At 60.8% G+C, this 114,626-nt stretch carries 105 protein-coding genes and 1 tRNA gene (1 of these 106 running past the window's edge); 47 read left to right on the top strand and 59 right to left on the bottom strand.

Going from position 1 to position 114,626, the window contains the following annotated elements; genetic code table 11:
- Positions 1–1,172, bottom strand: partial view of a RecQ family ATP-dependent DNA helicase gene (locus F6S08_RS01960; RefSeq protein WP_315871210.1) — the 5' portion only. The gene continues 766 nt to the left of window position 1, outside the view; only the first 1,172 of its 1,938 coding nucleotides appear in the window; the start codon lies at positions 1,170–1,172; its stop codon lies beyond the left edge, outside the window.
- 226 nt (positions 1,173–1,398) lie between these two features.
- Positions 1,399–2,574 carry a tetratricopeptide repeat protein gene (locus F6S08_RS01955; protein WP_065925808.1) on the bottom strand — a complete coding sequence of 392 codons (1,176 nt, stop codon included), beginning with the start codon at positions 2,572–2,574 and terminating at the stop codon, positions 1,399–1,401.
- Between the two features lie 176 nt (positions 2,575–2,750).
- Between F6S08_RS01955 and F6S08_RS01950 the strand changes: the two genes are divergently transcribed.
- The 4 genes from F6S08_RS01950 (at position 2,751) to F6S08_RS01935 (ending at position 5,515) form a co-directional block, all read left to right on the top strand.
- Positions 2,751–2,921, top strand: coding sequence for a YhfG family protein (locus tag F6S08_RS01950; RefSeq protein ID WP_003236014.1), 171 nt, complete (start codon positions 2,751–2,753; stop codon positions 2,919–2,921).
- On the top strand, positions 2,921–3,520 hold the full coding sequence (locus F6S08_RS01945) for a putative adenosine monophosphate-protein transferase Fic (protein ID WP_065948514.1): 600 nt from the start codon (positions 2,921–2,923) through the stop codon (positions 3,518–3,520). Before F6S08_RS01950 ends, F6S08_RS01945 begins: the two co-directional genes overlap by 1 nt.
- A gap of 301 nt (positions 3,521–3,821) precedes the next feature.
- Entirely contained in the window at positions 3,822–4,118 is a 297-nt protein-coding gene (locus F6S08_RS01940) for a hypothetical protein (RefSeq protein WP_065948515.1), read from the top strand.
- 1,040 nt (positions 4,119–5,158) lie between these two features.
- Positions 5,159–5,515 (top strand): DUF1493 family protein, encoded by a 357-nt coding sequence (locus F6S08_RS01935; protein WP_027605145.1) that lies wholly within the window; start codon positions 5,159–5,161, stop codon positions 5,513–5,515.
- Positions 5,516–5,642: 127 nt separating this feature from the next.
- Here F6S08_RS01935 and F6S08_RS01930 read toward each other — a convergent pair whose 3' ends face one another.
- Positions 5,643–7,184 carry a phosphoenolpyruvate carboxykinase gene (locus tag F6S08_RS01930; RefSeq protein WP_065925812.1) on the bottom strand — a complete coding sequence of 514 codons (1,542 nt, stop codon included), beginning with the start codon at positions 7,182–7,184 and terminating at the stop codon, positions 5,643–5,645.
- A 179-nt stretch (positions 7,185–7,363) separates the two neighbouring features.
- Positions 7,364–8,266, bottom strand: a complete 903-nt coding sequence (hslO, locus tag F6S08_RS01925; RefSeq protein ID WP_027605147.1) for an Hsp33 family molecular chaperone HslO — start codon at positions 8,264–8,266, stop codon at positions 7,364–7,366.
- A gap of 126 nt (positions 8,267–8,392) precedes the next feature.
- Between hslO and F6S08_RS01920 the strand changes: the two genes are divergently transcribed.
- Entirely contained in the window at positions 8,393–9,196 is an 804-nt protein-coding gene (locus F6S08_RS01920) for a phosphatase PAP2 family protein (protein WP_315871209.1), read from the top strand.
- Positions 9,197–9,238: 42 nt separating this feature from the next.
- Here the strand turns inward: F6S08_RS01920 and F6S08_RS01915 are convergent, their stop codons facing one another.
- Positions 9,239–9,646 (bottom strand): RNA-binding S4 domain-containing protein, encoded by a 408-nt coding sequence (locus tag F6S08_RS01915; protein WP_027605149.1) that lies wholly within the window; start codon positions 9,644–9,646, stop codon positions 9,239–9,241.
- 116 nt (positions 9,647–9,762) lie between these two features.
- Here F6S08_RS01915 and F6S08_RS01910 point away from each other — a divergent pair, with 116 nt between their 5' ends.
- The 3 genes from F6S08_RS01910 to rimK are packed head-to-tail and all read left to right on the top strand — an operon-like array spanning position 9,763 to position 11,940.
- The gene (locus tag F6S08_RS01910; protein WP_315871208.1) at positions 9,763–10,542 is read left to right on the top strand and encodes an EAL domain-containing protein; all 780 of its coding nucleotides are present in this window, start codon (positions 9,763–9,765) and stop codon (positions 10,540–10,542) included.
- Between the two features lie 46 nt (positions 10,543–10,588).
- Positions 10,589–11,038: an ATP-dependent zinc protease gene (locus F6S08_RS01905; protein ID WP_409999751.1), complete on the top strand. Its 450-nt coding sequence runs from the start codon at positions 10,589–10,591 to the stop codon at positions 11,036–11,038.
- Complete coding sequence (rimK, locus tag F6S08_RS01900; protein ID WP_003171022.1) at positions 11,035–11,940, top strand: 30S ribosomal protein S6--L-glutamate ligase; 906 nt, start codon at positions 11,035–11,037, stop codon at positions 11,938–11,940. Before F6S08_RS01905 ends, rimK begins: the two co-directional genes overlap by 4 nt.
- Positions 11,941–12,036: 96 nt before the next feature.
- Here rimK and F6S08_RS01895 read toward each other — a convergent pair whose 3' ends face one another.
- Both F6S08_RS01895 and ompR read right to left on the bottom strand, forming a co-directional pair.
- Positions 12,037–13,350, bottom strand: coding sequence for an ATP-binding protein (locus F6S08_RS01895; protein ID WP_065925816.1), 1,314 nt, complete (start codon positions 13,348–13,350; stop codon positions 12,037–12,039).
- Between the two features lie 116 nt (positions 13,351–13,466).
- Complete coding sequence (ompR, locus tag F6S08_RS01890) at positions 13,467–14,207, bottom strand: two-component system response regulator OmpR (RefSeq protein ID WP_015373500.1); 741 nt, start codon at positions 14,205–14,207, stop codon at positions 13,467–13,469.
- 356 nt (positions 14,208–14,563) lie between these two features.
- Here ompR and F6S08_RS01885 point away from each other — a divergent pair, with 356 nt between their 5' ends.
- The 7 genes from F6S08_RS01885 to tauD all read left to right on the top strand — a co-directional run bounded on the left by F6S08_RS01885 (position 14,564) and on the right by tauD (position 22,719).
- A complete protein-coding gene (locus tag F6S08_RS01885; RefSeq protein ID WP_065948518.1) occupies positions 14,564–16,900 on the top strand; it encodes a Tex family protein in 2,337 nt (778 codons plus the stop codon).
- Positions 16,900–17,283: a PaaI family thioesterase gene (locus tag F6S08_RS01880; protein ID WP_065925818.1), complete on the top strand. Its 384-nt coding sequence runs from the start codon at positions 16,900–16,902 to the stop codon at positions 17,281–17,283. The genes F6S08_RS01885 and F6S08_RS01880 overlap by 1 nt, the downstream gene beginning before the upstream one ends.
- Before the next feature lie 214 nt (positions 17,284–17,497).
- Positions 17,498–19,081: a glutamate--cysteine ligase gene (gene gshA, locus F6S08_RS01875; protein ID WP_027605153.1), complete on the top strand. Its 1,584-nt coding sequence runs from the start codon at positions 17,498–17,500 to the stop codon at positions 19,079–19,081.
- A gap of 182 nt (positions 19,082–19,263) precedes the next feature.
- Positions 19,264–20,241 (top strand): taurine ABC transporter substrate-binding protein, encoded by a 978-nt coding sequence (gene tauA / locus F6S08_RS01870; protein ID WP_315871206.1) that lies wholly within the window; start codon positions 19,264–19,266, stop codon positions 20,239–20,241.
- 17 nt (positions 20,242–20,258) lie between these two features.
- Positions 20,259–21,038, top strand: a complete 780-nt coding sequence (gene tauB / locus F6S08_RS01865; protein ID WP_315871205.1) for a taurine ABC transporter ATP-binding subunit — start codon at positions 20,259–20,261, stop codon at positions 21,036–21,038.
- A complete protein-coding gene (gene tauC / locus F6S08_RS01860; RefSeq protein WP_027605156.1) occupies positions 21,035–21,871 on the top strand; it encodes a taurine ABC transporter permease TauC in 837 nt (278 codons plus the stop codon). The genes tauB and tauC overlap by 4 nt, the downstream gene beginning before the upstream one ends.
- Before the next feature lie 11 nt (positions 21,872–21,882).
- The gene (tauD, locus tag F6S08_RS01855; protein ID WP_065948521.1) at positions 21,883–22,719 is read left to right on the top strand and encodes a taurine dioxygenase; all 837 of its coding nucleotides are present in this window, start codon (positions 21,883–21,885) and stop codon (positions 22,717–22,719) included.
- A gap of 128 nt (positions 22,720–22,847) precedes the next feature.
- Here tauD and mgrA read toward each other — a convergent pair whose 3' ends face one another.
- The 4 genes from mgrA to epsC all read right to left on the bottom strand — a co-directional run bounded on the left by mgrA (position 22,848) and on the right by epsC (position 28,793).
- The gene (gene mgrA / locus F6S08_RS01850; protein WP_053140257.1) at positions 22,848–23,885 is read right to left on the bottom strand and encodes an L-glyceraldehyde 3-phosphate reductase; all 1,038 of its coding nucleotides are present in this window, start codon (positions 23,883–23,885) and stop codon (positions 22,848–22,850) included.
- A gap of 108 nt (positions 23,886–23,993) precedes the next feature.
- Positions 23,994–25,343, bottom strand: coding sequence for an OprD family outer membrane porin (locus F6S08_RS01845; protein ID WP_065925822.1), 1,350 nt, complete (start codon positions 25,341–25,343; stop codon positions 23,994–23,996).
- A 158-nt stretch (positions 25,344–25,501) separates the two neighbouring features.
- Positions 25,502–27,463 (bottom strand): choline transporter BetT, encoded by a 1,962-nt coding sequence (betT, locus tag F6S08_RS01840; protein ID WP_315871310.1) that lies wholly within the window; start codon positions 27,461–27,463, stop codon positions 25,502–25,504.
- Positions 27,464–27,866: 403 nt separating this feature from the next.
- Entirely contained in the window at positions 27,867–28,793 is a 927-nt protein-coding gene (epsC, locus tag F6S08_RS01835; protein ID WP_027607830.1) for a serine O-acetyltransferase EpsC, read from the bottom strand.
- Positions 28,794–28,959: 166 nt separating this feature from the next.
- Here epsC and F6S08_RS01830 point away from each other — a divergent pair, with 166 nt between their 5' ends.
- From F6S08_RS01830 to F6S08_RS01775, 12 genes are all read left to right on the top strand, one after another.
- Positions 28,960–29,955, top strand: coding sequence for a D-cysteine desulfhydrase (locus tag F6S08_RS01830; RefSeq protein WP_065948523.1), 996 nt, complete (start codon positions 28,960–28,962; stop codon positions 29,953–29,955).
- Between the two features lie 384 nt (positions 29,956–30,339).
- A complete protein-coding gene (gene tcyJ / locus F6S08_RS01825; protein ID WP_065925824.1) occupies positions 30,340–31,140 on the top strand; it encodes a cystine ABC transporter substrate-binding protein in 801 nt (266 codons plus the stop codon).
- Positions 31,140–31,805, top strand: a complete 666-nt coding sequence (gene tcyL, locus F6S08_RS01820; RefSeq protein WP_065925825.1) for a cystine ABC transporter permease — start codon at positions 31,140–31,142, stop codon at positions 31,803–31,805. Before tcyJ ends, tcyL begins: the two co-directional genes overlap by 1 nt.
- 3 nt (positions 31,806–31,808) lie before the next feature.
- Positions 31,809–32,555 (top strand): L-cystine ABC transporter ATP-binding protein TcyN, encoded by a 747-nt coding sequence (gene tcyN / locus F6S08_RS01815; RefSeq protein ID WP_027607834.1) that lies wholly within the window; start codon positions 31,809–31,811, stop codon positions 32,553–32,555.
- Positions 32,556–32,860: 305 nt separating this feature from the next.
- Complete coding sequence (locus F6S08_RS01810) at positions 32,861–33,637, top strand: hypothetical protein (protein ID WP_137212723.1); 777 nt, start codon at positions 32,861–32,863, stop codon at positions 33,635–33,637.
- Positions 33,638–33,824: 187 nt separating this feature from the next.
- Positions 33,825–35,066, top strand: coding sequence for an SfnB family sulfur acquisition oxidoreductase (locus F6S08_RS01805; RefSeq protein WP_065925828.1), 1,242 nt, complete (start codon positions 33,825–33,827; stop codon positions 35,064–35,066).
- 24 nt (positions 35,067–35,090) lie between these two features.
- The gene (locus F6S08_RS01800; RefSeq protein WP_065925829.1) at positions 35,091–36,284 is read left to right on the top strand and encodes an SfnB family sulfur acquisition oxidoreductase; all 1,194 of its coding nucleotides are present in this window, start codon (positions 35,091–35,093) and stop codon (positions 36,282–36,284) included.
- The gene (locus tag F6S08_RS01795; RefSeq protein WP_315871204.1) at positions 36,284–37,636 is read left to right on the top strand and encodes an LLM class flavin-dependent oxidoreductase; all 1,353 of its coding nucleotides are present in this window, start codon (positions 36,284–36,286) and stop codon (positions 37,634–37,636) included. The genes F6S08_RS01800 and F6S08_RS01795 overlap by 1 nt, the downstream gene beginning before the upstream one ends.
- A gap of 82 nt (positions 37,637–37,718) precedes the next feature.
- On the top strand, positions 37,719–38,534 hold the full coding sequence (locus F6S08_RS01790) for a MetQ/NlpA family ABC transporter substrate-binding protein (RefSeq protein WP_315871203.1): 816 nt from the start codon (positions 37,719–37,721) through the stop codon (positions 38,532–38,534).
- Positions 38,531–39,646, top strand: a complete 1,116-nt coding sequence (locus tag F6S08_RS01785; protein ID WP_065948525.1) for a methionine ABC transporter ATP-binding protein — start codon at positions 38,531–38,533, stop codon at positions 39,644–39,646. Before F6S08_RS01790 ends, F6S08_RS01785 begins: the two co-directional genes overlap by 4 nt.
- Positions 39,636–40,280, top strand: a complete 645-nt coding sequence (locus F6S08_RS01780; protein WP_315871202.1) for a methionine ABC transporter permease — start codon at positions 39,636–39,638, stop codon at positions 40,278–40,280. The genes F6S08_RS01785 and F6S08_RS01780 overlap by 11 nt, the downstream gene beginning before the upstream one ends.
- A 39-nt stretch (positions 40,281–40,319) precedes the next feature.
- Positions 40,320–40,946, top strand: a complete 627-nt coding sequence (locus tag F6S08_RS01775; protein ID WP_065925833.1) for a class I SAM-dependent methyltransferase — start codon at positions 40,320–40,322, stop codon at positions 40,944–40,946.
- A gap of 83 nt (positions 40,947–41,029) precedes the next feature.
- Here F6S08_RS01775 and F6S08_RS01770 read toward each other — a convergent pair whose 3' ends face one another.
- From F6S08_RS01770 to F6S08_RS01755, 4 genes are all read right to left on the bottom strand, one after another.
- Positions 41,030–43,204: a glycoside hydrolase gene (locus F6S08_RS01770; RefSeq protein WP_315871201.1), complete on the bottom strand. Its 2,175-nt coding sequence runs from the start codon at positions 43,202–43,204 to the stop codon at positions 41,030–41,032.
- A gap of 161 nt (positions 43,205–43,365) precedes the next feature.
- On the bottom strand, positions 43,366–46,422 hold the full coding sequence (locus F6S08_RS01765) for an efflux RND transporter permease subunit (RefSeq protein WP_065925835.1): 3,057 nt from the start codon (positions 46,420–46,422) through the stop codon (positions 43,366–43,368).
- On the bottom strand, positions 46,419–47,489 hold the full coding sequence (locus tag F6S08_RS01760; RefSeq protein WP_315871200.1) for an efflux RND transporter periplasmic adaptor subunit: 1,071 nt from the start codon (positions 47,487–47,489) through the stop codon (positions 46,419–46,421). The genes F6S08_RS01765 and F6S08_RS01760 overlap by 4 nt, the downstream gene beginning before the upstream one ends.
- The gene (locus F6S08_RS01755) at positions 47,486–48,568 is read right to left on the bottom strand and encodes an efflux RND transporter periplasmic adaptor subunit (RefSeq protein WP_065948527.1); all 1,083 of its coding nucleotides are present in this window, start codon (positions 48,566–48,568) and stop codon (positions 47,486–47,488) included. Before F6S08_RS01755 ends, F6S08_RS01760 begins: the two co-directional genes overlap by 4 nt.
- A 239-nt stretch (positions 48,569–48,807) precedes the next feature.
- Between F6S08_RS01755 and F6S08_RS01750 the strand changes: the two genes are divergently transcribed.
- The gene (locus tag F6S08_RS01750) at positions 48,808–49,164 is read left to right on the top strand and encodes a hypothetical protein (RefSeq protein ID WP_065925838.1); all 357 of its coding nucleotides are present in this window, start codon (positions 48,808–48,810) and stop codon (positions 49,162–49,164) included.
- Positions 49,165–49,221: 57 nt separating this feature from the next.
- Here the strand turns inward: F6S08_RS01750 and F6S08_RS01745 are convergent, their stop codons facing one another.
- The 11 genes from F6S08_RS01745 to F6S08_RS01695 all read right to left on the bottom strand — a co-directional run bounded on the left by F6S08_RS01745 (position 49,222) and on the right by F6S08_RS01695 (position 58,628).
- Positions 49,222–50,073 (bottom strand): transporter substrate-binding domain-containing protein, encoded by an 852-nt coding sequence (locus tag F6S08_RS01745; protein ID WP_315871199.1) that lies wholly within the window; start codon positions 50,071–50,073, stop codon positions 49,222–49,224.
- Positions 50,070–50,846 carry an amino acid ABC transporter ATP-binding protein gene (locus tag F6S08_RS01740; protein ID WP_315871198.1) on the bottom strand — a complete coding sequence of 259 codons (777 nt, stop codon included), beginning with the start codon at positions 50,844–50,846 and terminating at the stop codon, positions 50,070–50,072. The genes F6S08_RS01745 and F6S08_RS01740 overlap by 4 nt, the downstream gene beginning before the upstream one ends.
- Positions 50,843–51,502: an amino acid ABC transporter permease gene (locus F6S08_RS01735; RefSeq protein WP_315871197.1), complete on the bottom strand. Its 660-nt coding sequence runs from the start codon at positions 51,500–51,502 to the stop codon at positions 50,843–50,845. The genes F6S08_RS01740 and F6S08_RS01735 overlap by 4 nt, the downstream gene beginning before the upstream one ends.
- Positions 51,483–52,148 (bottom strand): amino acid ABC transporter permease, encoded by a 666-nt coding sequence (locus F6S08_RS01730; RefSeq protein WP_057725386.1) that lies wholly within the window; start codon positions 52,146–52,148, stop codon positions 51,483–51,485. Before F6S08_RS01730 ends, F6S08_RS01735 begins: the two co-directional genes overlap by 20 nt.
- Positions 52,149–52,731: 583 nt before the next feature.
- The gene (locus F6S08_RS01725; RefSeq protein WP_027607851.1) at positions 52,732–53,514 is read right to left on the bottom strand and encodes a MetQ/NlpA family ABC transporter substrate-binding protein; all 783 of its coding nucleotides are present in this window, start codon (positions 53,512–53,514) and stop codon (positions 52,732–52,734) included.
- Positions 53,515–53,663: 149 nt separating this feature from the next.
- Positions 53,664–54,584, bottom strand: coding sequence for a sigma 54-interacting transcriptional regulator (locus tag F6S08_RS01720; RefSeq protein WP_315871196.1), 921 nt, complete (start codon positions 54,582–54,584; stop codon positions 53,664–53,666).
- Positions 54,585–54,633: 49 nt separating this feature from the next.
- A complete protein-coding gene (locus F6S08_RS01715) occupies positions 54,634–55,215 on the bottom strand; it encodes an alpha/beta hydrolase (protein WP_016975008.1) in 582 nt (193 codons plus the stop codon).
- Positions 55,216–55,544: 329 nt separating this feature from the next.
- Positions 55,545–55,946, bottom strand: a complete 402-nt coding sequence (locus F6S08_RS01710; RefSeq protein WP_010565408.1) for an ExbD/TolR family protein — start codon at positions 55,944–55,946, stop codon at positions 55,545–55,547.
- A gap of 1 nt (position 55,947) precedes the next feature.
- Positions 55,948–56,667 (bottom strand): MotA/TolQ/ExbB proton channel family protein, encoded by a 720-nt coding sequence (locus tag F6S08_RS01705; protein WP_027607855.1) that lies wholly within the window; start codon positions 56,665–56,667, stop codon positions 55,948–55,950.
- 54 nt (positions 56,668–56,721) lie between these two features.
- Positions 56,722–57,537, bottom strand: a complete 816-nt coding sequence (locus F6S08_RS01700; protein WP_012721645.1) for an energy transducer TonB — start codon at positions 57,535–57,537, stop codon at positions 56,722–56,724.
- 224 nt (positions 57,538–57,761) lie between these two features.
- Positions 57,762–58,628, bottom strand: a complete 867-nt coding sequence (locus F6S08_RS01695; RefSeq protein WP_315871195.1) for a LysR family transcriptional regulator — start codon at positions 58,626–58,628, stop codon at positions 57,762–57,764.
- A gap of 108 nt (positions 58,629–58,736) precedes the next feature.
- Here F6S08_RS01695 and F6S08_RS01690 point away from each other — a divergent pair, with 108 nt between their 5' ends.
- Positions 58,737–59,924, top strand: a complete 1,188-nt coding sequence (locus tag F6S08_RS01690) for a CynX/NimT family MFS transporter (RefSeq protein WP_065926338.1) — start codon at positions 58,737–58,739, stop codon at positions 59,922–59,924.
- On the opposite strand, the gene F6S08_RS01685 is transcribed toward F6S08_RS01690, so the two are convergent.
- Entirely contained in the window at positions 59,895–62,210 is a 2,316-nt protein-coding gene (locus F6S08_RS01685; protein WP_065926337.1) for a TonB-dependent receptor, read from the bottom strand. The two genes, F6S08_RS01690 and F6S08_RS01685, sit on opposite strands and share 30 nt — an antisense overlap.
- A gap of 155 nt (positions 62,211–62,365) precedes the next feature.
- On the opposite strand from F6S08_RS01685, the gene F6S08_RS01680 reads away from it, so the two are divergent.
- Complete coding sequence (locus F6S08_RS01680) at positions 62,366–63,310, top strand: LysR family transcriptional regulator (RefSeq protein WP_065926336.1); 945 nt, start codon at positions 62,366–62,368, stop codon at positions 63,308–63,310.
- A 100-nt stretch (positions 63,311–63,410) separates the two neighbouring features.
- On the top strand, positions 63,411–65,018 hold the full coding sequence (locus F6S08_RS01675; RefSeq protein WP_315871194.1) for an alkaline phosphatase family protein: 1,608 nt from the start codon (positions 63,411–63,413) through the stop codon (positions 65,016–65,018).
- Positions 65,019–65,262: 244 nt separating this feature from the next.
- Here the strand turns inward: F6S08_RS01675 and F6S08_RS01670 are convergent, their stop codons facing one another.
- Positions 65,263–66,168 (bottom strand): TauD/TfdA dioxygenase family protein, encoded by a 906-nt coding sequence (locus F6S08_RS01670; protein WP_065948532.1) that lies wholly within the window; start codon positions 66,166–66,168, stop codon positions 65,263–65,265.
- Positions 66,169–66,347: 179 nt separating this feature from the next.
- On the opposite strand from F6S08_RS01670, the gene F6S08_RS01665 reads away from it, so the two are divergent.
- Entirely contained in the window at positions 66,348–67,268 is a 921-nt protein-coding gene (locus F6S08_RS01665) for a LysR family transcriptional regulator (RefSeq protein WP_065926333.1), read from the top strand.
- 53 nt (positions 67,269–67,321) lie between these two features.
- On the opposite strand, the gene F6S08_RS01660 is transcribed toward F6S08_RS01665, so the two are convergent.
- Positions 67,322–68,323: an ABC transporter substrate-binding protein gene (locus tag F6S08_RS01660; RefSeq protein WP_065926332.1), complete on the bottom strand. Its 1,002-nt coding sequence runs from the start codon at positions 68,321–68,323 to the stop codon at positions 67,322–67,324.
- 288 nt (positions 68,324–68,611) lie between these two features.
- Here F6S08_RS01660 and F6S08_RS01655 point away from each other — a divergent pair, with 288 nt between their 5' ends.
- The 3 genes from F6S08_RS01655 to F6S08_RS01645 are packed head-to-tail and all read left to right on the top strand — an operon-like array spanning position 68,612 to position 72,656.
- Positions 68,612–70,204, top strand: a complete 1,593-nt coding sequence (locus F6S08_RS01655; protein ID WP_315871193.1) for an ABC transporter permease — start codon at positions 68,612–68,614, stop codon at positions 70,202–70,204.
- On the top strand, positions 70,201–71,016 hold the full coding sequence (locus F6S08_RS01650) for an ABC transporter ATP-binding protein (RefSeq protein WP_065926330.1): 816 nt from the start codon (positions 70,201–70,203) through the stop codon (positions 71,014–71,016). Before F6S08_RS01655 ends, F6S08_RS01650 begins: the two co-directional genes overlap by 4 nt.
- A gap of 29 nt (positions 71,017–71,045) precedes the next feature.
- Positions 71,046–72,656, top strand: coding sequence for an arylsulfatase (locus F6S08_RS01645; protein ID WP_065926329.1), 1,611 nt, complete (start codon positions 71,046–71,048; stop codon positions 72,654–72,656).
- On the opposite strand, the gene F6S08_RS01640 is transcribed toward F6S08_RS01645, so the two are convergent.
- The gene (locus tag F6S08_RS01640; RefSeq protein WP_137212715.1) at positions 72,628–73,707 is read right to left on the bottom strand and encodes a fatty acid desaturase; all 1,080 of its coding nucleotides are present in this window, start codon (positions 73,705–73,707) and stop codon (positions 72,628–72,630) included. The two genes, F6S08_RS01645 and F6S08_RS01640, sit on opposite strands and share 29 nt — an antisense overlap.
- 101 nt (positions 73,708–73,808) lie before the next feature.
- On the opposite strand from F6S08_RS01640, the gene F6S08_RS01635 reads away from it, so the two are divergent.
- Complete coding sequence (locus F6S08_RS01635) at positions 73,809–74,813, top strand: AraC family transcriptional regulator (RefSeq protein WP_065926327.1); 1,005 nt, start codon at positions 73,809–73,811, stop codon at positions 74,811–74,813.
- Between the two features lie 365 nt (positions 74,814–75,178).
- Here F6S08_RS01635 and F6S08_RS01630 read toward each other — a convergent pair whose 3' ends face one another.
- Both F6S08_RS01630 and F6S08_RS01625 read right to left on the bottom strand, forming a co-directional pair.
- A complete protein-coding gene (locus F6S08_RS01630) occupies positions 75,179–75,544 on the bottom strand; it encodes a response regulator (RefSeq protein ID WP_065926326.1) in 366 nt (121 codons plus the stop codon).
- A gap of 38 nt (positions 75,545–75,582) precedes the next feature.
- The gene (locus tag F6S08_RS01625; protein ID WP_065948537.1) at positions 75,583–76,269 is read right to left on the bottom strand and encodes a Crp/Fnr family transcriptional regulator; all 687 of its coding nucleotides are present in this window, start codon (positions 76,267–76,269) and stop codon (positions 75,583–75,585) included.
- 83 nt (positions 76,270–76,352) lie between these two features.
- Between F6S08_RS01625 and F6S08_RS01620 the strand changes: the two genes are divergently transcribed.
- Positions 76,353–76,880, top strand: a complete 528-nt coding sequence (locus F6S08_RS01620) for a DUF962 domain-containing protein (protein ID WP_315871192.1) — start codon at positions 76,353–76,355, stop codon at positions 76,878–76,880.
- Between the two features lie 126 nt (positions 76,881–77,006).
- Here the strand turns inward: F6S08_RS01620 and F6S08_RS01615 are convergent, their stop codons facing one another.
- The 6 genes from F6S08_RS01615 to dibA all read right to left on the bottom strand — a co-directional run bounded on the left by F6S08_RS01615 (position 77,007) and on the right by dibA (position 83,244).
- Positions 77,007–77,987: a sulfate/molybdate ABC transporter ATP-binding protein gene (locus tag F6S08_RS01615; protein ID WP_065926323.1), complete on the bottom strand. Its 981-nt coding sequence runs from the start codon at positions 77,985–77,987 to the stop codon at positions 77,007–77,009.
- Positions 77,988–77,990: 3 nt separating this feature from the next.
- Entirely contained in the window at positions 77,991–78,863 is an 873-nt protein-coding gene (gene cysW / locus F6S08_RS01610; protein ID WP_065926322.1) for a sulfate ABC transporter permease subunit CysW, read from the bottom strand.
- Positions 78,864–78,876: 13 nt separating this feature from the next.
- Complete coding sequence (gene cysT, locus F6S08_RS01605; RefSeq protein ID WP_027607868.1) at positions 78,877–79,695, bottom strand: sulfate ABC transporter permease subunit CysT; 819 nt, start codon at positions 79,693–79,695, stop codon at positions 78,877–78,879.
- A 140-nt stretch (positions 79,696–79,835) separates the two neighbouring features.
- Positions 79,836–80,846 carry a sulfate ABC transporter substrate-binding protein gene (locus tag F6S08_RS01600; protein ID WP_053137687.1) on the bottom strand — a complete coding sequence of 337 codons (1,011 nt, stop codon included), beginning with the start codon at positions 80,844–80,846 and terminating at the stop codon, positions 79,836–79,838.
- A gap of 66 nt (positions 80,847–80,912) precedes the next feature.
- Positions 80,913–81,095: a sulfur starvation response protein OscA gene (gene oscA / locus F6S08_RS01595; protein ID WP_003170956.1), complete on the bottom strand. Its 183-nt coding sequence runs from the start codon at positions 81,093–81,095 to the stop codon at positions 80,913–80,915.
- A gap of 238 nt (positions 81,096–81,333) precedes the next feature.
- Complete coding sequence (dibA, locus tag F6S08_RS01590; RefSeq protein WP_065926321.1) at positions 81,334–83,244, bottom strand: phosphodiesterase DibA; 1,911 nt, start codon at positions 83,242–83,244, stop codon at positions 81,334–81,336.
- A 166-nt stretch (positions 83,245–83,410) separates the two neighbouring features.
- On the opposite strand from dibA, the gene desA reads away from it, so the two are divergent.
- Positions 83,411–84,595, top strand: coding sequence for a delta-9 fatty acid desaturase DesA (gene desA, locus F6S08_RS01585; RefSeq protein WP_315871191.1), 1,185 nt, complete (start codon positions 83,411–83,413; stop codon positions 84,593–84,595).
- Positions 84,596–84,783: 188 nt separating this feature from the next.
- Positions 84,784–85,785, top strand: a complete 1,002-nt coding sequence (locus tag F6S08_RS01580; RefSeq protein ID WP_065926319.1) for a sensor domain-containing diguanylate cyclase — start codon at positions 84,784–84,786, stop codon at positions 85,783–85,785.
- A 392-nt stretch (positions 85,786–86,177) separates the two neighbouring features.
- Here F6S08_RS01580 and gabT read toward each other — a convergent pair whose 3' ends face one another.
- Together gabT and gabD are read right to left on the bottom strand one after the other, a co-directional pair.
- Positions 86,178–87,455, bottom strand: a complete 1,278-nt coding sequence (gene gabT, locus F6S08_RS01575; RefSeq protein WP_065926318.1) for a 4-aminobutyrate--2-oxoglutarate transaminase — start codon at positions 87,453–87,455, stop codon at positions 86,178–86,180.
- A 182-nt stretch (positions 87,456–87,637) separates the two neighbouring features.
- The gene (gabD, locus tag F6S08_RS01570; RefSeq protein ID WP_065948543.1) at positions 87,638–89,080 is read right to left on the bottom strand and encodes an NADP-dependent succinate-semialdehyde dehydrogenase; all 1,443 of its coding nucleotides are present in this window, start codon (positions 89,078–89,080) and stop codon (positions 87,638–87,640) included.
- Positions 89,081–89,454: 374 nt separating this feature from the next.
- Here gabD and F6S08_RS01565 point away from each other — a divergent pair.
- From F6S08_RS01565 to F6S08_RS01550, 4 genes are all read left to right on the top strand, one after another.
- Positions 89,455–89,531, top strand: a tRNA-Arg gene (locus tag F6S08_RS01565).
- Between the two features lie 248 nt (positions 89,532–89,779).
- Positions 89,780–90,556, top strand: a complete 777-nt coding sequence (locus tag F6S08_RS01560; RefSeq protein WP_137212706.1) for a helix-turn-helix domain-containing protein — start codon at positions 89,780–89,782, stop codon at positions 90,554–90,556.
- Positions 90,557–90,659: 103 nt separating this feature from the next.
- Complete coding sequence (locus F6S08_RS01555; RefSeq protein WP_315871190.1) at positions 90,660–91,565, top strand: DMT family transporter; 906 nt, start codon at positions 90,660–90,662, stop codon at positions 91,563–91,565.
- A gap of 25 nt (positions 91,566–91,590) precedes the next feature.
- Complete coding sequence (locus F6S08_RS01550; protein WP_065948556.1) at positions 91,591–93,393, top strand: B12-binding domain-containing radical SAM protein; 1,803 nt, start codon at positions 91,591–91,593, stop codon at positions 93,391–93,393.
- A gap of 108 nt (positions 93,394–93,501) precedes the next feature.
- On the opposite strand, the gene F6S08_RS01545 is transcribed toward F6S08_RS01550, so the two are convergent.
- Positions 93,502–94,566 (bottom strand): 2,3-butanediol dehydrogenase, encoded by a 1,065-nt coding sequence (locus tag F6S08_RS01545; RefSeq protein WP_227451536.1) that lies wholly within the window; start codon positions 94,564–94,566, stop codon positions 93,502–93,504.
- Positions 94,567–95,099: 533 nt separating this feature from the next.
- Between F6S08_RS01545 and F6S08_RS01540 the strand changes: the two genes are divergently transcribed.
- Positions 95,100–95,735: a LysE family translocator gene (locus F6S08_RS01540; RefSeq protein ID WP_027607878.1), complete on the top strand. Its 636-nt coding sequence runs from the start codon at positions 95,100–95,102 to the stop codon at positions 95,733–95,735.
- A gap of 80 nt (positions 95,736–95,815) precedes the next feature.
- On the opposite strand, the gene F6S08_RS01535 is transcribed toward F6S08_RS01540, so the two are convergent.
- The 7 genes from F6S08_RS01535 to F6S08_RS01505 form a co-directional block, all read right to left on the bottom strand.
- Entirely contained in the window at positions 95,816–96,421 is a 606-nt protein-coding gene (locus tag F6S08_RS01535) for a hypothetical protein (protein WP_315871189.1), read from the bottom strand.
- A complete protein-coding gene (locus F6S08_RS01530; RefSeq protein ID WP_315871188.1) occupies positions 96,418–96,990 on the bottom strand; it encodes an RNA polymerase sigma factor in 573 nt (190 codons plus the stop codon). The genes F6S08_RS01535 and F6S08_RS01530 overlap by 4 nt, the downstream gene beginning before the upstream one ends.
- Positions 96,991–97,037: 47 nt before the next feature.
- Positions 97,038–98,660: a VWA domain-containing protein gene (locus tag F6S08_RS01525; RefSeq protein ID WP_315871187.1), complete on the bottom strand. Its 1,623-nt coding sequence runs from the start codon at positions 98,658–98,660 to the stop codon at positions 97,038–97,040.
- Positions 98,661–98,781: 121 nt separating this feature from the next.
- Entirely contained in the window at positions 98,782–99,432 is a 651-nt protein-coding gene (locus F6S08_RS01520) for a DUF799 domain-containing protein (protein ID WP_065926308.1), read from the bottom strand.
- Complete coding sequence (locus tag F6S08_RS01515) at positions 99,429–99,791, bottom strand: DUF4810 domain-containing protein (protein WP_131697033.1); 363 nt, start codon at positions 99,789–99,791, stop codon at positions 99,429–99,431. The genes F6S08_RS01520 and F6S08_RS01515 overlap by 4 nt, the downstream gene beginning before the upstream one ends.
- A gap of 29 nt (positions 99,792–99,820) precedes the next feature.
- On the bottom strand, positions 99,821–100,501 hold the full coding sequence (locus F6S08_RS01510) for a CsgG/HfaB family protein (RefSeq protein WP_027608087.1): 681 nt from the start codon (positions 100,499–100,501) through the stop codon (positions 99,821–99,823).
- Positions 100,502–100,540: 39 nt separating this feature from the next.
- A complete protein-coding gene (locus F6S08_RS01505; protein ID WP_065926307.1) occupies positions 100,541–101,122 on the bottom strand; it encodes a hypothetical protein in 582 nt (193 codons plus the stop codon).
- 173 nt (positions 101,123–101,295) lie between these two features.
- Between F6S08_RS01505 and F6S08_RS01500 the strand changes: the two genes are divergently transcribed.
- Positions 101,296–101,907, top strand: a complete 612-nt coding sequence (locus F6S08_RS01500; RefSeq protein ID WP_083221256.1) for a hypothetical protein — start codon at positions 101,296–101,298, stop codon at positions 101,905–101,907.
- A 16-nt stretch (positions 101,908–101,923) separates the two neighbouring features.
- Entirely contained in the window at positions 101,924–102,511 is a 588-nt protein-coding gene (locus tag F6S08_RS01495; protein ID WP_065926305.1) for a hypothetical protein, read from the top strand.
- Positions 102,512–102,602: 91 nt separating this feature from the next.
- Here the strand turns inward: F6S08_RS01495 and F6S08_RS01490 are convergent, their stop codons facing one another.
- On the bottom strand, positions 102,603–103,223 hold the full coding sequence (locus tag F6S08_RS01490) for a hypothetical protein (RefSeq protein WP_065926304.1): 621 nt from the start codon (positions 103,221–103,223) through the stop codon (positions 102,603–102,605).
- Positions 103,224–103,804: 581 nt separating this feature from the next.
- Here F6S08_RS01490 and F6S08_RS01485 point away from each other — a divergent pair.
- On the top strand, positions 103,805–104,062 hold the full coding sequence (locus tag F6S08_RS01485) for a hypothetical protein (RefSeq protein WP_065948568.1): 258 nt from the start codon (positions 103,805–103,807) through the stop codon (positions 104,060–104,062).
- A 33-nt stretch (positions 104,063–104,095) separates the two neighbouring features.
- Here F6S08_RS01485 and F6S08_RS01480 read toward each other — a convergent pair whose 3' ends face one another.
- The 10 genes from F6S08_RS01480 to F6S08_RS01435 form a co-directional block, all read right to left on the bottom strand.
- Positions 104,096–104,530, bottom strand: a complete 435-nt coding sequence (locus tag F6S08_RS01480; RefSeq protein WP_315871186.1) for an RDD family protein — start codon at positions 104,528–104,530, stop codon at positions 104,096–104,098.
- Between the two features lie 7 nt (positions 104,531–104,537).
- A complete protein-coding gene (locus F6S08_RS01475) occupies positions 104,538–105,011 on the bottom strand; it encodes an RDD family protein (protein ID WP_315871185.1) in 474 nt (157 codons plus the stop codon).
- Between the two features lie 127 nt (positions 105,012–105,138).
- Positions 105,139–105,924 carry a signal peptidase I gene (gene lepB / locus F6S08_RS01470; RefSeq protein WP_065926300.1) on the bottom strand — a complete coding sequence of 262 codons (786 nt, stop codon included), beginning with the start codon at positions 105,922–105,924 and terminating at the stop codon, positions 105,139–105,141.
- A gap of 39 nt (positions 105,925–105,963) precedes the next feature.
- Positions 105,964–106,413, bottom strand: a complete 450-nt coding sequence (locus tag F6S08_RS01465) for a hypothetical protein (protein WP_065948564.1) — start codon at positions 106,411–106,413, stop codon at positions 105,964–105,966.
- 22 nt (positions 106,414–106,435) lie between these two features.
- Positions 106,436–106,897 carry an Imm6 family immunity protein gene (locus F6S08_RS01460; protein ID WP_065926298.1) on the bottom strand — a complete coding sequence of 154 codons (462 nt, stop codon included), beginning with the start codon at positions 106,895–106,897 and terminating at the stop codon, positions 106,436–106,438.
- Between the two features lie 52 nt (positions 106,898–106,949).
- Positions 106,950–107,429 carry a hypothetical protein gene (locus tag F6S08_RS01455; protein ID WP_315871184.1) on the bottom strand — a complete coding sequence of 160 codons (480 nt, stop codon included), beginning with the start codon at positions 107,427–107,429 and terminating at the stop codon, positions 106,950–106,952.
- Between the two features lie 251 nt (positions 107,430–107,680).
- Entirely contained in the window at positions 107,681–108,085 is a 405-nt protein-coding gene (locus F6S08_RS01450) for a hypothetical protein (protein ID WP_074848310.1), read from the bottom strand.
- Positions 108,086–108,819: 734 nt separating this feature from the next.
- Complete coding sequence (locus F6S08_RS01445) at positions 108,820–109,494, bottom strand: hypothetical protein (protein ID WP_065926296.1); 675 nt, start codon at positions 109,492–109,494, stop codon at positions 108,820–108,822.
- Between the two features lie 959 nt (positions 109,495–110,453).
- Positions 110,454–110,828 carry a hypothetical protein gene (locus tag F6S08_RS01440; RefSeq protein ID WP_065926295.1) on the bottom strand — a complete coding sequence of 125 codons (375 nt, stop codon included), beginning with the start codon at positions 110,826–110,828 and terminating at the stop codon, positions 110,454–110,456.
- Positions 110,829–110,830: 2 nt separating this feature from the next.
- A partial coding sequence (locus F6S08_RS01435) for a hemagglutinin repeat-containing protein (RefSeq protein WP_315871183.1) occupies positions 110,831–114,626 on the bottom strand: 3,796 nt, incomplete at its 5' end.

Here is a 114,626-nt window from a genome sequence, read left to right as displayed (position 1 = left end):
ACCAGCAGTGTCTTCAGTGGCAGTTCGCGGATGTTGCTGTGGTCCGACAGCGACCTCAGCAGGAACTCCCACTGCCCTTCACTGCGCGCTGCCTGCAACTCTTCCAGCACCCGCCGAATACCGTCCTGCTCGGGCGTATCGCCGTACACGAAGTTTTCCAGCACATTGAGGCTGTCGCGGTTGGCCAGCACCAGGCAGTCCGAGGGCTGCCCATCACGCCCCGCACGGCCGATTTCCTGGCTGTAGTTCTCGATGGATTTGGGCAGGTCAAAATGCACGACATTGCGGATATCGCTCTTGTCGATACCCATGCCAAACGCGATGGTAGCGACGATGCAATTGGAGCGCCCAGCCATGAAGCGCTGCTGGATGCCCTCACGCCTGTCGTGGGGCAAGCCGGCGTGATACGCCTCGGCCTGGATACCGTTGCGGTTCAGGTGCTCGGCAATCTGCTCGGCGGTTTTCTGCAAGGTGACGTAGACGATGCTGGGCTGGTTGGCCCGCTCGCTCATCCACTGCACCAGGCGACGATGCTTGTCCGCACCGGCGACCGGCTCCACCAACAGGTCGAGGTTGGGCCGGTAGAAGCCCGTGGTGACCACGTCGTCCGGCGCAATGGCGAACTTGGCCTGCATGTCGGCAATCACCTTGGGCGTGGCCGTAGCCGTCAGCAGCAGCGCTTGTGGGATCTTGAACTGGCGCTGGTAGTCCGGCAGCTTCAAATAATCCGGGCGGAAGTTGTGGCCCCACTCGGAAATACAGTGCGCCTCATCCACCACCAGCAGCGAGATCTGCACACTTTGCAGGAAGTGGCGAAAACGCTCGTTCTTCAAGCGCTCCACGGAAATCATCAGGATTTTCAGCTCGCCGGAACGCGCGCGGGCCATCACGTCATTGGCGTCCTCGCGGCTTTGCGCCGAATCGATACTGCCCGCCGAAATACCGTGTCGTTGCAGGAAGCCCAACTGGTCCTGCATCAACGCCAACAACGGCGACACCACCAGCGTCAGGTGCGGCAGCAACACCGCCGACAGCTGATAACACAGGGACTTGCCCGACCCCGTAGGAAAAATGGCCGCAGCCGAACGACCTGCCAGTACGGCGCTGACCGTTTCTTCCTGGCCCAAACGAAACTGTGGATAACCAAAGACCTGCTGGAGGGTGTCGTGCATAGGCTGTCACTCCATTGACCGCTGAAGGTGGCTTAAAAACGTAGCCCAGCAAGCTCAGCGAATCGAGAAAGGTCGCATGGAAAAAAGAGACAGGATGATACACAGGGTGCAGCAATGGCCTTGGGCCAAATTTGACAAGTTCGACTGTGGCTGTAGGAACACCACAAACCAAATGTGGGAGGGGGATTGCCCCCCTCCCACATTTCAGACCTGCGCTACAGCTGAATCAGCGATTCTGCACCCGCTCAATCGCCGTGTCATACACCGGGTTGGCCTTCTGCTCCTTGGCCAACTGGTAGTGACGCAATGCATCCGGGAACTGCCCCGCCGCTTCGTAGATCCGCGCAATGTTGTAGTAGGCACCTGCACGCACGGTGGCAGCATTGGCGCCGGTGGCAAGGGCGATAGCCTTGCGATTGGCCCAGATCGACTCGGCAGTGTTGCCGGCTTTCTGATACGCCAGGCCGAGGTTGCCGTAGGCCTTGCCGAAGCCATTGTCCAGCTCGATAGCCTGGCGGAACAGGTCGATGGCCTGGTCCAGCTTGCCGGCCTGGTAGGCCGCTTCACCCTGCAGGTTCAGACGCTTCGCATCGGTTTGTACGGAAGAGCTGACGGTGACGGCGGTGACCGCCACGCTGTCATCCAGCAGCGGTTTGACTTCGTTCAGCACATTCGCCGCATTCACGGTCACGCCACTGAAAGTGTTGATGTCCTGGAAGTCGCCGCTGCCGGTCATGCGGAACACCGTCCACAGGTTGCCGCTGCGGTTCTTGGGCACGTAGTAGGTACGCACCAGCGATTGGCCCATGTACACGAACACCTTGGCTTCGCTGTCGGACAACTGGCGCGAGCCTGGATTGCCGCCATTGCTGTAGTCGTGCACGGCATAGACGTAGCTTTCGCCGTAGTGCTTTTTCTGCAGGGTGATGGTTTCCGGACCGTAGCTGTCGGTGTCATCCACATCCAACTCGGCGTCAGTACCCTTCTGGTTCTCGAAGTAGATGTTATTGCCGGGGAAAATCATGTGGGAGTCGAGGTCACTCGGCGTCTTGCCCCAGGTCAGCACCACACGCAGGCCATCGAGGTTTTCCATCACCGGGCTGATGGCGTAGGTCATGCCCGCGCATGGGCACTTCACCACCAGGTTGGAGTAGCCAGGTTTCTTGATGATCAGCAGGTTGCTCGCATCATCAGCGGCCTCACTGGTCAGCGTCACTTGGCCCTGGGCGTTGGTGCGGCCCACCACATTCTGTGCGCCGTTGCGTTGCAGCAACACTTCGGCATCAGCGATTTTCTGGTCCTTGACCACCGCACTGAGCACTTCGATCGGCAACTGCCCGGCCTGGACCGAAAAAGCCACCGCACACAACGACATCGCCGAAGCAACACGAAGCAAACCCATGCTTAACTCCCTTTAAGTAGCGGGCGGAAATCGCCCTACAAGATTTTGCGGTGAAACATACGCTGAATTCCGAGTGTCGGCGGATTTTTTGTACAGAATGTGACGTGGTTTTTATCCCGCCTTCCCGTTGAAGCATTGCGCTACAATCAAACCTTGCTACCCAGGAGTGCGCTGCGATGAGCGAACTGACGTTTGAGCAAAAACAGGATCATTACCACAAGATCCGCCGTTCCAATTACCTGGCCAGCCTGCGCCTGGAAGGGTTCGACACCCAACCGGCCGACGTCGACAAACCCCTGCCGACCCGCGAAGCCGTCCTTGCCAAGTACCGCAACACCCCACGCTGATGCTCGACAAATACGGGGTGGGCCAGGATCCGTACTGCTATCCCGGTAGCAGCGTCCTGCGCAACCGCCTCGATTTGCTCGACGAAGCCCGCCTGCACCAGGCCGAGCGGGAATTATCCGAAATCGCCGTAGGCAGCCTCCCCCTCTTCCCCCCGCCCTACGACCTCGACCGCCTGCAACACATCCACCGCACGCTGTTCGGTGACATCTACGACTGGGCAGGTGAGTTGCGCAGCGTGAACATCCAGAAAGGCGACACCCTGTTCTGCACCCCGGAGCGCATCCCCCCGGAAGCCGCGAAGATCATCCGGCAGATGGAAGAAGCAAACTGGTTTGTCGGTGCCAGCCAAACCGAGTTGGTGAGCAAGATTGCCGAAGCCTATGGCGACCTCAACGTCATCCACCCCTTCCGCGAGGGCAACGGCCGGGCGCAGCGGATTTTGTTCGAACAGATCATCGTCAACGCGGGGTTTTCAGTGAACTGGTGGCTGGTCAAACACGCGGCATGGATACCGGCGAATATTGATGCGGTGGCGTGTGATTATCGGGGGTTGGAGGCGATTTTTGAGCGGTGTGTCAGCAGGCCTGCCAGCGCCTGATCGAACCACGAACGATTAAACCATCTGTTTATTGCCCGAGCGCACACTCACTTCTAAGGTTCGCACCGTCGCTGCCAAATCAGCGGCCGGGTTTGGTCACCCGGAAAACAGCACACATAAGTGCCATTACTCGCTCTGCGGACGTCTATCGTCTCGTATAGCAGTGCTATGGCGGCTGTGTGGGGGACGTCTTCGGACGTGTCGGAGTGCTGTTTCCGGCTGGCCAACCCGCGCACAGTCCGCCACCCGCCGTTTGGCCACGGTGATGTCGGTTACCTAACAGCAAACCGAGCACCTTCAAATGCAAATACCTGAAACGATGAACCGCTATCGTCATCTACGCACCAATTTCACTGATACCCATCCGCTTCTCATCGACACCCAAGCCAAAGCCGAAGACATCCAGTCCGCCGCCCACCAACGCATCCGCGCAGCCACCGACTTACTGGAAACCTTCTCCTGCCTGACCTTCGAACACTCCGACCTCAAAGACATCTCCCACATCACCAACGCCTTGTACCTGCTCGTCCAAGACGGTTGTGATTTGCCGGAAGCGGCGCAACACGTACAACTACAAACCGAACAAGCACAAATCTAAGCAACACCCTTTTTAGAAGCGAGCCTGTTCGCGAAAATCATCAACGATGACGCGGTAAGCCAGAAGAAACGCGGCGTCCTTGAGTTTTTCGCGAGCAAGCTCGCTCCTACCATTGACCCGCGTTGCCTGTTAAAGCACTGCCAAGCCACAAATGCCGGAAACCGGTGTAGGAAACCTCCAAACAACGCGACATCCCCTTCCCAAACTGCTCCAAACACACGCTTAACCCTCTACAGAAGTTACCCGTAGCTGAATGAAAATAGCGCGGTCTCAACTTTCTCGGCAGAAACCTGTGAACATCGAAAGGGCTCAACACATCGGCCACTATGGCGTCATCTTCACAGTGATTCGCTTCACTGTTGTGCCTGACAATCGGCATGCTTTGGCCAATCTATGCCTGCTTGAAACAAAAACGGCAGCGCGACAAGTGCGCGATCAGATACGTAGGCTGTACGAAAAAATGCTGGCCAGAGACTTGCCATGCGAAAGGGCGGTCGCGATTTCCCATCCTTTGAGACGGAATCAGGCCGATCGGTTAAACGACCAAAACGTACTCATCAAACAAATAATCTCCGGAGCGGTTAAAGCACCAGGGATTGCCATTTCAACCGTAACCGCAGGCTTCGTTGGAGATAGGATTTCCGGCAAGCTTCGTAGATATCACGCTGGAGACATCATCATCGGTCTGGATGCCAGTGTGAGAGGAGGCATAGGGCCTCAGCGGTCAACACTCTCAATGCATGTCTACTCGGACGAGTCTTAGTGGCATGGCCCTTTACCTTCAATCCGCTTCCTTTCTCATTATCTATTTGGTGCTGCACTACCAAATCACAGACCCAATGCTCAGAAAGCACTTCGCAGTCACATTTCTTACAACAGGCCTTATTTTGACGTTCCTACTACCCTATGTAGCGGTGATCCTCAGAATGCCCCTCCTACCTGTCTTTGTATTCTTGATAGGCTTGGCGCTCTTCATCACTCGAAACAAATACCGCCTCCAACGCAACCAGCCCCTTCACCCACTCCTGCGTGCACCCACCATGAACCTCGCCCCTAACTTCCCCGAAGACCCCGTGATGCAGCAACTCCTTCAACTGCTGCACGAAGAAATCGGCCTGCCGAAACACAAGACCATCCGCCTGCAAACCTCACTCAATTTCGACCTGGGCTGTGACGGCAGCGAAGCCAAGCAGCTCATGGAAGCGCTGGAGCAGGAGTTCGCCCTCGACCTGGGCGACTACGACACTTATCGTTACTTCAACCCACCGGTCTTTGACGTGTTCCTCAAGCGTCGGGGCAAGGGGCATGGCGACAAGGTCCCGTTGACCATCGGCATGCTCTACCTGGCCATCAAGACCCACAGCTGGGACACGCAGACGCTGGAAAACCTGAGCTGAGCGAATACCGGCTCCAGGTACACCGCAAGTCAAAGGTGGAGGGGCAATGGTTCGGCCTATCGTCGACGAACCTTTCGCGCACAAAAAAGCCGCTCACAAGGAGCGGCTTTTTAACAGCGACCGAATCTTACAACTTCGGACCCGCAGCCTTGATCGCATCGCTCACTTCAAACTTCTTGAAGTTCTCGATGAACAGACCAGCCAGCGCCTTCGCTGCTTCATCGTAAGCGGCCTTGTCAGCCCAGGTGTTACGTGGGTTCAACAGGCCGGTCTCAACGCCCGGTACGGCCAATGGCACGTCGAGGTTGATGGTGTCGAGGTGTTCGGTTTCAGCACCGATCAACGCGCCGCTCTGGATCGCTGCGATCACGCCGCGCGTGGTCGGGATATTGAAGCGCTTGCCAACGCCGTAGCCACCGCCGGTCCAGCCGGTGTTGACCAGGTAGACCTTGGAGCCGAAGCCGCGGATGCGCTTGATCAGCAGCTCTGCATATTCGCCGGCCGGACGCGGGAAGAACGGTGCGCCGAAGCAGGTGGAGAAGGTCGACTTGATGCCGCTGCCCGAACCCATTTCGGTCGAGCCCACCAGTGCGGTGTAGCCGGACAGGAAGTGGTAGGCCGCTTGTTCTTCGCTGAGGATGGACACGGGCGGCAGTACGCCGGTCAGGTCGCAGGTCAGGAAGATCACCGCGTTTGGCTCGCCGCCCAGGTTCTTCTCGGAACGCTTGGCAACGTGCTCCAGCGGGTAGGCGGCGCGGCTGTTCTGGGTCAGGCTCACGTCAGCATAGTCGGCGTGCTTGGCCTCGTCGATGACGACGTTTTCCAACACGGCGCCGTGCTTGATGGCTTTCCAGATAACCGGTTCGTTCTTCTCGGACAGGTCGATGCATTTGGCATAGCAACCGCCTTCGATGTTGAACACCACGCCTTCGCCCCAGCCGTGCTCGTCGTCACCGATCAGGTAGCGGCTTTCGTCGGCGGACAGGGTGGTCTTGCCGGTACCCGACAGACCGAAGAACAGGGTCACGTCGCCTGCTTCGCCAATGTTGGCGGCGCAGTGCATCGGCAGTACGTCGGAAGCCGGCAGCAGGTAGTTCTGCACCGAGAACATGGCTTTCTTCATTTCACCGGCGTAGCGCATGCCGGCGATCAGCACTTTTTTCTGGGCGAAGTTAAGGATCACGCAACCGTCGGAGTTGGTGCCATCACGCTCAGGCACGCACTCGAAGTTGGCCACGTTGAGCACTTGCCACTCGTCACGACCGGCCGGGTTGTACTGGGCCGGGTTGATGAACAGGCAACGACCGAACAGGTTCTGCCAGGCAGTCTGGGTGGTCATTTTCACGGCCAGGTAGTGGTCTTCGGAGGCCCCTACGTGAACGTGGGAAACGAAATGCTCTTGCGCATTGTTGAACGCCTCGACGCGTGCCCACAGGGCATCGAACTTGTCGGCCGGGAACTTGCGGTTGATCGGGCCCCAGGCGATGGAATCCTGGGTGGAAGGCTCTTCAACGATGAAACGGTCGACTGGCGAACGGCCGGTACGGTGACCGGTTTCCACGACCAGCGCGCCGGTATCGGCAAGCACGCCTTCACCGCGCTGCAGGGCTTCTTTGACCAGATCGTCAACACTCAGATCGGTGTATACGGCGTTATTGGCTTGCGTCATGAGGTTCCCCGTCGGCCTGTGGCCGAGTGCTCCAAACGTTTTGTAGTAGAAAGTTGCGCACTACTACCGCGAAAAAAGTGGGCCGGATTATGCCAGAAAAGCCCAAAAAGAGTAGGGCCCTCCCGTCAGAACGCCTCTAATCCGGCATTTGACAGGTGATTTACCTGTGCTTAAACGTTTTAGTGGCGGGTGTCGGAAGGCGTGTCGATGCCTGCGCCAGCGAACAATTGCGCTACATCGGCAGCGTCGAACAGGTAGCGCTCGTTGCAGAACTGGCAGTCGATCTCGATATTGCCACCGTGTTCCACCACCAGGTTCTGCGCATCTTCCAGGCCCAAGCTGACCAGGGCGTTGCCCGAACGCTCACGGGAGCAGCTGCAGTGGAAGTGCAAGGTCTGCGCGTCGAACAGGCGCACCGGGTCTTCGTGGTACAGGCGGTGCAGGATGGTTTCGTTGTCCAGGCCCAGCAGTTCTTCGGCTTTCAGGGTATCGGCCAAGGCAATGCAGTGCCGCCAGCTTTCAGCGCGATCTTCGTCGTCCTTGATACGGTCGGCCGGCAGTTGTTGCAGCAACATGCCACGGGCGCGCTTGCCGTCGGCGTTGAGCCAGAACTTGGTGCCCACTTGCTGGGACATCACGAAATAGTTGGTGAAGCATTCCGACAGCGTTTTGCCGTCGAGGTCGACGATGCCCTGGTAACGTTGGCCTGAGGTCGGGTCGACGGTGAGCGCCAGGACACCGTTGGGCATCAGCTCGGCCAGGCTGGCGTCCGGGGCAATCTGGTCGGCTTCATAACGGGCCAGGCCACGGATTTCGCGCTCGCTGGAGCACTCGATCATCAACAGCGGAATCGGCCCTTCGGAACGGGCTTGCAGGATCAGCAAACCGTCGAACTTCATGGTGCCTACCAGCAACGCAGCAGCGGCCATCAGCTCACCGAGCAGTTGTGCGACCGGTTCCGGATAGGGGTGCTTGGCGAGGACTTCGGCGTAGCTGCGCTCCAACGAAACCATTTCGCCGCGGGCGTCGCTCTCATCGAAGATGAAGCGTTGGGTGAAGTCGGTATCCGGTAGATCAGTCATAGGTCTGGGTATCTGAATTGATGACAAATTGGTTACAAGGTTTATAAAATTAAACGCTTTAGCACCATCTTGGTGCGGCTTTCTCCTGGAAACAGAGAGCTTATTTAGAGCGAAGAGGGACAGTTTATGAACAATCCGGGTTTGTTCCAAGCCAAGTGGAACCTCCGGCGATGGGCTCTGTGCAATCTACTCGCTATCGGGCTGCTGTGTTTTTGGCTGTGGCCCACGGGGCAGATGCTGTGTGTGATTTTCGACGAGTGGCTGTTTCACCTTCTCAACGACCCGCTGGCGAGCAACGCGACATGGCTGCACGTGTGGGCCGTGGCCAGTTTGCGGCCGTTTGATGCGGTGGTCGGGGTGATCCTGCTGATGCTGATGATTCGCGGCGACTGGGTGTTCAAAGCCGCGCAGGTACGCCAGGCCCTGTTAGGTTTTGTCGGTATTTTGTTGCTCTTGCTGTTTATCCGCATGCTGTTTTCCAAACTCGCAGCGCAGATGGGCTGGCAACACAGCAGCCCGTCGATGGTCATCGCCGGGGCGATCCAGATGAGCGACTATTTCCCGGGGCTGGAGAAGACCTGGGAGCTGAAGGACCGCTCAAGCCAAAGCTTTCCAGGGGATCACGCCTCGGTGTTGCTGATCTGGGCAATGTTCATGAGCGTGCTCGCCAAACGTATCGGCCAGGTGCTGGTGATCTGGGGCCTGGCGCTGTTGTTCATGATGCCGCGGCTGGTGGCGGGCGCGCATTGGGGGCAGGACGATTATATCGGCGGGGTGCTGCTGGCACTGTTGGCGTTGGGCTGGGGTTATTACACGCCGTTTGCGGCGAAGGTGTCGGCCGCGTTGTTACACGTGACGACGCCGATCTTCAGGTTACTTGGCAAGCTGCCAGTGATCAGTGGATTGAGCGTCGTGCGCACCTCCCCTTAACGCTGCAAGCCCCCTCCCACATTTGAATGGGCCGCTGCGCAATCAGTCATCATTGCCACTGCCGCGAAACTTGAACAGGTCGCGGCGCTGCTTCTTGCTCGGCTTGCCATCGGTGGTCATCCCCGTGGCGCCCGCCTTGCGCAGGGCTGCCGCATTTTCGCGCCTGGCAATGCTGGCTTCGGTTTCGGTGTACAGCGCCTGTGCTTCGGGGGCGCCACGGCGCACGATGGAAAGTGCCTGAACCACCACGGTCTTTTCGTCAAAACCTATCCGAATCTGCAGCTCATCACCGACACGTGGCTCTTTGCCCGGCTTACAGCGCTCGCCTCGATGATGCACCTTGCCGCTCTCAATCGCGGCCTTGGCCAAGGCACGTGTCTTAAAGAAACGCGCCGCCCAAAGCCACTTGTCCAGACGGACCTTTTCTTCCTCTTCCTGCTTTTGAGCCACTTGAATTCCTCGCTCTGACAAATGTCGCAACTGTAACGTTGAAACCCTTCGACGCATAAACCTCAAGGCTCACCTAAGATACGCCAGGTAGCACCCTGTTTTCGCGAGGATACGCCGTGACCGACTTTCCCTCTTCACTCACCTCGCCCGACCAGCGTTGCGTAGGCTGCCAACAAAGCGAACCCCTGGGTTTCGATTTTGCGTTCGCCTACCAGCCTATCGTAGACCTTCGGGACCATTCGATTTTTGCCCACGAAGCCTTGGTGCGCGGCACACAAGGCGAAGGGGCATTGTCGGTGCTGGACCAGGTCAACGACAGCAACCGCTACCGCTTCGACCAGCGCTGCCGCACCCAGGCGATTGCCGGTGCTGCAGCTTTGGGGATGCAAACCCACCTTTCCATCAACTTCATGCCCAACGCCGTGTACCGTCCGGAGTTGTGCATCCGCAGCACCCTGGAGGCGGCGCGCGCGAACAATTTTCCGCTGGATCAACTGATTTTCGAGACACTGGAAAGCGAGCATGTAGATAACTATCGCCATTTGACGAATATTCTGCGTGAATACCGCGAATTCGGCTTCAAGACCGCTATCGATGATTTCGGCGCGGGCTATTCGGGGCTGAATCTGTTGGCTGATTTCCAACCTGACTTGATCAAACTCGACATGGCGCTGATCCGCGATGTCGACCAGGATCGTGTCCGTCAGGTGATCGTCCAGGGGATTGTCACAATCTGTGAGCAGTTGAACGTTACTGTCATCGCCGAAGGCATCGAAAGTGCCGGCGAACGCGACTTTCTGTCTGACTGTGGAATATTTCTGATGCAAGGCTACTGGTTCGCCAAGCCTGCATTCAAAGCCCTGGCCGAGGTTTCTCCTCAGGCCTGGGCGAATTGACCGGTTACCCATATTGAAGACATTTGACCATTTGACCGTTGTAGGTCTGCGTGAGTGGGTGGCACTTCCCGACTTGGGAGTGGCAGGCCTGCGTGCCAAGATCGACACCGGTGCCAGCACCTCCAGCCTGCATGCCACCGACATCGAGCCGTTTGAGCGCGACGGCGAGAAGTGGGTGCGCTTTACCGCGCACCTGGGCAGCGTCGTGCAACTGCGTCACCGCCGCTGCGAAGCGCCCCTGATGACGATGAAAACCATCAAGAGCTCCAATGGCCATGCGCAGGTGCGCTACGTGATCAGCACCACCCTGGCAATGGGTGATCGGGTATGGCGGGTGGAGTTCACCCTGGCCTGCCGCAAAGCCATGCGTTATCGCCTGTTGCTGGGTTCCAAGGCGCTGATTGACGGCCACCTGGTGGTCAATCCCGGCGTCAAGTACGTTCAAGACAAGCCGGTGTTCCCGGTCTCTACTATTTCTGCCCCAGGTGCTGCATGAAGATTGCTGTGCTGTCGCGAAACCCGCGTCTGTATTCCACCCGCCGCCTGGTCGAGGCCGGCACCGAACGTGGCCACGAAATGGTGGTGATCGACACGTTGCGTGCCTATATGAACATCGCCAGCCACAAGCCGCAGATCCATTACCGCGGTAAACCGCTGGAGGGGTTTGATGCGGTGATCCCGCGGATTGGCGCCTCGGTGACGTTCTATGGCTGCGCCGTGTTGCGCCAATTCGAAATGATGGGGGTTTTCCCCCTCAATGAATCCGTGGCCATTGCACGCTCGCGGGACAAATTACGCTCGTTGCAACTGCTCTCGCGGCGGGGCATCGGCCTGCCGGTCACCGGCTTTGCCCACTCCCCCGACGACATTCCCGACCTGATCGAAATGGTCAACGGCGCGCCGCTGGTGATCAAGGTGCTGGAAGGCACCCAGGGCATCGGTGTGGTGCTGTGTGAAACCGCGACCGCAGCGGAATCCGTGATCGAGGCATTCATGGGCCTCAAGCAGAACATCATGGTCCAGGAGTACATCAAGGAAGCCGGCGGTGCGGATATTCGCTGCTTCGTGGTGGGCGACAAGGTGATCGCAGCCATGAAGCGCCAGGCCAAGCCCGGAGAGTTCCGCTCCAACCTGCACCGTGGCGGCAGCGCCAGCCTGATCAAGATCACCCCGGAAGAACGCATGACCGCGCTGCGGGCGGCCAAGGTCATGGGGTTGGCAGTGGCGGGTGTGGATATCCTGCGCTCCAACCATGGACCACTGGTGATGGAGGTGAACTCGTCGCCGGGCCTGGAAGGGATAGAGACCACCACTGGGAAGGATGTGGCGGGGATCATCATTCAACATCTGGAGAAGAATGGTGGACCGAATATGACCAGGACCAAGGGTAAGGGTTAGAGACGGGAGCTGTCAGCTTCAAGCTATAAGCTGCAAGAAAGGGCAAAAGCTGTGCGCCTTTCTCTTGCGGCTTCAGCTTGAAACTTGCAGCTGTTTCTATACCGCATCTCTGGGCAGCATCAGCCCAAGCGGCAAGCGTACCCGCGCCTCAAGGCCACCGCCTTCGCGGTTACGCAACTCGACATTGCCGCCGTGCATCGACGCAATCCGCCGCACGATCGCCAGCCCCAAGCCGGTCCCTTTGCCACCCCGGGCACGGTCGCCACGGGTGAAGGGGTTGAAGATACCCTCCAGCTCGTCCGGATCGATGCCCGCGCCCCGGTCCATCACACTCAGCACTACGTACGGCGCAGCACTGTCGCCAGACACATACGCAGCCACTTCAACATCCGAACCGGCGTGGTGCAAAGCGTTGCCGATCAGGTTGTTCAGCAGGCGCTTCATCGACACCCGACGCAACGCAAACGGCTGGATCGGCTCAAGGCGCATGCGCACTTGCTCGCCATTCTGGTTGTAGGGCGCCACAACCTCACGCACCAGGTCCGTGAGATCGACTTCCTCCACCACCTCGTCACGACCATCACGGATAAACGCCAGGAACTGGTCGAGAATCGCGTCCATGTCTTCGATGTCGCGAACCATGTCGTCGGTGAGGTCGCTATGGTTGCCCATCAGCTCCAGGGACAGGCGCAATCGCGTCAAGGGCGTGCGCAAGTCATGGGACACCCCCGCCAGCATCAGCTCGCGCTCCCGCCCGGCCTGTTCGACATCCTCCGCCATCTGGTTGAAGGCGCCATACACCTCGGTCATTTCACTGGGCGTATCGCTGACCGGCAGGCGCACGCTGCGCCCCTGGCCCAATTGGCGGGCGGCAAACACCAGGCGCTTAAGCGGTTGGTTGAGCTGGCGAACGAAAATCCACGCCGACGCGGTGGAAAGCAAGCCGATGGCCAGGAACCAACCCAACACGTTCCAGATCTTCTGCCCCCGCAAAGGGTGCGGATACAGCGGAACCTTGATCCAGGCATCACCAAGGCTCGGCGCCCTTACCCACAGCGCAGGTGAAACATGCATGCGCAAGCGCACCTCGGTGTCCTCGCCCAGTTCGGCCTGCATCTGGCGCTGGTAGATCTCGCTGTAGGGCCAATGCTGCTCACCCTCGGGTACACCAGCCCCGTCAACGCGGGTCAACGTCGAGGCCTTGGCTACCTTTTCGCGGTTCTCAGGGTCTACAGCCCAGTAACCACGCAGCGTCAGGGCGACACCGTGGCTGTACTGCCGGTCCACCAGCACGTCTTCGTTCATCAGCAGATAAACCAGTGTCAGCGCCTTGGAAAACAGCACGACGATCAGCACCAGCCAAAGGGTGCGGGAGAAGAAACTTTGCGGGAACCACAGAGGGGTTTTCATAGAAGACAGCTGGACACCTTGCAGGAACGAGCGGCGCTCGCAGAATTGCAGACGCCGGGCATCCCGTCGACCCTCATGGAGTCAAGCGCCAGGATGCCCGCCCTGCAAATCATCGGTCACTTGGTTGCGGTGCCATCCGGCACAAACACATAGCCCACACCCCAGACAGTCTGGATATACCGAGGTTTGGACGGGTCCGGCTCGATCATCCGGCGCAGACGGGAAATCTGCACGTCGATGGAGCGTTCCAGGGCGTCCCATTCGCGACCGCGTGCCAAGTTCATCAGTTTGTCGCGGGTCAGCGGCTGACGTGCGTTCATCACCAGCGCCTTGAGCACGGCGAATTCACCGGTGGTGAGCATATGCACTTCGTCGCCACGCTTGAGCTCGCGGGTCGCCAGCGACAGCTCGTAGTCGCCAAAGGTGACGCTTTCGTCTTCGCTGCCCGGCGCGCCCGGTACCGGCGGCGCCTGACGACGCAGCACGGCTTTGACCCGCGCCATCAACTCGTCAGGGTTGAAAGGCTTGGCAAGGTAGTCATCGGCGCCCAGCTCGAGACCCTTGATGCGGCTCAGCTCATCGCCCTTGGCGGTCAGCATGATGATTGGAATCTGGTTGTTCGCGCCGCGCAGGCGCTTGCAGGCGGTGAGGCCGTCTTCGCCGGGCAGCATCAGGTCGAGTACGACCAGGTTGAATACTTCACGCCCCAGGAGACGGTCCATCTGCTCGGTGTTCGGCACCGCGCGGGCACGGTAGCCCTTGGAGTTGAAGAAACGCTCCAGCAGGCTGCTCAGCCCCGGATCGTCATCAACGATGAGAATTTTTTCGCCTTCAGCAGTTTGTGCAGTGCTGCTCATTGGATGCTCCTCTTATCTCGGCGCGCATTATGGCGTAGCTGCCGTTATACGCACCGTGTGCATTGTTAGCAGATTTTTCCTCTACTGCCAGCGAACCCTCGCCTTCCAACCACTGGCGCAGTACCCCCCAAGGGCAGAACGCTGGTTATAATGCGGCGCCTTCGTGCAGGGCAACGTCAGATCGTTGCCGTTTACTGCCGGGCTTTTTTTCCCCGCTTGTGGTGATTTTTTCGATTTCGAGGGTCAATAGGCTGCCTCTTGACCCAGGTAGCGGCGCCGGTCGGGCCGCTCAACCAGCCGCGCCAGGCCTTGTTTCCCGGGCCTGCGGGCTGCTTTTCAGAATTTCAGGTGGTTTTATGGACAGCATCAACAGCCGCATCGCCGAAGAACTCGGCGTACGCCCACAACAGGTCGAAGCGGCCGTCGCTCTACTGGATGAAGGCTCCACGGTGCCCTTCATCGCCCGTTACCGGAAAGAAGTGACCGGCAGCCTCGACGACATCCAGCTGCGGCACCTTGAAGAACGCCTGCGCTACCTGCGAGAACTCGACGAACGGCGTATCAGCATCCTCGCCAGCATCGAGGAGCAGGGCAAGCTGACGCCTCAGCTTGAACGCGACATCAAGCTCGCCGACACCAAGACCCGCCTCGAAGACCTTTACCTGCCGTACAAACAGAAGCGCCGCACCAAGGGCCAGATCGCCCTGGAAGCCGGCCTGGGCGAACTGGCCGACGGCCTGTTCAACGACCCCACGCTGACCCCGGACACCGAAGCCGCGCGCTTCGTCAACGCAGAGAAAGGCGTTGCCGACGTCAAGGCCGCCCTCGAAGGTGCCAAGTACATCCTGATGGAGCGCTTCGCCGAAGACGCCAACCTGCTGGAAAAACTGCGCAACTACCTGAAACAGGAAGCCACCCTCAGCGCCCGCGTCATCGCCGGCAAAGAGGAAGAGGGCGCCAAGTTCCGCGACTACTTCGAACACGACGAACCGCTGAAAAGCATGCCGTCCCACCGTGCGCTGGCGATTTTCCGTGGCCGCAACGAAGGCATTCTCAGCTCCGCGCTGAAAGTCGGCGACGAATTGCCGGGCACCATGCACCCGTGCGAGGGCATGATCGGCCAACAATTCGGCATCCAGAATCAGAATCGTCCTGCGGACAAGTGGCTCGGTGAAGTCGTGCGCTGGACCTGGAAGGTCAAGCTCTACACCCACCTGGAAACCGACCTGCTCGGCGAGTTGCGCGACGGCGCAGAAACCGAGGCGATCAACGTCTTCGCCCACAACCTGCACGACCTGCTGCTGGCCGCACCGGCCGGCCCGCGCGCCACCCTGGGCCTCGACCCGGGCCTGCGCACCGGCTGCAAGGTCGCCGTGGTCGATGCCACCGGCAAGCTGCTGGACCACGCCACCGTGTACCCACACGTGCCGCACAACAAGTGGGACCAGACCCTCGCCATCCTGGCCGCCCTGTGCGCCAAGCATGCGGTGGACCTGATCGCCATCGGCAACGGCACTGCCAGCCGTGAAACCGACAAGCTGGCCGCCGAACTGATCAAAAAATACCCAGCCATGAAGATGACCAAGGTGATGGTCTCCGAAGCCGGTGCTTCGGTGTACTCGGCGTCGGAACTGGCCTCCAAGGAATTCCCGGACCTCGACGTGTCGATCCGTGGCGCGGTGTCCATCGCCCGTCGCCTGCAGGATCCGCTGGCAGAGCTGGTGAAAATCGATCCTAAATCCATCGGTGTCGGCCAGTACCAGCACGACGTGTCACAGCTGAAACTGGCACGCGGCCTGGATGCGGTGGTGGAAGACTGCGTAAACGCCGTGGGCGTGGACGTGAACACCGCCTCCGTGGCGCTGCTGGCGCGTATCTCCGGCCTCAATGCCACCCTGGCGCAGAACATCGTCACTCACCGCGACGAAAACGGTGCGTTCAAAACCCGTGCCGCGCTGAAAAAAGTCGCCCGCCTGGGTGAAAAAACCTTCGAGCAAGCCGCCGGTTTCCTGCGCGTCATGAACGGCGACAACCCGCTGGATTCGTCCGCCGTTCACCCGGAAGCCTACCCGCTGGTGCAACGCATCGCCGCCGAGACCGACCGCGACATCCGCTCGCTGATCGGTGACGCCGCGTTCCTCAAGCGCCTGGACCCAAAGAAGTACACCGACGAAACCTTCGGCGTGCCGACCATCACCGACATCCTGCAAGAGCTGGAAAAACCTGGCCGCGACCCGCGTCCCGAGTTCAAGACCGCCGAGTTCCAGGACGGCGTCGAAGACCTCAAGGACCTGCAACTGGGCATGATCCTCGAAGGCGTGGTCACCAACGTGACCAACTTCGGCGCGTTTGTGGACATCGGCGTGCATCAGGACGGTTTGGTGCACATCTCTGCGCTTTCGGAGAAGTTCATCAAGGATCCGCGCGAAGCCGTGAAGGCCGGTGATGTGGTCAAGGTCAAGGTCATGGAAGTCGACATCCCGCGCAAACGCGTTGGCCTGTCGATGCGCATGAGCGATACCCCCGGCGAAAAAATCGACGGCGCCCGTGGTGCACGTCCTGGCTCGGCGCCGCGCCAGTCGCAGAACCGCTCCGAAAACAGTCAACCGCGCAAGGAAACCGCCACCGCAGCGCCAAGCAACAACGCCATGGCCTCGCTGTTCGCCAACGCCAAGCAGTTGAAGAAACGCTGATGGAAATCCCCGCCGGTTTGACCCAGAGCGCGTTCAGCGAACTGATCGGCTGCCGCCTGCAACGCCTCGAAGAAGGCGTTGCCGAAGTGGCCCTGACCCTGGAGCCGCACCTGCGCAACCGCGCGGGCAAGCTCCATGGCGGGGCGATTTTCAGCCTGGTGGACATCACCATGGGGCTGGCCTGCTCCAGCGCCCATGGGTTTGACCAGCAGAGCGCGACCATCGAATGCAAGATCAACTACATCCGCGCCGTGGAAGACGGTGACGTGCTGTGTACCAGCCGCGTGATTCACGCCGGTCGGCGCACGCTGGTGGTCGAAGCCGATGTGTATCAGGACGAAAGACTTGTCGCAAAAGCACAGGGCACGTTCGCTGTCCTATAGCTCCCCGCCCCCGATTTGAGTTAATTTCGGCGCTGCGATAACAGCGTCGGAATTTTCTTGCTGCGCTATAGCCCAATTCATGGAGTGAAGTAGGCTTTTTTAACGCGGGTCAAATCGACTCAAAACCAGGCGATCACGCCAGTTTTAACTTCACCCTTGTAGACCGTCCTGCCCACCCCCATATTGGGGCGACTGACGCGTGAAGGAATCCAACTTGAGCGAACTTCTCAACCGCCGCCTGGCCCTGCTCGGCAAGCGCGAACACCTCTCCCTGCTAGAGCAGTGCTTGCACGGCATCGAGCGTGAATGCCTACGTGTCACCGGTGAGGGTCGCCTGGCACAAACGCCGCACCCCGAAGCCCTGGGCGCCGCGTTGACCCATGAACAGATCACCACCGACTACTCGGAATCGCTGCTGGAGTTCATTACCCCGGCCCTGCCCAACCCGGCCGACACCCTGAGCAGCCTGGACAAGATCCATCGTTTTGCCTACACCAAGCTCGGCAGTGAATACCTGTGGAGCCCCTCGATGCCGTGCCCGTTGCCGGCCGAGGAAGACATTCCGATTGCCTACTACGGCACCTCCAATATCGGACAGCTCAAGTACGTGTACCGCAAGGGCCTGGCCCTGCGTTACGGCAAGACCATGCAGTGCATCGCCGGCATCCACTACAACTTTTCCCTGCCGGAACAGCTATGGCCGCTGCTCAAGGAGACTGAAGGCTTCGTCGGCACCGACCGCGACTATCAGTCCACGGCCTATATCGCGCTGATCCGCAACTTCCGCCGCTACAGCTGGCTGCTGATGTACCTGTTCGGCGCCTCGCCGGCCCTGGACGCGGGTTTCCTGCGCGGTCGCTCGCACCAATTGGAAGTGCTCGACGCCGACACCCTGTACCTGCCGTACGCCACCAGCCTGCGCATGAGCGACCTGGGTTACCAGAGCAACGCCCAGGCCGGCCTGACGCCGTGCTACAACGACCTGGCCAGCTACACCGACAGCCTGCGCGAAGCGGTGGCAACGCCCTACGCGCCCTATGTCGAAGTCGGCACCCACAAGGACGGTGAGTGGGTACAGCTCAACACCAACATCCTGCAGATCGAAAACGAGTACTACTCCAACATCCGCCCCAAGCGCGTGACCTACACCGGCGAGCGGCCGATCCAGGCGCTGATGGCCCGTGGCATCCAGTACATCGAAGTGCGCTGCCTGGACATCAACCCGTTCCTGCCGATGGGCATCGACCTGCCGGAGTCGCGTTTCCTCGATGCATTCCTGCTGTACTGCGCGCTGAACGACAGCCCGCTGTTCGCCGACAACGAGTGCGGCAACGCCACGTCCAACTTCCTCAGCGTGGTCAAGGAAGGCCGGCGCCCGGGCCTGCAATTGCAGCGCAAGGGCCAGGCCGTGGACATGAAGGAATGGGCCACCGAGCTTCTGGAGAAGATTGCCCCGCTGGCTGCGCTGCTGGATGAAAGCCACGGCATCACCGAACACAGCCAGGCACTGGACGCCCAACTGGCCAAGGTCAAGGACCCGTCCCTGACCCCTTCGGCGCAGGTACTGGCGGCGATGGCCGAGCGCAAAGAGAGTTTCGCGCAGTTCTCCCTGCATCAGAGCGAGGTGCACGCCGAGTACTTCCGCCGCGAGCCGTTGCCCGCAGAAGAGCAGGCACGCTTTGAAGAGCTGGCGCGCACGTCGCTGGCGCAGCAAGCGGAACTGGAGCAGAACGAAGTGGGCGATTTTGATGTGTTTGTCGGCTCGTACCAGGCGAGTATTCTGGCGATCAGTAACTAAGACCGAACTCGGTCCATGGTGGGAGGGGCAAGCCCCCTCCCACATTTGCCCTCATCAAGCTCAAGATTCGCTTCAACCTTTCGCCCATAAGCTAATTCGAAAATGTTATTTATTTTCGGATTCTTAGATCATTTAGTCTCCTCACACGCCGACCCTCGGCCGCCTGATTGAGGAGCTTCCCCTTGAAACTGTTAACCCCTCTGCGCCTCATGGCCGCGTTGTCCCTGGCCGGTGCCAGCCTGTTTGCCCAGGCGGCGGATGTAACCATCGCTTACCAGACCACCGTAGACCCGGCCAAAGTTGCCCAGGCCGACGGTGCGTACGAAAAAGCCACTAACGCCAAGATCGACTGGCGCAAATTCGACAATGGTGCCGACATCATCGCCGCCATCGCCTCCGGCGACGTGCAGATCGGCTACCTCGGTTCCAGCCCGCTGACCGCTGCGATCACCCGCAAGGTGCCGGTGGAAATCTTCCTGGTCGCCACCCAGATCGGCGGTGCCGAAGCCCTGGTGGCGCGCAACGGTTCCGGGATCAACGGCCCCCAGGACCTGATCGGCAAGAAAATCGCCGTGCCCTTCGTGTCCACCGGCCACTACAGCCTGCTGGCCGCGCTGAAGCACTGGAACATCGACCCGTCGAAAGTGACCATCCTCAACCTCGCACCGCCGGCGATCATCGCGGCCTGGAAGCGCGGTGACATCGACGCTACCTACGTATGGGACCCGGCCCTGGGCGTGGCCAAGGAAAACGGCAAGGTGCTGATCACCTCCGGCGAGCTGGCCAAGTTCGGCGCGCCGACCTTCGATGCCTGGATCGTGCGCAAGGACTTCGCGCAGAAGCACCCGGAAATTGTCACCGCCTTCGCCAAAGTCACCCTGGATGCCTACGCCGCCTACCGCAAAGACCCACAAGCCTGGCTCGCCGACACAGGCAACGTCGACAAACTGGTGAAACTCTCCGGCGCCAAGGCCAGCGACATCCCGCTGCTGCTGCAAGGCAACGTCTACCCGCTGGCCGCTGACCAGGTGACCCTGCTGGGCGCACCAACCACCAAGGCCGTGACCGATACCGCTGCGTTCCTCAAGGAGCAAGGCAAGGTCGACGCCGTGCTGCCGGACTACGCCCCTTACGTCAGCGCCAAGTTCATCACCAACTGATCCAGGAGTTCATCGCGATGGCCTTGCTACAACTGGAGCGCATCAGCGCACAGTACCCAGGCGCCACAGAACCGGTACTGTCTGACATTTCACTCGACCTGGGGCCCCAGCAATTGCTGGTGGCCCTCGGCCCGTCCGGCAGTGGCAAGACTTCGCTGTTGAACCTGATTGCCGGCTTTGTCGAGCCTTCTGCCGGGCGCATCACCCTCGATGGCGTACCGGTCAAAGGCCCCAGCGCCGAACGCGGCGTGGTGTTCCAGGACGACGCGCTGTTGCCCTGGCAGGACGTGCTGGCCAACGTCGGTTTCGGCCTGGAACTGGCCGGCGTACCCAAGGCGCAGCGCGAAGTGCGCGCCCGGGAAATGCTCGCGCTGGTGGACCTCGCCGGCTTCGACAATCGCCGCATCTGGCAACTCTCCGGCGGCCAGAAGCAACGCGTCGGCCTGGCCCGCGCCCTGGCCGCCGACCCGCGCGTGCTGCTGATGGACGAACCCTTCGGCGCCCTCGATGCCTTCACCCGAGAGCAAATGCAGGAACTGTTGCTGCAAGTCTGGCGGCGCACGGCCAAGCCGGTGTTCCTGATTACCCATGACATCGAAGAAGCGGTGTTCCTCGCCACCGACCTGGTCCTGCTGGCGCCCAACCCGGGCCAGATCGTCGAACGCCTGCACCTGGACTTCGGCCAGCGCTACGCGGCCGGTGAGTCGGCGCGGGCGATCAAGTCCGACCCGCGCTTTATCGAAACCCGCGAACACGTGCTGGGCAAAGTGTTCTCGCAACGGCAGGTGTCCGCATGAGCAGCTACGAACTCCCCGCCACCGCTGCCAAGCCGGTGGCGCACGCGGTCATTCCTGTGCGTCGCAGCCTGAGTACACGCTGGATCAGCCTGTTGACCCTGGTCGCCTTGCTGGCCCTCTGGTGGGCCGTCACCGCCACCGGCCTGATCGAACCGTTGTTCCTGCCACCGCCCTCGGCCGTGCTGCAAAAAGGCTGGCTGCTGGCGACTACGGGCTATATGGATTCCACCTTGTGGCAGCACCTGGGCGCGAGCCTCAGCCGGATCGGCCTGGGCCTGGGCTTCGCGGTGCTGACCGCCGTGCCGGTAGGCATTGCCATCGGCGCCAACCGCATCGCCCGCGGCATTCTCGACCCGCTGATCGAGTTTTACCGGCCGATTCCGCCCCTGGCTTACCTGCCATTGATCGTGATCTGGTGCGGTATCGGCGAGCTGTCCAAGGTGCTGCTGATTTACCTGGCGATCTTTGCGCCCATCGCCATCGCCACCGCGACCGGCGTACGCACCGTCGACCCGGCCAAGCTGCGGGCGGCGCAGTCGCTGGGCGCCACCCGTGCGCAGCTGATTCGCCATGTGATCCTGCCGAGCGCCCTGCCCGACATCCTCACCGGGGTGCGTATCGGCCTGGGTGTGGGCTGGTCGACCCTGGTCGCCGCCGAACTGATAGCCGCCACCAGCGGCCTGGGTTTCATGGTGCAATCGGCGGCGCAGTTCCTGGTGACCGATGTAGTGGTGCTGGGGATCCTGGTGATCGCCCTGATCGCCTTCGCCATGGAAATGGGCCTGCGCGCCCTGCAGCGTAAGTTAGTGCCTTGGCATGGCCAGGCACATTGAGTGAGAACAGCATGAGCAGCCTGACCGTTACCCCCTTGAGCACCGCCCTGGGCGCCCAGATCAGTGGCGTCGATATTACCCGGCCGCTGAGCACCGAACATCGCGATGCCATCGAACAGGCGTTGCTCAGCCATTCGGTGCTGTTCTTCCGTGGCCAGCCGATCACCCCGCCGCAACAGGCGCGGTTCGCGGCGAACTTCGGCGACCTGCACATCCACCCGATCTACCCCAACGTGCCGGAACAGCCCGAAGTGCTGATCCTCGACACCGCCGTCACCGACGTACGCGACAACGCCGTATGGCACACCGATGTGACCTTCCTGCCCACCCCGGCCCTCGGCGCGGTGCTGAGTGCCAAGCTGCTGCCGGCGTACGGCGGCGATACGCTGTGGGCCAGTGGCATCGCGGCGTACGAGGCGCTGTCCGAGCCGTTGAAGCGGTTGCTCGATGGGCTGACGGCTACCCACGACTTCACCAAATCCTTTCCGCTGGAACGCTTTGGCAACAGCGCCGAAGACCTGGCGCGCTGGGAAGAAACCCGTAGGAAAAACCCACCGCTGTCGCACCCGGTCGTGCGCACGCATCCGGTGAGCGGGCGTAAGTCGCTGTTTGTCAGTGATGGGTTTACCACCAGGATCAATGAACTGGAACCGGCGGAAAGCGAGGCGATCCTCAAGCTGCTGTTCGCCCACGCGACACGCCCGGAATTCACCCTCCGCTGGCGCTGGCAGGAGAACGACGTGGCGTTCTGGGATAACCGCGTGACCCAGCATTACGCGGTGGATGACTACCGGCCGCAACGGCGGGTGATGCATCGGGCGACGATTCTTGGGGATGTGCCGTTCTAAACCACACTGCAAATCAAATGTGGGAGGGGTTCTACACCCCGATAGCTCTGGGTCAGTCAACTAATCAAGTGACTGACACACCGCCATCGGGGTGTAGCCCCCTCCCACATTGACCCGGTGCTGTCAGGTTATTCCGCGCTGGACGGCTTTTCCCACAGGTTAATCCCACCTTCCTGCGCAAACCGATCGATCTCCGCCAGTTCCTCCGCACTGAAGCTCAAGTTCTTCAACGCGCCGACGTTCTCGATGATCTGCTCCGGCCGGCTCGCGCCAATCAACGCGCTGGTCACCCGTGGGTCGCGCAACGTCCAGGCCAGCGCCAATTGCGCCAGGCTCTGGCCACGGCGCTGGGCGATTTCGTTCAACGCACGCACGTGGGCGATGTTGGCTTCGGACAGGTGCTTGGCCTGCAACGAACCACCCCCCGGGCGGTTGACCCGTGCGTCGGCCGGCACGCCATTGAGGTACTTGTCGGTGAGCAAACCCTGGGCCAGTGGCGTGAAGGCAATCACTCCGGCGCCGAGTTCTTCGGTGGTGTCCAGCAGGTCTTTTTCCACCCAGCGGTTGAGCAGGTTGTAGGCCGGTTGGTGGATCAGCAGCGGCACCTTCCACTCTTTGAGCAGCGCGGCGATTTCGCGGGTTTTCACCCCGGAGTAAGACGAGATACCGATGTACAACGCCTTGCCCTGTTGCACGGCGGTGGCGAGGGCGCTGGCGGTTTCTTCCAGGGGCGTATCGGCATCAAAACGGTGGGAGTAGAAAATGTCCACGTAGTCGACGCCCAGGCGTTGCAGGCTCTGGTCCAGGCTTGCCAGCACGTATTTGCGTGAGCCGCCGCCCTGGCCGTAAGGGCCCGGCCACATGTCCCAGCCAGCCTTGCTGGAGATGATCAATTCGTCGCGGTAGTGCTTGAAGTCTTCGCGCAGCAAACGACCGAAGTTGATCTCGGCGCTGCCGTAGGGTGGGCCGTAATTGTTGGCCAGATCGAAGTGGTTGATGCCCAGGTCGAACGCGGTGCGCAGCAGGGCGCGCTGGGTGTCGATCGGGGTGCTGTCGCCAAAGTTGTGCCACAGCCCCAGGGACAGTGCCGGCAGCACCAGTCCACTGCGGCCTACGCGGCGATACGGGATAGATTCATAGCGGTTTTCGGCAGCAATGTAAGTCATCGAATCCTCTCTTGGACGTAGGCAAATAAGGCCTGGGAATAACGATATTCCCAGGCCTTTTAACCAGCTGAATCGCTTAAGTCTGCCCTTCCGTTTTACAGCAATTTCCTACCAGAGTGGAACGACATAGCTGACATAGAAGCGGTTTTCATCCTGCACGGTGGCACCGGTAATGTCCGGACTGGCGTGGGCGTTTTTCCACGTGACGCCAAGGCCTTTGAGGGTACCGGTCGGCACTTGATACGCCACCGCCACGTTTCGCTCCCATTCGCTGGTGGTGCCCTGGGCGGTGCGGATGTCATCGCCGTGGGCGTAGGCGGCGGAGAAGGTCAGGCCGTTGAGGCCGAGTTTGCCGAAGTCATATTTGTACTGCGCCAGCCAGGTGCGTTCGCCGGCATGCTGGAATTTGTTCAACTGCATGTTGGTCAGCGCCGGGGTGTCGGCACCCGAGCCTGGGCCTTGGCGCGCGTCACCGCTGTTAAGGCCGGAGTCGAGGTACGGGAAGTCGCTGTCGCCGCTGTTTTTCTGGATGCCCAGGCCGACGGTATGGCCGTCCAGGCTGTAGCTTTCCAGCAGGCTGACGGTGGACTGGTTGATGCGGCCCTTGTTCACGCCGTCGCCATACAGGCCCGCTGCGGCAAAGTCCTTGTCGCCGTCGGCGTTGCCGCCCACACCCAGGCTGCGGAACACGCGCACGTCGGTATCGATCGCACCGACCGACAAGGCGTCATGGCGCTTGGCACCGAGGAAAAACTGCTGGTAGTAGTCCTCAAGGTTGGAGTACCACAGGCTGACGGTGGTGTTCTGTATGCCGGTGTAATCCGCACCGCCGAACAGGAAGCGATCACTCTCTTTGGTCCCGCCGGCAGTGATCATGCCCTGGTCGCCGGTTTCGTTGCGGATCTTGGTCTTGAAGATATCGCCGCCGGTGAAGGTGAAGTCGCTGAGGTCCTTGGACACCAGTTGCACACCGGTATTGGTCTGCTGGTAAAGGCGCCCGTCCGTGTTGGCGAGTATCGGGTTGTTACCGTACAGCGTACCGACGCGCAACTCATCCTTGGCAAAGCGCATCTTGAACGTCGGGCTGAGCACGCCGAACTGGTCGGCGGATTTGCCGTTGTCCAGCGGGAACATGCTGCCGGGGTAGCGGCCCTGGTGATCCTTGTCGTTGAGGTCGCCGCCGGAGTCCAGTTTCAAGCCGTAGAACGCCTGCAGATCGAGGCCGAAGCCCACCGGCCCCTCGGTGTAGCCGGACTTGAAGTTGAACTCGAAACCCTGGCCCCAATCCCGAATGCTATGGGCCTTGGCATTGCTGCCCACCACGTCCCGTCCCTGCTGGTTGAGATAGCGGTTGAGCAGGGTCACGTCGGCGTGGCTGTCATCGATAAAATCCGCATGGGCGGACAGCATAAAGCTCGCCATGGCGGCTCCCACCACAGGGCTTAAAAACGTCTTCATGGGTACCGGTCTCCGTCACTGTTCTGAAATGAAAGCGTCAAACGCTTCACACAATTACGCAGTGGCCAGATGACAGTTACGCGTCAAAACAGCGTCTTGACGGATGAAATTAAGTTTAAGAAAGCCCCGTAGAACGGGGCTTTGCGGGGAGTTTAACGTCAGCGCACCAAGTGCAGAAACTGCAGGTGGCGCTCGTACTGGTCGAGGATGTCGTTGATGATCTGCTCCTTGGTGTAGCCCACCAGGTCGTAGTCCTGACTGCCCTCGCTCAGGTGCACTTCCGCCCGGTAGTAGCGGCGATTGTTGAGCTGCTTGGAACCCATGCCGCCGCGTGCAAATGAGGGCGTGAAATAGCCGCGCATCTGCACCTGGTACACGAACGGATGCTCTTCGCCGTGACCGATTTCCAGGCTGACGCTGTCGTTGGACGGGTCGGGCTGGGTGACGACGTTGAGGCCTTTTTCGACAAACACCGCCGTCACTTCTTCGATCGCCGGACGCACCGTGGTCTCAAGGAACCGGTACACCTCGTCCCGCGAGGGGAAATGCACGGCCTGGCTCAAACGTTGGCGCCAACCGCCGGTGCCCTTGCGGGAGCCCGACACCGGCGCCAGCGAATGCAACTGCGCAATCTGCTTTTGCGACTCGAGGTAGAAGGCCTTGTGCAGCCCCCACATCATCAGCAACAGGATCAGCGAGAACGGCAGCGAGGTCAGCACCACCGCCGATTTCAGCGAATCGATGCTGCCGGCAAACAGCAAGGCACTGGTGACCAGCGCGGTCATCGCACCCCAGAACACCCGCAGCCATTTCGGCCCATCTTCATCGGCGTTGCCGCCTTTGGACGAGAGGGTGGACAGCACTACGGTGCCCGAGTCAGCGGAAGTTACGAAGAATACGAAGCTGATGAACACCGTGACCGCGATCACCGTCTTGCTCCACGGGTAGGTTTCCAGCAGCAGGTAGAGGCTCATCGACGGATCATCGATGGCCGACTGGCCGAGTGCAGTCATGCCGTGGTTGAGCACCTGGTCGATGGCGCTGTTGCCGAAAATCGACATCCACGCCAGGGTGAAACCCAGCGGGATCAGCAGCACACCGAACACGAATTCGCGGATGGTCCGGCCACGGGAAATGCGCGCGATAAACAGGCCTACGAATGGCGACCATGCAATCCACCAGGCCCAGTAGAACACCGTCCAGCCGCCCAGCCAGTCGCTCGGTTTGTCGTAGGCGTACACATCGAAACTCTTGGTCGGCAATGCGCCCAGGTAGTCACCAATGTTCTGGATCAGGGTATTGAGCAAGTGCTGGGTCGGCCCGGCGAACAACACGAACAGCAGCAGCGCGCAGGCCAGCAGCATGTTGATATCGGACATCACCCGCACGCCCTTGTCGACGCCGGCCACGGCGACCAGGATCGCCGCGCCCATCATCAGGGTGATCAAGCCGACCTGGATCCACTGGGTGTGGGCAACGCCGAACAGGTAGTCGAGGCCGGAATTGAGGTGCAGCACGCCAAAGCCCATGTCGGCACCCAGGCCGAACACCGTGGCAATGATGCCGAAGCCATCCACCGAATAGCCGATAGGGCCATTGATGCGCTTGCCGATCAGCGGGTACAGCGCCGAGCGCAACGCCAGCGGCAGGTTATGCCGGTAGGCGAAATACGCCAGCGCCATGCCGACAAATGCAAACACGCCCCAGCCGTGCAGGCCCCAGTGCAGGAACAGCACCTGCATGGCCTGGCGCGCGGCGTCGGCATTCATGGCCTCGCCCTGGGGCGGTTGCACCAGGTGCGTCAGCGGCTCGGACACGCAGAAGAAGAACAAGGTGATGCTGATCCCGGCGGCGAACAGCATGCCGGCCCAGGACAGGTAACTGAATTCGGGCTCGTCGTGGTCGGCACCGAGTTTTATCTTGCCGTAGCCCGATAGCGCGGTGACCACCACGAAGACCAGATACAGGGTCATCGCCAGCATGTAGTACCAGCCGACCGTGTTGGCCGCCCAGTTTTGCGCCGCCAGCAACCAGGCCCCGGCCTGTTGCGGGATAGCGATGACAGTGATGCCGAACAGCAAGATGAAGATGGCGGCAAAGTAGAAGACCGGCGCATTCATGCGCACCAGGCCGCTGGATGGGGTGGACGATGCACTCATGAACGATGCACCCCGAGGGTGAGGGATGTGGCTGTATAAAACGGACTCAGCAAAGGTAAGCCTCCTGTTGTGAGCGGGCAGCGAACCACCGGGTTTAACTTGAACGAACGTTCAAGTTAAACATAGGTAGGCGGTCTGGGACTAATCGCAGGGCTGAGTGGTAGATAATTCCTACACTGGCTCAAGGATTGGTATGACGGGTGGAAGAGGTAAATCGTTCAGTGATTGCGGGGTAAATCTGGAATGAGGCTAACAATGTGGGAGGGGGCTTGCTCCCGATGGCGGTGTGTCAGTCGATGGATGTACCAACTGACACTCCGCTATCGGGAGCAAGCCCCCTCCCACAGGGGATCTGCGTAGGGTTCTACTTCTGCGCACCGTCGTCATGCTGCAGATTCGCCTGCGTAATATTCGCCCCCGCCGGCACACTGCGGGTCAGCCACACATTGCCGCCAATGGTCGACCCCTTGCCGATGGTGATGCGTCCGAGGATCGTCGCCCCGGCATAGATCACCACGTCGTCCTCGACAATCGGGTGGCGCGCATGGCCCTTCTGCAGTTGCCCATCTTCATCCGCCGGGAAGCGCTTGGCCCCCAAGGTGACGGCCTGATAGATGCGCACCCGCTCGCCGATGATCGCGGTTTCACCGATCACCACGCCCGTGCCGTGGTCGATGAAGAAGCTCGGGCCGATCTGCGCGCCGGGGTGGATATCGATGCCGGTGGCCGAGTGGGCGATTTCCGCGCTGATCCGTGCCAGCAGCGGCAAGCCGGCGCGGTACAGGTGGTGGGCCAGGCGATGGTGAATCACCGCGAGGATCCCCGGGTAGCACAGCAGCACTTCATCCACGCTGCGTGCGGCCGGGTCGCCGTGGTAGGCGGCGAGTACGTCGGTGTCCAACAGGCTGCGCAGGGACGGCAAGGCCAGGGCGAAATCCTGGATCAGCCGGATGGCATGGGCGTCGATCTGGCTGTCATCCTCGCCGCCCTGGCGCGCGGCATAACGCAACTCCAGGCGCGCCTGGGCCAGCAAGGCATTCAGGGCGACGTCGAGGGTATGGCCGACGTAGAAATCTTCACTTTCTTCACGCAAGTCCGCCGGCCCCAGGCGCATCGGAAACAGCGCACCGCAGAGGGACTCGAGAATCTGGGCAACGGCTTCACGGGACGGCAATTCGCGACCGCCATGCTCGCCGCTCAAGCGGCCATTGCGTGTTCGCCACTGGTCACGGGCGCTGCGCAGTTGGCTGACGATGGTCTGTAACTGCCAATGGCTGGAACGCTCACTCACGGTATTCACTCCTGACGTAATGGCCATCACTTTACGGTATCCACCCTGGCCGCCCTTAAGAACCAATGGTGTGATGCTAAGAACCATCAGGCATAAGCGATTGACGGTTGCCCGATGAAAAGTGCCTGCCTATAGTCGCTCCATCCTTTAGCCACCGTGCGTAGCCATGATCAAGCAACAGCTCGACCGTTTTAACCGCCTGGAACTGCTCGGCGGCGCCACCGCCCTGGAAAAACTCGAACGGCTGTCGACCTGGTTGGGACGCGACATCTACGTCAAGCGCGACGACACCACGCCGCTGGCCATGGGTGGCAACAAGCTGCGCAAACTCGAATACCTGGCAGCCGATGCCATCGCCCAGGGCGCCGACACCCTGGTGACCGCCGGCGCGATCCAGTCCAACCACGTACGTCAGACCGCCGCCCTCGCCGCCAGGCTCGGCCTGGGCTGCGTCGCCCTGCTGGAAAACCCCACCGGCACCGAAGACCCCAACTACCTGGGCAACGGCAACCGCCTGCTGCTGGAGTTGTTCGACGCCAAGGTAGAGTTGGTGGAAAACCTCGACAACGTCGACGACCAACTCAACGCCCTTGCCGATCGCCTGCGCAGCAACGGCAAGAAGCCGTACCTGGTGCCTATCGGCGGTTCCAATGCCCTCGGCGCCCTCGGTTACGTGCGCGCCGGCCTGGAGCTGGCCGCACAGATCGAAGACAGCGGTATCGAATTCGCCGCCGTGGTGCTGGCCTCCGGCAGTGCCGGCACCCACAGCGGCCTGGCCTTGGCATTAAGCGAAGTACTGCCGCAGTTGCCCGTGATCGGCATCACCGTATCGCGCACCGAAGAAGCGCAGTTCCCGAAAGTCCAGGGCCTGGCCGAACGCACGGCCGAGTTGCTCGGTGTGGACATCCCCGACGCGTTCAAGGTGATCCTGTGGGACGAGTATTTCGGCCCCCGTTATGGCGAACCCAACGCCGGCACCCTTTCGGCGGTCAAGCTATTGGCAAGCCAGGAAGGCCTGCTGCTGGACCCGGTCTACACTGGCAAGGCCATGGCCGGCTTGCTGGACGGTATCGGGCGTCAGCGTTTTGAAGACGGGCCGATTATTTTCCTGCATACCGGCGGGGCACCGGCGTTGTTTGCCTATGACTCGGTTTTCAACTGAATAAATGCGGGCCAAATGTGGGAGGGGGCAAGCCCTAATGCCAGTCAGTTAAGGCTTTTTGTAGGAGCGAGCTTGCTCGCGAAAAACTCACAGGCGCCGCGTTCATTCAGGAAGCACGCGTTATCGTTGACGTTTTTCGCGAGCAAGCTCGCTCCTACAGGAGGCGATGTACGCTTAACTGACTGGCATTAGGGCTTGCCCCCTCCCACATTAGACTCAACACATATTCAAAAATAGAATATCAATTGAGTTTAATATTATTTTCAAGTCTTAAAACCCGGCTTTATCATCGCGCCGCAGGCGAAGACGCGCTACGCGCTTTAAGGCAGGATACGACTACCGCGTCACCTGCTTCGCTCAACATAAAAAACACAGGGGCTCTTCATGACTATTTCTGTATTGCGTCGCACGTTGCTGGTTGGCACTTTGGGTCTGGCTCTCGGCGCCGGTTGGCTGGGCCAGGCGGTTGCCGGCGAGCAACTGGGCAACATCAAAAAGGCCGGCGAGATCAAAATCGGCCTGGAAGGCACCTACCCGCCGTTCAGCTTCCAGGATGAGAAAGGCAAACTGGCGGGCTTCGAAGTCGAGCTGTCCGAAGCGCTGGCCAAAGAACTGGGTGTGAAGGTCAAGCTGCAGGCCACCAAATGGGACGGCATTCTGGCGGCATTGGAATCCAAGCGTCTGGATGCAGTGATCAACCAGGTGACCATCTCCGACGAGCGCAAGAAAAAATACGACTTCTCCGAGCCCTACACCGTTTCCGGGATTCAAGCGCTGGTCCTGAAAAAGAACGAAGACAAGCTCAACATCAAATCAGCCGCCGACCTGGCCGGTAAAAAGGTGGGTGTCGGCCTGGGCACCAACTACGAGGAGTGGGTAAAAGCCAATGTGCCTACCGCTGATATCCGTACCTACGAAGATGATCCTACCAAGTTTCAGGACCTGCGCATCGGCCGCATCGACGCCATCCTGATCGACCGCCTGGCGGCCCTGGAATATGCCAAGAAAGCCCCGGACACCGTCGCTGCCGGTGCTGCCTTCTCCCGTCAGGAAGCCGGTATTGCCCTACGCAAAGGCGAACCTGAACTGCTTGAGGCGGTGAACAAGGCCCTCGACAAATTGCGCGCTGACGGCACCTTGAAGAAGCTGTCGGATAAGTACTTCAACGCTGACGTTACTCAATAATGGAAGCAAAGCTCCAACTCGTCCTGGATTCCACGCCCTTCTTGCTGCAGGGCGTGTACTTCACCGTCATCCTGAGCCTGGGCGGAATGTTTTTCGGCTTTCTGCTGGGCTTCGGCCTGGCACTGATGCGCCTCTCGCGCATCAGGCTGGTGAGCTGGATCGCCCGCGTCTACGTGTCGTTCTTTCGCGGCACGCCGTTGCTGGTACAGCTGTTCGTGATGTATTACGGCCTGCCGCAAGTGGGCATCGAGCTGGACCCGATTCCCGCCGCCCTGATCGGCCTCTCGCTGAACATGGCCGCATATATCTGTGAAACCCTGCGTGCCGCCATCAGCTCCATCGAGCGCGGCCAGTGGGAAGCCGCTGCCAGTATCGGCATGACCCGCGTGCAGACCCTGCGCCGGGCGATCCTGCCGCAGGCGATGCGTACGGCACTGCCACCACTGGGCAACAGCTTTACCTCACTGGTGAAGGACACCTCGCTGGCCGCAACCATTCAAGTGCCGGAGCTGTTGCGCCAGGCACAACTGGTGTCTGCGCGGACCTTCGAAATGTTTGCCATGTACCTGTCGGCCGCCCTGATCTATTGGGTACTCATCAGTATCCTGGCGCATTTCCAAAACCGCCTGGAAGACCGGGTCAACCGGCATGACCTGGAGTCTTGAAGCATGATCGTGGTTGAAAAACTGACCAAACAATTCAACGGTCAGGTGGTGCTCAACGGCATCGACCTGGAGGTCAAGGAAGGCGAAGTCGTCGCTATCATCGGCCCCAGCGGTTCCGGCAAGACCACCTTCCTGCGCTGCCTGAATTTCCTCGAAGAACCCACCAGCGGCCGGATCAAGGTGGGCGACATCCAGATCGACGGCAGCAAACCGCTCAACCAGCAACAAGGCCTGGTGCGGCGCCTGCGCCAGCACGTGGGTTTTGTGTTCCAGAACTTCAACCTGTTCCCCCACCGCACAGCGCTGGAAAACGTCATCGAAGGGCCGACCGTGGTCAAGAAGATGCCCCGTGAAGCCGCTGTTGCCCTTGGGCGCAAGCTGCTGGCCAGGGTTGGCCTGGCGGGCAAGGAAGACGCCTACCCACGACGCCTGTCCGGCGGCCAGCAACAGCGCGTGGCGATTGCCCGCGCGCTGGCCATGGAGCCGGAGGTGATCCTGTTCGACGAACCCACATCGGCGCTGGACCCGGAGCTGGTGGGCGAAGTGCTGGCGACCATCCGCAGCCTCGCCGAAGAAAACCGCACCATGGTCATCGTCACCCACGAAATGAGCTTTGCCCGCGATGTGGCCAACCGGGTGATCTTCTTCGACAAGGGCGTGATCGTGGAGCAAGGCGAAGCCAAGGCGTTGTTCGCCAACCCCAAGGAAGAACGCACCCGGCAGTTCCTGAGCAAGTTCCTCGCCCACTGATGTGGCGAGGGAGCTTGCTCCCTCACCACACAATCTGCTCCTACAGAAAATCCTCGCCATCCACGCGTAAACCCGCCGTCTCCCTGATCCAAAACCCCCCCGCCCAGTCAGACCCTTCTGAATCTGCTCCAACCCGCCGTTTAGCCTTTTGCCGCCATTGACGCTCCTTGGCCAACCCTCTTATCTAGCGTCCAGAGGATTGGATCCTATCCCGGCTACTCACTGAATCGTTCCTTTCAGCCTACCTGCGCACCCGCGCCGTGGGACTGGAACGATTGCTGCTGGCTGCATCAAGGAGATTACTTATGACGCGCACTGCAACCCCGGCCCTGCTCACAGCCCCCACCTTGCCCCAGGCTAACCGGCACGGCATCAACGCACTGGCGGCCAGTCAACTGCAGGTGGACATCGCGCCTTACCCCGGCATGGATGAGGGCGACTTGATCGAACTGTTCTGGAACAACTGCTTTGCCGCCTCACGCAGGGTGAGCGCGTGCAAGGTCGGCTCACCGACCCATCTGCGGGTGCCGGAAAGTTTTGTGCAGGACGGCCTGGCCCAGGTGCATTACCAGGTCATGCAAGTCGGTCGTGCACCTGCCCGCTCGGCCGTGAAAGGTGTGTGTGTAAAGACCCGATACCCCGGTGGCCAGCCCTCCCCCCTGTACAGCGACGAAAACCACAACCTCGCCCCCGTCGGTTTGCCCGAGACCATCCGTCGCTACGGCGTCAACGGTCGCCAGGTGCGACGGGGTATTCCGCTGACCATCGCGCCTTACCTGAACATGGCCACGGGCGATGCCATCACCCTGCGCTGGGGAGATGTACGCATGGACCTGCCACGGATCCAGGCCAAGGCCGTCGGGGTGGTCGTGCAGGTGTGGGTGCCTTCGACGGTGATTGTCGAGGCCGGTGATGACAGCCGCCTGGAGGTGACGTACTGCATTCTCGATCGTGTCGGCAACAATTCACGCTGGGCGCCCACGCGCACGTTACGCATTGCCGCCTGCGCGCCGAGCCAGCCGGCCGGGACCGCGCGGGTCTACCAACCACGGCCCCTCGGCTCGCCCTGTGAACCGGGGTGACAGACCTTCTATGCATATTCCCAAAAGTTAGTTTATTTAAATATTTAACACGCTTAGGGTATATGCACCGGACCACCGGACATCTCTGATTTTTCTGTTTTTATTTCATTGAATGCGAGGTCGGTATGGTCAGAATTACCCCGGTGCATAACGCCAGGGCATTACGTGCAGCCAAGGAGCGGCGCTGATGTCTAACTTGGCTCTAACACCCCCCCAGCGTGATCTGGACGTTGCTCCCCTGCTGTTGCCGGCCGCTGTGCTGCGCAACGATGCAGAGGCGCTGCAGGCTGCCCATGAGCTGGCCCAGGCCGCGCGCCTGCACGCCGCCCAGCGTGACCAGCAACGCAAGCTGCCGTGGGCGCAGATCGAACAATTCACCCGCAGTGGGCTGGGCAGTATTTCCATCCCCCGCGAATACGGCGGCCCACAGGTGTCGTACACCACCCTGGCGGAGGTGTTCGCGATCATCAGCGCGGCAGACCCGGCCCTCGGGCAGATCCCGCAGAACCATTTCGGCATCCTGCAGGTGTTGCAGGGCGCCGCTACCGAGCGCCAGAAAGAGCAACTGTTCCAGAGCGTCCTCGACGGCTGGCGCATCGGCAATGGCGGCCCGGAACGCGGCACCAGGAACACCCTGGAGCTCAAGGCGCGCATCACCGCCCAAGGCGACGGTTACGTGATCAGCGGCCAGAAGTTCTATTCAACCGGCGCACTGTTTGCCCATTGGGTGGCCGTGAAGGCGCTGAACGACGACGGCAGGCAGGTCATGGCGTTTGTACGCCGTGGCACCGCAGGGCTGCGCATCGTGGATGACTGGTCGGGCTTCGGCCAACGCACCACCGCCAGCGGCACCGTGCTGCTGGACCGCGTGCCCGTGGACGCCGAACTGGTCGTAGACAACTGGCGTATCGGCGAAAGCCCGACTATCCAGGGCGCCGTTTCCCAACTGATCCAGGCCGCCATCGACGCCGGCATCGCCCGTGGCGCGCTGGATGACACCATCGCCTTTGTGCGGGAGCGTTCGCGCCCGTGGATCGATGCCAAGGTCGAGCGCGCCAGCGATGACCTCTACGTGATCGCCGATATCGGCAAGCTGAAGATCGAACTGCACGCCGCCGAAGCGCTGTTGCGCAAGGCCGGGCAAGTGCTGGACCAGGTCAGCGCCGCGCCGATCACCGCACAGTCCGCCGCGCGTGCGTCGATTGCCGTGGCCGAAGCGAAGGTGCTCACCACTGAAGTGTCGTTGCTGGTCAGCGAAAAACTCTTCGAACTGGCCGGCAGCCGCGCCACCCTCGCCGAATTCAACCTCGACCGTCACTGGCGCAACGCCCGGGTGCACACCCTGCACGACCCGGTGCGCTGGAAGTATCACGCCGTCGGCGCCTATCGCTTGAACGGCACGTTGCCGGCTCGCCATTCCTGGATTTAACCGACCAGCCCTCTGGAGAAACTCATGACCTTTTCTCACCGTGTCGCGGTTATCACCAGCGACGAACAAGCCCTTATTGTCGCCAGCGACCTGGCCGAAGACTTGCGCCGCGACAGCGCCCAGCGCGACCGCGAACGCCGCCTGCCGCTGCCCGAACTGGACGTGTTCTCGCGCTCCGGCCTGTGGGGCATCAGTGTGCCCAAGGCATTTGGCGGCGCCGGCGTGTCCAACGTCACCCTGGCCAAGGTCATTGCCCTGATCGCCCAGGCGGATGCCTCCCTGGGCCAGATTCCGCAAAACCATTTCTACGCCCTCGAAGTGCTGCGCGTGAATGGCAGCCCTGAACAGCAACAACGCCTGTACGCCGAAGTACTCGCCGGCCAGCGTTTCGGCAACGCCCTGGCGGAACTGGGCACCAGGACCGCCCACGACCGTGTTACGTCCATCACCCGCGACGGCGACGGCTTCCGTATCACCGGCCGCAAGTTCTACGCCACCGGTGCGATCTATGCCCAGCGCATTCCTACCTCGGTGGTGGATGAACACGGCATCCAGCAACTGGCCTTTGTCCCCCGTGACAGCGAAGGCTTGACGGTCATTGACGACTGGAGCGGCTTCGGCCAGCGCACCACCGGCAGCGGCTCGGTGGTGTTCGATAACGTGTGGGTCGCCGCCCACGACGTGATCCCGTTCCAGAGCGCTTTCGAACGCCCGACCACGGTCGGCCCGCTGGCGCAGATTCTTCACGCCGCCATCGACACCGGCATCGCCCGCGCCGCCTTTGAAGATGCGCTGCACTTTGTGCGCACCAAGACCCGCCCGTGGATTGACTCCGGCAACGACAAGGCCACCGAAGACCCGCTGACCCTGAAGAGCTTCGGCCACCTGAGCATTCGCCTGCACGCCGCTGAAGCCTTGCTGGAGCGTTCGGCTGAATACCTCGATCGCGCCCAGGCCGACAGCAATGCAGAGACCGTTGCGGCAGCGTCCATCGCCGTCGCTGAAGTCCGCGCCTTGAGCACCGAGATCTCCCTGGCCGCCGGCAGCACCCTGTTCGAGCTGGCCGGCAGCCAGGCCACCCTGGCCGAGCACGGCCTCGACCGCCACTGGCGCAACGCCCGCGTGCACACCCTGCACGACCCGGTGCGCTGGAAGTACCACGCGGTAGGCAATTACTACCTCAACGCTGAAAACCCGCCACTGCGGGGGACCATTTGATGGCAAAGAAAAAGATCCTGCTCAATGCCTTCAACATGAACTGCATCGGGCATATCAACCACGGTATGTGGACCCATCCACGGGACACGTCCACCCAGTACAAAAGCATCGAGTACTGGACCGACCTCGCGCAAACCCTGGAGCGCGGGCTATTCGACGGTTTGTTCATCGCCGATATCGTCGGCGTGTATGACGTGTACCAGAACTCCATCGATGTGCCGCTCAAGGAGTCGATCCAGCTGCCGGTCAATGACCCGCTGCTGCTGGTTTCGGCGATGGCCGCCGTGACCCGCAACCTCGGCTTCGGCCTCACCGCCAACCTCACCTATGAGCCGCCGTACCTGTTCGCCCGGCGCATGTCCACGCTCGACCACCTGAGCCGTGGCCGGGTCGGCTGGAACATCGTCACCGGCTACCTCGACAGTGCCGCCAAGGCCATGGGCCTCACCGAACAGGTCGAGCATGACCGGCGCTACGACCAGGCCGATGAATACCTGGAAGTGCTCTACAAACTCTGGGAAGGCAGCTGGGAAGACGACGCGGTGCTCAACGATTCGCAGGCGCGGGTCTACGCGCAGCCGGGCAAGGTGCACAAGGTCGAGCACCATGGCGAGTTCTACCAGGTCGAGGGTTATCACCTGTGCGAACCGTCGCCGCAGCGTACGCCGGTGCTGTTCCAGGCCGGCAGTTCAGACCGTGGCCTGTTGTTCGCCGGGCGCCATGCCGAGTGCGTATTCATCAGCGGGCAGAACAAGGCCGCGACCAAGGTGCAGGTGGACAAGGTGCGCGCCAGCGCGGTCGAGGCCGGGCGCAATCCGGATGACATCAAGGTGTTCATGGGGCTGAACGTGATCGTCGGCGCCACCGAAGAACTGGCCTGGGCCAAGCATGCCGAGTACCTGAGCTATGCCAGCGCGGAGGCCGGCGTCGCGCATTTCTCGGCGTCCACCGCGATTGATTTTGCCCAATACGAACTGGACGAGCCGATCCAGTACGTAAAGAGCAACGCGATCCAGTCGGCCACCAAGAACCTGCAGAACAACGACTGGACCCGACGCAAGCTGCTCGAACAGCATGCCCTCGGCGGGCGCTATATCACCCTGGTCGGCTCCCCCGGACAGGTCGCTGACGAGCTGGAATCCTGGATCAGCGAAACCGGGCTGGATGGCTTCAACCTCACGCGCATTGTCACGCCGGAAAGCTATGTGGACTTTATCGATCTGGTGGTGCCGGAGTTGCAACGACGGGGCTCGTACAAGACCGCTTATGAGACCGGCACGCTGCGCGAAAAAGTCTTCCACGCCAGTGCTCGCTTACCCGAACAACACACCGGCTCGACCTACCGCCATTGAACAGAAATGTGGGAGGGGGCGAGCCCCCTCCCACCTTGGATCTGCATTGTTTGTCCTAATACCTTATGACTGGAAATCCACTATGAAAAAGACATTCCTCAATAACCCAGTCAAAGCACTGGCCCTGGCCTTCGGGTTGTTCAGCTCGGCCGTATTCGCCGCCGATGCACCGTTGAAAATCGGCACTACCGCCGCCTTCGCGATTCCCCTGGAAGCCGCCGTCGCCGAAGCCGGCAAGCAAGGCTTGAAGGTCGAGCTGGTGGAGTTCACCGACTGGATCGCCCCCAATGTCAGCCTGGCCGCCGGCGATATTGACGTGAACTACTTCCAGCACATCCCGTTCCTGGAAAACGCCAAGGCCGCCGCCGGTTTTGACCTGGTGCCGTACGCGCCGGGCATCATCAACAACGTCGGCCTGTACTCGAAAAAGTACAAAAGCATCAACGACCTGCCCCAGGGCGCCAGCGTGGCGATTGCCAACGACCCGATCAACAGCGGTCGCGGCCTGCAACTGCTGGCCAAGGCCGGCTTGATCACCCTCAAGCCGGGCGTGGGCTACAAGGCTACCGAAGAAGACATCGTCACCAACCCGAAAAACATCAAGATCCTGCAAGTCGAGGCCGTGCAACTGGTGCGCGCCTATGACGATGCCGACCTGGTGCAGGGCTACCCGGCCTACATCCGCCTGTCCAAGACCTTCGATGCCGAGTCGGCGCTGCTGTTCGACGGCCTCGACCACCCGGAATACGTGATCCAGTTCGTGATCCAGCCAAAAAGCAAAACCGACCCGCGCGTGATCAAGTTCGTCGACATCTACCAGCACTCGCCGGTGGTGCGTGCCGCCCTGGATAAATCCCTCGGCAAGCTCTACCAAGTCGGTTGGGAAGATAAAAAATGACCGCCGCCCACGCTCGACTGCGCGACCTGGGCTCACCGCCCAGGGACGCCGAACAGACAGAACTGCATCCGGACCTGAACCGCGCGCACGTGCGCTTTATCAACCTGGGCAAGACCTACGACGGCGGCGTGCATGCCTTGCAAGGCATCGACCTGGCGATCCAGCACGGTGAAGTGTTCGGTATTATCGGCCGCAGCGGCGCCGGCAAATCCTCGCTGATCCGCACCATCAACCGCCTGGAACAACCCAGCAGCGGGCGCGTGCTGATCGATCAGGTGGACATCGGCGACTTCGACGAAGACCACCTGGTGGCGCTGCGTCGGCGTATCGGCATGATCTTCCAGCACTTCAACCTGATGTCGGCCAAGACCGTGTGGCAGAACGTCGAGTTGCCGCTGAAAGTCGCCGGCGTGCCCAAGCCCCAGCGTGAGCAAAAGGTGCGTGAGCTGCTGGAATTGGTCGGCTTGCAGGACAAGCACAAGGCCTACCCGGCGCAGCTGTCCGGCGGGCAGAAACAGCGCGTGGGCATCGCCCGTTCGCTGGTGCACGACCCACAGATCCTGCTGTGCGACGAAGCCACCTCGGCCCTCGACCCGGAGACCACCCAATCGATCCTCGGCCTGTTGCGCGAGATCAACCGACGCCTGGGCCTGACCATCGTCTTGATCACCCATGAGATGGCGGTGATCCGCGACATCTGCGACCGCGTGGTGGTGCTGGAACACGGGCGCATCGTCGAGCAAGGCACGGTGTGGCAAGTGTTCGGCAACCCGCAGCACGAGGTCAGCCAGACCCTGCTGGCGCCGCTGCAACATGGGCTGCCGGAAGAACTGCAAAGCCGTTTGCACACCCAGCCTGAATCACCGGACGCCGCCGTGGTGCTGCGCTTGCAGTTCACCGGCAGTGCCAGCGATGAACCGGACCTGGCCGCGCTGTTCAGCGCCCTCGGCGGGCGGGTGCGTCTGCTGCAGGGCGGTGTCGAGCGGATTCAGGGGCATGCCTTGGGGCAACTGCTGCTGGCGGTGAATGGCTCGCCCCATGGCACCGAAGAACTGCGCAACCGCGCTGCGAACTGGGCACAACAGGTGGAGGTGCTGGGCTATGTGGTTTGATCGTTTGGTGCAAGGCGCCATCGACACCTTGTTGATGGTCGGCGTGTCATCGTTGATCGCCTTGCTGGTGGGCATTCCGCTGGCGGTGTTTCTGGTGACCAGCGACAAAGGCGGCATCTACCAGGCGCCGGCGCTGAATCGGGTGCTGGGGGCGTTCGTCAATCTGTTCCGCTCGATTCCGTTCCTGATCCTGATGGTGGCGCTGATCCCGTTCACGCGGCTGATCGTCGGCACCACCTATGGGGTGTGGGCGGCGATCGTCCCGCTGACCATCGCCGCCACGCCTTTTTTTGCGCGGATCGCCGAAGTGAGTCTGCGCGAGGTCGACCACGGCCTGATCGAAGCTGCCCAGGCCATGGGTTGCCGACGCTGGCACATCATCTGGCATGTGCTGCTGCCCGAAGCGCTGCCAGGGATTGTCGGCGGGTTCACCATCACCCTGGTGACCATGATCAACTCGTCGGCCATGGCCGGGGCGATCGGTGCCGGTGGCTTGGGCGACATTGCCTATCGCTATGGCTACCAGCGCTTTGATACGCAGATCATGCTCACGGTGATTGTGCTGCTGGTGATCCTGGTGGCGGTGATTCAACTCGGCGGCGATCGCCTGGCGCGAGTGCTGAACAAGAGGTGAGGTATAGTCGGGCCATCTCAGCGCCCGGTATTCATCACCATGCCCCTCAAGCCCGACGACCTCGACCAGATCACGTCCACCACCCTCGGCCACTACAACAAGGTGGCCGAGGATTTCCGTGAAGGCACCCGCGATCACGATGTGAGCCAGAACATCGACGCGCTGCTGCGCCATATCCAGGGCTCGGCGCCCTTTACCGTGCTGGATTTCGGCTGCGGGCCGGGGCGGGATTTGCAGACCTTTACGCGCCTGGGGCATATCGCCGTCGGCCTGGATGGTTCCGAGCGGTTTGCGCAGATGGCGCGCGAAGACAGCGGCTGTGAGGTGTTGCAGCAGGACTTCCTCAAGCTGGATTTACCCGCCGAACGCTTTGACGGGATCTTTGCCAATGCAGTGCTGTTTCATATCCCCAAGCAGGAACTGCCCCGTGTGCTCAAGCAACTGCATGGGGCGTTGAAGCCCGGCGGTGTGCTGTTCAGCTCCAATCCACGGGGTGAGAACCAGGAAGGCTGGAATGGGCCGCGCTATGGTTCTTATCACGACTTGAAGGCGTGGCAGGCATTGCTGACGACGGCGGGGTTTGAAGAGTTGGAGCACTACTACCGGCCGGCGGGATTGCCTCGGGATCAGCAGCCTTGGTTGGCCAGCGTTTGGCGCAAGGTTTAAGTCTGGGCAAGCCCACTCCCACATTTGGAATGCATTCCCCTGTGGGAGGGGGCTTGCTCCCGATGACGGACTGATACACACCACTACTGCACCTGATACACCACCGATGTCCCATCCACCACCGCTGTCACACTCCTCGCCGCAAACCCCTCTCTCGACCCCGTGGAAAAATTCGCCACCAACCGCGTGCCATCGGTAAACGTGGTTTCCTGCACCTGCCGATCCGCCGTCAGCCAGCGAAACCCGGTCATCGCCTGGGTGGCCAGGCGCTCATGCAACGGTCGGAAAAATCGATCCTGGCGCTGGATCAGCGGCAGCCGCGCCTTGAGCGTCGCAGCACTCAGGTGATACAGCGGCGGCACGTTGTAGAGCAGTTGGGTCAGCTCATTTTCAGCCCGTACATTGCTCAGCTTGAGGCTGTCGAACAGCCAGTGATGGGTGGTGATCACCGAGCCATGGAACACCGCCTGATACAGCGGCAGGCGCAGCGTCGGGTCGAAGTAGAGGGTGCGAAACGGCTCGTTCAGCGGCACCGACTTGAAGAACACCGCTGGTTGCTCCGGCGGGTACCAGTTGCCCACGTAGTAGGGCGACTGTTTGTCCTGGGTCATGTCGCGATCCCCCCAGCCCAGCACCGGGGTTTGCATGCCATGGGCGAACAGGATGCCCTGGGCGGTGATGGCGTTGCCGTCTTCGGAGCCGGTCGGCAATTGCAGCGTGGTGTTCAGCCAACGGGCTGCATCGATATTGCCTTCGGCGTTTTGCGCCTGGGTCATCGGTGCGCTGTCGCGGTAACTGTCGAACAGCATGCTGGTGGCGTACGCATCGAGAAACCAGGCGTTGAAGCCGGCAACGGCCTGCACGGCTTTCACCCGCGCCTCCAACAGAGGTCGCACACAGCGCGGGTCGGTGTAGTGGCCGGACTGCTGGAAGCCGGTCTTGGGTGTGCCGTCCTTCAACACGATGGCGCAGTCGCGGTAAGCCTGGCTGCCCAGGTGGGCGGTGGTCCAGTCGGGGTTTTCGGTGGCGGACAACGCGGTTTGGTAGGAGTCGTAGGGCGCCATCAGGTAGCCGGCGTCGACACCGGCGCGGATGGTCTCGGGGTGCCAGAGGCCGCCTTCCCAGCCTTCGCCCAGGGTCAGCATCAAGCGTGGCAGCCCGGCGTCGCGCAGCGTCTGTACCACCTGGCTGCCCCAGGTGCCGGGGCTATCGCGCAGGGCACCGGCAAAGTCCACGGCCAATTCGCGACGCAACTCGCCGTAGCGCGCGGCAAGACGGCTCATATCGGGCTCGTCCACCTGCCAACTCTGCCGGGCCTTCCTATTGATCGCGGCATTGAGGCCGCGTAACAGCACGCTTTGCTCGTAGCGATTCAAGGCGCGGGGCTGCGCCAGCAGCGCTGCGGAGTCCTTGTCCAACAGGCCTCTGAGTTCATGAGCGCGCAAGCGCTGGAGCAACAACGGCCAATCACGCACATCCTCCGGCGCCAGCAGGTCATTGCCCCACAGGTAGACATGGCTGGCGCCCAGCAGCTTTTCAGCCCCAGGGGTTTGCCGCAGCTTGTCTGCCAGGGGTTCATAGCGCCCCTGCTCGACCAGCCATCGGCGATAGCGCTTGGCCCCGGCCAGCGGATCGCTTTCGCCCAGGTGCAACAGCAGGGTCATGGGGGCGGCAGGCCCGAGCGAGGTGAACTCATGGGCCAGCGACAACGCCTGGCCCCGCCAGCGCAGGCGGTTGTTATAGGGATTGGTCAGCAGCCAGTTGAGGGTGAAGGCGCCGTGATCGACGCCCCACAGCGGCAGGCTGAGGTCCTGGGTGGTGTTGATGTCACCTTGCGCCACCAGGAAAGCGTTCCACATGGCATTGCCGGCCGGCACGTAATGCCCTTCGGCCAACGGCCACATCAACCCTCGGCCCATGGCGCTCGGCGGTTGCAGAAGAATCGGCAGCTCACCGGCTTCCCGCGCCGTGATCGACAGCACCAGGTCGCGCTGCTCAAGGCTGGCAGTCACGCGATAGGCACCGTCATCCCATTGCCAACTGGCCTGTTGCGCGTTTTGTGCAGGTTGACTGACAGCACGCGCCGCTACACCGTTGGAGGCCTGCACCTGCGGCTGGCCACTGGGTGTCACACGGATGGCGAGGGTGGCCGGATCGAGTTCGACTCGCCACAACGGGTTTTCCAATACGGTGCCGGCAAAGGCCAGGGGCGACAGGAACAAGCAGCAGATCAGCGAGGTAAGACGCAGACGGTTCATGGCAGGCGACCGTTGAGAGGTGGAGGTCGAAGGGTAAAGCACTCAACGGTTGGCCAGGGCAACAGGCGTCACTTCCGGAAATTTCCCACGTCTCAAATGCCCAGCTGAGATCAATTGTGGGAGGGGCGGTGCGACGATTCGACTTGCTCCCTCCCACATTTTTAACCGTGTTGTTCCTGCTTTGGTTCGCGGATCTTGTACCAGGCCACATACAGCGCCGGCAAAAACAGCAGCGTCAGCAAGGTAGCGATGATGATCCCGCCAATCATCGCGTAGGCCATCGGCCCCCAGAACACTTCGCGGGCAATCGGGATCATGCCCAGGCTCGCCGCAGCCGCCGTGAGCAGGATCGGCCGGCGCCGATGCTCGGTGGCTTCCACTACCGCGTCCCACGGCGTGTAGCCGGCCACTTCATATTCGTGGATCTGCGTCACCAGGATCACCGAGTTGCGGATGATGATGCCGATCAGCGCCAGGATGCCGAGGATCGCCACAAAGCCCATGGGCGTGCCCGTGGGGATCAGCGCCAGCACCACGCCGATCAGCCCCAGCGGCGCGACACTGGCCACCAGGAACATCTTCTGCACGCTGTGCAGCTGGATCATCAGGAACGTCGCCATCAGGAACAGCATCAACGGCACCACGCTGGCAATCGGGCCCTGGGCCTTGCCGCTTTCTTCCACGGTGCCGCCGGTGGCGACCTTGTAGCCCACCGGCAGGCCGGCGCTGAACCTGTCGATCTCCGGCTTGAGCTGCTTGACCAGATCGGTCGGCTGCATCTCATCGCGCACCGAGGCCTTGATGGTGATGGTCGGCTTGCGGTCGCGACGCCACACCAGCGGCTGCTCCAGCTCATACCGCACAGTGGCGAAGGCCAGCAGCGGAATCGAGGTGCCGTTGGGGGTGACGATCTGCAGGTTCTGCAAGGTTTCCGGCGTGCCACGTTCGGCGTCTTCGGCACGGCCGACCACGCTGATCAGGTAGATATCGTCGTGCACCTGGGTTACCGAAGCACCACTGACCACGCTGTTCATCAGTTGCGCCACGTCTTCGGAGGACAGCCCGAGCTGGCGCGCCTTGTCCTGGGCAATGTCGATGCGCAGCACTTTGCCCGGCTCGTTCCAGTCGTAGATGATCTCGCCCAGATGGGTGTTTTTATCCAGCAGGGTCGCCAGTTCGATGGCGTGTTTGCGCACCTGGTCGGTGTCTTTGCCAGACACGCGGTACTGGATCGGACGCCCCACCGGCGGGCCCATTTCCAGCGGCTGCACGAAACTGCCGATGCCCACGAAGTCGTCGCGCAGGCGCTTTTGCAGGCGCGCAATCAGGGCACCGCGCTCTTCCAGGCCTTTGCTGACGATCACCAGTTGCGCGTAGTAGGGGTTTTCCAGTTGCTGGTCGAGGGGCAGGTAGAAACGGATCGCGCCCTGGCCGATATAAGTGCTCCAGCGTGCAATGTCCGGGTCGTCCTTGATGATCGCTTCGAGGCGGTCGACGGCCTTGCGCGTCTCGTTGATCGAGGCGTTTTGCGGCAGGTTGAGGTCGACGAGGATTTCCGGGCGGTCCGACGACGGGAAGAACTGGTTCTGCACAAACTGCATGGAGAACACCGACGCCACGAACAGGCCCACGGTGATGCCGATCGCCCACCAACGGTTGCGCATGGCCCACAGCATGCCGCCATTGAACGCGCGGCCGATGCGCCCCGGCTCGGCGTCGTGGGGTTTCACCTTGGCACTGAGGATATGCACGCCGATCACCGGCGCAAACAGCACCGCCACCACCCACGACACCAGCATCGCTACGGCAATCACCGCGAACAGGGTAAAGGTGTACTCGCCTGCCGAACTGGCGTTGAGGCCAATCGGCACGAAGCCGGCGACGGTCACCAACGTACCGGTGAGCATCGGAAATGCCGTGGAGGTGTAGGCGTAGGTCGCCGCCTGCTCCTTGGTTTCGCCTTTTTCCAGGCGCGTGATCATCATCTCCACGGTGATCATCGCATCGTCCACCAACAGGCCGAGGGCGATGATCAACGCCCCCAGCGACACACGCTGCATGGTGATGCCGCTGTATTCCATGAACACGAATACCAGCGCCAGCACCAGTGGAATCGAGCACGCCACCACCAGCCCGGCGCGCATGCCCAGGCTGATAAAGCTCACCACCAGCACGATAATCACCGCTTCGAACAGCGCGCTGGTAAAGCCGCCGACGGCCTCTTCCACCACTTCGGCCTGGTCGGAGACCTTATGCACACCGACGCCCACCGGCAGGTCGGCGGTCAGCTCGTCCATCCGCGTGTGCAGCGCCTTACCGAACGACTGGATATTGCCGCCCTTCTGCATGGCGATGGCCAGGCCAATCGCCGGCTTGCCGTTGAAGCGGAACATCGGCCGCGCCGGGTCGACGTAGCCACGGCTGATCTCGGCGATATCCGCCAGGCGATAGAAGCGGTCATTGAGGCGCAGGTTGACGTTGGCCAGGTCTTTCTCCGAGGCGAACTGCCCCGAGGTACGCACCGAGATGCGCTCCGGACCGGCCTCGATCACGCCGGCGGGGGTCACCGCGTTCTGCGATTGCAGGCTTTGCACCACCTGGCGCTGGTCGATGCCCAGGGCCGCCAGTTTGCGCGTGGAGAAGTTCAGGTAAATCACTTCGTCCTGCTGGCCGATCATCTCGACCTTGCCCAGCCCCGGTACCGAACGGATCTCGGCGCGCACCTGCTCCACGTAGTCGCGCAACTGGCGCATCGACAGGCCGTCGCCGGTAAAGGCATACACCGAGCCGAACACATCACCGAATTCGTCGTTGAACGACGGCCCCTGCAAGCCCTGGGGGAAGGTGCCGCGAATGTCGTCGATCTTCTTGCGGACCTGGTACCAGATCTCCGGGATGGCCTTGGCGCTGGTGGTGTCCTTGAGGAACACGAACACCGTGGATTCACCCGGCCGGGTGTAGCTTTTCACGTAGTCGAGGGCGTCGAGTTCCTCGAGCTTCTTCTCGATGCGGTCGGTGACCTGCTTGAGGGTTTCTTCCTGGGTCGCGCCCGGCCAGCGGGTCTGGATGACCATGGTCTTGATGGTGAACGAGGGGTCCTCTTCACGGCCCAGGTTCATGTACGAGAACACGCCCATCAGCAGCGCGACGAACATCAGGTACCAGACAAAGGACTGATGCTTGAGGGCCCAGTCGGATAAGTTGAAGCTGCCTTTCATCGCGGGCTGTCCTCGTCGATTTTGACTTTCTGCCCGGGCTTCAGGCTGTTCACGCCGGCGGTAACGATACGCTCGCCGGGTTTGACGCCGCCGTTGAGCAAGGCGCTGTCAGCATCACGACTCAGCACCGTGATGTCGCGCGGTTGCACGGTCTGGCTTTGGGTATCGAGGATCCAGATGCGGGTCTTGCCGTCGACTTCCTGCAAGGCGCTCAGGGGCAACTCGATGCGTGGGGCGATGGCCGAACTCAAGGTCACGCTGATCGCCGTGCCAAGGCGGAACGCGGGCGGCGTTTCGGCCAGGGTCAGGCGCGCGCGACGGGTGCGCGTGGCGCTTTGGGCCTGGGGTTCGATCTCGCGCACGGTGGCGATGGTGTGGACGCTGGGGTCGAGTTGCCCGGCGACGAGGAATACCACATCCGCTGGCAGGCGCTCGGCGAGGCCGGCGGGCAGGTCGATCACCGCCTCCTTGATGTCCGGGCGCGCCAGGGTCACCACTTGCTGACCGGCGCTGACCACCTGGCCGGCCTCGGCATTCCAGGCGGTGACGATGCCGGCGTGGTCGGTGCGCAGCTCGGCGTAGTTGAGCTGGTCCCTGGCCTGGTTGACCGAAGCCTGGGCCTGGTCGAGGGACGCCTGGGTGGTTTTCAGGTCGGTCTGGGCCACGTCCAGTTGGGCCTGGGCGCCGACGCCACGGTTGAACAGCTCCTGCTGGCGGCGGGCATTGGCCTGGGCGTTGATGAACTGCGCCTGCACCCGCGCCAAATCGCCTTGGGCGGCGCGCAACTGGTTCTGTTGGTCGGTAGGGTCGAGCACCGCGAGCAAGGCGCCCTTGTCCACTTCGGCGCCCACATCCACGGCACGCCGGGCGATGCGACCGGGGACGCGGAAGCCCAGATTGCTTTCATAGCGCGCCTGGATGGCGCCGGCGAAACGGCCGAGGGTTTCCTGGTCCTCGGACTTCACTTCCATGGACAGCACCGGGCGCAAGGGCTCGGGCGCCGGTTCTTCCTTTGAACAGGCCATCAGCAACAGGCTGGCGGCAAGTACAACCGTCAGGCGCTTCATGGCTGGGCTCCTGGCTGGGCGATCTCGACCAGCATGCCGGGGTGCAGCAATTGCCCACCGGCCACCACGACTTTTTCGCCGCCCTTGAGGCCGTCGCCAACAATCACTTTGCCTGTGAGGTAACGCGCCACCGTGACCTTGTGCAGTTGCGCCTTGCCCTCGCCGTCCACCAGCCATACGGCGGGCTCGCTGAGGTCTTTGGTCAACGCCGACCACGGCAGCTCGATACTCGCCTTGGCCGGGCCATTGGCGGTGGCGCTGACCACCGAACCAAGCCGCATGCCTTCGGGTAACGATTGCAGGGCGATCTTCACTTGCACCGTGCCGGTATTGGCGGCCACGGCAGGCGTGACTTCACGCACTTTACCCACGGCCTTGATGCTCGGGTTATCCAGCAGGCTGACGGTGATCGGCGCATCCGGCGGCGGCTCAACCAGCAGTGACTCATAGACGTTGAACACCGCGTCGCGCTCGCCATCGCTGGCCAGGCTGAAAATCGGCACGGTGGCCTGCACCACCTGACCGACTTCGGCCTGGCGCGCGGTGATCACCCCCGGCGCGTCCGCGATCAGCGCGGTATAGCCGAGTTGTTCACGGGCGTTGGCCAACTGCGCCTGCGCGGCGGCCAGGGCACTTTGGCTGCTGCGCAGCGCGGCCTGGGCGGAATCGTATTCGCTGCGGCTGGTATAGCCCTTGGGCAGGAGCTTTTCCTGGCGCACAAACGCAGCGGCGGTTTGCTTGACCCGCGCCTGCTCGGCCACGACCTGGGCCTGGGCGGAATCGACGTTGGTCTGCAAATCCTTGGGATCGAGCCTGGCCAGCACCTGTCTGGCTTTGACGCGATCGCCTACATCCACCATGCGCTGGATGATCTTGCCGCCGACGCGGAAGGACAAATCGGTTTGCACGCGGGCCTGGATATCTCCGGTCAGCGTGACGGCCGCGGCGAAATCGGCGGGTTGTACGGTTTGAACAAAGACCCGCGAATGGGCCTTGGGCTCAGCTTTTTCCTGGCCACACGCGCTCAGCAACACCACTAAACCCAGACCGACGATACAGATGGAAATACGACCGCCCATGCAGACTCCTTGTGCGCGATGCGATGTGCCAGTGTGTATGCGACTGTGAGCTTAGTTCAGGGTTCCTTATCTGCATGGGGCTCCCGCACCCCGAGGCTTCGCAGGCCGGCCAGACCTGTGAGTTCTAACAGTAGACGGCCGCCGCCAACCCTCGTAAATATTGGCTCCCGTCTTGCTGCGCGGACATTCCCACGCGCTGCCGTGCAAGCACCTCACTTACCCGTACTGAGGTAGACCCAATGAGCAGCCAAAAGACAAAAAAACTTCCGTCCCTGCAAATCAATGAGGCCAAACCACCGACTCCCCCCTCAGACTACTGGTTACTGTCCTTGAGGGATGTGCCCCCCGAGGGAGCAACCGCCGTCATTCAGCCTACCGACATAGGCACAAGCAATGATCGCCTGCAGATTTACATCGACGGCGAAGTCGTGGTGGACAAAGAGTTCAACAATCAGCCGCCGCGGGAGATTCAGGCATTCATTCCCAGGGATGCATTGCTGAAGAACATAGGCCAGCGGCAAATCCACTACATGATCCGAATCGGCCAGGGAAATGGCGAGATGGGCGACTCCGAAAAATTCCACATCACCCATTGAACAGGGGCCTGGATTATTGACGATCGTTCCCACGGAGTGGGAACGATCAGCTAGGAATCAGCCCTGCCACTTCCCGCCTTCGACAATCACACTCTCAGGCTTGGTGTCATCGCTCAGTTCCTTGCGCACATATTGGTCATACAGCTTGAGCAGGAATTTCTCCTCACCCAGCTTCGCCAACTCGGCATTCACCCAGTCGCGCAGTTCGATATTGCCCTTCTTCACCGCCGGGGCAATCGGCGCTTCGTCACCGAGTTTCTCCTCCAGCACGCGGTAGCCCGGGTTCTGCTTGGCCCAGCTGAACAGCACCAGGTTGTCTTGCGCATAGGCATCGCCACGCCCGGCCGACAGCGCTTGCAGCGACTCGGAGTTTTTCTCGAACTTCAGCAGTTTCCAGTCCGGGTGGTTCTTGGTCAGCCAGATATCGGCAGTGGTGCCGGTGGTAACGATGGTGGTGCGGGTGGCCAGGTCATCCAGGCTTTTCACCGCGCTGTCCTGGGGCACCAACGCCTGCACCGCGACTTTCAGGTTGGGGTTGGTGAAGTCCACCGCCTCCTTGCGCTCGGGGGTCACGGTCATGTTGGCGAGGATCAGGTCGACCTTGTCGCTTTGCAGGAACGGAATACGGCTGGCCGGCTCGACGGCGACGAACTCGACCTTGCTCTCATCGCCCAACAGGTCCTTGGCGAATTGACGACCGATGTCGGTATCGAAGCCGACGTAGCGCCCGGCTTCGTTGACAAAGCCAAACGGTGGCTTGTCGGTGAATACGCCGACGATCAGCTTGTCCCGCGCCTTGATCTTGTCGAGGTAGCTCACGGCGGCAGCAGGTTTAGCAGGCTCTTCGGCCTTTTTATCGCAGCCGGCCAGTAGGGCGACAGCCAACAGTGGCAGCAGTAACTTTTTCATAGCAGCTCCAGTTCCTGGGTTTTCTTGGGCAGTGTTGAGACAAAGGAGAATTTCTCCAGGAACTGCTGCGCGCGTGCGGTTTGCGGGTTCGTAAAGAATTCTTCGGGGGTGTTGTGTTCGAGGATGCGACCGGCCTCCATAAACACCACGCGGTCGGCGACGGCGCGGGCGAAGGCCATTTCGTGGGTGACGATCAGCAGGGTCATGCCATCGCGGGCCAGGCCCTGGATCACCTCCAGCACTTCCTTGACCATCTCCGGGTCGAGGGCGGCGGTGACTTCGTCAAACAGCATGACCTGAGGGTTCATGCACAGCGAGCGGACGATGGCGATGCGTTGCTGCTGGCCGCCGGAGAGCTGGCGCGGGAAGGCGTCGCGCTTGTCCGCCAGGCCGACGCGCGCCAGCAGTTTCTCGGCCTGCTGGCGGGCTTCGCGCGGCTCGCGCTTTTGCACTTTCAGCGGGCCGAGCAGGATGTTGTCGAGCACACTCATGTGCGGGAACAGGTGGTAGCTCTGGAACACCATGCCTACGTCCTGGCGCACCTGGCGCCAGTCGGTGGTTTTATCCAACAACTCCTTGCCGGCAAACCGCAGGCTGCCGCTATGGGCCACTTCCAGGCCGTTGAGGCAGCGCAGCAAGGTGCTTTTGCCGCAGCCGCTGGGGCCGAGGATCACCACCACTTCGCCGCTTTGCACACTCAGGTCGATGCCCTTGAGCACCTGCTGGTCGCCGAAGAATTTGTTGAAACCCTGGAACTCGATCAATGCGCTCATGCTTGGGCCCCGCGCCGTTCCAGCACCTTGGAGGCGGCCGACAACGGGTAGCAGATAAAGAAGAAAAACAGGAACAGCGCGCCGTAGATCAACACCGACTCATAGGTGCGCTCGATGATTTGCTGGCCGACCTTGATCACGTCCACCACACCGATCAGCACCGCCAGGGAACTGGTCTTGATGATGCGCGTGTAGACGTTGATGGTCGGCGGCGTCATGCGCTTGAGGGCCTGGGGCAGCAACACGTAGCCGTACAACTGCGGGTCGGACAAGCCAATCGACAGGCCGGCTTCGCGCTGGCCGCGGGGCAGCGAATGCAACGCGCCGCGTACCACTTCGCCCACTTCGCTGGCGCCCCACAGCGACAACACCAGCACCGCGCACCAGAAGCTGGGGATGCTCAGGCCAAAGAAGATCGGCAGGCCAAAGAACAGCAGGTACAACCACACCAGCACCGGAATCGCCCGGAACAGCTCCAGGTAAACCCGCAGCACCGCGTTGACCAGCCTGTTGTTCAAGGTGCGCAGCACGCCATACAACACGCCGCCGACCGTACTGAAGGCGATGCTCAACAACGAAATCGACAGGGTCTGCGCAGCGCCCTTGCCCAGTTGCGGCAACGACACCCACAACAACTCAAGACCCGAACTGGCCATGCTGGAGCCTCCTTTCCAGGCGGCTGAGCAGCAACGACAGCGGCAAGAACAGCAGCACGCAAATCAGCGTCAGCACGGCGAGCATTTCGTAGGTTTTGTAGTAGAGGGCGATGTAGCTCTTGGTGGTGTAGAGAATCTCCGGCACCGCCACGGCAGAGACCACGGTGGTCTCCTTGAGCAGGAAGATGAAGTTGGCGAACAACGCCGGCAGGCTGAGGATGCCGGCCTGGGGCAGGATCACATGACGCAGCAGTTGCCAGTCCGACAGGCCGATGGACTTGCCCGACTCGATCTGCGCCAGCGGCACCGCTTCCACACCGGCGCGCAGTACTTCGGTGAGGTAGGCACCGCCGAGGAACGTCATGGTGATGATCGCCGCCCAGAACCCGGAGATATTCAAACCCAGCGCCGGCAAGGCGAAGTACACGAAGAACAGCTGGATCAGCAGCGGTGTATTGCGCGCCAGTTCCACATAGAGCGCCACCAGGCGCGACAGGTACGGCGTGCGAAACACCAGCAGTGCGGCGTTGATCAGCGCCACCAGCAACGAGGTGGCAATGGCGATCAGGCCCACTTGCAGCGTGACGCCCACGGCTTTCAGAAACGCCGGCAGGGTGCTGAGGATAAAAGCGAAATCGAAGGTCATTGTGAGTCCATGACACCGCAGGGGTAATGCGGCGAGCGTCGTCCGATCCGGCGTGGGTAACGCCGGGTAGCGCGAACTTTAAAGGTATAAAAAGTAAAATTTAAATACCGAAATAGCATATTGATATCACCCAAAAAGATAACCGACGGATTCGCGGGTTTTCCAGGTGACGGCTATGGTTGGGGGGTCTGTGTTTCGAGGGAATGAACAATGAACAAAGCGAAACCGATTGATCCGCAGGAGCTGGTGAAATGGTTGGTGGCGTTGCGCAGGGCGATCAATAGCCGAGATCTCTAAAACACCGTAGATCCAATGTGGGAGGGGGTTTGCCCTAATGCCAGTCAGTTAAGCGTACATCGCCTCCTGTAGGAGCGAGCTTGCTCGCGAAAAACGTCAACGATAACGCGTGCTTCCTGAATGAACGCGGCGCCTGTGAGTTTTTCGCGAGCAAGCTCGCTCCTACAAAAATCCTTCTGACAAGCCCCCTCCCACATTTTGATTGCATTCCAGATTCCACACATAAAAAACGCCGACGCTATGTGAGCCGCCGGCGTTGAAACCTTGAAGGGGGTTTTGGCTTACATCAGAACGCGGGCACGACTGCGCCGTTGTACTTCTTCTCGATGAAGGCTTTGACTTCCGGGCTGGTCAGGGCCTTGGACAGTTTCTGGATAGCGTCGCTGTCCTTGTTGTCCGGGCGCGCCACCAGGAAGTTCACGTACGGCGACTTGGCATCTTCGATGATCAGCGCGTCCTTGGCCGGGTTCAAGCCAGCTTCCAGGGCGTAGTTGGTGTTGATCAAGTCCAGGTCAACCTGGTCCAGCACCCGTGGCAGCAGGGCCGATTCCAGCTCCTTGAACTTCAGGTTCTTAGGATTGCTGGCAATATCTTTCGGCGTGGCCAGGGCGTTGGTCGGGTCTTTCAGGGTGATCACACCGGCTTTCTGCAGCAGCAACAGGGCGCGGCCGCTGTTGGAGCCTTCGTTCGGGATGGCCACGGTGGCGCCATCCTTGAGCTCGGAAATATTCTTGATCTTTTTCGAGTAACCGCCGAAGGGTTCAACGTGCACGCCAACCACGGTGACCAGGTTGGTGCCCTTGCCCTTGTTGAAGTTTTCCAGGTACGGCAGGGTCTGGAAGTAGTTGGCGTCCAGGCGCTTCTCGGCAACCTGTACGTTTGGCTGTACGTAGTCGGTGAAGACTTTGATTTCCAGATCCACGCCTTCTTTGGCGAGGGTTGGCTTGACCAGTTCAAGGATCTCGGCGTGCGGGATCGGGGTGGCGGCCACCACCAGTTTCTCGTTGGCCTGGGCGAAGCTTGCAGTCAGGGCAGCCGCCAATGCGGTAAACAACAGAACCTTTTTCATGCAGTGTCCTTATCGAAATTCCGGGGCGTCTCTGACGACCGTTTTTTATGTGGTGTGCCAGCGAAGTGCTATCGCGGCGTGGAATGGACAATACCTAGATTTTTTATTCCCGAACAATATCTTTTATTCACGTTGATATTCCATTTTGCTCATGTAGCGGCTTGTTCCTGTAAAAAGCTGCGCAAGGTTTCCCGCTCAGCCAGGCTGGCATTGGCGAAGATGCGCTGCACTTGGTCCAAGGGCGACCCCGCCACCGGCAGGTTCAGGTGTTCGGGCAGAATTTCGTCGCCGCTGCTCACCAACAAAGCGAAGTGGATGACGTTCTCCAGCTCGCGGGTATTACCCGGCCAGCTGTGGTGTTCGAGGACGCGCTGGGCCGCATCGCTGATCAGCGGCACCGGCAGGTCCAGGCGCTGGCTGTAGATACCGAGGAAGTACTCGGCCAACGACAGGATATCGCCCACCCGCTCACGCAATGCCGGCAGATCCAGCTGGCCTTCGCTCAGGTAATGGAACAGCCGCTCATGAAACTTGCCGGCGGCCACGGCCTGGGCCAGGTCGATGCTGGTGGCGGCCACCAGGCGCACGTCCACCGGGCTCGGCTGGTGAGCGCCCACGCGGGTGACTTCATGGTTTTCCAGGGCCGCCAGCAGTTTCACCTGGATCGGCAGCGGCAAGTCGCCGATCTCATCCAGATACAAAGTGCCGCCATTCGCCGAGCCAAACCACCCGGCCCGGCTGCTGGCCGCGCCACTGTGGGCGCCGGCGGCGTAGCCGAACAGTTCGGCGTCGGCGTAGGTTGGGCTGATGGCGCCGCAATTGACCGATACAAACAAACCGGAGCGGTCGCTGCCCCGGTGAATATGCCGCGCCAGCAATTCTTTACCGCTGCCGGTCTCGCCTCGAATCAATACAGGCAAGGCGCGCGGGGCGAGATTTTCCAGGTCTTCGCGCAGCTTGCGCGAGCGTGGGTCGACAAACACCAGCGCCTTGGCGCGGATGCTCAGCGGGCTTTTTTCGGCGTCGGGGAAGGTCAGCAGCGGCTGACCGAAGGTTTCATGCAGACTCATGGCAGGCTCCCGCCCCAAATCCACTCAGGGACGGGGCGTTGAAAAAATATCAGGCTGTGCGCCGGGCGTGATGCTCGAGGCGGCTTTGCAGGCGATACAGGTAGGCGAACCCCTGCTCCCAGCGCTGGTGACCGGACTTCACATTGATATGCCCGGCCCCCGACAGGATGCCGGCTTCGGCGCCCCAATTACGCGCCAGCTCCAGGGCCCGGGGGGCGCTGACGGCGCTGTCGTTATCGGAACTGACCACCTGGCTGGGAAACGGCAGCAGGTCGGTCGGGATCGGCGCAAAGTTGCGCAAGGCCGGCGAGCAGGCTGGCCGTTCAACATCCGCCGGAGCCACCAGCAAGGCCCCGCGCACCTGCCGCAGGAACTGCACGGGTGCGGTGGCAGCCCAATGGGCCACGGTGATGCAGCCCAGGCTATGGGCGATCAGAATTACCGGGGTGCTGTCGGCGGCAATCGCCTCGGCCAGCGCAGCCACCCAGTCCTCGCGGCGCGGCGTCAGCCAATCGGCCTGCTCCACCCGTGCGCTGTTGGGCAGGCTGTTCTGCCAGTGACTTTGCCAATGATCTTCTGGCGATCCTTGCCAGCCCGGCACGATCAGATAACGAATCGACTCGCTGTGCATGGGTGTGCCCTCCTGCAGCGTTTAACGTTGTAGGACAGTATAGGGACGAGGGTTATATTCGTTAAGGAATAAGAAGCTATTTATTAATAACCAAAAACTCAAACCTGCATGAGGTTCAAATGTGGGAGGGGGCTTGCTCCCGATGGCGGTGGGTCAGCTGACAAATAGGCCAACTGACACTCCGCCATCGGGAGCAAGCCCCCTCCCACATTCCACATTCCACATTCCACATTCCACATTGGGATTTGGCGGTGTGGCTTGAATTCCAGGCAAAAAAAAGGCCGCACCCTGCCAAGGAAACGGCCAAAAAATTGTCGAGGCTTTTGCAACTAACGTGCGGTAATCACCGACAGCTTGGTAATCCCCGCGCGCTCGATAGACGCCATGGCTCGCGCCACTTCGCCGTAGTTCACACCATCGTCAGCCTGCAGTTGCACCCGCACATCGGGGTCCTTGGCCTTGGCCGCCTGCAGGTTGAATTCCAGCAGGTCCGGCTGGATTTCGTCCTTGTTGATGAACAGTTTGCCGGCGCCGTCGATGCTCACCACCAGCGGGTCCTTCTGCTCCACCGGGGCTACGGCCTCGGTCTTGGGCAGGTTGATCGGGATCGCGTTGGTCAACAGCGGCGCGGTGACGATAAACACCACCAGCAGCACCAGCATCACGTCCACCAGGGGCGTGACGTTGATCTCGCTCAGTACCTCATCACTGTCTTGCGTGGAGAAGGCCATATCAGGACGCCTCCTTCACTTTTTGCGGGTTACCCGGCGCATGTTTAGTCAGGGCAGGATGCAGCAGCACACGGAAGGAGTTTTTCTGCGCCAGGCTGTAGAAGTCGTGGGCAAAGTCATCCAGGTCCGCCGCCGTGAGCTTCAGGCGACGCAGGAAGTAGTTGTAGACCAGCACCGCCGGCACCGCGACGGCGATCCCCACGCCAGTGGCAACCAGGGCGGCACCGATGGGGCCGGCCACGGTTTCAAGGCTGGCGGAGCCGGCGGCGCTGATGCCCTTGAGCGCTTCCATGATCCCCCACACGGTGCCGAACAGGCCGATAAACGGCGAGGTGCTGCCGATACTGGCGACCACGGCCAGGCCGGTTTCCAGGGACCGGCGCTCACGTACGATCTGCTGCCGCAGGGCACGCTCGAGGCGGTCCTGGTGGTTGATCGCCTGGCTCAGGTCGGCCGCGTGCGGCGCTTCCCCGACCTGGATCGCGGCGTAACCGGCCTGGGCCACACGGGCAGCGGCGCCGGGCTGGGTTTCGGCCAACTCGGCGGCCGAGTCGAGGCTCGACGCCGCCCAGAACTGTTTGTGGAACTTGCGATCCTGCGCTTTGAGGCGACCGAACTGCACGCCCTTGAGCAGGGCCAGGCCCCAGGTGGCGACCGAAAAGACCACCAGCAGCCAGATCACCGCGCTTTCGATGGATTCAAGTGGAGATGCTAATGCCATGATGTTTTCCCTCTGTACAAGTCGCGGCGTGTGCTGCACACCGCAGCGCAATAGTTAGTGAATCTTGAAGTCGATCGGTACGCTGACCCAGCCGTCCTGGGCCACATCGCCCTGCTTGGCCGGCACGAAGCTCCACCGCTTCACGGCGGTCAGTGCGGCGTCGTCGAGTTGCTGGCGACCGCTGCTTTTCTGGACCTGGATCTCGCCCGGCTTACCGCTGGCCAGTACATGCACCCGCAACAACACCGTGCCTTCCCAACCGCGACGCTGCGCCAGTGACGGGTACTCCGGCGCCGGGTTCTTGAGATACGCGGCGTTGGCCGAAGCCGGTGTCACCGGGGCTGGCGCGGGCGGAGCGGGCGCGGGTGCCGGTGGCGCCGGTTGCGGTGGCGTGGGCGCCTGCTCGACCGGTTTCGGTGCGGGCTTGGGCTCAGGCTTTGGCACCGGCTTGGGCTTAGGTTTTGGAATCGGCTTGGGCGGCGCCGGCTTGGCGGCCAACTCATCCACCACCGGCGGCGGCGGCTCGACAACAGGCGGTGGCGGTGGTGGCGGCACAGGCGGTGGCGGTTCCACCACGGGCGGTGCCGGCTGGGAAAATTCGATGGTCATCGGCGGAATTTCCGGCGGCACAATCGGCAGCACCGGCGTGGGTTTCTGGCTGACCCAATAAATCACTGCACCGTGCAGGGCCAACACCAACAAACCGAGCAGGATCCCTTCGCGGCGGCTGGAGAAGCGCTTCGGGGTTTGCTGCGTTCGCAATTGCCCCAACGGCGCGCGGTGCGGCCGGCCAAGGTCGACCAACTCACCACTCGGTGCCTGGCGCCATTGCGCCTCGGGTGCACTGGCGGCGGTCTGGACATTGCCCATTGATTGACTCCCTACGGTTTCGAAACAAAAAAACCGACGGGCCTGCGTGGAAGGCCGTCGAGGGCTGAATCATCGGGGCCAGACGCTTATCTCTTAAAGTAATCTTTGAAGTTATAGATAGATCAAATTTGAATAAAAGAATGCTCTGCAAACACCAAAGCCCCGGCCCACGTGGCCTGGCGCCGAGGTGGTTTTTTTTGATGCTTTTCAGGCATACAAAATATTCACTTAAGGCATGGCTCAACGGGGCTGTTTGCACACAAATCGAACAGCTCAGCCTGCAAGCACTGCCCCGCGGCACTCAGGCCATGACGGGCATACAACGCCAGACGTACGCCTTGCACCACGGGCAAACCGCTGTCCGGCCCCAGTTCCACATGCCCTGGCTGCACGACCCGTCGCGGCAACAGACTCACACCCAACCCCGCCGCCACCGCCGAACACACGCTGGCCAGGCTTGCGCTGGAATAACCGATGCGCCAGCGCCAGCCGCCCACTTCCAGGTGGTGCAACATTTCATTGCGGTACAGGCCGCCCACCGGGAATGCCACCAACGGCAGAGGGTCGCGCCCCAGGCACGGCGTGCTGCGGCTGTCTACCCAACACAGCGGCTCGGGCCACGAGGCCAGGCAGTCATCGCTGCTGCCCATCTGCTTGACCAGCAACACATCGAACTCGCCGCTGCGGTATTGACGCTGCAACTCGGGCCCCAGGCCGCTGGTGACCTCCAGGCGCACCCGTGGATAGGACAGCACAAATGCCGACAGCAACGGCATCAGGCGCTCGGCGGCAAAGTCTTCCGGTACCCCCAGGCGCAGCACGCCGTCGCTCTGTTGGTTGATCAACACATCGGTGGCTTCTTCATGCAGCGCGAGGATGCGTCGCGCATAGGCCAGCAAGCGTTCGCCCTCAGCGGTGGCGACCACGCGGCGCTGGTCGCGGTCCAGCAACTGGCACGCCACCGCCTCTTCCAGGCGGCGGATCTGCTGGCTCACGGTGGATTGGGTCAGGTGCAGGCGCTCGGCGGCGCGGGTGAAGTTGCCGCAGTCCACCACGGCGACAAAGCTGCGCAACAACACGGGATCGAACATCAGCGTCACCATTCTCTTTGCCACTGGTTGGCATGGTTATATTTAATTTCAGAATACCTTGGGTACTGACCATACTCACGCCTCATTTACCGACTGCAAGAGCGTTGCATGACCCTGAATAAATCCCTCGCCGGCTGGGGCCTGCTGGTGGTGCTCGGCCTGAACCTGCGGCCGATCCTCAGTTCCATCAGCCCGTTGCTCGGCGAGATCCGCCAGGCCACCGGCCTGAGCTTCCAGAGCAGCGCCTTGCTGACCAGCCTGCCAGTGGTGTGCATGGGGCTGGTGGCGCTGGTGGGCGTGCGCGTGGAAGCCCGCCTGGGTGAGCGACGTGGCATCGCCCTGGGCCTGATGATGATCCTGCTGGCGTGCCTGGCACGCTGGCTGATGGGCCAGGCGTCGGCGCTGCTGGTCACGGCGCTGCTCGGCGGCGCGGGTGTGGCGCTGATCCAGGCCTTGGTGCCGGCGATGATCAAGCGCGAATTCCGTCATCGCGTGCCGGTGGCGATGGGTGTGTACTCGGCCTCACTGATGGCCGGCGGCGGGCTCGCTGCGCTGCTCAGCCCGCTGGTGGCCACGCATTTCCAGGAATGGCAGGCGGGGTTGGGGGTGTGGCTGCTGCCGGCGTTGGGTGCCTTGCTGCTATGGGCCTGGCTGCCACTGGGCGCGGCCAGAAATCCACAGGTGGTGCCGGCCTTCAAGGACCTGCGCAATCGCCGCGCCTGGTTGCTGGCACTGTATTTCGGCCTGGTCAATTGCGGCTACATGAGCCTGGTGGCGTGGCTGCCGGCCTACTATCAGCAACTGGGTTGGGGCGTGCTGCCCAGCGGTTCGCTGCTGGCGTTCATGACCATCTTCCAGGTGATCGCCGCGCTGTTGATGCCGGTGCTGGCGCAGCGCGGTATCGACCGTCGGCCGCTGCTGGGCATCGCCCTGCTGGCCCAGACCGTGGGTTACCTCGGCCTGATCGTCGCGCCGCAGGAATATCCGCACCTCTGGGTGGCGTTGTGCGGCTTCGGCCTGGGCGCGTGTTTCGCCCTGAGCCTGCTGCTGACCCTCGACCACCATCGCGACCCACGCCAGGCCGGGCAACTGGCGGCCTTTGTGCAAGGCGTGGGCTTCTTGATCAATGCGGTGTCGCCGTGGCTGACCGGCTGGCTGCGCGGGCTGACCGGCAACTTTGTCAGCGCCTGGGTGGTGCTGACGGTCACGGCGGTGGCGATGCTGGCGGTGACGCGCGTGTTCAGCCCGGCCACCTATCGCACGGGGCTAGAAGTCATAGCGCCCGGTCACCCCTAGCGTGCGCGGCGTACCGAGCAGGCCTTCGTAGCCGCCGTTCCCCCCCGTCCACAGCGTGGTGTAGTAGGTCTTGTCGAAGGCGTTTTTCAGCCATAACGACACGTCCCACTGCCCCTGCTCATAGTTGCCGCGCAGGCCGGTGGACAGGTTGACCACGGCGTAGGCAGGAATCTGTCCATAGTCGGAGTCCTCCACCGTGCCCACGGCCTTGGAGCGGAAGGCATAGCTGGCGGTGACATAGGGTTCGAAGCCGTTATCCAGGTTCCACTTGTATTCGCCGTTGGCGTTGGCGATCCATTTCGAGGCCCCCACCACTTGGTGCCCACTCAGGTCGCAGGAGGCCGGCGCACCGGGGCGCAGACTGACTTCCGGCGGGCACGGCGCGTCCTTGTAAGACAGGTAGCTCACATCGTTGAACGAGCCGTTGAGGTTCAGCGTCAGGCCCTTGATCGGCACCAGGGTGCTTTCCACCTCGACACCCCGCGAGCGCACCGAACCGGCGTTGGTCAGGTACTGCACACGGTTGTCCTGGTCATAGGCATTGGTCTGGTAGCCGTTGACCTGGGTCCAGAACAGGTTGGCATTGAGCTGCAGCCGCCGGTCCCACAGCGTGCTTTTGAAACCCAGTTCGGCGTTGTTGGCGCGCTCGGTGCCGATCAACAGCGAGTCGGCCCCGGCCGTCGGTGCTGAGCCTACCGCCAGGTTGACCCCGCCGGACTTCTCGCCATGGGACAGCGTCGCGTAGCCCAGCAGGTTTTCGTTAAAGCGGTAGCTCAGGTTGAGCAAACCCGAGGGGCTGGTGCTGTATTGCGTGAGGTCGCCGGAGTCGTACGCCCCCGCGCGGCCACGTCGAGCCGTCGCGGCAGCACCGCTGACCGCCGCACCGCCAAGGGGAGCGTTGCGCGTGACCCAGGCACTTTTTTCTTCGTAGGTGCCGCGCAGGCCGGCGGTGAAATCCAGGCGCTCGGTGAGGTGCCAGGTGCCCTGGGCAAACAGTGCAAAACTGTCGGTGCGAATGTGCCCGTTGCCGACGCTGCTGACATTGGCCAGTGCGCCGGCCGGCGTGCCATTCCAGATATCGGCCTGAGGCCCGTAATAGCTGAAGGACTTGTTGTCCAGCGAGTTGCCGAAGTAGTAGGCACCGAGGACGTAATCGAAGAAACCGCCGGTAGGCGAAGCCAGCCGGAACTCCTGGGACCACTGCTTATCTTCCACCGACACCCCGGCGTTATACGACGCCGGCACGTTAAGGCCGTCGTCGTTACGCGGGGTGAAATTCCAGAAGCGATAGGAACTGACCGAGGTCAGGGTGAAATCGCTCGGCAACGTCCAGTTGGCCTCCAGCGACGTGCCGCCCTGGAACACGGTGACGTGCTGGTCGCTGTCCAGGTTGACCTTGCGGTGGGTGCCATCGACCAGGGTCGCGCCTGCGGCGTTGGCCCGCGACTGGTAGAGGTTGGTGCCGTTGATGGTCGGCCCGGTGCTGTACAGCACCCGGGTGCCGGCGCTGGAATCCTCTTCGTTGTAATCACCGATCCAGCGCAGGTTGAAGGTCTCGCTGGGCTTGTACAGCAGTTGCCCGCGAAAGCCCTGGCGCGAGCCGCCGTTAAGGTCATGGCCGTTGTATTCGTTCTTGATGTCGCCGTCGCTGCGGGTGCGATAGACCGAGAAACGCCCCGCCAGGTCATCGGTGAGCGGGCCGGAAATCGTGCCCTTGGTCTGGAAGTAGCCGTCCTCGCCCAGCGAGGTTTCAATGCTGCGCTCCGGGGTAAAACTCGGCGCGCGCGTGCTGATGTTGATCACCCCGGCGGTGGTGTTTTTGCCGAACAAGGTGCCTTGCGGGCCACGCAAGACTTCAAGCTGTTCGATGTCCATCAGGTCGAACACCGCCATGCCCGGCCGCCCCAGGTACACGTTGTCGATATACAGCCCTACGCTGCCCTCAAGGCCATCACTCGCCGGGTTGTTGCCCAGGCCACGAATCGACACGCTGGACTGGCGCGCATGCATATAAGCGACGTTGACGCTGGGCACCAGTTGCTGCAAATCCTGAATCCGATACACCCGTTGGCTCTCCAGGGCCTGGCCGCCGATCACGCTCATGGGCGTCGGCACTGCCTGGGCGCTTTCGGTGCGCCGCCGGGCGGTGACGGTGACCGTCTCCAACTCGCCGCCGGCGCTCTCGCCCTTGCTTACCGGCGCGGGCGTTTCGGCGGCCTGGGTCGGCGACCAACTGGAACTGCCGGCCACCAGAATGGCCAGGGGCAAGGACTTCAACAGACTCATAAGCGGCTCCGGAACCCGGAAATATCCATCGACAGATATTCCTTTAGGTTATTTATTTATGTTTTTACGAACATTTACTGCATAAGAGATAGCCTTTATAAGGAGTCGACCTAATGCATAGCCAATGCATTTCCCGGATATTTTTGATGTGAAAAATGCATATCGATTTGCGCCAGCTTCGTCACTTCATCGCCCTTGCCGAACAACGCAGTTTTGTCGCCGCCGCGTTGACGGTGAACCTGTCGCAATCGGCGTTCAGTCGCAGTATCCAGGCCCTGGAACACAGCGCCGGTTGCCAGCTGATTGACCGTGGCCGCAAAGACCTGGCGCCGACCAAACAAGGCCAGGTATTGCTGGAGCACGCTCGGCGCCTGGTCAGCGGCGCACAGCAACTGGCCAACGAGATCAGCCAGTTCAATGGCCTGGAGGCGGGGGAATTGCGTTTCGGCTGCGGCCCGGCACCGGCCAGCGGCTTGATCCCCCGCGCCATCGGCAGTTTTATCGGGCGCTACCCCAAGGCACGGGTGCAGTACCAGGTGGACGACTGGCAGAGCCTGAGCAAACGCCTGCTCAGTGAAGAGTTCGAGTTTTTCGTCGCCGACACCCGCCACTTCGAAGCCAACCCCGACTATCACACCCACCGCCTGCGCCCGCGCCGCTGGTATTTCTGCTGCCGCGCCGGCCACCCACTGGCCGGACGTGGCAGCGTAAGCGCCGCCGAGCTGATGAGTTACCCCCTGGCCGTGACCATCCGCCCGCCCAACCTGCGCAAGGTCATCGTCGACCTCAGCGGCCGGCCCGATTACCTGCCCAATGTCGAATGCGAGAACGGCTATAGCCTGATGGGCGTAGTGCTGCGCTCCGACGCCATCGGCATCGTCAGCGCCAACAGCGATGTGCTGCACATGGCCCGGGGCGAACTGGTGTGCTTGACGATCGAGGGCCTGGCGGAGGATCTGGAGGAGCGTTACACCCGCTACGGCGTCGTCAGCCGTGCAGGGTATCGCTTGTCGCCGCTGGCCGAAGCGATGATCGAGCAGATCAAGCAGATCGATGAGTTGGATGAAGAGGTGTGCGCGCTGGAGAACGTCGCCGTCTAGGCCATGCATCCACTGCATCAAAGCCAGTCCCCAAATGCACTTGCCAGCCCCCCACCCGAACGGCGAAAAACCTCACCTGTCCTCCGTCTGGTGAAGTCCCATGTCCCACCCCCAACCCGTGCGCAACGTGCTGTACATCATGTGCGACCAACTGCGCCGCGATTACCTGTCGTGCTACGGCCACGCCCACTTGCACACGCCGAACATCGATCGCCTGGCCGCCGCCGGTGTGCGCTTCAGCCGCGCCTATACCCAAGGCACCATCTGCGGGCCCTCGCGCATGTCGGCCTATACCGGGCGCTACGTCAGCAGCCACCAGGTGGCGTGGAACGCGGTGCCGTTGCCCCTGGAAGAACTGACCCTCGGCGACTACCTGCGTCCCCACGGCATCCGCACGGCACTGGTCGGCAAGACCCACGCCACACCCAATGTTGACGCCTTGCAACGCCTGAATATCGACCCTGACAGCGAGCAGGCCGAGCCATTGAACGAGGTTGGCTTCGAGGCGTACCTGCGTCACGACGGCATCTACCCCGACAGCCCGCTGTTCGATGAAAAACGCGAGTCCGCGCCCTACACCCATTACCTGCGCGAGCAGGGCTACAGCGGCACCAATCCGTGGCACGAATGGGCGAATGCGGCAGCAGGTGAAAACGGCGAAGTCCTCAGCGGTTGGCACATGCGCAATGCAGGCCTGCCTGCGCGCGTGGCCGAGGAACACTCGGAAACCGTCTACACCACCGACCGTGCGATCGACTTTATCCGTGAGCAGGCTGAACGACCGTGGTGCCTGCACCTGTCCTATATCAAGCCACACTGGCCCTACATCGCACCGGCGCCGTATCACGCACTGTATGGCGCCGAGCATATCCAGGCACCGATCCAGCCAGGGGAGACCAGCGATCACCCGGTGTACCAGGCGTTCCGACAGCACCAGGAAAGCCTGAATTTTTCCCGTGACGAGGTACGGCTCACGGTGATTCCCACCTACATGGGCTTGATCAAACAGGTCGACGACCAACTGGGACGCCTGTTCGATTTCCTGCAAGGCAATGGCCGTTGGGACGACACCCTGATCGTGTTCACCAGCGACCACGGTGACTTCCTCGGCGATCACTTCCTCGGCGAAAAAGAATTTTTGCTGGAACCTGCGGTGGGCATTCCGCTGATCGTGCGCGACCCACGCGCCGCCGCCGATACCCGCCGTGGCACGGTGGACGCGCATCTGGTGGAAACCATCGATGCGCTGCCGACCTTCCTCGACGCCCTGGGTTTGCCAGCGGCCGAGCATCGCCTGGAAGGCCGCTCACTGATCCCGCTGCTGCACGGCCAGGCAACCCGCTGGCGCCGCTACGCCATCGCCGAGTACGACTACGCCTTCCAGGCCCCGGCCCGCGAACGCCTGGCGCAACCCATCGACCGTTGCCGCATGACCATGGTGCGCAGCGAGCGCTGGAAATACCTGGCGTACGACGGCTTCCGCCCACAGCTGTTCGACCTGGAAAACGACCCGCAGGAACTGCACGACCTGGGCAACCACCCGGCCTATGCCGAAGTGCGCGAAACCCATTTGGGGTATCTGTTCGAATGGCTGCGCGGGCTGAAGCGACGCACCACCATCAGCCACGCAGAGATCGATCTGCGTGGCCAACGGTTTCGTTACGGTGAGCCGCAAGCGGAGAAAGTGGTGCAGATCGGCGTGTGGTAAACCACACATCGAATGTGGGGGGTCCCACTACCTCTTCGAAGTAGCGTTGTCGCGCAGCAAACGGGTACCTCTGTGGTGAGCGGGCTTGCCCCGCGTTGGGGTGCGCAGCAGCCCCAGAACCAGGCGCAGAGGAGTGCCTGATACACCGCATTCGTCTTCATCAGGGGCGCTTCGCACCCCAACGCGGGGCAAGCCCGCTCACCACAGGTACGGTGTTCGCCCTTAACTGACTGGCATTGTCAGCTCAGAGACCTTTGGTGGTCTGGCTGCGCTGCCCTTGCACGCCCACCGGCACATCGCCCTTGAGCGTCACCCGGCGCACGATGCGTTCCTGGGTGCCGTAGTCGTCCACGGCGTAATGCTGGGTGGCGCGATTGTCCCAGATCGCCACGTCGCCAGTGTTCCAGCGCCAGCGCACGGTGTTTTCCAGGCGGGTGACGTGGCTTTGCAGCAGGTTGAACAGCTGGGTCGAGTCAGCCTGGGAATAACCTTTCAGGCGCTTGACGAAGTGCCCCAGCAACAGGGTTTTCTCGCCACTGACCGGATGCACGCGCACCACCGGGTGCTCGGTTTCGTACACCGTCGAGGTGAACACCTTGCGGTATGCCTCAAGCCGCTCGGCCGACACATCCGGCTTGAGCGCGGCGTAGTCGTATTCGTTGCTGTGCACCGCCCACAAGTTATCCGCCAGGGCGCGCAGTTCGACGCTGAGGTCGTTGTAGGCGCTCGAGGTGTTGGCCCAGACCGTGTCGCCACCGGACTTGGGCGCCAGCACCGAACGCAGCACCGAGGCTTTCGGGTAGGCATCGACGAAGGTCACATCGGTGTGCCAGGAATTGGCGCGCTGCCCACGGGTACCGTCCAGTTCCATCAGGAAGCGCGTGCCGTCGCGCACCGGCACCGTCGGGTGGGCAATCGGCTCGCCGAGCAGATGGGCAAAGGCTTCCTGGCTCTGGTCATCGAGGTGAGTCTGCTCGCGAAAGAAGATCACCTTGTACTGCACCAGCGCCTGCTGGATGGCTTCGACCGTGGCGGCATCCAGATCGCCGGACAGTGTGATACCGCGAATCTCGGCGCCGATGCGGCCGGCGACCGGGTGAATATCCAGCGCCTGGGCGACGGGTTGAACAGCTAATGCGGCGTTGCTCATGGTGATGACCCTCTTGTGCCTGCTGATGGGGACGCTTTCCGACAACGCTCTATCCATATGCAATTTAGGTCTAGCAGATGAACGAATGCTTCATTGACGGAATAAGAGCTTGCATTTAAAACCTCTGCTCCCGTGGTCGCAAATGCCTTCGACCTATTTTTAAGATGCAGGGAAAGCATATGGATCTTCGCCAACTGCGCTACTTCATCGCCCTCAACGAACACCGCAGTTTCGTGCGTGCGGCAGACGCCATGGGCATCACCCAACCGGCGTTCAGCCGCAGCATCCAGGGGCTGGAACAGGAGTTCGGCTGCGTGCTGGTCGACCGTGGCCACAAGGACCTGCGCCCCACGCCGGAGGGCCAAGTGGTGCTGCAACATGCCTTGTCCCTGGTGCACGGCGCCGCCTTGCTGAGCAGTGAAGTGACGCGCATGACCAAGCTCGACGCCGGCGACCTGCGCTTCGGCTGCGGCCCGGCCCCGGCAGTGAAACTGGTGCCGGATGCGGTGGCGCGTTTTATCAGCGCCCACCCGAAAATCCGCACCAGTTTCCAGGTGGATAACTGGGAAAAACTCAGCCGTGCCCTGAGCCGTGAAGAGATCGAATTCTTTATCGCCGACATCCGCCAATTCGAAGCCGACCCGAATTTCCAGACCCGCGCGCTGACCCCCAAGCGCGGGGTATTTTTTTGCCGACCGGGGCACCCGTTGCTGGCCAAGGACAGCCTGTCGACCAACGACATGTTCGACTACCCGCTGGCGTCGCCGCTGATCTCACAGGGCATTCGCAAACTGTTGGCGAACCTGAGCGGGCGCATGGATTTTTCCCCGAGCATCCAGACCGAACATTTCCCGGCGCTGGTGAAGATCGTACTGCAGTCCAATGCCATCGGCGTGGGCACCGAGGAGGCATTCGCCGAAGACATCGCCCAGGGCACGCTGAAGCTGCTGCACTGGCGCAACCTGCCGCAGAACATGGAGACCATGAGCGCCCGCTGCGGGATTGTCAGCCGCACCGGTTCGCGGTTGTCGCCGGCGGCGAAGGCGATGATCGAGACGCTGGTGGAGGTGGACAGGCAGGAGGTGAGTGTGGCGGTTTGAAGGGCCTCATCGGGGGCAAGCCCCCGATGGCGATAGCCCAGGCACCACCCGACTCAAAGCCCCGCCGCCGACAGATTCGGCGCCACCCAGTCACTCACCTGGAACGACTTGCGAATCAGCTTCTCCTTGGAAGCCAGGTCCACCGAACCCTGCAATTTAGCCAGGAACACCGGGTCCAGGGTCGACGGGAAAATCTCGCTGAGGGTCTGGTCTTTCAAGTCATTGGTGAGGATCACCGGCGGGTAACTGGCCAGCCCGGACACCAGCGCTATGTAGGCTTGCTTGTTGTTGTCATCGGTCAACCATTGCACCGCCTGCTGCTGGGCCTTGAGCAGCTTGGCGACGGCGTCGGGGTGCTCGTCGACAAACTGCTTGCTGCCCACCAGCACCGCCTGGACGCTGCCGGCGCCACCGAGGTCCTTGGTGGTCAGCGGTATTTCAGCCAGCCCCTTGGCTTGCAATGCCGTCAGGTTCGAACCGCCCCAGGTGGCGTCGATCTGCTTGGCGGCCAACGCGGCATTGGCGGCGTTGTAGTCCAGGCTGATGACTTTGAGGTCCTTCTCACTCAAGCCCTGGCTGGCCAATGCACTGTCGAACGACAACTGGCTGGCCGTGCCACGGAACACCGCGACGCGCTTGCCCTTGAGGTCCTGCAAGGTCTTGATGCCAGAACCCGGTACCACGCCGAGGTACTGCTTGATGTCCCGCGCGGTAGCACTGAGCAAGCGCGTCTCCAGGCCATTGGAGCGGCCGATGATCGCCGCCAGGTCGCCCAGGTACGCCAGGTCCACCTGCCCGTTGGCGAAGGCTTCGTTGATCACAGGGCCGGCGCCCTTGAAGTAATTCCACTGGATCTTGATGCCTTGGTCGGCAAAGGCTTTTTCGAAGATCTGCTGCTCGCGCAGCACGTCCGTTATGCCCCCGCCGCTGTGCTGGCTGCCTGCGCTGAGGTCGGGCACGGCGATGCGAATTTCCTTGAGGTCGGCAGCCTGTACCAGGCCCGCCAGTGCGGTGCCTGCGACCAGGGTGATCAGACGTTTGAACGGCAGTTTCATAAGCGCAGCTCCTTGTGGGCGAGGGTCGCCTGGGGAGCAGAAAGTAGGCACAACCTGGTCAAAACTTTAAATACTATAAATTCACAATTTAATAGCTTTTAGGACTATGCGAAGGGAAACGCAGGCTCCAGAGGGCTATGCATGAATAGCATCGAAAATATTCTTCGAATGCATTGGATGCGTGCCGGAGCGAGGCTTTAAATGGCTTTTCTTATCCCTCAATCATCTTGATTACGTTTTTATAAGATCGAAATCACATAACGCCCTTGGCGACAACGGAGGTCCTCCATGGCCCGAATCTCACTTTTGAGCCTACCGCTCGCGGCTCCCGGCGCCACGCCACGTTGGCCGCTGCACAGTGAACGGCTGTTGCCATGGTTGCTGCCGGTGACGCTGTTTGCGCTGTGGTGGCTGGCCAGCCGCAATCACTGGATGAGCGAGCAGATCCTGCCGCCACCGTCGCTGGTGTGGAGCAGCGCCGTGGAACTGGCCGGCGGCGAGCTGTGGAGCCACCTGGCGATCAGCCTGCAACGCCTGTCCTGGGGGTTGCTGGCGGGCATTGGCGCCGGGGCGCTGCTGGGGGCGGTGTTGGGTTTCAGCGCGCGCGCCGAGCGCCTGGTGTTTCCGACGTTCAGCGCGTTGTCGCAGGTACCGACCCTGGCCTGGATTCCACTGTTCATGGTGTTCTTCGGCATTGGCGAAACCCTGAAACTGGTGGTGCTGGTGAAAGCGATCGTGGTGCCCGTCACCCTGCATACCCTGGTGGGCGTGCGCGACGCCCAACCCCAGTTACGCGAAGCCGCCCGCGTGTTGCGCCTGCCCACGCACCTGTTGATCCGGCGCCTGATCCTGCCTGCCGCGCTGCCCGCCTTTATGGCCGGCGTGCGCCTGGCCCTGGCGGCCGGCTGGACCTCGCTGCTGGCGGTGGAGTTGCTGGCCTCCAGCGAAGGCATCGGCTACCTGATGGTGTGGGCGCGCCAGCTGTTCATGCTCGATATCGTCTTCGTGTGCATCGTGGTCATCGGCGTATTCGGCGTGGTGATGGACCGTGGCATTGGCTGGCTGGACCGCAAATGGGTGCACTGGCCCCACCCGGCCACGGCGCAGATTCGTCGCGGCCCGCGCTATCAAGGCTGGCAGCGCCTGCAACCGTGGTTGCTGCCCCTGCTGTTGCTGGCGCTGTGGCAGGTCGCGACGCAACAAGGCTGGGTCGACACGAACATTCTGGTCAGCCCATGGGTGGTGCTGCACACCACCGTCGCCGGGGTGGTGGATGGCAACCTCAGCGGTGCACTGGGCACCAGCCTGGGGCGAAGCCTGGGCGGGTTGCTGCTCGGTGGCGGCCTTGGCTTTGCCATGGGCCTGTGGCTGGGACTGTCACGGCGCAGTGAGCGGGTACTCGGGCCGACCCTGGCCGCCTTGCGCCAGATCGCGATTTTCGCCTGGGTGCCGCTGCTCACTGCCTGGTTTGGCCTGGGTGAGTTGGCCAAATGGGTGTTTATCGCCCTCGCCGCCTTCTTCCCGTTGTTTATCGCCACCCAACGCAGCGTGCTGAATCTGTCGCCACAGCTCAACGAAGCGGTGCAGGTGTTGCGCCTGAGCCTGTTCCAACGGCTGCGACGCCTGGTACTGCCAGGCGCCGCAGCCGGCATTTTCGCCGGCCTGCGCCTGAGCCTGATCTACGCCTGGCTGGGCACCATCGGTGCGGAATATTTCATGCCGTCCAACGGCGGTATCGGCAGCCTGATGATCGGCGCCCAACAACTGCTGCGCATGGACCTGATCATGAGCGGCATGCTCCTGGTCGGCCTCACCGGCGCGGCCCTCAACCTGATCGGCCAGCGCATCGAAACCCGCGCCACCCGCTGGAGACACGCATGAACGCACCTATCGTCAGCTTCAACCATGTGGGCAAGACCTTCGACGTCGACGGCTTCGAGCTGGAAGCCATCCGCGAATTCAACCTGGAGATTGCCGAAGGCGAATTCGTCGCGATTGTCGGCTCCAGCGGCTGCGGCAAATCCACCCTGCTGCGTTTGCTGGTGGGGCTCGATACGCAGTTTCGCGGCGAGATCCGCGTCGACGGCAAAGCGGTCAGCGGCATCGGCGGCGAGCGCGGCATCGTGTTCCAGGAGCATCGTCTGTTCCCCTGGCTCACCGTGGCGGAAAATATCGGCCTGGGCCTGGTCAACGAGCCACTGAGCGAAGCAGAGCGCAATCGGCGCATCAGCGATTTTATCGAGCTGGTCGGCCTCACCGACTTCACCCGCGCCTATCCGCACCAACTGTCCGGCGGCATGGCGCAACGGGTGGCGATTGCCCGCGGCCTGGTGGCCAGCCCGCGCATTCTGCTGCTGGACGAACCCTTCGGTGCCCTCGACGCCCTGACTCGCCAGCAGATGCAGGACGAACTCCTGGCGATCCGCGCCCGCGCCAAAATCACCACGGTATTGGTGACCCACGATGTGGAGGAAGCGATTTTCCTCGCCGACCGCGTGGTGGTGATGGAGCCCCGGCCGGGGCGGATCAAGCAGGTCGTCGAGATTGCCCTGCCCCACCCGCGCCAGCGCAGCAGTTTCGAATTCCACCAGCTGCGTGAGGAGTTGCTGCATGAACTGACCAGCGACGGCCATTACCAGCCGCCCGCGCGCGAACAGATCCGCGACCTGCCACTGGCGTTTATCGCCTGCTGAAAAACCGCCTGCTGATGAGGAGTGCCTTGATGCCGCAACGTCCCAATTTTCTCGTGATCCTGGCCGATGACATGGGCTTCTCCGACCTCGGTGCGTTTGGCGGGGAAATTTCCACGCCGCACCTGGACGCTCTGGCGCTGAACGGCCTGCGCCTGACCGACTTCCACACTGCCCCGACGTGCTCGCCTACCCGCTCGATGCTGCTCACCGGCACCGACCACCATATCGCCGGTATCGGCACCATGGCCGAGGCACTGACCCCGGAGCTGATCGGCAAGCCCGGCTACGAGGGCTACTTGAATGACAAGGTGGTGGCACTGCCGGAGCTGCTGCGCGAGGCCGGTTATCAGACACTGATGAGCGGCAAGTGGCACCTGGGCCTGACCGCCGAACTGGCGCCCCACGCCCGCGGTTTCGAGCGTTCGTTCTCGCTGCTGCCGGGGGCGGCCAACCACTACGGCTTCGAACCGACCTATAACGACGACACCCCGGGCCTGCTCAAATCCACCCCGGCGCTGTACATCGAAGACGACCGGTTCGTGGAGCAATTGCCCAAGGATTTCTATTCCTCCGATGCCTTCGGCGACAAGCTGCTGCACTATCTCAAGGAGCGCGACCAGGCCCGGCCGTTCTTCGCCTACCTGCCGTTTTCCGCGCCGCACTGGCCGTTGCAGGCGCCTGCGGACATCGTCGAGAAGTACCGTGGCCGCTACGACGCCGGCCCCGAAGTGCTGCGCCTGGAACGCCTGGAAAAACTCAAGGCATTGGGGCTGATCGACGCCAATGTCGAACCCCATCCGTTGATCGAACTGAACACCCAGTGGGCCGCCTTGAGCGACGAACAGCGCCAGGTCTCGGCGCGGGCCATGGAGGTGTATGCGGCGATGGTCGAGCGCATGGACTGGAACATCGGCCGAGTGGTGGATTACCTGCGCCAGCAGGGGCAGTTGGACAATACCTTCATTGTGTTCATGTCCGACAACGGCGCCGAAGGTGCGCTGTTGGAGGCGTTCCCCAAGTTCGGGCCGCAGTTGCTCACCTACCTCAACCAGCATTACGACAACAGCCTGGACAATATCGGCCGCGCCAATTCCTATGTCTGGTATGGCCCGTCATGGGCGCAGGTGGCGACGGCGCCGTCGCGGTTGTTCAAGGCGTTCACCACCGAGGGCGGGATTCGCGTGCCGGCGCTGGTGCACTACCCGCAGTTGTCGCTCAAAGGTCGTATCAGCCATGGTTTCGGCACGGTGATGGACATCACGCCGACCATCCTCGACCTGGCCGGCGTGCGCCATCCGGGCAAACAATGGCGTGGCAAGCCGGTGGCGCCGCTGCGGGGCAAGTCGTGGCTGGGCTTCCTCTCTGGCGAGACCGCCCAGGTGCACGACGACAACACCGTAACCGGCTGGGAACTGTTCGGCCGCCGCGCGATTCGCCAGGGCCAGTGGAAAGCCGTGTACATCCCCGGCCCGGTGGGCCCGGCGACCTGGCAACTGTATGACCTGGGCCAGGATCCCGGCGAAATCCACGACCTGGCCTTGAGTCATCCGGACAAGCTCGCCACGTTGATCGGCCACTGGCAGCAGTACGTCGACGAAACCGGCGTGGTGCTCAGCGCGTCGCCGTTTCAGCCGGATTGAGCCGGGCCTGGGGCGACGCCATGGGCTCAAGCCGATTGGCCCGCGCAAACGTGCCGAAATCATTGAAGCGCACGCCCATCTCGGCCATGACCTTATGTGCCACCTTGGCCGTCATCTGGCGGATGTAGAACGGCTCCTTCACCACAAAATGGTGAATCCCGTGGGTGCTGCCGAAGTTGAAGCAGAACGCCTGCAACGGCCACAGCCACCACGGGTTCAGCACTTGGGTTTGCTGGATCACATTGCCCGGTTCCACATCGCCGTAGTAGTGCATGTTGGAGCTGACAAAGTGCAGGCAAAAGGTGCGCAGCACATTGGGGCCGATGATCACCACGGCGGCGATGTCGATCACCTGCATCATCTGCAAGGTGCCGGTGGACCAGTCGATCGGCGTGCCCAGCAGGCTGGCGATGCCGTTGGCGGCATGGAAGCCGAGGAAGATATACCACGCGCCCCAATGCAGCAGCGCCAAAGGTGCGTAGACCAGCAGCGAGCGCTTGAGGATCTTGAGTTTGTGGCCCCAGGTCTTGGCGCGCAGCATGCGGATAAACGCCGACATCACGTTATCGCCCACCATCAGCAACCGCGCCAGGCCCCAGGGCTCGCCGTTGGTGATCGCACGTTCCTCCATATCGGTCTCGGTGCCGGAGACCTTGTGGTGATTGAGGTGCAGGTGCCGACGGATCCACGGGTTGATGGTACTCGGCCGCGCCAGCCACACCAGGCCCATCATCAGGTTGTGGGCCACGCGCTGTTTACGAAAGTACATGCTGTGGATCAGGTCGTGTTCCAGCTCGTGGGTCAGTGAGGCCAGGAACGCATTGAGCAGCAGGCAGGTCCACCAGGCCATATGACCGCTGATATAGAGCGCCGCCGAGCCCATCATGCCGAGCAAGGCAAAGGCCAGGATACCCGCGCCCAGGGCGTCCTGATGCTGCAACCACGGGTGCCGGCGACGCAAGCGCACGCCTTCGGCGAGCACCACTTCACGGATATGCGCCGAACGCTGTTGCGCGTTCATCTGCTGGGGACTTGCAGAAGTACCGTCCATGCTCCCATCCTCTTATTCATTGAGGGTTACATCCTGCACCAGGGCTTCTTGCAGGACGCTAGCCCCACACGCCAACCTGTTGACCGCAAGCGCCAATCGCCATGACCGAACCGACTTCCCTCGCCAGCTGGACCCGCGCCCTGCGCAAGCAGCTCGATGCCCTGGGCCTCGACAGCGCCGCGCTGTGCGCCCAGGCCGGGCTTGATCCGCAGCAGATGGACGACCCCAACGCGCGTTACCCGCTGTCGGCCACCACGCGCCTGTGGGAACTGGCGGTGCAGGCCAGCGGCGATCCGGCCATCGGGTTGCGGGTGTCGCGGTTTGTCAGCCCGACCACCTTTCATGCGCTGGGTTATGCATTGGTGGCGAGCGGCAGCCTGCGCGAGGTGTTCGAGCGCATCGTGCGGTATCACCAGGTGGTCAGCGATGCCCTGAGCCTGGAACTCAGCGGCGATGGCGAGCGCTACCGCTTTCGCCTGCTGCAACCGCCAGGCAGCCCGGCGCCGGCGCTGGAAGCCATCGATGCGTTTGCCGCGATCTATGTGCGCACGTGCCGCAATCGCCTGGGCCGCGACTATGCGCCGCTGGCGGTTTACCTGCGGCGCCCGCAACCCGCCGACCCCAAGCCCTGGCACACGGTGTTCCGCGCACCGGTGTTTTTCGGCGCCGAGGAAGACCGCCTCGAATTCGCCGCCAGCGATTTCGACAGCCACCTGGACGACGCCAACCCGGAACTGGCCGAACACAACGAAACCGTGCTCAAACGCACCCTGGCGCAACTGCAACCGCTGACCTGGGAGCGCAAGGTGCGCGCGGCCATCGAGGCGCAACTGCCCGATGGCGAGCCGAGTGCCGAGCGGATTGCCCAGGCGCTGCACTTGAGTTTGCGCAGTTTGCAGCGGCATCTGGCGGATGAGGGGTGTCGGTTTGATGCGTTGCTCAATGAGTGTCGCCAGAACTTGGCGTTGCTCCACTTGCGTGATCCACAGTGTTCATTGGCCGAGGTCAGCCATCTGTTGGGATTTGCCGATACCAGCAGCTTTAACCGGGCGTTCAAGCGCTGGACGGGGATGACGCCGGGGCAGTTTCGGGATGGGTTGCGGTAAGGGGATATGTGGGGAGGCTGAAGGTCTCATCGGGGCATGGGTATCTACACAACTTTTCAGCCCCTGACAAATCTCACTGTGGCGAGCGGGCTTGTCCCGCGCTGGGCTGCGTAGCAGCCCCAAAACCAGCCTCTACAGAGTGTCTGATACACCGCGTTCTTCTTTACTGGGGCTGCTACGCAGCCCGGCGCGGGACAAGCCCGCTCACCACAACAGCCCTATCTGCCGGGCGCTCAGTGTTGAGCCCAAGTTGTGTAGATACCTATGCTCATCGGGGGCAAGCCCCCACATTTGAAATGCGTTCTCCTGTGGGAGGGGGCTTGCTCCCGATGGCAATCTTTCAGGCACTACAGTGACGGGATCAATCAGCGACCCCGATCCCGCCGCAACAGTTTCCTGACCCGCATCACCAACCCCTTGGCCTCAAACGGCTTGAGCAGGTAATCATCCTCATGCAGCTCCAAGCCGCGCAGGCGATCTTCAATCCCGCCCGGCGTGGTCAGGAACAACACCGGCGTCTCACCCTTCTGCCGGATGGCCTGCTGCAGCTTCCAGGCATTCAGGCCAGGCAACATCACATCCAGGATCACCAGGTCGTATTCGGCGCTTTCGACAAAGCGCTGCGCCGCCATGCCGTTGGCCGCGACTTCCACGGTGTAGCCGGCCTCGTTCAATCCCCGGGCCATCCGCTGTGCCTCTTCGGATTCATGTTCCACTAACAGCACACGCATAACACACCTCGATTGATCAGGTTTGCAGGCTAACACCCTCAGGTGTGCGCCGCCTCTCGTAGCCGCTGCGCATCGAGGATTTCGATCTCGCCGTAGCCCAGGCGCACGATGCCCTGGGCTTGCAGGTCCTTGAGCAAGGCATTGGTGGTCTGGCGCGACAGGCTCAACATCGCCGCCAGGTCTTCCTGGGGCAGTTGCAGCACGCGTTTTGAAGGCGCCATGTCGCCGTAGCCCTCAACAATCATCAACAGCCGGTGGGCCAGGCGCACCGAAGCGGGCATCAGGCTGAGCTGTTCGAGGCCGATAAAACTCAGGCGCAGCTTCTGGCTCATCAGCAACGCCAGGTCGCGCCAGTAGCAAGGGGATTGATCGAGGATCTTCAGCAGCGCCTGCTGCGGCACCTGCACCAGCGTGCACGGCCCCGTGGCGCAGGCGTCGTGGGTGCGCGGCAAGCCGTCGAACAGGCAGATCTCGCCGAACCAGTAGGGCGCCCCCACCAGGCTCAACAGCGCTTCCTTGCCGTGCTCATTCACCGCACTGACACGCAACGTGCCGTCGAGCACCGCATACAAGCCGCAGGGCGGGTCGCCGCGCTTGAACAGGTATTGACCCGCCGTCAGCTGCCGCAGCCGCGCATGGGCCAGCAGACTATGCTGGAAAGGTACGGGCAGGTGACTGAACCAGTGGCCGACGGCCAACCGGGAGTGCCATTGCGTCGCATCCATGAGAACTCCGAAGATTGTCGCCCAACTGACAGTTAGTCCCAGGTTGACAGGGCATGATCAAACATCCTACAGGAGGAACAACAATGAAAAGCCTCGTCGATCACCTCAGTCAATACGCCGCGTACCACCGCGACCCACGCAATATCGCCAGCCACTTCATCGGCATCCCGCTGATTGTGGTCGCCGTGGCTGTGCTGCTGTCACGCCCCGAATGGGCTGTGGGTGGGCTGTGGCTTTCCCCGGCAGTGATAGTGGCGCTGTTTTCCGCGTGGTTTTACCTGCGGCTTGAACTGGCCCTGGGCGCGCTGATGACGGTGTTGATGGGCTTGTCGGTGTGGGCCGGGCACGTGTTGGCGGCGCAGAGCACGATGGTGTGGCTCAGCAGCGGGGTGGGAATGTTCGTGGTGGGCTGGGTGATTCAGTTTGTCGGGCATTACTACGAAGGCAGGAAGCCGGCGTTTGTGGATGACGTGTCGGGGCTGATTGTGGGGCCGCTGTATGTGGTGGCGGAGGTGGCGTTTTTGCTGGGGTTGCGCCAGGGCTTGAAGCAACAGATCGAAGAGCGCTCGGGGCCAGTGGTTCGACGCGATCTGAAGCCGAGAGAGGCCTGAATGTGGGAGGGGGCTTGCTCCCGATTGCAGTGGGTCAGCAGCAGATAAGCTGGCTGAAACACCGCTATCGGGAGCAAGCCCCCTCCCACATGGAACCTGTTTCACATCGGGATTTTTGTTTGGGGCTCAGGCTTTTTGCCAGACCTTGGGTTTGAAGAACAAGGTCTCGCCGCGAGCCAGGCCGGTCAGGCTGTCGTGGTCCTTCACCACTTCGGCTTCGATCAGCTCACTCTGGCCTTCGACCTTCAAGGTCACCCGCGTGGTCGCGCCCAATGGACGAATATCACGCACTTCAGCCGCGTGATGATCTTCCAGTTCGTGGCGCGACAGCGACACTTCGTGGGGGCGGAACAGCACGTGCCGGTCTTCACCCAGGTGCAGGCGGTTGGAGTCGCCAAGGAAGTGGTAGACGAAATCGCTGGCCGGGTTTTCGTAGACGTCGCCTGGTGAGCCGATCTGCTCGATCACGCCCTTGTTCATCACCACGATGCGGTCGGCGACTTCCATGGCCTCTTCCTGGTCGTGGGTCACGAACACCGAGGTCAGGTTGATGTCTTCGTGCAGGCGCGCCAGCCAGCGGCGCAGTTCCTTACGCACCTTGGCGTCGAGGGCGCCGAAGGGTTCATCCAGCAGCAGCACCTTCGGCTCGACCGCCAACGCGCGGGCCAGGGCGATACGCTGGCGCTGGCCGCCGGAGAGTTGTTCCGGGTAACGGTCGGCCAGCCAGTCCAGCTGCACCATGTTCAGCAGTTCATGAACCTTGGCCGCAATCTGGCTTTCGTTCGGGCGCTGGTTCTTCGGCTTCATGCGCAGGCCGAAGGCGACGTTGTCGAACACGGTCATGTGGCGGAACAGCGCGTAGTGCTGGAACACAAAACCGACGTTGCGATCACGCACGTCGTGGCCGGAGACGTCTTCACCGTGGAACACGATGCTGCCGTCATCCGGGGTTTCCAGGCCGGCGATGATGCGCAGCAAGGTGGTCTTGCCGCAGCCGGAAGGCCCAAGCAAGGCCACCAGCTCGCCACTCTGGATATCCAGGTTGATGCTGTCCAGGGCCTTGAAGGCGTTGAAGTTCTTGCTGACGTTACGGACTTCGATCGACATGACTTATTCCTCAGCCGCACTGGCGCGCAGGCGATTAATACGGTTCTCGCTCCACTGCTTGAGCAGCAGGATGAAGAGCGCCAGGATCAGCAGCAGACTCGCCACCGCAAACGCGGCAACGTGGTTGTATTCGTTGTAGAGAATCTCGACGTGCAGCGGCAAGGTGTTGGTCACGCCGCGAATATGGCCGGACACCACCGACACCGCGCCGAACTCCCCCATGGCCCGCGCGGTGCACAGCACCACGCCGTAGATCAGGCCCCATTTGATATTCGGCACGGTGACATGCCAGAACATCTGCCAGCCATTGGCGCCCAGCAGGCGTGCGGCCTCTTCTTCCTGGGTGCCCTGCTCCTGCATCAGCGGGATCAGTTCGCGGGCGACGAACGGCACGGTGACGAAGATGGTCGCCAGTACGATGCCGGGCAAAGCGAACACGATCTGGATGTCATGCTCCTGCAACCAAGGGCCAAACAGGCCCTGGGCGCCGAACATCAGCACGTAGACCAGGCCGGCGATCACCGGGGAGACCGAGAACGGCAGGTCGATCAGCGTCACCAGGATGCTCTTGCCACGGAACGAGTACTTGCTCACGCACCAGGCCGCACTGACGCCGAATACCAGGTTGAGCGGCACTGAAATCAGCACGGCGATCACCGTGAGTTTCAGTGCGGACAACGCGTCCGGTTCAAGGATTGCGGTGAAAAACGCCCCGAGGCCGTTCTTCAAGCCCTGGGACACCACGATAAACAGCGGCAGCAGCAGGAACAGGAAGAACACCAGCCAGCCCAGGCTGATCAGGATGCGCCGGGAAACAGCGCTGCCACGGCGGGCTGCGTTGGCCGAGGATGCCGCGGAAATAGACGATTGGGACATGTTCCGCGCCTCCTTATGGACGTTCGATGCGCCGCTGCAACAAGTTGATCAGCAGCAGCAGGACAAAGGAAACCACCAGCATCAGTACGCCAATGGAGGTGGCGCCGCGGTAGTCGTACTGGTCGAGCTTGACCATGATCAGCAGCGGCAGGATCTCGGTTTTCATCGGCATGTTGCCGGCGATGAAAATCACCGAACCGTACTCACCGACGCCACGGGCAAACGCCAGGGCGAAACCGGTCAGCCAGGCGGGCAGCAGCGCGGGGACGAGGATGTAGCGGAACACCTGCAACGGCTTGGCGCCCAGGCAGGCGGCGGCTTCTTCGATTTCCCGGGGGATATCCGCGAGTACCGGCTGCACCGTGCGCACCACGAACGGCAGGGTCACGAAGGTCAGCGCCAGGGTGATGCCCAAGGGGCTGTAGGCGATCTTGAAGCCCAGGTCGGCGGCGAACTGGCCCACCAGGCCGGTCGGCGTGTACAGCGCAGTCAGGGCAATACCGGCCACGGCGGTGGGCAGGGCGAACGGCAGGTCGATCATCGCATCGATGATCTTGCGGCCGGGGAAGGTGTAGCGCACCAGCACCCAGGCCAGCAGCGTGCCGATCACGCCGTTGATCAGGGCGGCGTACAGCGCGGTGCTGAAGCTCAGCTTCAACGCCGCCAGCACACGGGGTGCGGAGATGATGTTCCAGAACTGATCCCAGGTGAGTTGAGCGGCGTGTACGAACATCGCCGCGAGGGGGATGAGTACGATCAGGCTGAGGTACACCACGGTGTAGCCCAGCGTCAGCCCGAAGCCGGGTATGACGGGGGAAATACGACGCGACATAAGAGTCCTTGGTTAAAGGTAGAAACCACTGTAGGAGCGAGCTTGCTCGCGAAGACCTCAAGGGCACCGCGCTCATTCAGAATGCCCGCGTCATCGTTGACGATCTTCGCGAGCAAGCTCGCTCCTACCGGTACTTTGGCTTACTGCGCCGTGTAGATCTGGTCGAACACGCCACCGTCGTTAAAGAATTTCGGCTGGGCAGTTTTCCAGCCGCCGAAGTCTTTGTCGATAGTCACCAGGTCCAGTTTCGGGAACTGCTGGGCGTATTTGGCGGCCACTTTTGCATCCCGTGGGCGGTAGAAGTTCTTCGCCGCAATCTCCTGGCCAGCCGGGCTGTACAGGTGCTTGAGGTATTCAGTGGCGATCTCGGTGTTGCCCTTTTTCTCGGCGTTCTTGTCGACCACGGCCACCGGCGGCTCCGCAAGGATCGACAGGGACGGCACGACGATGTCGAACTTGTCGGCGCCGCCGTCTTCTTTCAGGGCCAGGAACGCCTCGTTTTCCCAGGCCAGCAACACGTCGCCCTGACCGTTGTTGACGAAGGTAATGGTCGAACCGCGCGCGCCGGTGTCGAGGATCGGCACGTGCTTGAACAGCTCCTTGACGTATTCCTGGGCCTTGGCTTCGCTGCCACCGGATTTCAGGCCGTAGGCCCAGGCGGCAAGGAAGTTCCAGCGCGCACCGCCGGAGGTTTTCGGGTTAGGCGTGATCACGGAAACGTCTTTCTTGATCAGGTCGCCCCAATCCTTGATGCCTTTAGGGTTGCCCTTGCGCACCAGGAACACGATGGTCGAGGTGTATGGGGTGCTGGCGTCCGGCAGGCGGGTCTGCCAGTTTTCCGGCAGGGTCTTGCCCAGCTTGGCGATTTCGTCGATGTCACCGGCCAGGGCCAGGGTCACCACGTCGGCGCGCAGGCCGTCGATCACTGCCCGGCCTTGCTTGCCCGAACCACCATGGGATTGCTGGATCTTGACGTTATCGCCGGGGTGGGACTGTTTCCAGAAGTTGGTGAACTCAGCGTTGTAGTCCTGGTACAGCTCACGGGTAGGATCGTACGAAACGTTGAGCAACTCGTAGTCCTTGGCAACCGCGGAACCGGCAAACACGGCGCTGGCCAGGGCGGCCAGGGCATAACGGCGAATCGACGACATAGAAGCTCCTGAAAATTCTGGGTGTTGGCTTTTTCTTATAGTGACGGGGTCTATCGCCGTTATTGCTTAGCTCGGTTTGTTACCCGGGTTCTGCAAACGGAATTTTTCCTTGCGTTCGATCTGTACCACTTGAGCGTTGTGCACAGTGATTTCCACCGCGCCAAACCGCAGATCGCGCAAGGCGCTCTGGATCTCGCGCAAAATGGCTGCTTCGTCCTGGCCGTCGACGCTACGTAGAGATGCGCTCATGGTCTCGCTCCTGAAATGAATAGTGCCTCGCAGTGGCGGCACTGCTTGCGGCGTAGGGCGATAGTAGATAAGCGCGGATATTCTTAAAAATACTATTTAAGAATGTTTATATAACCAGAAAGAATTTTCTGGCAGGACGTGGGGTTGCGCGCTTGTTTTGCGCCCAAGCGCTGAAATAACGCCTTGTGAATATCCAAATGTGGGAGGGGGCTTGCCCCCTCCCACATTTGAATGCATTTCAAGGCTGGAGAGTGGGTGCGCAGTTCCAATCAATCTCGTCCGCCGGCATCGGCCGCCCAAACCAGTACCCCTGGCCCATATCGCAGTGCTGCTCCAACAAGAACCGCGCCTGCTCCACCTGTTCGATCCCCTCGGCATGCACCTGCATGCCCATGCTTTTCGCCAGGGCGATCACCACCCGCACAATGGCGGCATCGTCTTCGTCCCACGGCAGCCCGGCGACAAAGCCCTGGTCGATCTTGAGTTTCTGCACCGGCAGGCGCTTGAGGCGCAGCAGGGAGGAATAGCCGGTGCCGAAGTCATCGATGGCCAGGCGCAAGCCCAGTTCGCGCAGGCGGTGCAGTTGTTCCAGGGCCACTTCGGGGTCGTCCATCACCGCGCTTTCGGTGACTTCCAACTCCAGGAAGGCCGGATCCAGACCGGTATCGTGCAGCACCTGGGCGACTTGATCGTAGAGTTCGCGCCGGGCAAACAGGCGGCTGGATACATTGATTGCAATAAAGCTCAGCGGCGCGCCGTCGGCCAGCCATCGGCACATCTGTCGGCAGGCCTGGTCCATCACCCATCCATCGATCTCGGCAATCAACCCGGTGCGTTCGGCGATGGGGATGAAATCACCCGGCGGCACCAGGCCACGCTCGGGGTGTTGCCAGCGCACCAGTGCTTCGACGCCGATCAGGCGGCTGGTGTGCAAGTCGTGCACCGGTTGGTAGTAGACGCGCAACTCCTGCTGTTCGAGGGCGCGGCGCAGTTCGCTGGCGATTTCCACCCGGTTCTGCGCATGGGCGGTGAGTTCTTCGGTGTACAAGGCGTAGCCTTCGCGGCCCACGCTTTTAGCCTTGAAGAGCGCGGAATCGGCGTTGCGCAACAATTGCTCGGCGCTCAGGGCATCATTGGGGAACAGGCTGATGCCAATGCTGGCGCTGATAAACAGCTGATGGCCGTCAAAGATGAACGGCTGCTTCATCACATCCAGCATGCGCTGTGCCAAAGCCGCCGCCTGCACCACCTGTGAGCAGTTTTCCGCGAGCACCGCGAACTCATCCCCGCCCAGGCGCGCCAGGGTCACGCCGGGGCCGAACAGCGCCTTGAGCCGCTCGCCCACCAGCTTGAGCAACTGGTCGCCCACATTATGGCCAAGGCTGTCGTTGATGATCTTGAAGTGATCCAGGTCCAGCAACAGTAGGGCGCAGCCGCGCTTGTGGAGTTGCGCCGAGGCCAGCGCCTGCTCGGCACGGTCGGTGAACAGCAGGCGGTTGGGCAGGTCGGTCAGCGGGTCGTGGTGGGCCAGGTGGGCCAGTTCGTGCTCGGAATCCTTGATGGCGCTGATGTCGGAAAACACCGCGACGTAATGGCTGATATGGCCCAGGTCATCGTGAATCACGCGAATGGTTTGCCACTGTGGATAAATCTCACCGCTTTTGCGCCGATTCCAGATTTCACCGCTCCATTCACCGGTGTGTTCCAGGGTCTGGAACATCTGTTGATAGAAATTCGACGAATGGCGACCGGACTTGAACAGGCTCGGCTGCCGGCCCATGACGTCTTCGCACTGGTAGCCGGTGATTTCCATGAAGGCCCGGTTCACATGCACGATCAGGCCCTTGGCGTCGGTGACCAACACCCCTTCGCGGGTGCAATCGAACACGGCAGCAGCCTGGCGCAGGCGCTCGCGGTTCTCTTTCAAGGGTTGCTGCTGGTCGGCCCGGGCAGATCGGGCACAGATCAGGTAGATCAACCAGGCACTGAGCGCGACCCACACATAACCGCGCACCTGCAACCACCGGTGCAGGTCGGTCGGATTATCGAGAAACTCGATCAATACCCGATGAGTGAGGCCTATCCAGACGCTCGAAGCCAGCAGGTATACCAGCCCAGCACGCAGGGCTCCTCGGTATGAAAACAGCATATGCCCAGTAATCCTTACTAAAAGCCCAGAATCGTCCTACAAAGAATGGGGATTATAGGATATGTAACATCTCGTAAGTCTTATCTGAAAGGGCCGCTGGTTTTCTCTGTAGGCTTAGTGATAATGCGTGTGCTGTTCTTTTCTTTATCTGAGGGCCATACAGCCTATGTGGTACAACGGTTTTCTTGACTTGTCGGCCTGGCAACTGGTGGCAGTCACCCTGTTGATGACCCACGTGACCATCGTTGGGGTCACGGTCTATCTGCACCGCTATTCAGCCCATCGCTCCCTGGAGCTCAATGCCGGCCTGAAACACTTCTTCCGCTTCTGGCTGTGGCTGACCACGGCGCAGAACACCCGCGAGTGGACCGCCATCCACCGCAAGCACCACGCCAAGTGCGAGACCGTCGACGACCCGCACAGCCCGGTGATCAAGGGCCTGTCCACCGTATTGCGCAAAGGCGCCGAGCTGTACCGTGCCGAGGCCGAAAACCCCGAGACCCTGCGCATCTACGGCAAGAACTGCCCGGACGACTGGATCGAGCGCAAGATCTACACTCCTTATCCGCTGCTGGGTGTGGCGATCATGAGCGTGATCGACCTGCTGCTGTTCGGCGCCATCGGCATCACCATCTGGGCAATCCAGATGATGTGGATTCCGTTCTGGGCCGCCGGCGTGATCAATGGCCTGGGCCACGCCGTGGGCTACCGCAACTTCGAATGCCGTGACGCCGCCACCAACCTGGTGCCGTGGGGCATCATCGTCGGCGGCGAAGAGCTGCACAACAATCACCACACCTACCCCAACTCGGCCAAGCTGTCGGTGAAGAAGTGGGAATTCGACCTGGGCTGGGCATGGATCAAGGTGTTCAGCTTCCTGCGCCTGGCCAAGGTGCAGCGCGTGGCACCGATTGCCCACCGCGTGGAAGGCAAGGGTCACCTGGACATGGACACCGCCATGGCGATCCTCAACAACCGCTTCCAGATCATGGCCCAGTACCGCAAGTTGGTGATCGGCCCGTTGGTCAAGCAGGAGCTGGAAAAAGTCGATCACTCGGTGCGCCACCAGTTCCACCGCGCCAAACGCCTGCTGTCGCGGGAAACCAGCCTGCTGGATGACCGCCACCACCTGCGTATCCAGAGCATGCTGGAACACAGCCAGGCGCTGAAAGTGATCTACGAAAAACGCCTGGCGCTGCAGCAGATCTGGCTCAAGACCAGCTCCAACGGCCACGACATGCTCGCCGCCATCAAGGAATGGGTGCACGAGGCCGAAGCCAGCGGCATCCAGTCCCTGCGGGATTTTGCCCACCAATTGAAGACCTATTCGCTGCGTCCTGCGGCGGTCTGACAGTCGCGTGGGAGGGCTTGCCCTCCCACCCATCAGCTTTTTGGCGCCATTTCTCGGACACCGTCAATCGAGCCTGTTGACGGAACTTCACTGCAATTCGCCTCTCTCAATGAACACTTCGCCATCATGGTGGCCCCTTGTAGTGACCGCTGCTCGATCTTGCGGCGCGCCCAGAGAGAGTTGTGCCGATGGTTCTCGAAAAGCCCTTCACCGCCGACAGCCCTACCGCTGACCCTCCGCGTCCGGCCGCGGCAGCAACCCTGCTGGCACTGGTACATGCCCAGGGCGAAGTCGAGCGACTGAGTGAGCGCGAACAATTGCTCAGTTCTCTGCTGGTCAGCGTAAACGCCGTGCTGTGGGCCATAGATTGGCAAACCCGCCGCGTGCTCTACGTGAGCCCGGCATACGAGCGGATTTTTGGACGTTCCGCCGGCCTGCTGCTGGCCGACCACCGCGAATGGCGCAACAGCATTCACCCCGAAGACCTCGACTACGCCGAACACAGCCTGGCGCGCGTGCTGGAGCAGGGAGCCGTGGAAGACCGCGAGTACCGCATCATCACCGCCGACGGGCAGATCCGCTGGCTGAGCGACAAGTGCTACATCAACCAGCAGGTCGAACCCGGCGAGCCGGTGATCGTCGTCGGCATGGCCGAAGACATCACGGAAAAAAAACAGCTGGAACTGGAGCTGCACCGTCTCGCCACCACCGATGTGCTGACCCAGAGCAGCAACCGCCGACACTTCTTCGAATGCGCCAACCAGGCCTTCGACAGCGCCTGCGCCCAAGGCGCGCCGCTGGCCTTCCTGCTGCTGGACATCGATGACTTCAAGGACGTCAACGACACCTACGGCCACCTGGAGGGCGACCAGGTGCTGCGGCGTATCGCCGAGAGCGGTCGCGGGGTCCTGCGCCGTGGCGACCTGTTCGGGCGCATTGGCGGCGAAGAGTTCGCGGCCGTTCTGCCGGGTTGCGCGCCGGAGATGGCGCTGCAAGTGGCTGAGCGCCTGGGCAGGGAGATCCAGGAACTGAGTTTCAGCTATGAAGGCCAGGCGTTCAGCGTGACCATCAGCCAGGGCCTGGCCAGCCTGACCGAGGAAGACTCCACCCTGGACAGCCTGTTCGCCCGCGCCGATGCCGCCATGTATGAGGCCAAGCGCCTGGGCAAGAATCGCGTCATCGCTGGCTGAATGCAGATCACTGTGGGAGGGGGCTTGCCCCAATGCCGGTCAGTTAAGGGACAGAACGGACAACCCGTCACCTGTGGCGAGCGGGCTTGTCGAATCGTCTCTCCGCCCGCGTTGGGCTGCGCAGCAGCCCCAAAACCAAGCGCAGAGGAGTGCCTGATACACCGCATTTTGTCTTTATTAGGAGCGCTTCGCACCCCAGCGCGGGACAAGCCCGCTCACCACAAGAATGCGGTTGCCTGAAATTGTTTATGCAAGACTCAAGATTTTAGAGTGAATTTTTTTACCCTTTAAAATCAGTAAGTTATTTTAAATTTGATAAGAGCTGGCTTGCTTCTGACGCACAAAAAAACCCGCCGAAGCGGGTTTTTCTTATCGATCAGGCCAACTGCCGCTTACAGCTCGGAGAAGCACTCTTCGATGATCGCCAAGCCTTTGTCCAACTGCTCGTCCGGCGAGGTCAGCGGCACCAGTACGCGCAACACGTTGCCGTAGGTGCCGCAGGACAGCAGGATCAGGCCCTTGTCACGCGCCTTGGCCACCACGGCGGCAACGGCTGCGGCGTTTGGCTTGTGGCTGTCGCCGTCTTCGAACAACTCGACCGCGATCATCGCGCCCAGGGCACGCACGTCACCGATCACCGGGTACTTGGCTTGAATCGCCTTGAGGCCAGTCACCAGGCGCTCGCCGACAGCCTTGCAGCGGTCCAGCAGGTGCTCTTCCTCAAACACGTCCATCACCGCCAGCGCAGCGGCGCAAGCGATCGGGCTACCGGCGTAGGTGCCGCCCAGGCCACCTGGGGCAATGGCGTCCATGTATTCGGCCTTGCCGCACACACCGGCCAGCGGGAAACCGCCAGCGATGGATTTGGCGAAGGTGGTCAGGTCGGCGGCAACGCCCATCTGTTCCATGGCGAAGAAGGTACCGGTACGGCCGGCACCGGTTTGCACTTCGTCGGCGATCAGCAGGATGCCGTGCTTGTCGCACAGTTCGCGCAGGCGCTTCATGAACGGCTTCGGCGCGACGTAGAAACCGCCTTCGCCTTGGACCGGCTCGATGATGATGGCGGCAATATCACGCGGCTCGGCATCGTTCTTGAAGATGCGTTCGATGCTGGCGATGGAGTCGTCGTCGCTGACACCGTGCAGTTCGTTCGGGTACAGCGCGCGGAACACGCCGCCGGGCATCAGGCCCATGCCGGCCGAGTAAGGCACGACTTTACCGGTGAGACCCAGGGTCATCATGGTACGGCCGTGGTAGGCGCCGGTGAAAGCGATCACGCCGGCACGGCCAGTCGCGGCACGGGCGATTTTCACGGCGTTTTCAACGGCTTCGGAACCGGTGGTGACCAACAGGGTTTTCTTGGCGAAATCGCCGGGGACCTTGGCGTTCACTTTTTCGCACACTTCGACGTACGGCTCGTAGGCCAGTACCTGGAAGCACGTGTGGGTCAGCTTGTTCAACTGTTCGGTCACGGCGGCGATGATTTTCGGGTGCACGTGGCCGGTGTTCAGCACGGCGATACCGCCGGCGAAGTCGATGAATTCGCGACCTTCAACGTCGGTCACGGTGGCGTTCTTCGCGGATTCGGCGAAGATCGGGTGAATCTGGCCAACACCGCGCGGTACAGCGGCTTCGCGGCGTTTCATCAGGGAAGCGTTGGTTTTGCTCATAAAGTCCTCATTCGCCACTCATCGGGTGGCGTTGTTCAAGGAATACGTGGCGGGGAGGCAACTACGGCAGCATGCGATGATCGACTGCCACAGCTTTCCCGGCCACTACGAATAACGATGTGAAACACGCAAAGGGTCAGCGCTCTCGTGCCCTTTGCGTTTGCTGCAATCTCTTACGGGGCTTAGATGCCCAGGCAGAGGTATTTGATTTCCAGGTAATCCTCGATCCCGTACTTGGAGCCTTCACGGCCCAGGCCCGAAGCCTTGATGCCGCCGAACGGCGCCACTTCGTTGGAGATCAACCCGGTGTTGACGCCGACCATGCCGTATTCCAGGGCCTCGGCCACACGGAACACACGGCCCAGGTCGCGGGCGTAGAAGTAGGAAGCCAGGCCAAACTCGGTGTCGTTGGACATCGCGATCACTTCGGCTTCGTCCTTGAAGCGGAACAGCGGCGCCAGCGGGCCGAAGGTTTCTTCCTTGGCGACGGCGGCGTTTTTCGGCACGTCGACCAGGATGGTCGGTTCAAAGAAGTTGCCTTCCATGACCTTGCCACCGGCCAACAGCTTGGCGCCTTTGCTCAGGGCGTCGGCGATGTGTTCCTGGACCTTGGCCACGGCTTTTTCGTCGATCAGCGGGCCGGTGGTGGTGCCTTCTTCCAGACCGTTGCCGATCTTCAATTTGGCCACCGCGACTTTGAGTTTTTCGGCGAACGCGTCGTACACCGAATCCTGGATGTACAGGCGGTTGGCGCAGACGCAGGTCTGGCCGTTGTTGCGGTACTTGGAGATGATCGCGCCTTCGACGGCCTTATCCAGGTCCGCGTCGTCGAACACGATGAATGGCGCGTTGCCGCCCAGCTCCAGGGAAACTTTCTTGATGTCCTTGGCGCATTCGGCCATCAACTGGCGACCGATTTCGGTCGAGCCGGTGAAGGACAATTTGCGCACGATCGGGTTGCTGGTCAGCTCGCCGCCGATGTCGCCAGCGCTGCCGGTGACCACGCTCAGCACGCCTTTCGGGATACCGGCACGGTGCGCCAGCTCAACCAGGGCCAGGGCCGAGAACGGCGTTTGCGAAGCCGGCTTGATCACCATGGTGCAACCGGCGGCCAGGGCCGGGCCAGCTTTACGGGTGATCATCGCGGCCGGGAAGTTCCACGGGGTGATGGCGGCGGTCACGCCGATAGGCTGCTTGATCACGATCAGGCGCTTGTCGGGCTGGTGGCCGGGGATCACGTCGCCATAGATGCGCTTGGCTTCTTCGGCGAACCACTCGATAAAGGACGCGGCGTAGACGATTTCGCCCTTGGCTTCGGCCAATGGCTTGCCTTGTTCCAGGGTCATCAGGCGACCGAGGTCGTCCTGGTTTTCGATCAACAGCTCGAACCAACGGCGCAGCTTGTTGGCGCGCTCCTTGGCGGTCAGTGCACGCCAGGCCGGCAGCGCCTTGTCGGCGGCTTCGATGGCGCGGCGGGTTTCCGCGGCGCCCATCTTTGGCACGGTGCCGATAATCTCGCCCGTGGCCGGGTTGTTGACCTTGATGGTCGATCCGTTGTCCGCATCCACCCAAGCGCCATCGATAAAGGCCTGCTGGCGGAACAACTGGGAATCTTTGAGCTGCATGTCGGCTTTCCTTAACAGCACCGCGCGCGCGCGGAGCGAATTAGAGTTGTTGAAAGGCGCCTTGTGGGCTGCCGTCAGGGAAATCAGCCCCCGCGCGCGCGATCAGTGAATAGCGCACGCACGAGAGACAGAGCGTTTGAAATCTCAAACGAATCCTAGGATCAATGGGGGTACAGGGCAATAGTCTGTTCGAAAAAAAGAACGAAAACGGCGCATTTGCCGGACTTTTCTGATCAGCGTGATTCGAGCGCGTTCCGCCGTGTTGACCAACGGCGCCCGGCGCAGGGCCTCCGCGCGGCAAATGCCTACGTTTGAACGGCCAAAGACCGGCATGGACGCCCAAGGTCGACATGGGTATGATGTCGCCCGCACAAGCATCCGTAGCTCAGCTGGATAGAGTACTGCCCTCCGAAGGCAGGGGTCGTGGGTTCGAATCCCGCCGGGTGCACCATATAGCAGTCTCGGGCTGTCTCAGACAGTCTACGAAACACCCCAAGAAGCCCGCCCTGTGCGGGCTTTCTTGTTTCTGACGGTCCGTGCCCCCCCTGTCGCGCCTTTTAATCACACGCCTTAACGTCCTCATAAACACAACCCCCAAGCCCAGCAACACCCCCCCAGTCAAACTCCCCCCTAAATACAATCTGGCATCCAAACACAACAGTAACGTACGCTAACCCCCTCACCCCCGGAGACTCACGGATGAGCACCACCACCCCCCAATCGCTCTCCCTCTCATTGCGCTCTTACTCAGGTCAGGTCGAGCTTCACCAGCATGACTTCCATCAAATCGTCCTCCCTCAATCCGGGTCGATGGAGATTGAGGTCGACGGACGAGGCGGCAAGGTCGATGCAAGCCAGGGGGTGGTGATTTCTGCTGGGGCCCGGCATACCTTCCTGGCCAACACCCATAACCGTTTCCTGGTGCTGGACGTCTCGACCGAGCGTGGCGAGGCGCAGAAGGGTACGGTTGCGTCATTTGACCCACTCAACGACAAGCGCTTTTTTGCGGTCAGGCCCGATATACGGCATTTGCTCGATTACGCCAGTTGCAACGGGCCACAGTTGGTCGGCTCGCTCGCGATGGCCGAGTCCTGGAGTCGGTTGCTGTTGTGTTCGTTATTGCAGCCCGAGGTTGCGCGGAGCGATCCCGGTCAGTTCATTCTTGCTCGCGCGCTGGCCTACATCGAGCAGCACTTGGGCACGGCCCTGACGGCGCATGATATTGCGCGTTATGCGGGCACCAGTGAGCGGCGCTTGTATGTGCTGTTTGGGCAGCACCTGAACACAACGCCGTTCTCGCATATCGCGAACTTGCGCCTGAATCTGGCCATTGACCTGCTGCGCCAAACGTCTATGTCGATCATTGATATTGCGCATCGCGCCGGGTACGCCGACCAGAGTGCGTTAACCCATGCCCTGAAGAAAGCCCGCCATCTGACGCCGGCTGTGGTGCGTAAACAAGGGCGAGATCACTGAAAAAACAGCAGTCCCGAACAATTCTTCGGCGGGCCTGATCAATACTCGCTCTCTCGACCTTTCTATTGTTCCCGCTTGAGGATTATCCGCAGACGGGGCTTGCATGAGCACTTCCAACCCATCCATCACCCTTGCCAAGGGCACCGCCAGTGCGACGCTGATCGGGGTGATTGCCGTTTTTTTGTGGGCGTGCCTGGCGCTTCTGACCACCTTGACCGCCGGGATCCCGGCCTTTCAGTTGCTGGCTTTGAGCTTCGCGGTCGCGTTCGTGGCCAGCCTGTGCGTGCTGGGGCTGCGTGGCGCAGCAGGGTTCAGCAGTTGGCGCCAGCCCTGGTCTGTGTGGGCGACGGGGTTTGCCGGGATCTTCGTCTATCACGCGTTGTATTTCTTTGCCCTGAAGGCCGCGCCTGCGGCTGAAGCCAGCCTGATTGCCTACCTGTGGCCGCTGCTGATCGTGCTGCTGTCGAGCTTTGCCACCGGCGAGTCGCTGCGCAAGCGCCAGCTGTTGGGCGCCTTGCTCGGCCTGGCGGGGACGGCCTTCATCATGCAGCTGCGGGCCCGGAGTGACAGTGCGTCGATGCCGGTGATCGGTTACGCCGCCGCCTTTGCGTGTGCCTGGGTCTGGGCGATTTATTCGGTGTTCAACCGGCGGTTCAGCCATGTTCCGAGCAGCATAGTCGGGGGTATTTGCGGGCTGGTGGCTGTGGCCGGGGGGCTCTGCCACCTGGCGTTCGAAACCACGGTGCGGCCTGAGCCGGGCCAGTGGGCGGCGATCATTGCCCTGGGTTTGGGCCCGGTAGGCCTGGCTTTTTTCGCCTGGGACCACGCGACCAAGCACGGAAACCTATCGATGCTGGGCGCCCTGTCTTACCTGGCGCCGCTGTTCTCCACACTGCTGCTGATTGCCGTGGGGCAAAGCGATGCCAAGCCGATCTTGATGATTCCCGCGGTGTTGATCATTACGGGGGCGGTCATCGCCACTTCACGCTCACGCACGACCTCGCGTTGATCTCGACGGGTAAGGAGACAGGGAAATGAACTTGATAGCTTCGCAGGGAACCCTGAGGATCGAGAGCGACGGGCCGAGTTTTTCAGTCGCGCCCACGCGGCCCTTGCTCAGTCATCTGGGAAAGCCATCGTTGCAGAACAGCCGAACCGGCATCCGCCGTCGCGCCCATGGCGAGGCGCCTCGTGTGCTGCTGTTTGTGCCGCCCTACACACGCCTGATCGAGCCCACGTCGCACGACAGCGCATTTGCCCGCATCGGCATTGATACGTTCGAAGTGATGAAGCGTGCCGGTACGCCTATCGGCCTGTTGCGCATCGCCACGGTGGCCCGGCGGGCCGGTTATGACGTGCAGATTGTCGATTCGCCCTTTGCCGGCTGGTCCCAGGAGCACAGCCTGGTCAAGGTCGACCAAGGGCATCTGATCCGCTACGGCCTGACCGATACGCAGATACGCGAGATCATCGAAACCGCGCAGCCCGATATTGTCGGGATCCAGTGCAACTACACCGTGCAATGGGGCAATGCACGGGCGTTGGCCGAGCTGGTGAAAACCCTCGATCCCAACCTGGTGCTGGTCACTGGCGGCGCTCACTCCAGTGGTGACTGGAAGAACGCACTGCTGGATTCGGCCTTCGACTTCGCGCTGATCAATGAAGCTGACCGCGCCTTTACCCTGCTGCTCGATGCCTTGACTCACGAAGGCACAGACATCAATGCCGTACCTGGGGTGGCGTACCGCGACAGCCGGGCGCAACTGATCCGGCCCACCCAGAAGTCCAGCTACCTGAGCATCATCCCCAAGCGGCAGGACCTCGAGGAGCGGCTCGGCGTCATGCCCTTGCCGGACTTCAGCTTTCTGGACATGAAGCATTACCTGCAGCCTTATCACTCCTCAGGAGCGCGCGTACGCAAGCATGGCGCCTGGGCGCAGATATTCTCCACGATTGGCTGCAACGTGAACTGTAACTTCTGCTACATCCCGAAAATCAACGGTCCTTGGCGTGCACTTGGCCTGGACTGGTTTGACCTGCACCTGGCCGATCTGGTGAAACAGGGGGTCACTGAAGTGCTGATCGAGGACGATCACCTGATGCATGACCCGTTGTATGCGATGGAGGTTGGCAAGCTCCTGAAAAAACATGACTTGCCCTGGGTCGAAGAAGGCGGGTTGAGCCTTTTCAACCTGATCCTGCTGCATTTGGGCGAACGCTTCATCGACCAGATGGATGAGAAGGAGCGCAAGAACCCGCAATATCGCAATGTGATCGAGGCAGTAAAAGGCGGGCTCACGGCCAGGAAGTTCATTCGCTCGATTGCCGAAAATGGCTGCTACAACATCTACCTCGCGGTGGAGAGCGCGAACGAAGACAGCCTGGTCAATTCCAACAAATCCCGACTTAACGCAATTCAGCACTCGACGTTCGAGCTCATCGAGATTTTTACCGAGCACGGCATTCAGGTTACCGGCGGGTTCATGCTGGGGTTCGTCAACCCCCCCGGCGGACCTGGGCAAAAGCCTTTTGTAGAGAGCCTGGAGCTGATCGACCGCACCATCGATTACGCGGTCAACCTCATGGGCGCCGGCATGGCGTATGCCAACCCGTTTATCGTCACGCCGATTCCCGGGACGTCGATGTGGGAATACCAGCAGCAGTATGTGGTGCGTCACTACGACAACGGTTGGTCCCATGAAAAAGCCACGATGGCGACCGACCAATGGAGCGCCGAGGACATCGAGAAAGCACGCATGGAGTTACTGGTTCGGGCCAACGGCGCTGATCGTGTCCGGGAGATGGTGCGTCGCGGCACCTGGCCCGTGGATGCGTGATTGAAGGCCGCCGGATGCGAGGATTTTTAGCGTCATACCGACAATCCTGCCCCCACTTCCCTCCTCAGTCTGGCTTGGGGAGTAGGGAGTGGGGGCACAGCCCACGCTTCAGACCCGAGCAGGCGACACAATGATCTTCACATTGTGTTCCTTGTTTTTAACCAGTTCCTCGAAGCCCTGGCCCACGATCTGCTCCAACTGAATGCGCCCCGTCACCAGTGGCGAGATGTCCAGCCGCCCATCCGCGATAAACGCGATCACGTCGGCGAACTCACCGTTATAGGCCAGCGCGCCGAGTACCTGTTTCTCAGTGGCCACCAACTCGAAAAAATTGAATTCACTGGGTTCTTCGAAGATGCCCACCAGTACGCACTTGCCGGCCTTGCGGATCAGGTCGATGGCGAGTTTGGCCGTGTGTTTGTTGCCGATGCATTCGAAACTGACGTCCGCGCCGAGCCCGCCGGTCAGGCGGCGGACCTCGGCCAGGGCGTCGCATTCATTCGGATCGAGCACATGGGTCGCCCCCACTTCCCGGGCCTTGGTCTTGCGCGCGCCGGACATTTCCAGCGCGATCACCTGGGCCGCGCCCGCCGCCTTGGCGCACATGATGGTGCACAGACCGATGGTGCCGGCGCCGACCACCACGACGTTTTGCCCGAGCAGGCTTCCGGCTTTTTTCACCGCGTGCATGCCGACGGCCAGAGGCTCGATCAGCGCCCCGGCTTCAGCGGGGAAGTTCGCCGGTAGCTTGTACAACAGGTTGGCGGGCACGTTGACCAGTTCGGCGAACGCACCGTTGTTCATCAAGCCGGTAAAGGCCAGGTTCTCGCAAATGTTGTACAGCCCGTGGGTGCAGTAGTAGCAGGTGCCGCAATGCTGACAGGCATCGGCCGCCACCGGCTCGCCGACGCTGAAGCCCTGTACGCCGGCACCGAGTTCGACGATCTCGCCACAAAACTCATGACCGAGAATGCACTGGCCCTTGATCCCGGTCAGCGGGTGCGGGGCGTCGACCGGAATGAACACCGGGCCGGCCACGTACTCATGCAGATCGGAGCCGCAAATGCCGCACCATTGCACGCGGATCTGCACCCAACCGGCAGGCGGCGAAACGGGCAGCGGCACGTCTTCGACGCGGATGTCGTTACGACCGTGCCAGACAGCGGCACGCATGCTGCGTTGCGAGTTGCTCGAAAGGCTCATAGCGAAGTCTCCTTGAAACGGTTGGCACTGGCGCGCCGGGTGGGTTGCCAGTGGCCAGAGCAAGGCCGGTGCCAGCTGTGCAAAAACACCTGGACGCCCCTCTCCTAGAGCCGCCGAATGAACATCCAAGGGTGGCCGGCATTGAGGTCAAACGAGACGCGCCATGCCAGATCGCGCACGGTAGCGACGAGACCGCGAGACGTTGCGTCTCACTGCAAGCGTTGATGCCAGGGGCGTGCCTGATCCACCTCAGTCGTCTTCAATAGGGGCGCTTCGCACCCCAGCGCGGGGCAAGCCCGCTCACCACAGCAAGCCCGCTCACCACAAGTAGGGTGTTCGCCCTTAACTGACGGACCGGCGCCAACCAAGGGTGCTCAAGCGGCCCAAGCCCCCTGTATGACGTTTTGTCAGCCGATCTGTATCTAACGCGCGCCCTGCTCCCGCCCTACCATCAGGCGCATCCAACCTGCGCAACGACGCGCTCAACCTACAGGAGTTAACCCATGCCCGAACTGTCGAGCCTGCTGGCGTATGGTCTGATTTCCCTTGGCATGGTGCTGACGCCCGGCCCAAACATGATCTACCTGATTTCGCGCTCGATCTGCCAGGGGCCGCTGGCCGGGTTGATTTCACTCGGCGGCGTGGCGCTGGGTTTCGTCGTGTATATGCTGTGCGCGGCGCTGGGGATTACCGCGCTGCTGATGGCGGTGCCGTATGCGTATGACGCACTCCGGCTCGGCGGTGCGCTTTACCTGTTGTACCTGGCCTGGCAAGCGGTCAAGCCCGGCGGGCGCTCGGCGTTTCATGTGCGCGACTTGCCCAGGGACGGCCCACGCAAGCTGTTCATGATGGGCTTTGTGACCAACCTGTTGAATCCGAAAGTCGCGGTGATGTATCTGTCATTGCTGCCCCAGTTCATCTCCCCCACTGGCCACGGCAGCGTGCTGACACAATCCATCGTACTGGGGTTTACCCAGATCATGATCAGTGTGAGCGTGAATGCTGTGATCGCCATCATGGCCGGTTCCATCGCGACCTTCCTGGCGGCCAAGCCGGTTTGGCAGTTGGTGCAGCGCTGGTTGATGGGGACGGTGCTGGCTGGCCTGGCGGTGCGCATGGTTTTTGATGCGCGGCGTTGAAGACGGGGCTTGAGGGCACTGTGGCGAGCGGGCTTGCCCCGCAAGCCACAGGTTACCGGTGGCCTGTTCTTTTTTTGTGGTCAATGCGTGCGCAGCGCCTCCAGCCGTGCGGGCAGGTCTTCCTCGGGGAAGCGCGCGTGCAACGCCAGCAATTTTTCATCCGCGGCTTTGCTTTCACCCGCTTCCCGCAAGCGCACGATCGCCTGTAACTCTTGCTCCAGCGACGGCAACGCTGACGGCGCGCGCTTGCTGAGCCTGGCGCTCGATTCATCTGCCAGCGCACCTGCCATCTCAGCCTGAACCGGCGCACGTTCAGCCTTGGGCGCGGCGGCGATGCGCGCCATCGGCGCCGGTGCGGACAACGCTTGCGGCGCCGGGCGGGCGGCTTCCTCGTGCAGGGCGGAGAAGGTCGCCGTGGAGATTTCGGGTTGTGGCACTGGCGAGCGCGTGACCACGCCGATCATCAGCGCCAAGCCGGCCACGGTGGCGAATGCCATTTGCCAGCGCGGGCGTTGGCAGGCTTGCAGCCAGCGTTGCCACAGGCTCGGTTGCGGCGCCGGGGCCTCGCGGCGGGCGGCGTTGAGGATGAGGGCGTCGAGGGACGCGGGCGGCTCGCCGCTGCTGTGTTGACGGTAATGCTGGATCAGCACGTCGTCGGTGTCGGGCGTGTGTCGGGAGTCGGTCATGCAAGTATCTCCTCGGCCAGCAGGCGGCGCAGTTTCTGCTGGGCGTAACGCAGGCGGCTTTTTACGGTTTCCAGCGGGGCGCCGGTGAGGGCGGCGATTTGCGGCACTTCGAGGTCGCCGTGCAGGCGTAGCAGGAAGACTTCGCGCTGGTCTTCGGGCAAGGCTTGCAGGGCGGCGTCCAGGCGCGCCTGGTCGCGGCTCAGGCTCAGCTGTTGCTCAGGGCCGGCGCTGTCGTCGGCCTGGGCGTGCAGTTGCTCGTCGTAGCTGTCGTGTAGTGGGTTATGGATGCCGTGCTTGCGCCAATAATCGATCAGACGGTTGCGGGCGATCTGGAATAACCACGTACGAAAGCTCGCCCGGCCTTGTGGCTGGGTGCTGCTGCGGATCAGGCTGAGCCAGGTCTCCTGGTAGATTTCCTCGGCCAGTTCGGCCTTGTTGCTCAGGGCCACGAGGAAGCGGTAGAGGCCTTGGCGGTGCCTGGCGTACAAGGCTTCGAACGCGGCAGCGTCGCCGTTGCGGTAGCGGGCCAGCAGCGATTCGTCGCTGGATGGATCATCTGGAACAGCCATGCAGGGGGCGAACTCCTTTTGTAAAGTTAACGCTGTTGCGTTCAAGATCAGGGTTTCAGGCTTTGGGCCAGTTCCACCAGTTGCACGAACTCGTTGCGCAGACCAAAGGGGTCATCGCCCCGGGCCGAGCGGGCCAATGCGGCGGTGTCCTTCAAACTCATGCTGCCAGTGTAGCGGCCATCGCCCTTGAGCTGTTGGGCGAAGGCGGCCACCGCCGCCGAGAAGCGCAGGTCGTCGCTGGCCTGGGTGGTTTCGTGGCGGATGGGCCGTTCGATCAAGCGGCTGTCACCGCCCGTGGCGGGCTTGTAGCGCACGCGCAGCATCGCCAGTTCGTCGGATTTACCTTCGGCTGCAGGCGCAGTGGCGTAGCGCAAGGGCTCCAACCAGCCCCTCTGGCCCTTCGGCACAATTTCATACAGCGCGGTCACGGTATGCCCTGCGCCGATCTCACCGGCATCGACTTTGTCGTTGTTGAAATCCTCACGCTTGAGCGCGCGATTTTCATAGCCCAGCAGTCGATACTCGCTGACCTGTGCCGGGTTGAATTCCACCTGCACTTTCACATCCCGCGCGACCACCGCCAGGGTTGAACTGAGCTGGTCCACCAGCACCTTGCGGGCTTCGCGCAGGTTGTCGATATAGGCGTAATTGCCATCGCCGGCATCGGCCAGTTGTTCCATCAGGTGTTCGTTGTAGTTATCCACACCGAAGCCGAGGGTGGTGAGGGACACGCCGCTTTTACGCTGGCGGGCGGCCATTTGCTTGAGGCTGTCGAAGTCGCTGACGCCCACATTGAAGTCACCGTCGGTGGCCAGCAGGATGCGGTTGATGCCCTTGTCGATAAAGCCTTCGCGGGCCATCTGGTAGGCCAGTTCGATGCCGGATGCGCCTGCCGTGGAACCGCCGGCGGTGAGTTGATCGATGGCATTGCGGATCTTGGCCTTGTCGCGCCCCGATGTGGGCTTGAGCACTACGCGGGACTCACCGGCGTAGACCACCAACGCAACCCGGTCCTGATCACGCAACTGATCCACCAGCAATTTCAGGGTGCTTTGCACCAGCGGCAAGCCTTCGCGGCGGTCCATGGAGCCGGACACATCCACCAGGAACACCAGGTTGGCCGGCGCCAGGTCCGCCACGGCGCGGTCGGACGCCTTGATGCCGATGCGCAGCAGTTTCGTGCGCGGGTTCCAGGGTGTGGCGGCGACTTCGGTGGTCACGCCAAACGGTGAGCCGTCGGTGGGCAAGGCGTAGTTGTAGGGGAAGTAGTTGACCATTTCCTCCAGTCGCACAGCGCCTTCGGGCGGCAGGCTGCCTTGGTTGAGGAAGCGTCTGACGTTGGCGTAGCTGCCTGTGTCGACATCCACGCTGAAGGTGGACACCGGCGTTTCGGCCACGCGATGCACCGGGTTGTCCGGCAGGTTGGCGTATTGCTCGCGGGGTTCGCTGCGGTAGTCCATCGCCGCTGATTCCTGCATGCGCATTGGAGCGGGCATTGCCATGCGCTTGACCAAGGCGCCCTGGGGCGACGCGCGTTGCAGCTCGGCTACGGGCTCGGCCGGTTTGGCCAACTCAGGGGATGAAGACAGCCCACACCCGGCCAGCGCCACCACCAGGGTGACGGCAAAGCCTTGGGCAGCAGGACGCAGGAAGAGCAGAGGACGGGACATGGGCTGAACCTCGTGAATGAATGATCCGTTCACAAGGTCAGACGCAAGGTGCGGGATGTTCGGGTTAACCCTGGTTCGAATAACACCACAGTTGGTCTGTGGTGTTCTCAGAATCCGGATATCAGTCCGTGCCGTACTTCGGGTTGCGCGGGCCGTACAGGATCCCCGCGCGTTGGCCCGGCGACAGCAGGCGTGCACTGGTGATGCCGGCAATCGGGTGCGCCGCATCGGTGGAGCTGTTGATCACTTGCTTGACCGCCGCGGTGATCAGCATGCCCACCAGTCCGCCGCCGTTGTTGTTGCCTTCTTCACTGGACGCCCGCGCCGAACCGGTCCACAGGGTGGTGCCGGTGCGCAGGTCCACCAGTTTGGCCGAGGCCGTCACGGCGGTGTCGCTGGAGATCAGCATGTACTTGGTGCCGTACTCGCTGACGGTGATGTACAACGCCGCGTCCGCGCCGAAGATGTCATGCAGCTTGGCCGGTGGCACACCCTGGATATCGTTGGCGGTGGTCAGGCCGTTCTGGCGGAAGGTTTCGTCCACCAGGGCAATCGGCAGTACGTAGTAGCCGGCTTCGGCCAGCGGGTAGGTCACTTGCGAGACCAGGCTGTACGAGGCCTGCACTTCCGGCGACTCGTTGATCGGCGGCAGTACCAGGATCGACTTGGGCCGCGCCTGTTTGTACGCGGTGTAGTCAATGGTCTTGGGGGCTGCGCAACCGCCGAGCAAGGCCAGGGCCAGCAAGGCACCGGTGAGTTTTAACAGGCTCATTTAGTGGCCACTCCGGTCTTGGCGTTTTTCAACAGGAAGTCCATGTACGAGGCAGACTCGGGGAACAGCGCCTTCTCAGTGCGGAACTCCTGCACCATCTGGTCATCCTTGCCCATGCTCAGGTACAGCATGCCCAGGTGCGCGTGGTAACCCGGCGGCGCCTTGCGGCCGCTGGCGTTGATCTTTTGCAAATCACGCTCCAACGCCTCGACCTGCGCTTCCTTGGGCTCGCCCTTGAAGTACTCGTAAACCTGCGGCTGGTAGCTTTCCCATTGATACAGGGGCTGGGGCGCCGTCTGGCACCCGGCGACCGCCGCGATTGCTGTCAGCATCAGCGCCGACTTCACTGCCTTGCTCATCCGTGTACTGCTCCTTGAGGGGTTGCTGATCAGTTGCGCGGGTTCCAGGCGCCGGCGTTGATGCCGTCGACCAGGCGGTTGATGGCTTCGCGCATGGCCAGGTCGAGGACCTTGCCATTGAGGGTGGAGTCGTAGCTGGCGGTGCCGCCGAAGCCGACCACTTCACGGTTGGACAGCGCGTACTCACCGGCGCCCTGGGTGGAGTACACCACTTCGGAGGTGCTGATGTTGACGATGTTCAGTGCGACCTTGGCGTAGGCCACTTGGGTCTTGCCACGGCCGAGGATGCCGAACAGCTGGCGGTCGCCGGTCTCTTTGCGGCCGAACTCGGTCACGTCGCCGGTCACGACGTAGTCAGCGCCCTTAAGCTTCTGCGCGGTGCCCTTGATCGCGGCTTCCTGGGAGATTTCGCCCATGTTGTCGCGGTCCAGCACGCTGAAGCGGTTGGTCTGCTGCAGGTGGGTAATCAGGATGGTCTTGGCCTGGCCACCGAGGCGGTCGACGCCATCGGAGAAAATGCCGCGCATGTAGCTGGAGCGGTTGTCGAACTTGCCCACGGCGATGGGCACACGCACGCCGGAATAGGCGACGTTGGCGCTGGCGACCTGTTCCACCGGCATGGCGCGGTTGCTCTCCGTGGCGCAACCGGCCACGGTCAACAGCGCTGCGGCGGTGAGGCCGGACAGCAGGATTTTGGACAGTGTGTTCACGGGGTGCTCCTGGGGGTGGTAAATCGGTAGTGGGCAACGTTAGCGAGACGGGATGTCGCGCAGATCATCGACGATGTCGCGGCTCAACACGCCGGTATAAAAACGCTCGACGCTCGAGTTACCGGAGTTGGTGATGATCCCGCCCATGGTTTTCCATTTTTGCGCTTCACCCATCACGCCGGCAGGCACAAGGTTGTTTCGCGTCTTGGCAAAATGCAGGACCTCGCCAGCGCCCTTCTTGACCTTGACCCGATAGCTGAAATCGACAGCGGCCAGAATGGTGTTGTCATCAACGATCAACGTCGAGAGACCGCCTTTGGAGTCGGGGATATGGCGCGTGTAGACGATGCTGATATCCAACAGGTAATCGGCCTTTTCCTTGCTGGATGCATAACGCTTGGCGCTGAGCAGGCGGTCGACCAGATCGACACCGAGTTGCTGGCGAACCTTGTCATCCGGCAGGAAGCGCTCGTTCTTGCCCACCACCTCAACATCAAACGTGTCGAGCCAGTACGTGGCGTTCTTGGGAATGGTGACCGGTGCCGGCGAGATGTAGTACTCCGGCTTGGAGGCGCAGCCCGCCATCAGGCAGGCGACGAGGAATACGGCAAACATGCGCATGTCTGGATTCGTCCCTGAAAAGTATCGTGCTTTAAACAATCGCGGCATTTTACGGGGTTGAGAGCGGTTCTCAAGGTGTTTCGTCGGTTGCCGTGCGGTGGCGCACATTCCCTCAAGTTATGGGGATACGGGTCGAAACAGTAACTTGGCTTGCTCACTTATAGGGACATTGCGTGCTTAACACTCTGCTTCGGGCTACGGCCCTGATCGCTGCGCTGTCGATGACCGGCTGCGTTTCCTACACCGTCACCGGCCCCATCGCCGCCCCGCTCCACCCGGTCGCTGTCAGCAGCCCGCGCAGTGCGCAAATCGCCGATGTGACGGTGAGCGCCGCCGACGTCAACGAGGCCAACAAGGCCGCCATCAGCAGCTCCCTGACGGCCCAGATCACTCAGTACGTGCGCACTGGGGGTTACTTCAAGCAGGTCACCGAGTATCCGGTGCGCCTGGGCGAGCAGGACGTGACGCTCACATTCAACATGACCGCCCTCAAGGGCCATCGCGCGCCACACCCGGCGTACGTACCCGGTGCGCTGCTGACGCTGACCATCTGGATCTGGGTCAACGGCCCGATCTACGTGGACAGCTTCGAGGTGGCCGGCGACCTGGTGATCGTCGACCGCAACGGCAAGGAACTGGCCAAGGCCAAGGATTCGATCAAATTCGAACACAACGTCGGGCTTTACAGCGGCCAATACTGGGCACCGTCGATGGGCGGCCAACAGCTGACCAAACTGGTCGGGCAACTGCTCGACACCGCCACCGCCAACCTGGCCAAACCGTAATTCCAAGGAGTGATGCATGAAAGGATTGATCAAACACAGCCTGGTACTCGCCGCCGTCCTGCTGACCGGCTGCGTGTCTTACTCGCAGCACGAATTGCCCGCTGTACAGCCCTGGCCACCGACCGCCAACGCCCCGGCGCAAAAGCCCACGGCGTACGTGCACACCACCGCGCAGAACCACGTCAACGGCGGCCCTGGCAACGCGGCAGTCGGCGCACCGGTGGTGCTGTGGGAAAAGGCCGTGGCCGATTCGTTTCGCCAGTCCAACCGTTTCTCGCGGGTGAGCACTGACAAGGTCGACTCGGATATCTACGTCGATGCCACGCTGCACAACAACGAACAGTTCAGCATGGCCTCGGCGATCATCACCGGCGCGACGTTCTTCATCATCCCGAGCACAGCGAAAAACACCTTCACCCTGGAGACAGTGTTCAAGGACAAGGATGGCAAGGAGCTGGGCCGCGTCAAAAAGAGCGAATCAGTGCGCACCTGGATGCACTTGGTACTGATCGTGGGCATCCCGTTCCAGGCAGACACGCGGGAAGTGGTCGAGGCGTTGACGCGCAGTACGCTGGATGAAGCGGTGCAGCGCAAGTTGCTGTAACCCCGCCCTCTGCAGGAGCGAGCTTGCTCGCGAAAAACCGGAGAACACCGCAGGCATTCAGCATGCCTGCGGTATCGCTGCCAGCCTCAGCTCACTTGATCAGGTCAGGTCGAGTGGTCTTGAGCATCGCTGCGCTCACCGCGCCCTGAACCGAGCAGGTGATCATGCCATTGCTGGTCTTGGCCAGGTCACCGGGTGCGGGCTCGACCATCAAGATGCGTTCGGCCGTATCGGTGACCAGCTTGCCCGCGTTGTCATCGCCGCCTTCCGGCACCCAGGCTGATTGCTTGTGCGACCAGATCTGCGCACGCGCGTAGATACCGTTGGCTTTCTCCAACGCCGTACCCGGTACTTTACTCAGCTGAGCGTAAAGCGCGTCGGGTGCCTGTTCGGTGTAGAAACCCCAGTTGATGATGCGCGAGCCCATCAGGTCCTGGTCTTCGGCGAAAAAGCCGGTCAAGGTCATACCGTCAAGCGTCAGTGGCGTGTCGAACATCCAGCGCTGGCCCATATCGGACTTTGTGCCGCCGCTGAGCGTGATCTTGCCGTTCTCCAGCTTATGGGCAACACGCTCCTTGAGCCCTGCCTGGCTTACCACCGCCAGGGAGTTCTGGTCGCAAGCGAGAAAACTTTGCAGGGCAGGCGCCGCGGCGAAGCTGCTGGTGCAGGTCGCCAGTGCAGTGAGTGAGATAAACAGACGATGCAGTTTCATTGACAGCTTCCTTGGGTCCAAATAATGGGTGGGGGGGAGCGAGTTTGCTTCTGCAGTAACGGGATAAAACGGTTAACACGCATACAGGGCTTTGAGCATCATGCCGTTGGCATCAACTCACGGTGTTTGAACGGGCGCAGATTTGCTCCCACCCTTTCTCAATCGTGCCCGTGTACTTACCGCACGACGCGCCCCTTTCGCCGGCGAAGGCCGGTTCAGATCTTTGATGCGTCTGGGCATCGCCAGTGTGTCGGCAGTGGGTGGCATTGCATGAGGCATTGTGCCATTACTCTGACGCCTTGCGCGGTTTTGGGTGAGGGGCTTATAGTCCGGCCGTCGTCCAAATGGCGATCAGGTTTGGCGACCTGACAACAGAGTGCAAAAGCAATCCGCTTTCATGCAGGTGTTTTTGCACCCGCAAAGCCGTGCCTTTTATGGCGGCTGTGCGCGGGAGACCTTCGGGTCTGCCGGTTTACTCTGTTGCCGGTTCGCCAACCTGCGTACAGCTGCCACCCATTCGTTTGGCGACGATTGAGTGGTGGTCTCAACCACTTAACAGAGTGCCAATTATGAACCGTTACATGCCCCTGACCGGCCACGACTGCACCGTCCCCGCCCTGCTCATCGACACCCAAGCCCCCCTCGACGTCCTCCATGACGCCGCCGTGCACCGCATCCAAGCCGTCACCCAACTCCTGGAAAACCTGGCCTTCCGCGATCAGCTCAGCAGCGATGCCGTGGTGCTGCAGGACTTCGCCCATCTGCTGGCGATTCCGCTGCGCGACGGCTGTGATTTGTTGGATGCGATCAGTCGCAGGCTGAACGCCAACCCGTCCTGAGTTACACAGGGCGGCCCGTCCAGGCCGCCCTGCTCAGGAATTGATGACAATCGTCTTGGCCAACATATCGCCCAAGCGACGACGCAGGCCGAACAGTACAAAAAGACCGTCCAGCACACTGAACACCATCTTCGGAACATTGCGCAGGAACGACTGGAACAGCGTGCAGTTAGTGGGGTACGGGTAACCCACCACCGCCGTGCGGCACACTCGCTTGCCCAGGCTCTGGCCATTGGGCAAGGCATCGCAAAACAGGTAGTACCCGAAGGCTGAAAACAGCAGCACATAGTGGAGGCCATCAAACAATGCCGGGCCTCCTGCAGAGCTCAGATAGAAATAGGCATAGTCCAGGTTTCGGTTCAAAAACAGCAGGAAAAACACCACGGTCATATCGATCAGATAGCCGAGCAACCGTCTGAACGGGCTGGCGATGTCCCAGGTTTGCGTAGCCGATACCGAATCGTTCATGACGTATTTATCCCCTACCGTTGTCATAAATATCCGCAAGGCTGCGAACGCTCGTCAGGTTGCCGGTCTGAACCACGATGGTCTTGGCGAACATATCGCCCAGGCGCGTTCTGGACTCCATGAATATCCACACCCAATCGATCACCACCAGCGCTCCGGAATTGCGGGTTAACGCCTGGGAAACCGTGCAGCTTTTGCGAGTTTTACGGTCGACGACGGAGATGCTCAACAAACGCTTGCCCAGGCTCTGGCCGTTGGGCAACGCGTCGGCCAGCAGGAAGTAGGCGAAGGCTGCAAAAAACGCCGAGAGAAAACCAGCCTTGGGCGTCACGGCCGGCACGTAGGCAGACAATGCACCGGCGCAGAATTTGACGATGAAAAAGATCAGGACTGCGATGGCGCAGTCGATAAGGCGCGCGGCCAGGCGCCGGCCGATGCTGGCCAGGATCGTCGGGCGTTTGGCGGTGTGGTTTGCGTCCATGCGGTATTGCTCCAGATTCATGGCGTTGGTGTGTTTTGACTGGGCGCAAATCGGCTCCCAGCCTTTCAATGGTATTGCTGTGCTGCCCGCCGGCCGGGAGTACCTGCGCCAGCGATGCTCGAAAGGCTCATGGAAACGTCGTCCCGATACGCGCTCGTTCATTCGAGAACCAGATGCCGGTGACCTTGCCCACCACATCCTCAAGCGCGACCTGGCCCATGAAGCGGCTGTCGTTGCTGACATCACGGTTGTCACCCAACAGGTACACATGCCCCGGCGCTACCTGGAGCGGCGCCAACTCAAGGGAGTAGTCCTTTTTGACGCGCTCAGCCGGTGCGTGAAACAAACCCAGGTTCTCACCGTTGCGGATCACCTCGCCATGGACGATGGCCAGAGTGTCACCACCGATTCCCGCTACCCGTTTGACCGCCTCGGTGCCATTCCAGCGATACACCACGATATCCCCCACGTTGGGCACGCCAGCCCGCAGGTCCGACATGATGTAGTCGCCAATCGACAACGTCGGGACCATCGACCCCGACGGAATGTAATAGTTTTTGAAGCCCAACAACGGCACCCGAAAGACGTCCAGCGTCAGCACCAGGACCACCACCACGCCGACGTAAAGAGCATGGAAGCGTTTACGCGGCACATTGGGCGGACCGCTGTAGCGACGGGCCAACACGGCGGACACGATGGCAGAGGTCAGTTTGACCGTGATGACGAAAGCGAAGAATGCATACAACCCAAGGGGTGTAGTGACCAACCCCAAGGCACCCATCAGCGCGACCCCGCCGAGCAACAACGCTGCGACCCGGATACCCCACTGTGTACGGCCTACATACACCAGGCCCCAGCCGGGTATGAGGCAGGCCATCAGGAAGGCCTGGAGGGAGAATTTTGCGGGTTTCATTGATCGTCCTTAATAATGCAAATGCTGGCGCCGCGCATATTACTGCTGGGCTCGCCAATCCACATAACCTTTAATCGCTGTTAACTGGCTAAGGATGAAGCTGGAAAAATCCTCATATAAGACTTCCGCATCACTCAATTCAGGATCAATTTCGACAATTGACCAATCATTCGCAGCATCGAATGCATAAAAGACACCGCTCCCGGTACTGGCAAACACATACATATTACGATAAGCAACTACATCACATCCGGTGACAACTGAATACTTCGTTGGACCATCCTCGATGTAAAGTGCGCTATCCAGCTCACCAAATCCAAACTGTTCAAGGAATTCAAGATAGTCGAGCGGCACACCTACGCGGTCGAGAACCTCAACACCTCTCAAGACTAATTCACGGTTACTTAAGCAGCTTCCATAATCACCTTCATACAACGCACTGGACACTATTTCTCTTATAAGAACACCAACTTCCGACGCGCCTTTCATCGCCACTCCTTGCATCTGAACATTAACACTTTTTAGGTAGATAAACGTCTAACACGCCACCCGCTCCGACCTTATAGATATATTCGACTATGTATTCAACAGCCTGCTCACCTGCCTCGTTGACTGAGGCGGACATTCTTTCTTGCCGACCTGAAACCTTATAAGCCTGATGTGCAAAAAAGCCAATGACCAGAAGTATCAGAATCAAGCTGTCTTGCTCTAAGCTTTCCGTAATGAAATTATGCTCTCCCAAAGGACCATTTTGCATTTCATCCGAGTCTAAATAGTAGGCCAACTGCTCAGGGCTTAAACTTCTATCGGTTAACCATGACCAGCACAACTCAATAGCCTCACTACATTTAGTATAGGTAGCGGGAGCTGACGATAGATTATCTAAAGTTTGATCGAGAATCAAAAGAAAAATAGCCGCTCTTTTAACCCACATTTGCCCCTCTAAAACAGACAGACTTTCCGAATAACTCATAGAACCCGATCCTTTTTAGCTCAAACACAGAAAACAATTAAGCTCACTTCTATCAAACTCCCTGACACTTCCACAAAATTGCGTAAGGCACCTCATCATTCAATAACCCCAATGAGCGAAAATAATAGACCGCTGACGGACCTTCCAAACTCTTATGAACAAAAGCGCCATCAGACATCACACGATAAGAGGCATACTCTCGAATATTACCGGCAGTCTCCAACGCTCGCTTTATTTCAATATAGGCCGCCCCAGCCTCCTCTGGCATCAACTCAAAGGGCGGAGGGCAAACAGCCCCATCATCACTTTCGACGTCTCTGTAATAGGCTCGCTGAAATGCTGCGTCACTGGCCGCCCAGTAAAATGACAATACTTTCAGCTTATCCTGCCCATCCTCTTTAATCGCATCTGCCAAGCAGTACTGAGTGACCGACATCTTGTACACTCCCTCATCGATGAGTAAAAGTCCTGCTTCGGGCACAGCAAGCGCATCACCCTTTTTAAGCTCGCGTAACAGTGCCCATTCAGTCATCACCAAACACTCCTGTTGCGATTTCCAATTATCTCGATGGGAACATACATGCGACGATTTGTCATACCGCTTAGTATCCTCCGACACTCAGAGGAAAGAGGGGCCTGACCCTGAGGAATCCCCACCGGATTGTCCCGCTCGAGATTGGCGGATATGGAGCTATTGGTGCGCGATGAAGTACACCGGCAAGCTCAGAGGCTAGAGTAGATTTGTGGGGACTCCTCAGGGTCTGCCCCCTTTTTTTCACTTATTCAGCCGTCGCTTTGACTCAAAATATTTATCTCACGCCAGTAGACAGTCGCTGGTAGAGACTGATTCTGATTAAACAAGGAAAAAACCTCGATTACATCATCAATATTAAACCACTCATCCTTTTTTAATGGTACACGGCCCGCACCAAACGACAGTAAGCTTCCATCTTCAAAGTTTGTACTAGAATTTGAATGATAACCTCTGAACAGTTTTTTACTTTTAGCGTCATATCTTTCAATAAAACAAGTGAATCTGCCTCCAGCCACTTGCACATAGTTACCCTCATCATCAGTTATACATGCGAATGAGCTAGGGCCGTAGCTTTTTAATTTTTTTAGCGTTTTTATAATCTGCGCTTGATTTACACCTACTACTACAGGACTATTTTCGGCTTCGAGCTTCATATTTCCCACCTTTATGGCACATAGACTGTTGTAGCGCTTTCGATGACTTGTCCATTTAGCCGTCCTTTCCCTTGCGCCCCAAACTCATTAACAAAGTAATCGGTAAATTCTTGATAGCTGGTCTTACTAGCCGACCCGCTTTTTACCTCAAGAGAAATAGGGGTCAGACCACCAATATACATTGGTGCACTAATCGTGGTCTGCCCCCTATTTCCCTGGGTGTCTTAGCCGCACCAAGCAACTGCTTAGTAGCGAACTTCCCATCAAAAAGAACAGGCAAATTATTCTTACTGGTTCCGGCTACTTCTTTTGCATCTACTATTCAAAACGACAGTAAAGTGGCCATTTATCAAGCCCGATTGAATTCAGGATCAACAATGCAATCAAGCCCAGCAGAAACAATTCATGTCCTTTGTCATTCGCCTCACCTGTGACTCGGATATTTCATCTCGGCCCTGCCTTCCAATTAAGGACTTCGGATCTACCACCTGTGGAACGCCGCTAACAACATCCGCCCCAACCGCTCGGGGCTCACTACCTGCATACCGCCGCCAATCCGGATGGTAAGGATTGGCCTTCATCTCGTCCGTAACCGTGGTAAGTCTCGTCGGCTTAGGTGCTTCCGCTGCCGGCTTTTCATCCTGGAAGCTCGCGCCATTCGCCGCTGGAGCACCGTCACCCACGGCTTTCGTTGTCCCAGAGGGCAAATCGCTCGGAGGTCCTTTTGCACCTGTTCAACCCTTCAATGCTGGCAAAGACAGCACTTCATCGTACTGTGGCCAGTCTTCCCTTGCGCGTTTGAGCACACCTTGCATCAACTCGTCCAACTCAGGCACTGGTTGCTCGGGCGGCAATTGGTCAAAGGGCGCGGCCAGCAGCGGATGATCAATCTTCTGCGGATTGGCTAAACCTTCCCACTGGCGCAGGCGCAGGATATAGAGAATTTCCACCGGCACGCGCTCCAAGTGCCAGTCCTGATTGAAGTCGTAGGAACTCTTCTGGCTCTCTTTGCCGGTTTGCCAAGTGTGGCGGTCACACGCGGCCAACAGACAGGGCATCAGGTCGTCGGGGCTGGGAGTGCGCCACTTGGCCAACAAGGCTTCGTAGATGGGTTCGTCGTAAGCATAAGCAGGCCATTGATGCGAGACATCGCCCACCCAATCGGCAAACACACGCAGCATAAAGGCTTGGGCGCGGCGGTGTTGCTCTTCGTACTCAATCACTAATTGATGCCCACGATTGAGAGCCGCATGGGTGAGATAGCCCTGATGGATGACGGCATCCTTCCAGCCTAGGATCGCCATGGCGGCCATCATATTGGTGGCGGTTTGGATGCTGTAGTTTTGGCGGCGTCGATCATTGCCTGCCGCTTTGGCAATAATGTCGAACTGACCCGCCCAGAAGAACAACTGCCAAATTCCTACTTGGTAATAGCGCAGCCAATGGGCCAACTCCAGAAGCCATCGCGGATTATCTGGTGCGGTCGCCAATACCTTGTGGGCTCGTGTGACGGCTATCCATTCGGAGCTACTACGCGTAACGTTGTCACTATTCGGTACAGGCATTGATGGCTTCGCAAATGCATCGCCGCGCTCAACATATTCACGGATGCCATTCAACTCGTATTCATCTGAGACGTGTGGCCCCTTGGCTATGCGACCCAGCACACTTTTGTAGGAGGGCCATTTCGGGTTTACGCCCGAGCGCTCGCACTGAATTACTTCTTGGTCCATATTTCCACCTTAAATTCTGCTACACCAGTTTTACTGGGGGCGGGAACACCGACTTTGACTGTTACACCTTGAACCTTGGCTTTTCCTGAATCCAACGCCGCTTGCAAAGCATCGCGTAAAGCAGGATCAGAGTCGGGAATTCGAGAAATAGGGGTCAGACCACCAATATACATTGGTGCACTAATCGCGGTATGACACCAATTTTTAGCGGATCAACGAACACTAAAAAACCAAAGAACGAGACCTAGAATAAAGCCAGCCCCAGCTATTTCTAGATAGAGCGCCATATACTCTTTTATAAGCCCGGCAACGTCTTCACCACCACTCAATCAATACCCGGCAACCTGAAAGAACACACACATAAACAACAGGCCGAACGCACAGGCACAAGGAAGATAGATGGCGATCCACCAAGACTCATTTCTTTTCATTGCCAACCGAAACCATTACGTGCGCCACACCACCAAGAGAAATTTGCCCCGCTTATTTGGGGACTTTATAAAAATGTGATCTGCCCCCGATTTCCTCTGATGTGGATGTTGCTGTAAATTCGCATCATTAGCCGCTGGTGTACCGTTACCGACTAACTTTGCTTCACCAGACGGCAAGCCGCTCGCAGGTTCTTTTGCACCAACTTATCTAGGAAGAAGATATTTCTCCCTAACCTGTGCCATACAATCGATCATTTCTGCCAGTTTCTCCCCTTTTAGCCCCACGTCTGCTAAATCATCGGCGCAGCATTTTTCATAAGCCCTAGCCAAACCCTCTAACATATCCTCCGCATAAGGACTTTCTCTAGATAACTCTAACCCATACTTCATACCCTCGCTAAATATTGCAGTTTGCAACACTGCAAATAAACCTACATCAGCAGACGTGCAAAGAGAGCCCGCTTCATCTTGAACATAAGCAAAGGCTTGTTCTGGCCGAAGACGAATCTGTGATATAGCCTTTTCATAAAGCCTAGATACTATCGGATAAATTTCTTCCACAGCCAAATCGATCGCCATAACTACTTCTCCACAGTAAATATATTTAACTGGATGTTAGGATACCGCTCGCGAAACTGATTGACAATATTAGTACAACTTGGGCAAACCATTTTCTCTGAAATCAAATTTATACGCCCAGAAGTTTGTGAGTTCGGACCTAGACGCTGAGCTAAAGTTTCCAAAATTTTAAATTCTGTATCCATGTCTCGCAGATACCCCTCAGTCGTTCCAACATATTTAGACGTAGAAACTTGAGGTTTTAATATCCACGAATTCAGATCACCACCAGGCTTCGGCAAAAACTCCTCGACCCTATTATCAAACTGACTATAAGCTTTCATCACCATAGTCTCTGATGACAGCGCACCAACATCCACTTCAGCAAATGCGACGTTTCCTTCTCGAGGTAACCCTGTCCGAACATCACTAACCGCCGCCGAAAGCCTATCCCTGATTCTCGGCGCGGTGGAGTTAGATAGGTAGACTAGGCGTTCCCCCTCTGCAATCGTCCCAGTCGTTTTTGTGCCGTTTGCCCCTAGGACGAAAAGCTCACCTGACGCCTCCGTCGCCAATTTCCTTTTCGCAAAGGCAGCGGCAATCGCCGCCGAAATCCTCGCTCCCAGGCCTACACCTGTGAGCGAAAGGGCCGCCTCATCCACCGCCGTGACCGGTTCAGCCGATTTCCTAGCTAATAACAACAGCCTCGACATCGCGTCTTTTGAAGCCATTTCGTTGGTCGAGACGTTAATGATTTCTGTCGCATGAGCATCTGCCTGCTCCCGACCGTATTGAACCCATTTGTCAAATGAGCTCAATTCGCCATAAAGGCCGTCGCCCAAGCCATTAAAAAGGCTCGTGTCTACAAACTGCTCTTTGGTGGAGTTGAACGCATAAACTGCAGAACCATTGGCAATAATTGCGGTGCCGTCTTTCCACGTTAATGGAATCTTCTGTTCAGCCAATTCTTGAATCGCACCTCTGGCAATCGCCAAATCACGATCCAGCCAATCTCGCGTCGGGTCATTGCCCCAGTTCTTTTCAAGCGCATCTAAACGGGCGTTTTCGACGACATCGACCTTTGATCCTGCTGCCATACGCAGCAAGTCTTCCCACGAGGCATCCGATTTCGGCTTGCGCCAAATTTTCTCTAACTCTTCTGCTTTCTTCTTGAGTAATGGCACCTCTTGGGTCAGGTGAAGTTGTCGATTGAATACTTCGACGCCGTAACCGGTCCCGGCCCCGACAGCCGCGCCGCCGGTGCCATTCCCGGCGCCTGCTCCAGCGCCGATCCCGGTCGCAACCAACGCGGCGATGTTGTCCTGGCTGGCCTCAGATAATTTGCTGTTTTCCAGCGCCTTTGCAATCGAGGGCATCAACGCAGCAGAAGCACCAGCCCCCAACGCGCCACTTTCCACGCTGCCGCTGGACAACCCCATGGCGGCACCTGCCAACGCGTGCAACATGACGCGTGCTGCTCCACCTTCTGCCCATGCGGCTCGGGTGGCCGCGTCCGATTTCGGGTTCAGGGATTGCGCCTCAGCGTAATCACCCACTCGCTTGAAGATCTCGCTAGACGCAGTATTGGCGACGATACCGACTGTCGTACCGACGGGCGCGCCACCAAGGCCCGCGGCGATCAGTCCCGTCGCGATATCGGCCATCATTTTCTTGTCGCCGCCGAACTGCCAACGCTTGGCTTCCGAATAAGCCAGATCGGCGGCACGGGCGGTATCAGCAGCACCAGGCGCGCCTGCGTCTGCTTGTTCCTTCGCCGCCTGCCCAAGCTTCTTGGCCTCATCGGCCTTCGCCCTGCCTACCGCACTGATCACCCCACTGGCCAACTGCGCCGAGCTTTGGATCAGGTCAATACGCTCTTGCATCGCCTTTTCATCAGGCCGGTCAAGTTTCTGATTGGCATTGGCGGTGTCACGGTTCAGCCCCACCAGGTCATTGGCACCTTCGGCATTGCGAACCACAATCGTGCCTTCGCTGACCGCGCTACGGGTGTAGCTATGGTCTTTCTCCTTGAGCGCTATCGGGATGCTGCCGCCCATCGACGCACCGCTGGTACTGCTGGAAGACACCGAAATACCAGCAGACTGACTTTTGATCTCGCTGACATTCTTGATATCGCTGACGATCAGCCGATCCGTGCTGAGCCGGTTCTTATCAGCTGACGCCTCACTGGCAATCACCGCGCCTTGCAGGGTGGTGGTCTTGCCGACATTGATGTCGTAGCCGCCCGTGCCCGCATACAAACCGCTCTGGTCGGTCACGCCCTTGTAGTCGCTGTTCATATTCGCGGCGGCAAGGTTCGCCGAGCCCGCTACGGTAGAGCCGTAGCAGAACGGAGGGACGCAGATACTGGCGCCGAAGCCTGCGCTGCTCTGTTTGCTGCGCGACGACTCGGTGTCCTGGAGGGAGATGATATTGAGGTTGCCGCCAATATCTGCCTTGATACGGTCCGCACGAACCTGGGCGCCTTTGAGGGTGGTATCGCCACCGCTTTCTAACAACAGGCTGCCTGTATCGAGGGTGCTATTGACCTGAGTGACGGAGTTACCGTTGCCATTGTTCTTGGCACCCTGCGCTCCGAGGTCGAGGGTGAAGCCGTTTTGCTCGCCAATATTGAAGCTGGCGCCAATGGCGGTTTTATTTTTCGACCCTTCGTTTTTGCGGTCGGTGGTGTTCTGTGCGCTTTGCATCAACACATCGTTTTTGGCTAACAACAACGTGTTGGCGGCTTTCAAGCTGCTGCCGGTGATCTGGATATCACCCTGAGTACCCGCCGCTGCGCCCGTGGCAACGATCGACAAGTCTTGCCCTGCGTTGAGCGTGCTCTGCTTGGCGGTGACACTGTTGAATTCGCTGCTGTTCTTGCTGCGGTTATTGGCCAGTTCAGTACCGATCTTGATCAGCGAACCGTTGCCGGGCGTGCCGCCGGTTTTGTTTTTGAAGCCGGAGCTTTGCGCATTGGCGTCCGAAGCCTGGCCATTCAGGTTGTAAGCGGCGAGGGCTGCCTGGGCGATTTTGACTGCCTTGAGTCGTGGGTCATCAGCGCTACGGGCCGCTTTGACGGCGTCGCGCATGCTGGTGGCGGTGTCCACTACCGAGCCCGCGATCACCCGCCCAACCGCCAAGCTCTTGGAACTGTCCTTACTGGTCTGACTGGCCGTCTCCATCCCCGAAGTAACGGTGACATCAGCCCCACTCAACTCCATGTTCTTGGTGCTCACCAGATCACTGGCCACCACCTTCAACTCACGCCCCGCCGTCAACGACACATTGCCCGCGCTCGAACCAATAGTGCTGCCGGTCAAGGTCATTTCATTGGCCGTGCCGTTGTGCTTCGAGCTGTTGATGTACAGCTTCTGGTTGCCGGTCATGTCGTCCAGACCGAGCTTGTTGCCGGTCAGCACGCCGGTGAGGTCGCGATTTTTTTCCTTGTGCATGTCGGTGCGGGCGAAGGTGTTTTGCGCCGCGTCGATGGTCAGGTCGCGGCCGGCCTGGACGGCGAGGTCGCCGGTGCTGACCAGGGACGAGCCGGTGACCGTGGCATCGCGTTTGGCGGCGACCGTGACGGTTTCGCCGGAGACCATGCTGCCCAGGGCGGTGGTGCGTTTTTCGTCGACTTTGTCCTGGACTTTGCTCGACTTCAGGCCGCCCCAGCTGCTTTTGCTTTCCTTGCGTTCGTGGCGGGCGCTGTCGGCGTTGCTGACGGCGAGGATGTTCACGTCCTGGCCGGCCACCAGTTGCGTAGCGCCTTTTTCGGCAGTGACGGCGCTGCCGGCCAGCAGCAGGTCCGCACCGGCGACG

Origin of the sequence: Pseudomonas sp. JV449 (assembly GCF_032424295.1) — a bacterium.
In the GTDB taxonomy this organism is placed as follows: domain Bacteria; phylum Pseudomonadota; class Gammaproteobacteria; order Pseudomonadales; family Pseudomonadaceae; genus Aquipseudomonas; species Aquipseudomonas marginalis.
This window is presented reverse-complemented; position numbering and strand designations above follow the sequence as displayed.

Coding starts and splice junctions, on each gene's coding strand:
- F6S08_RS01655 (WP_315871193.1), top strand. CDS start 68,612: ATGGCCCGAATCTCACTTTTGAGCCTACCGCTCGCGGCTCCCGGCGCC.
- F6S08_RS01770 (WP_315871201.1), bottom strand. CDS start 43,204: ATGAACCGTCTGCGTCTTACCTCGCTGATCTGCTGCTTGTTCCTGTCG.
- F6S08_RS01615 (WP_065926323.1), bottom strand. CDS start 77,987: ATGTCGATCGAAGTCCGTAACGTCAGCAAGAACTTCAACGCCTTCAAG.
- F6S08_RS01645 (WP_065926329.1), top strand. CDS start 71,046: ATGCCGCAACGTCCCAATTTTCTCGTGATCCTGGCCGATGACATGGGC.
- F6S08_RS01530 (WP_315871188.1), bottom strand. CDS start 96,990: ATGGCTGTTCCAGATGATCCATCCAGCGACGAATCGCTGCTGGCCCGC.
- F6S08_RS01880 (WP_065925818.1), top strand. CDS start 16,900: ATGGAAATCCCCGCCGGTTTGACCCAGAGCGCGTTCAGCGAACTGATC.
- F6S08_RS01940 (WP_065948515.1), top strand. CDS start 3,822: ATGCAAATACCTGAAACGATGAACCGCTATCGTCATCTACGCACCAAT.
- F6S08_RS01830 (WP_065948523.1), top strand. CDS start 28,960: ATGATCAAGCAACAGCTCGACCGTTTTAACCGCCTGGAACTGCTCGGC.
- F6S08_RS01735 (WP_315871197.1), bottom strand. CDS start 51,502: ATGGCCAGTTCGGGTCTTGAGTTGTTGTGGGTGTCGTTGCCGCAACTG.
- F6S08_RS01550 (WP_065948556.1), top strand. CDS start 91,591: ATGAACTTGATAGCTTCGCAGGGAACCCTGAGGATCGAGAGCGACGGG.
- mgrA (WP_053140257.1), bottom strand. CDS start 23,885: ATGACTTACATTGCTGCCGAAAACCGCTATGAATCTATCCCGTATCGC.
- F6S08_RS01490 (WP_065926304.1), bottom strand. CDS start 103,223: ATGAAACTGCATCGTCTGTTTATCTCACTCACTGCACTGGCGACCTGC.
- F6S08_RS01765 (WP_065925835.1), bottom strand. CDS start 46,422: ATGAAAGGCAGCTTCAACTTATCCGACTGGGCCCTCAAGCATCAGTCC.
- F6S08_RS01895 (WP_065925816.1), bottom strand. CDS start 13,350: ATGAAAACCCCTCTGTGGTTCCCGCAAAGTTTCTTCTCCCGCACCCTT.
- F6S08_RS01775 (WP_065925833.1), top strand. CDS start 40,320: ATGCCCCTCAAGCCCGACGACCTCGACCAGATCACGTCCACCACCCTC.
- oscA (WP_003170956.1), bottom strand. CDS start 81,095: ATGAGCGCATCTCTACGTAGCGTCGACGGCCAGGACGAAGCAGCCATT.
- F6S08_RS01465 (WP_065948564.1), bottom strand. CDS start 106,413: ATGAAAGGCGCGTCGGAAGTTGGTGTTCTTATAAGAGAAATAGTGTCC.
- F6S08_RS01660 (WP_065926332.1), bottom strand. CDS start 68,323: ATGAAACTGCCGTTCAAACGTCTGATCACCCTGGTCGCAGGCACCGCA.
- dibA (WP_065926321.1), bottom strand. CDS start 83,244: ATGCTGTTTTCATACCGAGGAGCCCTGCGTGCTGGGCTGGTATACCTG.
- ompR (WP_015373500.1), bottom strand. CDS start 14,207: ATGAGCAGCACTGCACAAACTGCTGAAGGCGAAAAAATTCTCATCGTT.
- gabD (WP_065948543.1), bottom strand. CDS start 89,080: ATGCAGCTCAAAGATTCCCAGTTGTTCCGCCAGCAGGCCTTTATCGAT.
- F6S08_RS01485 (WP_065948568.1), top strand. CDS start 103,805: ATGCCCCTGACCGGCCACGACTGCACCGTCCCCGCCCTGCTCATCGAC.
- betT (WP_315871310.1), bottom strand. CDS start 27,463: ATGAATGCGCCGGTCTTCTACTTTGCCGCCATCTTCATCTTGCTGTTC.
- tcyN (WP_027607834.1), top strand. CDS start 31,809: ATGATCGTGGTTGAAAAACTGACCAAACAATTCAACGGTCAGGTGGTG.
- F6S08_RS01480 (WP_315871186.1), bottom strand. CDS start 104,530: ATGAACGATTCGGTATCGGCTACGCAAACCTGGGACATCGCCAGCCCG.
- F6S08_RS01680 (WP_065926336.1), top strand. CDS start 62,366: ATGCATATCGATTTGCGCCAGCTTCGTCACTTCATCGCCCTTGCCGAA.
- F6S08_RS01525 (WP_315871187.1), bottom strand. CDS start 98,660: ATGTCCCGTCCTCTGCTCTTCCTGCGTCCTGCTGCCCAAGGCTTTGCC.
- lepB (WP_065926300.1), bottom strand. CDS start 105,924: ATGAAACCCGCAAAATTCTCCCTCCAGGCCTTCCTGATGGCCTGCCTC.
- cysW (WP_065926322.1), bottom strand. CDS start 78,863: ATGTCCCAATCGTCTATTTCCGCGGCATCCTCGGCCAACGCAGCCCGC.
- F6S08_RS01560 (WP_137212706.1), top strand. CDS start 89,780: ATGAGCACCACCACCCCCCAATCGCTCTCCCTCTCATTGCGCTCTTAC.
- F6S08_RS01750 (WP_065925838.1), top strand. CDS start 48,808: ATGAGCAGCCAAAAGACAAAAAAACTTCCGTCCCTGCAAATCAATGAG.
- F6S08_RS01450 (WP_074848310.1), bottom strand. CDS start 108,085: ATGAAGCTCGAAGCCGAAAATAGTCCTGTAGTAGTAGGTGTAAATCAA.
- F6S08_RS01685 (WP_065926337.1), bottom strand. CDS start 62,210: ATGAGTCTGTTGAAGTCCTTGCCCCTGGCCATTCTGGTGGCCGGCAGT.
- F6S08_RS01930 (WP_065925812.1), bottom strand. CDS start 7,184: ATGACGCAAGCCAATAACGCCGTATACACCGATCTGAGTGTTGACGAT.
- rimK (WP_003171022.1), top strand. CDS start 11,035: ATGAAGATTGCTGTGCTGTCGCGAAACCCGCGTCTGTATTCCACCCGC.
- F6S08_RS01920 (WP_315871209.1), top strand. CDS start 8,393: ATGAACAATCCGGGTTTGTTCCAAGCCAAGTGGAACCTCCGGCGATGG.
- F6S08_RS01630 (WP_065926326.1), bottom strand. CDS start 75,544: ATGCGTGTGCTGTTAGTGGAACATGAATCCGAAGAGGCACAGCGGATG.
- F6S08_RS01740 (WP_315871198.1), bottom strand. CDS start 50,846: ATGAGCGCATTGATCGAGTTCCAGGGTTTCAACAAATTCTTCGGCGAC.
- tcyL (WP_065925825.1), top strand. CDS start 31,140: ATGGAAGCAAAGCTCCAACTCGTCCTGGATTCCACGCCCTTCTTGCTG.
- F6S08_RS01665 (WP_065926333.1), top strand. CDS start 66,348: ATGGATCTTCGCCAACTGCGCTACTTCATCGCCCTCAACGAACACCGC.
- F6S08_RS01935 (WP_027605145.1), top strand. CDS start 5,159: ATGAACCTCGCCCCTAACTTCCCCGAAGACCCCGTGATGCAGCAACTC.
- tauB (WP_315871205.1), top strand. CDS start 20,259: ATGGCCTTGCTACAACTGGAGCGCATCAGCGCACAGTACCCAGGCGCC.
- F6S08_RS01710 (WP_010565408.1), bottom strand. CDS start 55,946: ATGGCCTTCTCCACGCAAGACAGTGATGAGGTACTGAGCGAGATCAAC.
- F6S08_RS01795 (WP_315871204.1), top strand. CDS start 36,284: ATGGCAAAGAAAAAGATCCTGCTCAATGCCTTCAACATGAACTGCATC.
- F6S08_RS01790 (WP_315871203.1), top strand. CDS start 37,719: ATGAAAAAGACATTCCTCAATAACCCAGTCAAAGCACTGGCCCTGGCC.
- F6S08_RS01460 (WP_065926298.1), bottom strand. CDS start 106,897: ATGAGTTATTCGGAAAGTCTGTCTGTTTTAGAGGGGCAAATGTGGGTT.
- F6S08_RS01730 (WP_057725386.1), bottom strand. CDS start 52,148: ATGACCTTCGATTTCGCTTTTATCCTCAGCACCCTGCCGGCGTTTCTG.
- F6S08_RS01760 (WP_315871200.1), bottom strand. CDS start 47,489: ATGAAGCGCCTGACGGTTGTACTTGCCGCCAGCCTGTTGCTGATGGCC.
- F6S08_RS01455 (WP_315871184.1), bottom strand. CDS start 107,429: ATGACTGAATGGGCACTGTTACGCGAGCTTAAAAAGGGTGATGCGCTT.
- F6S08_RS01885 (WP_065948518.1), top strand. CDS start 14,564: ATGGACAGCATCAACAGCCGCATCGCCGAAGAACTCGGCGTACGCCCA.
- F6S08_RS01600 (WP_053137687.1), bottom strand. CDS start 80,846: ATGTCGTCGATTCGCCGTTATGCCCTGGCCGCCCTGGCCAGCGCCGTG.
- F6S08_RS01545 (WP_227451536.1), bottom strand. CDS start 94,566: ATGCGTGCCGCTGTCTGGCACGGTCGTAACGACATCCGCGTCGAAGAC.
- desA (WP_315871191.1), top strand. CDS start 83,411: ATGTGGTACAACGGTTTTCTTGACTTGTCGGCCTGGCAACTGGTGGCA.
- F6S08_RS01540 (WP_027607878.1), top strand. CDS start 95,100: ATGCCCGAACTGTCGAGCCTGCTGGCGTATGGTCTGATTTCCCTTGGC.
- F6S08_RS01675 (WP_315871194.1), top strand. CDS start 63,411: ATGTCCCACCCCCAACCCGTGCGCAACGTGCTGTACATCATGTGCGAC.
- F6S08_RS01555 (WP_315871190.1), top strand. CDS start 90,660: ATGAGCACTTCCAACCCATCCATCACCCTTGCCAAGGGCACCGCCAGT.
- F6S08_RS01755 (WP_065948527.1), bottom strand. CDS start 48,568: ATGGGCGGTCGTATTTCCATCTGTATCGTCGGTCTGGGTTTAGTGGTG.
- F6S08_RS01745 (WP_315871199.1), bottom strand. CDS start 50,073: ATGAAAAAGTTACTGCTGCCACTGTTGGCTGTCGCCCTACTGGCCGGC.
- F6S08_RS01845 (WP_065925822.1), bottom strand. CDS start 25,343: ATGAAGACGTTTTTAAGCCCTGTGGTGGGAGCCGCCATGGCGAGCTTT.
- F6S08_RS01800 (WP_065925829.1), top strand. CDS start 35,091: ATGACCTTTTCTCACCGTGTCGCGGTTATCACCAGCGACGAACAAGCC.
- tauD (WP_065948521.1), top strand. CDS start 21,883: ATGAGCAGCCTGACCGTTACCCCCTTGAGCACCGCCCTGGGCGCCCAG.
- tauC (WP_027605156.1), top strand. CDS start 21,035: ATGAGCAGCTACGAACTCCCCGCCACCGCTGCCAAGCCGGTGGCGCAC.
- hslO (WP_027605147.1), bottom strand. CDS start 8,266: ATGACTGATCTACCGGATACCGACTTCACCCAACGCTTCATCTTCGAT.
- F6S08_RS01720 (WP_315871196.1), bottom strand. CDS start 54,584: ATGAGTCTGCATGAAACCTTCGGTCAGCCGCTGCTGACCTTCCCCGAC.
- F6S08_RS01780 (WP_315871202.1), top strand. CDS start 39,636: ATGTGGTTTGATCGTTTGGTGCAAGGCGCCATCGACACCTTGTTGATG.
- gabT (WP_065926318.1), bottom strand. CDS start 87,455: ATGAGCAAAACCAACGCTTCCCTGATGAAACGCCGCGAAGCCGCTGTA.
- F6S08_RS01950 (WP_003236014.1), top strand. CDS start 2,751: ATGAGCGAACTGACGTTTGAGCAAAAACAGGATCATTACCACAAGATC.
- F6S08_RS01810 (WP_137212723.1), top strand. CDS start 32,861: ATGACGCGCACTGCAACCCCGGCCCTGCTCACAGCCCCCACCTTGCCC.
- F6S08_RS01700 (WP_012721645.1), bottom strand. CDS start 57,537: ATGGGCAATGTCCAGACCGCCGCCAGTGCACCCGAGGCGCAATGGCGC.
- F6S08_RS01475 (WP_315871185.1), bottom strand. CDS start 105,011: ATGGACGCAAACCACACCGCCAAACGCCCGACGATCCTGGCCAGCATC.
- F6S08_RS01705 (WP_027607855.1), bottom strand. CDS start 56,667: ATGGCATTAGCATCTCCACTTGAATCCATCGAAAGCGCGGTGATCTGG.
- F6S08_RS01495 (WP_065926305.1), top strand. CDS start 101,924: ATGAAAGGATTGATCAAACACAGCCTGGTACTCGCCGCCGTCCTGCTG.
- F6S08_RS01945 (WP_065948514.1), top strand. CDS start 2,921: ATGCTCGACAAATACGGGGTGGGCCAGGATCCGTACTGCTATCCCGGT.
- F6S08_RS01695 (WP_315871195.1), bottom strand. CDS start 58,628: ATGTTCGATCCCGTGTTGTTGCGCAGCTTTGTCGCCGTGGTGGACTGC.
- F6S08_RS01505 (WP_065926307.1), bottom strand. CDS start 101,122: ATGCGCATGTTTGCCGTATTCCTCGTCGCCTGCCTGATGGCGGGCTGC.
- F6S08_RS01440 (WP_065926295.1), bottom strand. CDS start 110,828: ATGGCGATCGATTTGGCTGTGGAAGAAATTTATCCGATAGTATCTAGG.
- F6S08_RS01515 (WP_131697033.1), bottom strand. CDS start 99,791: ATGAGCAAGGCAGTGAAGTCGGCGCTGATGCTGACAGCAATCGCGGCG.
- F6S08_RS01955 (WP_065925808.1), bottom strand. CDS start 2,574: ATGGGTTTGCTTCGTGTTGCTTCGGCGATGTCGTTGTGTGCGGTGGCT.
- F6S08_RS01670 (WP_065948532.1), bottom strand. CDS start 66,168: ATGAGCAACGCCGCATTAGCTGTTCAACCCGTCGCCCAGGCGCTGGAT.
- F6S08_RS01690 (WP_065926338.1), top strand. CDS start 58,737: ATGACCCTGAATAAATCCCTCGCCGGCTGGGGCCTGCTGGTGGTGCTC.
- F6S08_RS01635 (WP_065926327.1), top strand. CDS start 73,809: ATGACCGAACCGACTTCCCTCGCCAGCTGGACCCGCGCCCTGCGCAAG.
- F6S08_RS01805 (WP_065925828.1), top strand. CDS start 33,825: ATGTCTAACTTGGCTCTAACACCCCCCCAGCGTGATCTGGACGTTGCT.
- F6S08_RS01620 (WP_315871192.1), top strand. CDS start 76,353: ATGAAAAGCCTCGTCGATCACCTCAGTCAATACGCCGCGTACCACCGC.
- F6S08_RS01580 (WP_065926319.1), top strand. CDS start 84,784: ATGGTTCTCGAAAAGCCCTTCACCGCCGACAGCCCTACCGCTGACCCT.
- F6S08_RS01650 (WP_065926330.1), top strand. CDS start 70,201: ATGAACGCACCTATCGTCAGCTTCAACCATGTGGGCAAGACCTTCGAC.
- cysT (WP_027607868.1), bottom strand. CDS start 79,695: ATGTCGCGTCGTATTTCCCCCGTCATACCCGGCTTCGGGCTGACGCTG.
- tcyJ (WP_065925824.1), top strand. CDS start 30,340: ATGACTATTTCTGTATTGCGTCGCACGTTGCTGGTTGGCACTTTGGGT.
- F6S08_RS01535 (WP_315871189.1), bottom strand. CDS start 96,421: ATGACCGACTCCCGACACACGCCCGACACCGACGACGTGCTGATCCAG.
- F6S08_RS01785 (WP_065948525.1), top strand. CDS start 38,531: ATGACCGCCGCCCACGCTCGACTGCGCGACCTGGGCTCACCGCCCAGG.
- F6S08_RS01520 (WP_065926308.1), bottom strand. CDS start 99,432: ATGAGCCTGTTAAAACTCACCGGTGCCTTGCTGGCCCTGGCCTTGCTC.
- F6S08_RS01715 (WP_016975008.1), bottom strand. CDS start 55,215: ATGCACAGCGAGTCGATTCGTTATCTGATCGTGCCGGGCTGGCAAGGA.
- F6S08_RS01625 (WP_065948537.1), bottom strand. CDS start 76,269: ATGGATGCGACGCAATGGCACTCCCGGTTGGCCGTCGGCCACTGGTTC.
- F6S08_RS01640 (WP_137212715.1), bottom strand. CDS start 73,707: ATGGACGGTACTTCTGCAAGTCCCCAGCAGATGAACGCGCAACAGCGT.
- F6S08_RS01725 (WP_027607851.1), bottom strand. CDS start 53,514: ATGAAAAAGGTTCTGTTGTTTACCGCATTGGCGGCTGCCCTGACTGCA.